This is a genomic window from Marinobacter sp. es.042 (genome assembly GCF_900188315.1).
Lineage (GTDB): Bacteria > Pseudomonadota > Gammaproteobacteria > Pseudomonadales > Oleiphilaceae > Marinobacter.
In genome coordinates this window covers 112,992-223,070 of sequence record NZ_LT897781.1, presented here as the reverse complement: position 1 = coordinate 223,070, position 110,079 = coordinate 112,992, and the positions used below count along the sequence as shown (strand labels likewise).

Here is a 110,079-nt window from a genome sequence, read left to right as displayed (position 1 = left end):
GATCCGTACCCGCCGCCGCAAATCGGTGACCATTGCTGGTGCCGCGATCGGGACCGTTCTGGCGGTACTGGGCATGTACGAATGGCTGATACCGTTCCTTGTTCTGCTTGGCACCTTTATCCCGCCGATCGGTGGCGTCATCATGTCAAGCTACTTTGTCGGCTATAAACGCCAGTATCCGGACCTGACTACGGTTACGCTGCCAGCCTTCAACTTCCCTGGGCTCGCGGCCTACGCCATCGGCTCCGCAGCCGCCTATACTTCTCCCTGGATTGCGCCCATTGTGGGTGTTCTCGTCGCGGCCCTGAGCTACAGCCTCATTCTGGTTGTCAGCGAAGCGGTCCGTGAGCGCAAAGCCCAGGTGATGGGAGCGATCTGAGTGACGCTGCGATGCCGGAACGTGCCACACCTCCCCGGCCTGGATGCCATTCGGCTCCGGGGCGGGGAGTCCGCCGGGGATAACCCGGTACGCTGGCCCTATGTAGCGGAAAACCGCTCGTTCAAAAGCTGGGTCAAAGGTGGCGAACTGGTATTTGTTACCGGCATCAGCCGACATCGCAGCCCCCAGAATCTGGCGGAATGCCTGTATGAGGGCAAGGAATGCAATGTCTCCGGACTCGTTGTCCTGACCGGAGATGCTTACATCGGTCAACTACCGAACACGTTATGCCGGCTGGCCGACGAACTTGCCATACCACTTTTTGAGCAGCCCTATTCTTTGCCCATGGTGGAGGTCACAGAGGCCATCGGCAGGGCCATTGTCTGGTCCGAACATACATCGGTCGAGCAGATGGACCATGACCTTCTGGCCGATTCTGCCGACTTGCTCGATGCCTGGATCGCCTGCCGGGGCAACCAGAGTGCCATGGCAGAAGCATTACGCTGCCACAGAAACACAATACGCAACCGAATGAACCAGCTCAGTGAATCAATGCCTGGCCAGGGCACCCCGACAGAACAATTCAGAACACTGTTACTGGCACACCTGCTACTGAAACCATAGATGCGGGTTAGCCACTGACCGGAGATAAAATGACTAAACCATTGAACGCAATAGCGAACGCACGTCTACAGGGCCGGGATGGGCTATTCCGGCTTGAGATCAGCAACGGACGCTTTTCAGGTATCACCGCCCAAGCCGAGAATACCACCGTCAATGAAGGCGAACTGGATGCCGGGGGCAATCTGGTCACAGCCCCTTTCGTGGAGCCACACATCCATCTCGACGCCGCGATGACCGCTGGGGAACCGCGATGGAACAAGAGCGGCACCCTGTTTGAAGGCATTGAGTGCTGGTCCGAGCGCAAGACAACCCTGAGCCACGACGATGTGATCAGTCGCGCCAGCCAGACGCTGAAGCTCTTTGCCGCCCATGGCATCCAGTACGTGCGTACTCACGTGGATGTGACTGATCCGAACCTGACTGCCCTCAAGGCCATGCTTGAGGTTCGCGAACAGACCGCAGCCTTCATTGACCTGCAGATCGTCGCGTTTCCCCAGGAGGGCATCTGGTCTTTCAAAAACGGGCGTGAACTCATGGAAGAAGCCGTGCGTCTCGGCGCTGATGTGGTTGGTGGCATTCCCCACTTCGAGTTTACCCGGGATTACGGTGCGGAGTCGGTTCGCTGGCTGATGGAGCTTGCCCATAAAAACGACCGACTGGTGGATGTTCACTGCGACGAAATTGATGATCCGGAATCCCGGTTCCTCGAAGTTCTGGCCGCCGAGGCCCTGAGACTCGACTACGGTTCCAGGGTATCCGCCAGCCATACCTGTGCCATGGGCTCCTATAACGATGCCTACTGCAGCCGCCTGTTTCGATTGCTGAAAAAGTCCGGCCTGCGCTTTCTTTCCATGCCCACTGAAAGCCTGCATTTGCAGGGCCGATTCGACAGCTATCCCAAACGCCGTGGCATCACCCGGGTCCCCGAGCTGCTTGATGCCGGACTGAAGGTGGCCTTTGGCCAGGACTCAATTCGCGACCCCTGGTATCCAATGGGCAACGGCAACATGCTCCGGACCCTTGATGTCGGCCTGCACGCCTGCCATATGCTGGGTATGAGCTGGATCGACCGTTCACTGGAGCTGATCACCGAGAATGGCGCGGCTGCGCTTGACCTTGATGAGTATGGCATTGACGAAGGGATGCCAGCACGATGCGTGGTTCTTCAGGGGGCCACGCCCTATGAAGTGCTGCTCGGGCAGCGACCGGTGCTGGCGTCTGTAAGGGACGGGAAGGTGTTGGTCCGGCGGGAGGCCTCCCATCCGGAAACCGGCCTGATGCTTTAAGAGCAGCATGCGGCTCAGAATAAAAGCGTGAGGCCGCCGGTCACCACAGCGAACAGCACGGATAAACCAATCACGGTCCGCCAGGGGAAAGGCGGAGGCGGAGGTTCAATCGCCAACTCCTTTTCCAGGTAGTTACGAAGCAGACGGGTGTTGCGGGTGTTGGCTTTGTAAACCGCGTCGAAGGCATCGCCTACCACTGGCAACAGACCGCCGAGAAAGTCGATGCCCATGTTCCGCAACATGCGCATCTTCACCGCCTTGGTGGCGCCTGCTCGCTGCGCTTCCACCAGTACGTATCCGGCCAGGACCAGGCCCACGGCGTCCCCGACCACGGGCAGCAGGCCAATCACGGCCTCCGCGCCAATCCGTACATTGGTGAACGGAATAGCGATGTTGCTATCGGTAAAACGGCTGAACTTATCCAGCCGTGCCAGAATGGCCCGTTGCCGGGCTTCGGATGGTTTCGGCATTCTCTCTCCAACGAAGGTGCTCACTCAGGCTTTGCGCTGATTTCTTCGAATGCCTGAACCAGGGTGTCGGGTTCCTGGGCGCCGGAGATCAGGTATTTGCCGTTCACGATGAAGGCCGGCACCGAAGAAACACCAGCCTGTTGATAAGTTGCTTCATCCTCGCGTACCACGTTGGCGAATTCATCGGAATCCAGAATCTGCTTTGCCCTCGCGCGGTCCAGCCCCAGGCTCTCGACACAGGCCAGCAACACGTCCTGGTCTGAAACGTCTTCCGCCTTTCCAAAGTAAGCCTCGAAGAGCGCCTGCTTCATTTCCGTCTGCTTGCCCTGCTCAGCCGCCCACTTCACCAGCCGATGGGCGTCGAAGGTATTGCAGGTGAAACGCTCCTGCATCTTTTCAAAATTAAGTCCGAGATCCCTAGCAATCGTCATCATCTGGTTCTGGGTGGCGCGCATTTCCTCCTCACTACGGCCGTACTTGCGTGCCAGAGCCGGGAGGATGGGCTCGCCCTCGCCAGTGTGATCCGGGTTGAGTTCAAAGGCATGCCACTGAAGGCCGAATTCGTAATCATCCGCCAACTGTTTCATGGCCTGTTCCAGACGGGCATAACCAATCGCGCACCAGGGGCAGGCGATGTCGGAAACAATGTCGATGTTGATCGTTTTCATGGGGTATCCCGTTCATTGCGTTTAGACACGATACTGCCAGCCTAACACGGAGACAGATCAGCCATCTCCCGCCAGATGTTCCCGGATCAGCTCTGCCATCTGCCGGGCCGGTTCAGTCGGACGGCCCGACGGCCGATGCAGGGCCATCTCAATGGATTGCAGGGCCGGCATACCGCTTCGTTCGTCCAGAACCCGCAGCTGGGGCGTGAGCATATCGCGGGTTACGGGCACCACCGCCAATCCGGCCACGACAACGGGCATCAATCCTGTCATCGACTGGCTTGAGTATGCCAGGCGCCATTGCCGACCCGCAGAAAACAGCGCCTGTTCTGCCACCTCTCTGAACACATCAGCGCCCGGCGAGTAAAGCGCGAGAGGAATGGGATCTGTCAGGGACGGCTGTTTCTCGGCGCCAACCGCCCACACCAGTGGCTCCCGGCGAATCACTTCGCCCCCGGGAGAGCGGGTCTGACGGGTCACAACCGCCAGGTCCAGCTCACCAGCCTGCACCTGCTCCAGCAGCCTGACGCTTGATCCGCAGATAACCTGCAGCTGAACCGCCGGGAACAGCTGGCTGAAATGGGAGAGAACGGAGGTCAGCAGAAACGCATAGTCTTCCGGGATACCCAGGCTCAGCTGCCCCGATACCTGCCGCTGCCTGAGCGAATCCAGTGCCTCGTTGTTAAGGGCCAGCATCTTCCGGGCGTAACCGATCAGTTGCTCGCCCTCCGCGGTAAACCGAATACTCCGGCCCTCTCGCTCGTGAAGGGACACCTCCAACAGGGCTTCCAGGCGATGCAACTGCATGCTGACGGTTGACTGGGTATAGGCAAGCCGGTCAGCCGCCGCGGTTACCGTTCCCGTGTCGGCAATGGCCACCAGTGTTTGCAGCACGTTCAGATCCAGAATACGGGGACGCAATTCATCAACTCCTGTGATGCTTTTAATCACTAAACGTTGTTTTTGTGATATCTCAAGCGAGTATATCCTCCCGCTGTCAGATCACAACACACCAGCTAAAGGAGGACTGCCCATGAGGATTGTCAACGCGCCCATACGTTTGCCCAACATCCTGAGCATCATCGCGGCTCTGGTTGCCGTCGTTCTTTGGGCTGTTGCCCCTTTGCTGGTCGATGCAGCGCGTTCCATCCCGCCCTTTCAGCTTACGACCATCGCCCTGATCAGTGGCGCACTGGCCGTGCTGCCCATGAGTTTCCGGGGCCGCGAAGCGCGTAAATCTGTGAAAGTGTCCTGGCAATGGAAACTGGTGATTTTCGGCCTTGTGCCTTTGCTGGTTCTGGGGGCGGTCGGCGCCTACCTGGCCGGGCTTGGCATGGCACCCACCGCAGAGGCGTCATTGATCACCTATACCTGGCCGGTCATGTTCATCCTGATCAGCCAGTGGGCCTTTCATCGGCGGATCGCCCTCCCGGTTATTGCGGGGGCACTGATTGCCTTTTCCGGCGCGGCTTTGCTGCTGGGCCCGGAGGCCCTGAATAATGGTTTCTCGGGCAATCTGACGGGTTACGGGCTAGCTCTTGTGGCCGGGGGATGCTGGGCGCTGTATTCATGGATCTGCCAGGCCACACCTGTTGCTGTAGCTCCTGTCATGCCCGGGCTGTTCCTTCTCGCCGGTGCCGGGGCAGCGGCCGCGGATACCGTTTCCGGCTCTGCCGCCGTGGTGCCGTCAGGAACGGCTCTCGCCGCAGGCGTCGCCCTCGGTCTGGGGCCATACGGGCTGGCCATGGTGGCCTGGGACCTGGCTCTCCGGAAGGGGCCCACAGCCCTGGTGGGCAGTCTCGCCTACGCGGTACCAGTGCTGGCGGCCCTTTTCCTGGTGCTCGCCGGAATTGCAGCGCCGGACTGGCGGCTGCCCCTGGCAGCAGTACTTGTGGTGCTGGGCTCACTGGTGGCATCAAGCCGCAGGAAAGCTTGAACAGGCCATACCGTAAGGCAAGCCCGCTTGGTCAGGGACAGCGGTCTTTACTGGAAGACTTGCGTATACTCCTCATGAGTCACTCAAACCGCATGAGGAGTATGCCAATGGTCGATGAAGATACACTCACCGCTCTGAAAACCGCCTTCACCTTCATGCCCCAGCCGGTCGAGATCAACCGGTTTGAATACGGGGATGACGCTGACAGAATTCTCTCTCAGGTGAACTTTGTGCGGGAAGTGCTGACCCGTCACGGCATTGACCCGGAAGAAGTCGCCGGCGAAATCAATCCGGACTCATCCCCCAATTCGTGCTACTGAACCAAGAGTGTTTTCGGGAGACTCCATGCCTTACCAGTTTGACGATCTGAAACGAAGCTGCCAGTCCGAGTGGCAGGCGTACATCCAGCACGACTTCGTGCAGCAATTGGGTGATGCGTCGCTGGAGCCCGAAGCGTTCCAGCATTACCTCAAGCAGGACTACCTGTTCCTGATCCAGTTCGCGCGTGCCTTTGCGCTGGCCGCCTATAAAAGCCCGACACTGTCGGACCTCCGCCAGGCCAAGGACGGTTTGCAGGCCATCCTGGATGTGGAACTGGATCTGCATGTCAGCTTCTGCAAGGAATGGGGTATTTCCGAACAAGAGCTGGCCGAACTGCCGGAAGCCCGGGCCACACTGGCCTACACACGTTACGTTCTGGATACCGGCAACCGCGGCGACCTTCTGGATCTGCACGTCGCCCTGTCACCATGCATGGTGGGATACGGTGAAATCGCCAACTGGCTTAACAGCCGAGCGGAGACTATCCGAGGCGACAGCAATCCCTATGACGCCTGGATAGCGATGTATGAAAGCGAGGAGTTCCAGGAAGCCATGCAGGCCGAGATTGAGTGGCTCAACGAGCGACTGGCCCATGTCTCCCCTGCCCGCTTCAAAGAGCTGAGCCGGATTTTTAGCGACGCCACCCGGCTTGAGATTGACTTCTGGGAAATGGGCCTGAATCTTAGCACCTAGCCCACTGCCGCCTTGCTACTCGGTCACACGGAGGCCCCGCAAGTTGATCTCTACGCGATCCCTGCCTTTTGCTTTTGCCCGGTAGAGAGCATCGTCGGCCTCCGACACCAGTTTATCAAAGGTGGCGTGGTGCCACTCGGCAACACCGATCGATACTGTAAAGCCTACTTTCTGATTATCGACGTCAACCACGATATCCCGCGTGCATTCGAGCACTTTTTCACTGAGGCTAAGAAGATCCACATGATCGGAATCCGGCACGACAATCATGAACTCTTCTCCACCCCAGCGCCCAAAGCGATCAATAGATCTCAGAGAAGGTGAAATGGCTCGGACAAAGGCTTTGAGGCATTCATCACCAACCGCGTGCCCGTGCTGGTCATTAACCTGCTTGAAGTGATCGATATCCATCAGCATCACGCTGAAAGGCCTGCCCGATCGTTCGCTGCGCCTTGCCTCTTCTTCCCCCAGCACTCGCATCCGTCGTCGGTTGGGGATGCCCGTCAGTTCGTCTGTAAGTGCAAGTGCCTGGAGTTGTTGATTAGCATCGGATAGCTCCTGAGTGCGCTGCTGGACTCTTTCTTCCAGTTCTTGGTTCAGGTGCTGGACTTTTACCAGAGCTTTTTTGAGCTCGCCAGATTTTCGACGGTTCTGGTCCACGAAGGCAGCGACGAAAAGCAATAGGACGGTAAAAATGATAATAAATTCCTGAGTCAATAAGGCGCTGTGGTCCTGTGGTTCACCAACAAAAGGGCCAACTCCCGAAGCAGAGGCAAAAGCAACGAACATTGCCACGGCTGTAGCCAGAGGGTAACCGGCGAACGGCCCAAAACGGACAGCAACCCATGCGGGCGCCACGACAACTGCCAGAGGGGACAGCGCCAGGTAATCCTCCGAAGCCAGGTCAAACATAAAAATCAGGTAACAGACTATGAGGCCGATTACCCACGCGGCAACAAGTTCCAGACGTACACGCCAGTTACTGTTGACCGCTTGTTTCAAAAGGCCCGAACTGAAAATCATGTGCAGAAAAGGCGTCAAGATGATTAAGCCGGTCGCGTCTCCGACCCACCAAAGCCGCCACAACGTCAGAAAGGGAGTATCTCTTTCCAGCAGGAAAAAGTAGATCGACGCCCCACCGAGTGCGGCGAGAGGCGACGCAATAAAAAAGACGGTAATCAGAAAGAGACTCAGGTCCTTGGGCTCACTCCAATCGAGATTTCGATCAAGAAACCACCGAATCAGGCTGGCGGCAAGCACGCACTCGGCGATGTTGATAGTGCCGAATAGCAGCGCGTGGAATAGAGAAAATACCGAGATATCGGCCGCAACCTCTGCAGCCATAACAACAAGGACAAATAGCCACCAGCGGCTCCTCGGCTGACTCAGCAGCGCTGCGAGCAGTACGGCGTTCGGCGGCCAAAGCACCACGATACCGCTCTCCAGAGCAGCATAATGAACACCAACCCAGGCACCCAGATAGTAGAGCAGGCCCACAACAAGCGGAAATAAGGCTGGTTGACGATAAACGTTCAAGACCAGAATCTCGGTTACCGTCCGTGCTTGATGGGTTGCAAAAGCCAAATCTTCCCTGCAAGGCTCTTTGTTGGGTTGGCTAGAAAGAACGACGTGCCCACACCTATACTTTATACGAACTGACCTTCTTCGCAAGAAAACACGTCCAAAATAGCTACATGCCTAACCGTAAAAAATAGCACCGATCTGCAGGGATCAGCTCGCGGATTCTTGCTCTTCCCGCAACTTCGCCCGCACATTCATCAACACTTTCCCGTACCGGTTTTCACCCCGCCGATCCCGGCCACAACCCCAGAAATAATCGAAATTACTGTTTTCAACAATTTTCGTATCGCCGGTATCCAGCAGAGCCTCCGCCAGCTCGGGGTGGGTTCGGCAACGCACGTAGATCCCCCGCGTCATAACGGTTTCGCGCACCTGTTTCCAATCCCGACGCAGGCTCTTGTGGCGCTTGCGCCCAAGCTTTCCTGCCTTACCGGGAGTATCGGCGTTGCGCACCTTTTCCTGGCGGTTGTCGTCGGTGAACTTCATTCCCTGGAAATAGTGTTCCACGGTTGGCCAGATCTTGCCTTCCAACTCGAAACTGTAGGGGGCATGGGTGCCCAGCGGGTTTTCCGGGTCGGTTCGTGACATGAACAGATCGTTCTCGCCGTTGTCGTCGGGGAAGAGAGACATTCGTGCAATCCTTTAAAAATAAGTGGTCCTGCAATACCCCTAGTATCAACGAGTCCGCGCTAGGGGTCACGCCAATAAATCTGCTCATCTGCAAGACTAGAGATCTCGCAGGTATCCAGCACCCAGCTGTGCAATCTGGCCCCGAATCCAGGCCACTCGCTCCATAACATACGACGATGGCGAATTGACCCGCAGGACTTTCGGATTCGGGAGTACGGCCGCGAGCAGCGCGGCCTGGTACTCGGTAAGGTGACGGGCAGGCTTGCCGAAGTAGGCCTGGCTGGCGGCTTCAACGCCATAAATTCCGGGGCCAAACTCGGCAATATTCAGATAAACTTCCAGTACCCGCTGTTTTGACCAGAGGCCGTCTATTACAAGCGCCAACCCCGCCTCGATGGCCTTGCGAATGAAACTGCGACCGTTCCAGAGAAAGAGGTTCTTGGCCGTTTGCTGGGTGATGGTACTGGCTCCTCGAAGCCCGTCGCCGGCGCGATACTCCGAGAGCGCCTGGCGAACCGCCTCAAAATCCACGCCGATATGGTGCGGGAATCGCTGGTCCTCGCTGGCAACCACCGCCAGCGGCATCCAGGGAGAGATCTCGCGCATGGGCACCCATTCGTGGGCGAGGGATTTGTTCGCGCCCTGAAGCTGATAACCCAGCATGAAGGCCGAGGTGGGTGGATTTACGAACCGGAACATCAGAACCACCAACAGCACCAGCACGATAGCGCCAGCGCATAGCAGCAAAAACCATCGCAAAAGCTTGCGACCACCTGATGCTCTGGCCATCAGTTCAAATCCTCATCTTTGTACGAGCGAGTTCCCGGCCATAATTGACCAACGGGCCGCACAGCGCGCAAACTGCTGATAGCGATTCTGTTAGAGCGTATGCCACTACCATGCCTGCAAAAGTAAAAACCCGGATTCTCTTTCATTCCAGACGCCTGAATATATACCTGGTCCGATATCCAGAAGGCCACAAGGTAGGGCCGCACGTGGACATGGTTTCCGAGGGCCGGCTCTACAAACTCAATTGGGTTCTGGCGAAACCCAAAGCCGGTGGCGAATTCATCTGCGACAAGAATATTTTCAACCTTTTTGGAAGATTGTATCTGTTTCGCCCGGATCTCTATGAGCATCGGGTATCAAAGATCGAGCGCGGAAATCGATGGCTGTTGAGTTTTGCGTTGACTTCCGGACTCCATAACTCAAGCAGGACAGTATCATGATGTATTTTGCCCATGAAATGAGCCGTGCCGCGCTGATGCCCTTGCGCATGATGACAGACGCACAGAGCAAATTGCTCAGGCATCCTCTCAGCCCTTTGTCCCGCTTACCTGGCGCTCGCAGTATTGCTTCCGCCTACGGCGTGTTCGGCGACCTGACCCGACGCTACCCGAAACCGGCCTTCAATCTGCACACAACGGTGTGCGATGGGGAGGAGGTCGACATCAGTGAAGTCATCGTCAAACGCAAACCCTTTGCCCAGCTCAAGCATTTCCAGCGCAGCGTATCTCGCCCCGATGACCCGAAACTCCTGATCGTTGCGCCCTTGTCCGGGCACTTTGCCTCACTGCTGCGCGGCACTGTGAAGGAAATGCTGCCAGACCACGACGTCTACATCACCGACTGGCGTGATGCCTGCAGGGTTCCTCTCTCCGCGGGCGACTTTGGGCTGGACGACTATATCGACTACGTGATCGATTTCATTGAAGAGCTTGGGCCGGACACTCATGTATTGGCGGTTTGCCAACCAGTCGTGCCAGTGCTCGCTGCTACCGCCATCATGGCCGAGGATAATAACCCCGCGACACCACGCTCACTCGCCCTGATGAGCGGCCCCATAGATGGACGCGTCGACCCCACCGCGCCATGCGAGTTGGCCACTAAACACAATCTGGCGTGGTTCCGGCGCAATCTGGTTCACCCTGTGCCCGCGCCTTATCCGGGAGCCATGCGGAAAGTCTATCCCGGCTTTCTGCAGCTGACCGGTTTCGTGAACATGAACTTCGACCGCCACGTTGACGCCTACCGGGGCCTGTTCAAGTCCATGCGGAATAAGGAAGTCGAGAAAATCAGGCGCCATCGTGAGTTCTACGACGAGTACCTCGCTGTCATGGATCTGCCGGCCACTTACTACCTCGACACTATCCAACGTGTCTTTCAGGAGTTCCACCTTGCCCGGGGTTGCTTCATGCACCGGGGCCGAAAAGTGAACCCGGCCGCCATTGAAAACACGGCATTGATGACAATCGAAGGCGAGAAAGATGACATTTCCAGTCCAGGACAGACCCGGGCCGCCCACGACCTGTGCGTGAACATCCCGGATGCCAGGCGTCTGCACCATCTGCAAAAGGGGGTTGGCCACTACGGCGTCTTCAACGGCAGCCAATGGCGCGAATCCATTGCGCCTCGGCTCAAGACGTTCATACGGGAAGCGTGACGGGAATCACATTTTCTTGTCGCGACTCAGGTGCTCTGCTAGCTTGAATGAGGTTATCGATAATAAAAATTAACACTCAAAGCGAGCTATCGCTCCAGGGAGGATGTCATGCAAGACCTCAAGGGCAAGGTCGCCCTCGTAACCGGTGCCTCACGCGGCATCGGTCGTCACATCGCACTGCAACTTGCCCAACGCGGTGCCGACGTCGCCATCAATTACCGTTCACGCCAGTCTGAAGGCGAAGAAGTCGCCAAAGAAATTGAGGCAACCGGCGTACGGGCACTCTCCTTCAAAGCAGACCTGTCAAAAATGCCGGAAGCGCGCAGCCTGGTTCGCCAGGTTCAGGAACAGTGGGGCCGCATCGATATCCTCGTGAACAACGCCGGCATCACCAAAGACAAGTCCATGAAGAAGCTTACCGACGATGATTGGAACGACGTTCTCGACACCAATCTGGGCAGCGTCTACGCCACATGCTCCGAAGTGTTGAAGATCATGATGGATCAGAAATACGGTCGCATCATCAACATCACGTCTTTCGTCGGGCAGGCGGGCAACTTCGGGCAAGCCAACTATGCGGCCAGCAAGGGGGGCATTATTGCGTTTACCAAGACCCTGGCACTGGAAATGGCAAAGTACAACATCACGGTCAATGCCATTGCCCCGGGCTTCACTGAAACCGAAATGCTGGCCCAGGTCCCGGAAAATATCCGTGAACAGATCATTGCCAGGGTTCCGATGGGTCGTTTTGGCAAGCCGGAGGAAATTGCCCGCGCCGTGGTCTTCCTGGCCGCAGAAGGCGATTACATCACCGGCCAGCAGATCAACGTTAACGGCGGCGTTTACATGTAACACCTGAAAGACAGAAGGCGAAAAAATGGCTGACAAACCAATAAAAAAGCAATCAACGCCTGACTTCGAACCCAATGTGGTAAGCCGCTCTCTGGCGCGAGTGGGTGTCCATGGTGGTCACCTGCTCAAGCGCTCCATAATGCGGCGTTTGCGCGGTGGCCCACCCAATCCGGCCAGCGTAGGCAGCATGACCAGGCCCTTCGTGACGCTGACCGGCAAGCTTGCTACCCAGCCAGACACGCTTCTGTTTGCACAGATGCGGCTGCTCAAAGACACCAGTCTGTTCTGGTCTGGCATTCTGGCCAGCGGTATTGGCAAGAAACCGTTGACCGTAGCCGAACCCGAGCCTGGCGACGGTCGCTTCCGTGACCAGGCCTGGAACGACGTCATCGCCTTCAACGCCCTCAAGCAGGCGTATTTACTGTCAAGTCGCTGGGTTATGGACACCATCGACGATGTCCGGGATCTGGATGATCACGATAGACGGAAAGTCCGTTTTTTCACCAGCCAGATGACCGACGCCCTCGCACCCAGCAACTTCATTCTGAGCAATCCGGAAGTGTTGCGCACAACCGTCAAGACACGAGGCAAGAACCTCCTGCGAGGCCTCGCCAACCTGCTGCGTGATCTGGACGAGGGCAAGGGCCCGATGCCTTTCCGCATGTCCGATCCGGATGCGTTTGAAGTGGGCGACAATCTGGCCAACACACCTGGCGACGTGGTGTTCCAGAACGACCTGATGCAACTCATCCAATACCGGCCGACCACCGAGACCGTCCATCGCCGGCCCTTACTGGTGATACCGCCCTGGATCAACAAGTATTACATCCTCGATCTTGGCGAGAAAAAATCCTTCATCCGTTATTGGGTGGAACAGGGCCACACCGTGTTTGTGGTTTCCTGGGTAAATCCCGGCCCGGAGTTGGCACACAAGACCTTTGAAGACTACATGCTCGAAGGTCCGGTCGCCGCGATGGATGCCATTGAACAGGCAACCGGTGAGCGAGAAATCAACACGGTGGGATACTGCATTGGTGGCACCCTGCTTGGTTGCACACTGGCCTGGCTGGCGGCTCGCGGGGATGATCGCGTAAAAAGCGCGACGTTTCTCAACAGCATGATGGATTTCTCGGAAGTCGGCGATCTCGAAGTCTTCATCGACGAGGACTCTATTGCCAAAATCGAGAAGGCCATGAACAAACAGGGCTATCTTGAAGGCGCTTCCATGGCAACGGCCTTCAACATGCTGCGGGCCAACAGTCTGATATGGTCTTTTTTCGTCAATAATTACCTTCTCGGCCGCGACACTGCGCCCTTTGACCTGTTGTACTGGAACTCGGACGCCACCCGCATGCCAGCGGCCATGCACAGCTTTTACCTCCGCAATATGTACCTGAACAACCGGCTGCGTGAGCCCGGGGGTATTACACTGGCGGGTACACCGATCGATTTGAGAAAGGTGAAGGCCCCCGCCTACTTTGCATCTGCGATTGAGGACCACATCGCACCCTGGATCTCCTGCTACAAAGGCGCACGTAACCTGGGCGGCCCGTTGCGTTTTGTCCTCGGCGGTTCAGGGCACATTGCCGGCATCATCAATCCGCCCGAGAAAAAGAAGTACGGTTATCGCCTCAACGAAGACAACCCGGCCAATCCAGAGGAATGGCTGAAAGGTGCCGAGCAGTTTGAAGGTTCCTGGTGGCCAGATTGGGTGGCTTGGGCCGAGCAGTTCGGTGGCGGTGAGGTTAAGGCTCGCATTCCGGGAGAGGGCAATCTGCCGGTGATTGAACCGGCGCCCGGGGCTTACTTGCGCAACGAGCCGGCACCGCCAGCCCCGGTAGCCAGGAAACCAAGGCAACCGTCAAAAAGGAAATCGGCTTCCGATAAGCCGAAAGCGAGATCTCCCGAAAAAGTTACCCACTAAAAAACCATTGCGACGGCTTTGAATCGCCAGGCTCATGTCTTCAGGAGCCTGTCCTTAACGCCCCAGGTATCTGAAGCGCAGTACATTCTGATACTTGTCGATGTATTTCTGATTGATGCGACCAATCACACCCGACTGGCGCACGTCGTCGAAGCATTGATCAAAAGCAGCCGCGAGTGCGGCGTCCCGAAAAACCATCTTGTGCGGCGCCGGGTTGAAGATTGGCGCGAAACGAAAAGCATCAGACTGCGAGGGCCAGCTTTCACCACGGCGCTTTTCGTTGAAGATTCTACGATTCACTTCCGCGACCACGAATCCGTCGGCCAGGATCGCATCGACACGGCCCATAAACAGTAGCCGGGAGTGAATGGTCTGATCGGCGATCTCGGTGAGGGAGGCGAACTCGGGCACGTTGTCGCTGATTCCCAGCACATCGACCCCTTCGCGGAAGGTCACCACGTCAAGACCGGCCAGGTCTGCGATCCTCTCGATCGGGCCGACACGAGAATGATTGTAGAAGGCACCGTTCTGGTACCAGATGTAGGCGGATGTGGAATAACCGGGAAGACGCCAGTGCAAAGGTACTGTGGCAACAGCATCGAAGTCCTGACGATCCCTGTAGGTCCGCGCATGGCGCTCAAAGGGCTGCATGATGAATTCAGCCTCAAACCCGCACTCAACGAAGGTCGCCAAAACCAATTCAATATCTCGCCCCTGGAGATTTGGTTCCGCTGCGCCCGGTATCTCAGCAGCAAGAACTGTCAGCCGCGGCAGTGGCTCCGAATTCGCAGCCAGCGGCAATCCTGACAGAAGAAATAAAAAACACTGGGCGAGCGTTGAAATCTTCAAACCGCTGTCTTCTCATCTCGGGCTAAAAGTTCAGTTTTTGAACAATATCCTCATCCCGGCGTGCAGGCAATCACTCTGAGCAAATGCCTGCAAACCAGGATGCACCTCAGCCCAGGAGACACTCCTTGGCCTCATTGATGCGCGCCGCCAGGTAATTGCTGCCACCATGGTCCGGGTGAAGTTTTTGCATCATCCTCCGGTGAGCTTTGATGATCTCTTCCCGACTGGCTCCGGGCTCAAGCCCCAGGATGTCCAGCGCTTCGCTCTCGGTAAGCGGGCCGCCCGTATTGCCACTGTCACCCGACGGATCGCTTTCAGAGGCCGCCTCATCGTCTGTTCTCCAGGAGTCTCCGAACCGGCGATCCAGGTAAGTTTCAAGGAGCCGGGCAGAATCCTCGTCCTGGCCGCGGCAATAGCGTAATAGCTCAAGGAACTCGCTTTCGCTTAACTCCGCCAGCTCTCTCCCTTCCATCGGGCCCTTGATGATCTTGCCGCTCATGATTCCCGAGTCGTGGTCCAGAGTCATTTCCAGAATATCGCTGGAAACATGGGACTGGTTGCCCGACTTGGCCCCGGCACCACCGGTCACGCCACCGAGCCCGCCACGCAATAAAGATGGCAGCAGGCGACGCAACAGAGGATAGAGAAAGGCCAAACCGGCGAAGACAAAATGCAGTCGCCCGGTTATGGCCAGCAGTACGACAATGCCGATACCGGCCAGCAGAGCCAGTTTGAGAATGGCGGCATTGCGCTGACTGGCAGGCTGATTGCGCAACCACACCCACGCCACAACCGCGACAACGATGGCAACAAGCGTTAACGGCACTCAAATACCCCGGGCACACCGGCCCATCAATGGATTCTCACAAGCACTATCGGATCTGTCTGGTCAGGCGCTTCACTTCCGGGGAACTGCGGCTGGAAAAATCCTGCAGCGCCTTGGCTCCCCCGGAAGCATAGACCGCAACTGCCGCCATAAGATCCTTGAGCACCTGAGGACTGTTACGGTCAAAGGGTGCGTATGCGCCCCCTGAAAGCTTGCTCACCTGCTGGAATACCGCCCTCGCATGGGCATCATTGCCCTCATGAAACATGAACACTGGTGTGCGCAGCATTCCCAGTTCCCCGGCGGTGTGACAGAGCTCATCCACCGGTTCTTCGCAACAGTCACCGATAAACACCACAGCTTTGACGGGCTTTGCACGGGTCTCTTTCACCGCGTGGGCCAATACCCGGCTGATCTGGGTGCGCCCACCGAGGCACGAAACGCCGTTCATCAGATTCAGCAACTGCCCGGTTTCGGTCACAAACCCCGTGGCCTTGAACTCACCGAAGCCACGGTAGTAGCAGAGCTGAATGGCCAGGCCACCCAGATCCCGGGTTGCTATAAACAGTTCGCTCTGCAGATGGCAGGCCTGGTCCCAGGTAGCTTCCCGGCTTGCAGTCGCGTCCAGCGCGAAAATCAGCCGCCCCTGCCCGCCACCCTGCTTGGGCAACGTGCGAACCTCATTGATAAACTGGTCGATCGCCTGTTTGTCGGATCGGGTGCGTAGCTCTTTATCGGACATAGGCTCCTGAAAATCACGGCGGCTGAAAAAACTGACGCTAAAATAGTAGGGCATAGATCGCGCAATTCACAGGTTTGGCGAGGGCAACGCATGGTGAAAACAGGGCGTTGGTACCGAATCAGGAGTGCCGCCAGATTCCGGCCTTTGCTCCTGGCTTCCCTTTTTTTGACCGCCATTGCGCTGCCAAGCGCGGTGCAGGCGTCAAACACGTATTACCTGCTCTATCGCCAATGGCAGCCTTACGATTGGCCCGAGAATGTGCCATCTGCCAACGAGGTCACCCGCTCGCAGCGAGGACTCGGCTGGCAAGCCCGGGGCTCTGCCAGCGTCTTCGGTATTGATTACGATTACCAGCCACTACGCATCCGTACAGGCGAGCCGGCCCACAACGGGCACCTGCATCGGTTAACCTTCGGTGGCGAATGGCGGCATCAGCTCTACCGCCTGGAAGCGCGGGCCGGCATCGCCGGCACCTCCAATATGTTCAAATATCAGGATTTTCACAGCGATGTCCTTAACGGCCGTGTTGCATTCTTCCGGGCCGTTAACAGCTCCAGCGCCCTGAGCCTGGGTATCGGAGGCGATCACAGGTTTGGCTCTTTCCGCTGGCTCCCCAGAGCACGCTGGGAACAAAGCAACGCACACGGCCATTGGCTGGTAGACCTGCCCGTTCTGATGCAGTGGCAGAGCCCGGGGCAGGTTTGGGCGTTCCGGGTGGAACGAAACGGGGACCGTTGGGCCACGCTGGACAAGGAGAGGGAAGTAGAAAGCGCGCTCTATTTACGCGAGTGGAGAACCCAACTGACTTATCGGGTGCACCAGGGGGGACAATCCTGGCCAACCATCGTTCTTGGTATAGGAGCCAGTCTGGCTACCCGTATCCAATACAAGGACCTGAACACGGGTACCGAGGATCTGAGGCTTGGGGATGCCCTGCTGGCAAGCCTCAGGCTCGGTTGGTAAAAAATCCATTCATATTCAAGAACAGACGCAAACGCTGAAGCTCAACCCGCCAGCGCGGCTCGCACTTTCTTGCTCAAATGCCCCATCTCAACGCGGCCAAGCACCTGGGGTTTCAATTCATTCATCACCTTACCCATGTCCTGCATGCCCTGGGCATCCGTTGAACTGATGGCCATCCGAATCAACCCGTCAAGATCATCCTCGTTGAGGGCCGCAGGCATGAACTCTTCAATGATCACCATTTCCGCTCGCTCTTTATCGCCCAGTTCCTCGCGGCCGGCTTCGTCGTACTGACTGGCAGCGTCGCGGCGCTGTTTGAGCATCTTGTCCAGCACCTTGAGAACATCCTCGTCATTGAGCTCGCGGCGTTCATCAATCTCAATCTGCTTCACGGCAGACTGGGCCATGCGCAAAGTAACCAGGCGGGTTTTATCCTTGTTCCGCATTGCTTCTTTTACTGCGCTGTTCAGTTGTTCCTTAAGGGTTGGTGCCGTCATATTGCTGATCTCCTGTTGTTTCGCTTTGTTCTGCTTTATGGGGACGAATCGGGAATAATGCAAAGGGTGGGAATTCCATGATTCATGCTGCACTGTAGAATGCAGACACCCGAGGAAAGAAAAAGGCGCCAGGAACAATGATTGATTTCCGCAGCGATACTGTGACCCGCCCTACCCCCGAGATGCGCGAAGCCATGGCCAGCGCCGAGGTGGGAGACGATGTCTATGGCGACGACCCTACGGTTAACAGCCTGCAGGCCTACGCCGCCCAGCGGCTTGGCTTCGAAGCGGCCCTTTTTACTGTCACAGGCACCCAGGCCAACCTGCTTGCCATCATGAGCCATTGTGGCCGTGGCGATGAGTATCTCTGTGGCCAGTCCGCTCACAATTACAAGTACGAGGGCGGAGGCGCCGCGGTGCTCGGCAGTGTCCAGCCCCAACCGATCGAGAACGAGCCGGACGGGAGCATTGATCTGGAAAAAGCCCGGGCCGCGATCAAGGCGGACGATTTTCATTTTGCCGTCACCCGTCTGCTCTCCCTTGAGAACACCATCGGAGGCAAAGTACTGCCCCTTGAGTGCCAAGCGCAGGCCCGTGCGTTCTGCGACGAACACGGGCTTCTTCTGCACCTGGACGGCGCCCGTATTTTCAATGCCGCCGTGAAATCAAACTGCGATGTCACCGAAATAACCCGGCACTACGATTCCGTCAGCGTGTGTCTGTCCAAAGGCCTGGGCGCACCGGTCGGATCGCTGTTGCTGGGGTCGGAATCATTCATCAAGCGGGCCACCCGGCTGCGCAAAATGGTGGGAGGCGGCATGCGCCAGGCCGGCATTCTGGCCGCCGCGGGACGTATCGCGCTCGAAAGGGGGCCTCTTCGACTGTTCGAGGACCATGAAAACGCCGAATACCTTAGCAACGGCCTGGCAAAGATTCCGGCACTTGAGGTCAACCCGGCCAGCACCCAGACCAACATCGTTTATGCAAGGTGCAAGGCGGGCCAGGCGTCACAGCTGAAAGACTACCTGGCCGAACAGGGCATCCTGATTACGGCCGGCGACCCCATCCGCTTTGTGACCCATCAGGATGTCAGCCGTGAGGATGTGGACACCCTGCTGACGGCCATCCGGAAATTCTACCCGTCCTGAACGGATACTCTCGCTCAAAAAAGGCCCCTCAATGAGGGGCCCTTCCAGCGTTACCTGATATCAGCCTGGGGTTACACCATCTTGCCTTCGGCAATCAGCAAGCGGCGTTCGTGATGAAGGCCTTTGAACAGGCTGTAGGTCATCACCAACAGCACCAGCGTAAACGGCAGCCCGACACTCAGGGCGCCAGCTTGCAGAGCGTTGAGGGCTTGTTCACCGCCAACGAACAGAAGCACCCCGGCAATGGTCCCTTCAGTGACCGCCCAGAAGATGCGCTGGGCTTTCGGGGCATCGGTCTTGCCGCCAGACGTGATGCTGTCAATCACCAGGGAACCTGAATCCGAGGATGTGACGAAGAAGGTCAACACCAGAGTGATCCCGATAAAAGAGGTGATTCCAGACAGTGAGATATTTTCCAGCATCTGGAACATGGCCAACGACACTTCGGTAAGACCATCGGAACCCAACACGCCAATATCGTTCTGAACCTGGTTAAGCGCCCCGCCTCCGAATGCGCTCATCCAGAACAGAGTAATGATGGTCGGGATGATCAGAACCGCCGTGACGAACTCACGCACCGTGCGGCCATGGGATACCCGCGCGATAAACATACCTACGAACGGTGACCAGGAAATCCACCAGGCCCAGTAGAAGACGGTCCAACCATGGAACCAGGTGGTGTCTTCCTCGCGGCCAAAGGGATTACTGAGCGAGAACATATTGGACGCGTAGGAGACCGACGTATCCCAAAGCCACTGGAACACGGCAAGTGTGGGGCCGGCAAATATTACAAACAGCAGCAGCAGCCCGGCCATGATCATGTTCGCGTTACTGAGAATCCGGACACCACCGTGGATCCCCCGAATCACGGAGAGGGTAGCGACCGCCGTAACGCCGGCGATCACGCCTACCTGAATATTCAGGCCTCCCTCAATATCAAACAGGTAGGAGATACCGGATGCCGCTTGCTGGGCGCCAAACCCCAGCGAGGTTGCAAGACCAAAGATGGTCGCCAGTACCGACACGGTGTCGATGACATTGCCGGGCCACCCCCAGACCTTGTCTCCCAGAATTGGGAAAAAAGCGGAACGAATGGTTAGCGGCAGGCCTTTATTAAAGGCAAAAAACGACAGCGAGAGCCCGACAATCGCGTAGATTGCCCAGGGATGCAGACCCCAGTGGTACATGGTTGCGCCCATCGCAAGGCGGGCACCCTCAGCAGTGTTTGGCTCAACACCCAGGGGTGTTCCATACCAGTCGGTGTAATAGGCCACCGGCTCGGCAACCGACCAGAACATAAGCCCTGTACCCATACCAGCTGCGAACAACATGGCAAACCAGGACAGCAGAGAGAATTCGGGCTTGGCATCAAGCCCGCCAATGCGAATCTTGCCCACCGGCATAAAAATAAGGGCCAGGCAGAAGATAACAAACAGGTTTGCGCTGAGAAGAAAGCCCCAGTCGAACACAGCGATCGCACCATTCTTGGCACTATCGAGCAACTCCTTTGCACCTGCAGGGAAAATAAGTGTTCCGACAACGAAGGCAACAATCAGGATTGCGGTTAACGGAAATACGATGTTGTGGATATCGAAGCCGAACTTCTCGATATTATCCTGACCGGCTACGTAGTCGGTCTGATAATCGTCTGAAATGACGTCACCCAATGTGAGGACTCCTATGACTGCATAACCCGGCAGTCGGTTGGAAAGTTTACCTCTCTAAGTGCCACCCCAATATTTTGAACTCTAAGAATTAAAATTTCCAACTCTGTTAGACTTGTGCGCTACGAATCCTCGCAACGCCTGAAGGTTCCCGCTGATGAAACTCAACCCCTTTAACACCCGCATCGGTCTGGCTCTGGGAGGCGGCGCTGCCAAAGGCATTGCGCACATTGGTGTGCTGAAAGCGTTTGAAGAAGAGCAAATCAAGATTCATTGCATTTCGGGCACGAGCGCCGGCGCGCTTATCGCGAGCTATTACGCTTTCGGCCGCCCGGCGGAATCCATCCTCAGCATTTGCTCAACGCTGAACCTCTCCAAAATCATCAACTTTACCTTTGAGCGCGGAGGGCTGTTCAGCACCAACGCCATTCGGGAGATGATTCACCGCGATCTGGGCGATGTCCGGATCGAGGACGCCGAGATTCCGCTGGCCATCTGTGCCACGGATATCGAAACCGGCGAACAGTTGATCTTCCGGGAAGGCAATCTGGCGGATGTCGTGTGCGCCTCAATGGCGGTTCCCGGCCTGTTTGTACCTGTTGAAATCGATGGGCGGATTCTGGTGGACGGGGGGCTGGTGGAAAACGTCCCCATTTCGCCATTGGCCAAAATGGGTGCTGGTATTACGGTGGCCGTTGATCTCAGCCATGTCAGCCGTTATCCGAAGCCGGACAACACCTTCGATGTCATTTCCAACGCCATCAACATTGGCATCGATTTCAACACCCGCAAGCAACTGAAGCATGCCGACATATCGGTACCTCTGGACCTGAGCGACTACAGCCTTACCAATAACGCCGACCGCGTTGACGAGCTTTATCGGGAAGGCTATCACCCGATGAAGAAGAAGATCCGCCAGGTACTCTGGTACAAACGGATGCATGTTGCCATCAGTCTTCTGAAAACAACCCGAACGTTGATGCCCTTCAAGGTGCCCGAGATTCTGAAGGAGCTCAGGCGCCACGGCTTTGCGGTGCGCAATCGTCATTAGCCACTTAATCACCGCCAGCGGTGAACCAAAACGCTCTTTGCAGACTACTCTTCACACCCGACCATTTTTCAATGCGAACGGAGCTTGCGCATGATTACAGTTCACCACCTCAACAATTCCCGCTCACAGCGCGTTCTCTGGATGCTGGAAGAACTGGGTGTTCCCTATGAGATCAAGCATTACCAGCGAGATCCCAAGACCATGCTGGCCCCCGAAAGCCTGAAAAAGGTGCACCCGCTCGGAAAATCCCCGGTGATCACAGACGGCGATCTGGTGGTGGCCGAATCCGGTGCCATCATTGAATACCTGGCACACACCTACGGCAAAGACACCATGCTCCCGGAGAGCGGGGGGCAAGCCTGGCTCGACTACACCTATTGGTTGCACTACGCCGAAGGCTCATTGATGCCGCCTCTGGTGTTGCGACTTGTCTTCGAAAAGGTAAAAACCAGCCCGATGCCGTTCTTTGTGAAACCTGTCGCCAAGGGCATTTCGGACAAAACCAACGAAATGTTTATCGGCCCTATGATCAAGACCCACCTGGATTTCGTGGAAAGCCATCTGGCGAAGAACACCTGGTTCCTGGGGGACAAACTGAGCGCGGCGGACATCCAGATGAGCTTCCCGCTTGAGGCTTCCGTAGCCAGGGGCATCGTCGGCAGGAACCAGCCTCACATCAGCGGATGGGTCAAACGCGTTCATGCCCGACCGGCTTATCAGAGGGCGCTCGAGAAAGGCGGTGATTACGACTTCGCCTGAAGGTCACGACAATCTGATTGCCGCCGTCCAGTGACGGCGGTTTGGAAACCTGAGAAGTGTAGGCCACCCGGTCTACTGGCTTCCGGGTAAAAGCCGTTGCAAAAAATTATCCAACGCCTGATTAACGGCGTCCGAATGCGACAGATTTGCGGCGTGCCCGGCACCGGGAATCACGACCAGTTCGGCATCCGGGATTTTGTCCGCCATCACCTGTGCCCGCTCCATCGGAATCGCAATGTCAGCATCGCCATGGATAATAAGCGTGGGCTGGGAAACCTCTGAAAGACGCTCCGTGACGTCATCGCGGCTTGCCAGCGTCTGGAAGTTGTTGCCGATGTTTGCCGCCGACATCGTTTTCCATTTTTCCTTCCAGTGTTCACTGTCAGGGTAATCACTCCCAAGAATGATGTTGGCAATGGTGGTACCCACTTCCGGGGTCAGCCCCTGCTCCATAAAAGAACTGATCAGTTGCTGGTAAAGGGGCAGCTTTTCTTCCTGCTCGGTACCTGCCTGGCTATCAAGCATCACCAGTCCGACCACCCGATCAGGATGAGTCAGAGCACACCGTAGTGACAGGAAGCCACCCTGAGACATCCCTACCAGAACGGCTTTTTCTACGCCCAGATGCGTGAGCAGTGCAGCCAGGTCATCTGCCGAGTCGTAGTAACTGAAGGGTTCGGGCTGGGCAACGGCGGTGAGCCCATGCCCACGCTCATCCCAGGTGATGCATCGGAAACGGTCGCGAAACGCCGACACCTGCGGAGCAAACATTTCGTGGTCCATCAGCAGACCGTGCGAGAACACCACAACCGGTCCAGTCCCGCCAGTGTCCTCGTAGTAAAGCCTTTGGCCATTTACCTCGGCGAAAGCCATCACACATCCTCTTTTGTTGTTTGTTGTCGGATCAGCATAGCATCCTATGCTCTTAGCAGTCTGTCCATCTGCCAAGAGGCGCTCGGCCAGCCGATGGTCTAACCTTGATCCTGCATCTCGTTAACTGCTCGCTTTTCTGGCTCGGGAAAGCTTACAGCCAAAACAAGAACAGGAACTGGGGACTGTATGATTTTTGATTACATCGTTGTAGGTGGCGGATCGGCTGGCGCTGTAATGGCGGCGCGATTGAGTGAGGACCCTGATGTCAGCGTCTGTCTTCTGGAGGCAGGCGGCAAGGGCGATCACTTGTTAACCCGCGCACCAGCTGGTGTGGTCGCGATCATGCCCGGCCATGGCAAGATCAATAACTGGGCGTTCAATACAGAGCAGCAGCCGGAGCTCGCTGGGCGTCGAGGATTTCAGCCCAGAGGCCGTGGGCTGGGAGGCTCCAGCCTGATCAACGCAATGCTTTATGTGCGTGGACACAGGGCGGATTATGATGGATGGGCCGAGCTGGGTTGCGACGGATGGGGATGGGATGATGTTTTGCCCTACTTCCGCAAAGCGGAATGCCATGAAGGTGGAGCCAGCGAATACCATGGGGCCGATGGCCCATTGCATGTTTGCAAACAGCGATCACCAAGGCCCATTTCCGAAGCCTTTATCGAGGCGGCTAAAGAGCGAGGCTATCCCGCAAGCGACGATTTCAATACCGGCGACAACGAGGGCGTTGGCCTGTATGAAGTTACCCAGTTTCATGACACCGAACGCAATGGTGAACGCTGTTCCACCGCTGCGGCATATTTGTATCCGATCATGAAACAGCGCAACAACCTCAAGGTTGTGACCGGTGCCCGTGCGACCCGAATTCTTTTTAACGGAAAACGTGCTTCAGGCGTTGAGTATCGGCTCAAGGGCCAATCGCTCACGGCCTCAGCAAACCGCGAAGTCATCCTATCCGCCGGTGCCTTCGGCTCCCCGCAATTACTACAGCTATCCGGAGTGGGAAATCCCGACGACATCCTCCCGCATGGAATTCCCATGGTTCACGAGCTGCCGGGCGTCGGCCGAAATCTGCAGGATCATCTGGATTTCATTCTGGCCTACAAGTCTGCAGATACCGATAACTTTGGCTTCAGTTTAACGGGCATGAAAAACATGCTTCGCCATTCCCTCCAATGGCGAACGGATGGGACGGGTATGATTGCCTCACCCTTTGCAGAGGGGGCGGCATTCCTAAAGTCTGACCCGGAGCACGACAAGCCGGACCTGCAGCTGCACTTCGTCGTCTCCATCGTGGAGGATCACGCCCGTAAACTGCATTGGGGACACGGCTTCAGTTGCCACGTCTGCAACCTGCGGCCGAAATCCCGAGGGCGTGTCTTCCTGTTAAGCTCCGACCCAATGGCCGATCCCGGCATCGACCCCAACTACTTGTCCGACCCGGACGACCTGAATCTGACTATCAAAGGCGCAAAAATCACCCGGGAAATTTTAGAAGGGCCTGCACTCTCGCCGTACCGACAATCCGAAATGTTCGGCGTTCACGACGACATGAGCGATGAGGAATGGGAACGCCACATTCGCGCCCGCGCGGATACGATCTATCACCCGGTAGGCACCTGCAAGATGGGCATAGATGATCTGGCCGTGGTTGACTCCAGCCTCAAGGTTCACGGACTTGAGGGTTTACGGGTGGTCGACGCTTCAGTCATGCCGACTTTGATTGGTGGTAACACCAACGCCCCGACGATCATGATTGCTGAAAAGATCGCCGATACGATTCGAACCGACGGATAAAGGCCTCACTACAGGTGCCAAAATGACAACAAAAGACAAACCAGTTGCTCTAATCATCGGGGCCGGCGACCACCTGGGTTCTGCCATCGCCCGGCGCTTTGCAAAGGAAGGCTTCCACCTTGTGGTCACCCGCCGGCGCGGGGATCTTGATCTTCTCAGCTCGGAAATTCAGGCTCTCGGCTCGAGCGCGACAGGCATCCACTCCGATGCAAGGGACGAAGACCAGGTCATTGAGCTGATTGAACGCGTTGAGTCAGAGCATGGCCCAATACGGGTAGCCGTCTTCAACGTGGGCGGAAACGTTCGATACGATATCTGCGAGACCAGCACCCGGGTCTACCGGAAAGTCTGGGAGATGTGCGCACTGGCCGGGTTTCTGGTCGGGCGCGAGGTCGCAAGGAAAATGCTGCAACGCAATGAAGGCACACTCCTCTTTACCGGCGCCTCCGCCAGCCTCCGCGGCGGACGCGGCTTTGCGGCCTTTGCCGGCGGCAAGCATGCGCTGCGCGCCCTGGCGCAAAGCATGGCAAGGGAACTGGGCCCTCAAGGGATACACGTCGCTCACGTGGTGGTGGATGGCCTCATCCGCAATGAAGCCACGGCAGAATTTTTGCCGGACCTCTATGCGAGCAAGGGCGAGGACGGCATTATCGAGCCCGACGACCTCGCGGAAATCTATTGGCAGCTACACAACCAGCCACGCTCAGCCTGGACTTTCGAGCTCGATGCGCGGCCTTTCTCAGAGAATTGGTAACGCCCCGGAAAAGCTGTGTCGGACTATCAGGAGCCGGGTATCAGCCGGCTCCTGTCGTTCCTAGACGTAGAAGTCCAGCTCCTCCTGGGATTTCAGAAGATCCCGCATATTGATCGGGTCGTCACCGAAGAAGAACACAAGCCCCCAGTGAGTACCGAAAGCGGATCGGTCCGGAACTGTTTCCTCGGCAGGGGCCACCAGCTCGTGAGACTCGAAGTAAGGATGCTCAATGCACTCTTTGGGCATTTCCAGCTTGCTCACCACGCGGCGTCTCGGATACACACCAAAGCAGCCGGCATAACCTTTGGCATCGACCACTTCGCGGGGGAAGAAGGCATCCACCTCTTCCTTGGTGCTCTTGGGATCAAACACCAGCATGGAAGCCTGGTAGGCATTGAATCCATACGCGCGTTCAATCAATTCGAAGGCCTTGAACCCTGGTGGACGATACGCAACTTCGCCAAAGTACATGGTGCCGTCGCTGGTCACGAAGTACTCCGGATGAATCAGGCCGAACTGGATATCAAATGTTTTGACCAGCAACTCGATCTGCTTGGTGATAGCTTCGCGCCAGCTTTCAAGTTCCTTCGTGGCAGGAACAAACACCGAGTAACCCAGGGTGACGTACTCTGAAATATTCAGAAACTTGATTTTGCCATCGTGGATCCAGGCCTCAACGGCGAATTCCCAGCCACTCAGGTGACTTTCCATGAGCAAGGGGTATTCCTCGTCCGGAATCGTATCGATTTCTTCCAGCGTGCGGATCATGCGGTGACCCAGGCAACCGGCTTTATCGAAGGCCTTTACGTGAATAGGATCGTCAGGATCACCATCCAGTTTGAGCAGCGTCTGGTTAACCCGCTTCATGAAGCGAATGATGTCATCCTTTTCGTGGGCTTCTTCGAAAATCCCGACGCGAATACCACCAAGCTGGGCCCGACGTTTCATCAGCGCCTTGTCCCGGAACAGAATGGATTGACCGTACATACGCGGATTATTCAGAAGAACAGAGTTGATCGCGCCTGACCATTCCACCGTTTCCTCGAACAATGGGATTGCGACGTCCACGCCTTCGGCTTTCAGCTTTTCAGCGATTTCCATGGACCGATCGTTCAGGCGAACAAAATCCCAGGGGATAAAGGGAATATTGTTGGCCGTGCAAAAATCGGCAGCCCAATCCGGGGCAACCACGATATAGCGACGATCGAACTTCTGAGCCGCCTTGATCGCATTAATACTCCAGCCCAGAAGGGCAATATAGCCCTTGTTTGGGTCCTTGGGTGTTTCCGTTCCGAGAACCGAGTCCATGGAGGGATCGCGCCAGGCCAGCACTTCCTGCGACATTTTGGATTTCGGTGTGATCGCCATAAGTTAACCCTTTATATTCGAAATAACGCAAAGGGCATTGGCAACAACCCGATGCGTCAGACCAGAGTGTCCCAGCCAGACGCGGAAATTAGTTTCCATACCCAACAATCTAGACCCTTACACGCCACGAAGCGAGCCTGTCCCTCCACTATCAAGACGATTACGAAAGGATCTGGAGTCACAAGATGCAAGCATCCAAAGGCCTGCCTGCAAAGATTTTCCGTTTTATCCCCGTAACCTGTAGAAGGGTTCGAGAACCGGCTTCAATCCTTTTGCATCGTCAATGAACAGCTGCAGATGCGGGAAGGGAATCTCTATACCGGCGGCATCCAGGGCTTCTTTCATCTGCTCGAGAATATCGGCCATGATTCTGGGTCGCACATCCAGGTTATCCGGCGTTATCCACACTTTGACTTCGAGGTTCACTGACGAATCACCGAGGCTTTTGAGCAAAACACGGGGCTCCATGCCAGCGCCCTGCAAAACTTCGGGATGCGCCAGCAAAACCGGCATCAACACTTCCCTCGCGGCCTTCGCAGATTCCTTGTAAGCAATTCCCACGGGAATATTCAGGCGTGTCACGCCCTCTCCGCTGTAATTGATGATATCCGTGGAGGCAACACTGTCGTTTGGAATCATCGTGAAGATATTATCCCGAGTTCGCAGCCAGGTGGTTCGCAAGGCAATCTTCACCACTTTGCCTTCCTGTCCGTTGATGGTGACCCAATCACCGATGCGAAAAGGCCTTTCAATGAGCAGGGTGATACCCGCAATGAAATTGGAGAGCGTGGATTGCGCGGCAAAACCGACGGCAATACCGACGATGCCCAGACCGGCGATAATCGACACCACATCGAAACCGAACTGGGCAAGCACCGATACCACCGCAAGGGTTGCGGCGATAACCGCAAACAGATTCTCGACCAGTTGCCGGATGGAAGGATCCATTCGATAGCGTGAAGTGCCTTCCTTGATCAGACGCCGGAAAACTACCCAGACCACGTAGAAACCGAGGACCATGAAACCCGCCCTCGCCATCGCCTTGAGAACCTCAGGAGAAACCCCGAATTGCGCAAGAATAACTACCAGCGCACCCAACCCGGCCAGATAGCGCAGGCCGCTGCGCATCTGGATGTAAAGAGCGGTTTTGGTTCGCCGCTCACCCAGGCCCAGCCTGATGGCAGCGATCAGAATCAGATAAACGCCCAGAAAGACGCCAAGGTAGATGACAGAGACCAGCAGCTGGCCAAGTACCTGTACCAGCAACGCACCCCAGTCGAGATTCTCGCCTGACACTGCCTGAAAGGCATCGCCAAGATTTCGACGGAGTTGCTCAATCAAATCTGAACCGAATGATTCCATCATGATCTGCACGACACCTTTGCTGTCCATACATCAAGTAAAGGCGCGAATGGCATTTTGCTCAAATGCCGATCCGAGCCTCTTTGAAGTGTCTGTGCAAGTTACATTGACGGATCACTCTGCAAGGTGCTCAATATAAGAACGACGACCTTGTGGAGGAGATAACAATGAAATGGATTGTGCTCGCAGTAATTGTCGCGATCATCGCCGTCTGGCTGTATCGGGGCAAACGCAAAAACTATATTGAAGATCCTGACGTGAAAACATTCGATGAGAAAGATTACTACCTCACATCGAATGACAACGCCTCAGATGACGAGTCCTCCCCCGATCAGAGTAATCCTCGTCACTGAGATGGGCGTTACTTTTTCAGGCTGATCTGCTTTGAGCCCGTGGGGGATACTTGTCCGCTTTTGCCCTTGCCGACGTATTCCACAGATCCGCCCGCTTTCAAAAAGGCGGCGGTCTGTTCTTCAATCGCAGCAGAGGTCAGGGTAACTTTCTCGGGTTTCTTGCTCATAGTGATATCCAGGTCGGGATGGCTTAATTAATATCGTAAGCTTTCCATTATACCTGAAGTGGCTAAAAATTGTTCGCTCCCTATAGACTGCGCGCTCCACGCGCCTCGGCCAGGCTCCCCCTGTTCTCAACATTGGTGTAACCGGCACGCTCCAGAGCCGATTTTGCGACACCAGCTCTATTGCCGCTGCGGCAATAAAGATTAATCTCGGTGTCTTTGTCCGGGAACCTCTCGGTAACCTCCGCAACGATCTGGTCATGAGGAATCAGCGGGTCTCCATCTATGTGGCTTTGCCGATGTTCCGCCTCTGTGCGGACATCGATCCACACGGGCTTCGCATGCGCTACTATCGGTGCCAGCGCAAGTGATAACAGGATTAGCACCGCTTTCACTGAAAAAGACACTTTCATAAGCAACTTGCTCCCTATTTTAAAACTCTACAATTAGTCTATACGGGTAAACTTACCGGAGGAGTTCACCGCATGGAAACCGCTGACATCTTCCTGTCGCTGCTGTTCGGCTGCATCGGTTTCGCCTATTTCATGTATGGCCGGCGCAGGAAAAACATCGTCACCCGATACTGCGGCATTGCCATGATCCTGTATCCCTACCTGGCCAGCAGCGCCTGGGAGATGCTGGCAGTGGGTGTTGGGCTCATGGTTGTGCCACGGTTTGTCGAACTCTGATGCCGGATTAATGCCCCGTTACTATCCCTTCACAAAGACGCCTGAAAGTTGCGCACTGCCCCTCCGCGTGCCACGGTTAGAACACAACCCTGAAAAGGAGGATGGCAAATGCTCTATTGGGCTATCGTCTGTCTGGTAATTGCGATCATTGCGGGCGTTCTTGGTTTTGGAGGTATTGCAGGAACGGCCGCCGGCTTTGCGAAGATATTGTTCTTCATTTTTCTGGTACTGCTGGTTGTATCTTTAATAGTGAACGTCTTCCGGGGCAAGGGCCCCAAAGTCTAGGGCATGTCCCGAACGCCAAAATACACTTAACCTTTCCGTTGGGGACCTCGCATGTTCGAGAGTGAAATCCCACCACTGGACATCATTGTCCGCCTGCTCATGGCCGCCGGTTTGGCGCTGGCACTCGGGCTTGAGCGGGAACTGCGAGGGAAACCCGCGGGGCTCCGCTCTCACATGCTGGTTTCCGTAGGAGCCTCGGCATTCATTCTGATTGGCCTGCATATCCTGATGACGACCGCAGAAGGCGACCCTTCGGCACGGATAGACCCGTCGCGGATCGTTGAAGGTGTGATCGGCGGTATCGGGTTTCTCGGCGCCGGCTGCATTATTCAAAGCCGCGGAAGCGTTCAGGGCATTACCACCGGCGCTTCCATCTGGATTTGCGGAGCAATCGGTGTCGCCTGCGGTCTGGGCACGCTGGTTCTTGCCAGCATGGTGACCGTGTTGGCACTCATTATCATGGTTGTGCTGGGCCGGTTTGAACGGGAAATGATCGAAGAGTGACTGACTGGCAGGCCAGCATGTCGTCCCGGCTGAGCTGAAATCCTAGAGCCGCTCAATAGACTTGAGCAGAGAATTGAAAGCCCTCGAAAAGCTGCGCTCAGCCAAACGGTCCATTACCCGGCCCAGCAGCGGCACTTGCACGTGCCCTTCAGAAACCCAGGTAACCCGGGTCTGTTCCCCTTCTGGCTTTAAAACAATTTCTCCCTTCGTGTGCTGAACGGTGAACGGGCTCGATTTTTCAATTTGATAGTGCATTCGGTTTGGCCTCTCGAACCGGGTAATACGCTCAGTGAGCTCAAGCCGGCCAGCTCCGATAATTCTCAGGGCGCCAGTGCCATTTTTCTCGCCTCTACCCTCTTCAATCAGTAACGACGTACTAACCCCTGGAAACCGAGAATAGCGAGCGTGGTCGGAGATGGCTTCGAAGACTGACTCGATATCCTTCTCGAGAACTCGTTCGACATGAATGCGAAACATGGCTACTCCTCAACTGCGGGATCACAAACAAGATACGGTCTCACGTTCACCTCAGGAAGCCCGATCATGCAAACGCCCAGACGGGTCTATCTCGCCGGAACTCTTCAAGGCGCTAAAACTGAACCAGGTCTGCAAAAGCTGCCATTGGAAATCAAAATACCCCTGGCTCGGGCTTGGTCAGGTCGTTTATCTGAACGATATGCTCGAACGTCATCTGGCCTCCTGTCGGGTGCTATACGCAACACTGTGCCAGCCCTTTGGCCTTTACGGAACCCGCGTATAAGCCTCCCTGACCTTGATCATGGCGATCCTGGAATCGTCTGGTTCCAAACCGTTCTTGTTCAGTTGCGCAATCACCATTCGCCCTACCCTGGGGCATTGAGAACGAGGAATATGATGTTTTACAAAAATATCGGCTATGGCCTGCGGCGCGGGATCCCGATTCGACTTGAACAGCGCGCCTATTTCAGAGGCACAGGCCTGATCGACAGGGTCGGTATTATTTTTACTCCGCCAGACCAAAAACGCGACGATAAGTACAAAAATTCCACCGATTACAAACTGCATTTCCACCTCCAGTCTGAACCTTGCATCTGGCTCACCAGCTTTTTGTTCTGAAACAGCGCCTCTACTCCCGGGCCATCGCAAGGCACAATTTCAATCGCTCGCTTTTGTGCGATTAATGCCGGGGTATTAAAGTTCGATTCAGGGTTCGGGTACGCGTTTAAAAGTAAACAGCCTACAATTCAAAAGGATGATCACTGGTATGGTTCCAGTGCAAACTGATAGTCAAGTAATTCATAAAAGGGGAAATTGAATCCCAGTGAACTATCGCCAACTCTTTCTTGCTCTTATACTCGGAATTCTCGCCCTTGCACTCTGGATGAGTCCCGAGTTCAAACAGATTGCCGCCGGGGTTGCCATTTTTCTGTTCGGCATGCTCTCGCTGGAGAACGGGTTTCGCCAGTTTACCGGTGGTTTTCTCGAGAGCGTGCTGCGTCGTACAACAGATACGATTCCGAAAAGCCTCGGTTTTGGCATCGTCAGTACCGCCATCATGCAGTCCAGTTCTCTGGTATCGGTGATCACGATCTCGTTTTTGAGCGCCGGCTTGCTTCCGCTGATCACGGGTATCGGCATTATCTTCGGCGCCAATCTCGGTACCACCACCGGCGCCTGGTTGTTCGCCACCATCGGTATGAAAATGAGCCTTTCGGCCTTTGCCTTGCCGATGCTTGTCTTTGGCGTGGTACTGAATTTCCAGCAACCACGAGCATGGAAAGCCTTAGGTGCAATTCTCGCAGGGCTCGGGTTTCTGTTTCTCGGTATCGATTTCATGAAGGCGGGCTTCGAAAGCTATCAGTCGGCTGTCGATCTGCGCGAGTACGCAATGGACGGTGTCGCTGGACTTCTTGTCTATACAGGCCTCGGAATTCTGGCGACCGTCGTGATGCAATCCAGCCATGCGACGCTGGCGCTCACTCTGGCCGGTCTGGCCACGGGCCAGATTACCTACGAAAACGCCCTGGCACTGGCCATTGGTGCGAATATCGGCACAACAGTCACCGCGCTGATCGGTGGTCTCGGTGCAAATATCACTGGCAAGCGTCTGGCAGGTGCCCATCTTCTATTTAACGCGGCAACGGCAGTGATCGCCCTGGCGCTGATCGAGCCTCTGCGTTGGTCCGTGGATGCCCTGTCAGCCCTCATGTCGATCGCCGACGATGACTATACGGTCAAGCTCGCGGTATTCCATACCCTGTTCAACTGCCTTGGTGTTGCCATCATGCTGCCACTGATCTCGAGAATGGCACGAGCACTCGAACGCTGGCTGCCTGAGCGAGAGGAAGAGCTCGCCGCACAGCCAAGGTACCTGAATCAGGCTGCGATGGACTCACCCGATAGTGCAAACGCGGCAGTACGCAGGGAGGTCTGGCACCTGTTCGATCAAGCCTTCGTTATCCTTGCACATGGTCTCCACCTGCACCGTGAAAGTATTCGCCTGAGCGATGATCTTGAAGCGACGATTAACAATTCCCGGGAACGCATCGATATCGACATCGACCTGATCTACCGACAGCGGGTAAAGCAGCTATACAACGCCATTCTCGACTTTATTTCCGGGCGAATGACCCGGGAATCGCCGGCAAACTCCACCGAATCGCTTTATCGTCTTCAGCATGCGGCCGCGGAAATGGTTGAAGCCATCAAACATGTCAAACACCTGCGCAAGAATCTCACAATCTATATGGCGTCGGATAACGCCACGATTCGTAAAGAATACAACGAGCTTCGGCTGCGAGTCGCGATGGTACTGCGTGAGACCCATCGTTGTTACGAAGGTCGGTTTGAGGATGCCAGCACAGCCATACTGGAGCTCGACGAGATCGCTGTGCGTGCACGAGTAGACCGCGAATCGATGGTCGGTCGTGTCACAAAACTCCTGGGTGCAAAACGGATTGATGCCGCCATGGCTACTTCCCTGCTAAACGATTCTGCCTACGCCAGTGAAACCGTCGATGCTATTCTGACAGGAACCCGCGAGCTTCTGACTGCCATGGATGTTCAAGCCGCTCGAACCACGGAGGAGCTGTCGGTGAGCGACGCAGGTGGGGCAGAGGTCATGCCATGACGAATTCCGATTAAGCTTTAAACAGAGGGGACGGAACAGTGGGTTTCAAGGATCTTGTGGCGAAGCTTGACGATATTCTGGGCGACCATGACAAGGGTAAATCCCTGGAGCTTGAAGAACTGAAGCGGCTTGAAGAGCGGCTGGTGGAGAAGCAGGAGAAATACCGCGACCGACTGGCTTCCGGCGCCCCGGGGGAAACACCCGCTCAAACAGAAGTTCGCCTGCGAGTCGTTGAGGCGCAACTTGCCAAATTGAGGGAACTTATGGAAGAAGCATCCCTCTGATCGTGAAGAAAAGCATAGCCGCTAACAGTCCCGATAATGGAACGGTGACAATCCAGGCAGCCACAATCCTGAAAACCGCTGATCGCTTTACCAGCTCCTGGCGATAAACCTTTTTCAGACCCTTGCGATCGCTTTTCGAGATCGGTGCCGTGCCACCATTATTCCTCTTGAGGTTCTGTAGAATTTGTCCCTTCTCCTCAAAGGAAGCTTCCTGGAACTCTTCCAGCACCCGCTCTACTTTCTCCCGGTCCTCTCCGGCATAGTGCGCCTCGATCTCATCGATCTTCTGGCGGTAGGTCGTTTTGAGATGTTCGCGCAAAAAGCCAACGCCAAACACACCCCCTATCGCAATATGCGTTGAGCTCACCGGAAGGCCTAACTGACTGGCAACGATAACCGTAACCGCCGCAGCCATCGCCACGCAGAAAGCCCGCATCCGGTCGAGCTCCGTTATTTCCGAACCAACCGTGCGTATGAGCTTGGGGCCAAACAGTGCCAGGCCAAGCGCAATGCCGAGTGCACCCACCAACAACACCCAGCTGGGAATCGTGGCCTTGGACGCTATTCCGCCCTGAAGCACGGCTTCATTGATCGCGGCCAGCGGGCCGACTGCGTTGGCAACGTCATTCGCGCCGTGGGCAAAGCTCAGGAGCGCGGCCGCAAAAATCAGCGGGATAGTAAAAAGGCCATCAACGCCCGCCTTGCTGTTTGCTACCTCGGCCGAGTGGCGGTGAATCAACCACTTTGTAAGCCACCATACGATTACTCCGACGATTGCCCCCAATCCAACGGCGGGAAGCAACCCGATCTCCACAATCTTGCTTAATCCCTTTAACACCAGATAGGTCGAAAAGACCCAGGCCATAATTGCAACAAACAGGGGAACATTGTGTTTCGCAGCCTGCGCAATATCCCGCTTGTAGGTAATCCGGCGCTTGATTAGGTACAGAGACAAGGCTGCGATGGCACCGCCAAGCACCGGGGAAATAACCCAACTGGCAGCGATCTGGCCGAACTGTCCCCAATCAACAATGCCCGAGCCACCGGCAGCGATGCCCGCTCCCATAACACCACCAACAATTGAGTGTGTCGTGGAGACTGGCGCGCCCACGTACGTTGCGACATTCAACCACAGCGCGGCAGCAAGCAAGGCGGCTATCATGAGCCAGATGAAGGTGTCGGCATCGCCAATCAGGGCAGGATCAATAATCCCCTTTTTTATCGTGCTGACCACATCGCCACCGGCGATAAGCGCGCCACTGGCCTCAAAGATCGCGGCAATGGCGATTGCACCGGCGAGCGTAAGAGCCTTGGAGCCGACGGCAGGGCCTACGTTATTGGCGACATCGTTTGCGCCAATATTCATCGCCATGTAGCCGCCGATCATGGCCGCTGCCACCAGCATGACCATGTTTGGCGCATCTGCCCCTATTGAGCGGACATACAACATGATGCCGACAATGAAGATCACGGCCACGCCGATGCGAAGCACCTCGGCGCGCCCATAACGGGTTGCCCGCTCTATGGCATTGATCTGCTCCAGCTCCATCAATCCACCGCCAACGTGTCAATGATTGGTGCGATAACCGGTGGGTTACCACTCGCTTCAATACAATGTAGACCAAAGCCAGAAAATTTTGAGCGGTTCTGCGCACGGCGAAGGAACCGACAATGGCCAGCGAGCCGTCAGATTGAAGTTTTGAATATTGGGATTGCGTCTTGCCTGTGCAGGATGTGTTTAACTATAACCAACCATTACCAGAGGATAGGCTTTCGTGACCTCGAAATCCTGGCTAAGCCATTTGCGCCCCCACAAGATACCGTTTCGGCGCCGATTTGCCCGAGCGTCCGTCGCCCTTATCTTTCGAAGCACGGAAAACGGCGTCAAGGAGTTGCTCTTTATCCAGCGGGCCCGTCGGGAGGGTGACCCCTGGTCTGGCGACATGGCTTTCCCGGGCGGCCGCCTGCAACCTGAAGATGCATCTGCACGGGCCGCTGCCGAGCGGGAAACACTGGAAGAAACCGGCATGGATCTGAGGCGCCACGGCCGCTTTCTCACCCGGCTTTCCGACCTGGTCACCCGCCATCACAACCGCTGGCGCCCGATGGTGGTCACCCCCTATGTATTCGAGTGGCGGGGACCGAAGTCGGTCTCAACGAATCACGAAGTCGAGCGAGCGGTCTGGGTGCCGATGGGCTACCTCCGCGCAGACGCGAACCAGGGCCGACTTTCCTGGCGCACTCCCCTAGGGACACTCAACATGCCCTGTTGCCGTTACCAGGATGCCTGCATCTGGGGATTAAGCTACAGCATGTTGCAGGAGCTACTGGCATTGGCCCCTGACAAGAATGAGAGTTCGATCCATGACCGTTGATCGTGACCGCCTTGCCGCTCTCGCTGCAGAACCGCATTTCTATCGGGGCAGGTACCGCAACCTGGAGCCAGTCCCCCGACATGGCATTGGCGATTTTATGCGCTGGCAACTGGCCCCGGGCCGCAATTTCCCGAAGGGAAAACGCTTCACGCTGCTGCGGCCAGATACGCATTCCCTGATGAGTCCGCCCGAAGAACCACAACTGGTCTGGCTGGGTCACGCCTCGTTCCTGTTCCAGTATCGTGGTCTGAACGTGCTCACCGACCCGGTACTGTCGGAACGCGCCAGCCCCTTTCAACTGGTCGGGCCGAAGCGTTACACACCGCCGGCCCTGACGGTAGCAGACATGCCGCCGATTCAGCTGGTGCTGATTTCCCACAACCACTACGACCACCTTGATGAGAACACCGTGCGCCAGTTACACCGGCGCTTCGGAGATAACCTGCGCTTCTGCATTCCCCGAGGGCTTAAGCAATGGTTCGAGAAACGGGGCATCCATAACCTGATGGAACTGGACTGGTGGCAATCCGAGTCCCTGTCTGGCAACCGAGAAGTGTTCTGCCTCCCGGCCCAGCACTTCAGCGGCCGGACCCCCACGGATACCAACACCTCACTCTGGTGCAGCTGGCTGCTGGAGATCGACGGTTTCCGGCTCTATTTCGCCGGCGATACGGGCTACGGGAGAATCTTCAGGAAAATCGGCGAGCTGTTCTCGCCCATTGATCTGGCGCTGCTCCCCATTGGAGCCTACGACCCGCGCTGGTTCATGGCGCCGGTGCACGTAGCCCCGGAAGAGGCGGTGAGCATTCATCAGGATATCGGTTCCCGACAGTCAGTGGCGATGCACTGGGGGACGTTCGTGCTCACCGACGAGCCCATGGACGAGCCGCCCCGACGGCTAAGGGCCGCCCTGGAGCGACAAGTGCTGAACGAAACGGACTTTCGAGTGATGCAGCACGGGGAAGTCTGGTCGCCGGCTTCGAACTTATAACCTGACGACGCCCTCTCCCTGATCGTGCAACCAGCGCCGCCAGTCGAGGGCCAGCATGCTTACACCACCAATGTAATTGTCGTTGACCAGATAATAGGAGATGGTGCGATCACCCCGATTAAAGTTGTGCATCAGTCGCACCAAAAAGTTTCGTCGGGTCGGTTTGGACATCAGGAAATACACGAACTGGCCAGACTGAGCCCGCAGGCTTCCGCGCCCCGACAGATCCGAATGTCGCCACTTGTTGCTTGGCAGCTTCAATAGCTGATCGATGCCCGCCAGACGGCCCTGTTCGAGTGCCTGATCAACCATCCACTGATTTTCACGGTGGCGCTCAAAATACAAGCCGGATTCATCGCGCTCGATGGTCTCCATCTGCTCTGCCAACCCTTCGTTCAGCCAGGCTGGCGCATAGGGAACGATGGTATCGACAACCGCATGACTCACTTCGTGCTTGATGGTTTTAAAGGTGAGGTTTCTGTTTTTACGAACATAGACGACGATCTGGTGTTCGGAAGGTATGTAAAGCCCGTATGAGGCAACAGCCATCCCCCTGTTCCGACGGACGAGGTAGTCCCGGTACGCCCCGCTGTCTTTGAGAATCAGGATATTGACCGGCACCGTCTTGTGCATATCAAAAGACATCACCCGGTCGAAGAACTCATAGACGTTGTTAACGCCTTCAACGATCTGCCGGTGCTCCTCTTCGCTCAGCTCAACATCAACAGCTTTGATATCGATCTCAAACCGCGACCATTCCGAGGCACCTGGCTTAACGTTGACCACTTCCTGCGCGACCGAGTGATCCTGCCGATCGCCAAAATGCACCTGGCCGTTTTCATCCACCCATTTGTAGATCTTTGCAGAAACCGGGCCCGCGGCGATCATAAACAGCGTTAAAACCACCACTGGATATACGGCTTTCCTTAACCTCTTAAACACTGCGCCTTACCCGATCAAAATTGAAAATTGGTCTCGAAACCCAACACGGTTCGGCGAAAGAAAGGTGCCGCCAACACCGCTAGATGAAGTGTAGCGCCATTTTCGATCATGAACGCAGTTCAATAATCTCACCAGTCACGCCGTTTTCATTCACTACAAGCCGCCCCACCGTAATCGGCAAAGTAAAGCGCCTGGGGCCTGCGCCACCAGGATTGAAGTACAACACATCGCCAATCCACTCGTTACGGGGTTTGTGGGAGTGGCCAGCAATCACCACGCGGTAGCGGCCTTGCGGATCGAAGTCGAGGGTTTTGACATCGTGGAGCATGTAAAGGGCCTGGCCGAGAAACTCCAGATCTCGAGTATCGGGAAGCTCGGCTGCACGGCCGGATTTATCGATATTACCGCGGATGGCAATGACCGGCGCGATCGCCTCGAGCGCGTCCAGAACGTCGTCCCGCCCGACATCGCCGGCATGAAGGATGAGCTCCGAGCCCTTCAAGGCTTCCAGGGCTTCTGGACGCATTTTGCTATGGGTATCTGCAATCACGCCGATCTGCATGCCTGCCCCCAGATGCTTAGTGGTGGTGCCCGCCCGGGCCATGCGCGTGGCCGTGGGCTATTTCTTCCGAGGTCGCGGCGCGCACGTCAATCACCTCAATATCAAAGGTCAGGGTTCTGCCCGCCATCGGATGGTTGGTGTCGACATCGGCAAATTTGTGGCCCACCTTGGCAACAACCACGTGGCGAGGCCCCTGCTCGGTCTGTACCTGAGCAACCATGCCCGCCTTCCAGCGTTTGGCCCCCATCAGATGCTTGATCGGCACTCGCTGGATGGCATCGGGCTTGCGGGGCCCATAGGCTTTATCGGGAGTGACAGTCACACTGAAGGTATCGCCGGCATCACGACCTTCCAGGGCTTCTTCCAGGCCCTTGATGATGCCGCCATGGCCATGCAGGTAGGCGTTCGGCTCACCGCCGTGGGAGTCTTCAACAACGTTGTCTTGCTCATCACGCACGCTGTAGTGGAACAAAACCACCTGATTCTTTTCGATTGGCATAGGGTTCTCTTTGATGATTTGAGGTACGCCATTATAACGAGCAGTGGAGCTGACTGCAGGCAAGTAAAAGCAGGACAGGAAAACCGGGCTCACACCTCATTCGCCTTCCGAAACTGCCCCTGATAATCAAAAACCCGTTCCTGCACCTGCCAATAGTGCTTCTGCTTACGCGCAATCACGAAATCGGGTGCCGGCAATAAGGCCTCCCGCTCAAGCACCTCATCCGCTGAGCTGAACGCTTTCGGGGCCCGGCTATTGGCAAAACGACGCCCGAACAGTCTGTTAAAAACGGTACGCTGGCCCGGCTTGCTAAAATCAAACGACTCGCCGAGTTCTTCCCCATCTTCCCCGTGATAGGTGATCTTCAACTTGCTGCCATCAGCAACCAGCGATATCCCGGCGCAGCGGATGACCATGGCATCCTTGAGTTTCAAGGCATCCCGGAGCTGGTCATCCGGGTCGATGATGGCTTTCTGGCACTGGTGGCAGTTGCGGGCTGCAATATCATTCTCGGCGCCGCAATGCGGGCACTCCTTGAAGCGGAATCGGTAATCGCACTGTTGCGGGCGTTCATCCTCAACCCCGTCAACAGGCTTGAGCAGTCCCTGACAACGACGCCCGTAATGCTCAATCACCAGGCCTTCACCGTCAGTCTTGCCCCAGAAAATGTTGGCAAACCCACAGCCGGGGCAAAACACCTGCACCGGCTCGCTGTCCGGGTTCGGTTTCGGCTCCCCCACTTCCGGGTGATGGAGATTCACATGGTTGCCCGCGTAATCAATCACCAGACAATCCTGTTTGCCCTCATCCAGACGCAGGCCACGGCCCACAATCTGCTGGTACAGGCTCACCGACTGCGTGGGGCGAAGAATGGCAATGAAGTCCACATGAGGCGCATCGAAGCCCGTGGTGAGCACAGACACGTTCACCAGATATTTCAACTGCCGCTGCTTGAAGCGCTGAATCAGCAAGTCCCGATCCTTCAGATCGGTGGCGCCCGTTATCAGGGCAGTTTCGTGTTCTGGCAGGTACCCGGCGACCTCCCGCGCATGCTCCACGGTGGCCGCAAAGATCATCACGCCCTGACGCTCGGCAGCCACCTCCACAACCTGCTCAATGATCGCCCGGGTCACGCGCTTGTGTTTGCTCAGCAGCTGGTTAACGTCCCTCTCGGCGTATTCGCCAAAGCGGTCCTGGGGCAGCGCAGAGAAATCGTATTGCGCCACTGCCGCGTTCACCAGCTCCGGCCGGGTGAGATACCCCCGGTTGATCATGTAACTCAGGGGCAGCTCGTAAATGCAGTGCTGAAAGGGCTTGTCATCCTCGCCCCGAACAAAGCCCCGATAGTGATAGCGATAGATCCAGCCCATGGCCATACGGTATGGCGTAGCAGTCAGCCCGAGGACTTTCAGAGAATCGTTCTGTTGCCGCAAGAGCTCTATGATGCGCTGATACTGACTGGTTTCTTCCCCGCTGACCCGATGGCATTCATCGATAATAACCAGCGAGTATTCGTCCCGAAACTGATCCAGGTTCGCCGATACCGACTGCACACTGGCAAAGGTCACCTGGTGGTGACTTTCCTTCCGCTTCAGCCCGGCGGAGAAAATTCCGCCGGTTAACCCGTAGCTCTGGTACTTGGCGTGGTTCTGCTCCACCAGCTCCTTTACGTGGGTTACCACCAGGATCTTTCGCTTCGCGAGACGCGCCAACTCGGCAATAACCAGGCTTTTCCCCGCACCGGTTGGCAGCACGATAACGGCGGACTCATCGGTTTTCCGAAAATGAGCCAGCGTGGCGTCAACCGCTTCCTGCTGGTAAGGCCGAAGTTTGAAAGGAGCGTTCATTTAGGAGGGCTTAATCGTTCTCATCGTGACCGGGCCACCATACTAGCAAATAACGAAGCCGTTACCGTTCAACGAGGCAGTGTGTTTCCACTCTTAAACTACATTGATAAACGCTCATGTGCACACCTCCTCAGGCTGCTATCTTTGAATTGAGGAAGTAGAGGCATTTGAGCTGACAGATACCCAGAGTTCTCCTCCAGGTCCATTACCACAGATCAGCAACCTGACTGGATAAAAGGAATCAGTCAGGCCTCCGTTTTCCAGTATAAGGAGATATTGCATGAGCAATTATATGTCGATATTGGGCGCCGTCGGGATTGCCGGCATAGCCGTCGCCATCACCGGTTGCGCAGGCTCCGTCGAGCCCCCCACCTCTCAAATGCGAGCCGCCGAATCTTCCGTTCAACAAGCGGTGTCATCCGACGCAAGAAACTTTGAGCCTGTGCTCCTGAACCAGGCCCAGAACAAGCTTGCCGATGCCGAAGAGCTGATAGACGATGAAATGAGCGAGGAGAATTATCAGAAAGCACTGCACCTTTTGGAACAAGCATCCGTTGATGCTCAGCTAGCCGGCGCGCGTGCCGATACTGCGAAAGCCAAACAGGCCGTGGAGGAGATCAACAGGAACATCGAGTCTCTTCGCCAACGCATGAACGGAAGCCAGTAAGGGCGCCAGCTCAAACAGGAGATTGATATGAACAAGCGATACATGACTCTGAGCATGCTCGTCGGCTTTTCCATCTTCTTAGCGGGATGTGCCAGTACGCCTAAGGACAATCAAATGGTCGACGAAGCAAGGGCGGCCTATGAGGACATTCGAACCGATCCAGACGTTGCCCGGAGTGGCGACCGCCAGCTGAGAAGCGCCAGGGATCAACTGGCCCGCGCTGAGCAGTTAATGGCAGAAGGCGCCAGCACCGCGGAAATCGAGCATGCGGCCTACCTGGCTAATCGCCATGCCGAGATTGCCCGGGAGCAGGCCGAACGAGCCAAGCTACAGCAACAGATAAACTCCGCCGAAGAAAGACGTAAGGAACTGGAGTTGCAGGCTCGTTCTGCAGAGGCTCAGGCTGCCCAGCAGGAAGCCGCTGAATTGCGCCGTCAAATGGAAGCCATGCAGGCCGAACAGACAGACCGTGGCATGGTACTTACCCTGGGTGACGTTCTGTTCGACCTGAATCGTGCTGAACTGAAGCCGGCCGGGGAAACGACAGTAGGCCGCCTGGCCGACTTCTTGGCTGAATATGAAAACCGTCGCGTGCGCGTGGAAGGATATACGGACAGCACCGGAGCAGAATCTTACAACCAACAACTGTCAGAGCGTCGGGCTGAGGCGGTAAGAGAGGCCCTGATGGATAGAGGTATTAATCGCGCCCGGATCGAAGTGCAGGGATTCGGGGAACAATACCCGGTTGCGACGAACGAAACATCCGCAGGGCGCCAACAGAACAGGCGGGTCGAGATAGTGATTTCCGATGCGGACGGCAATATAAAAGGACGTTAGGAAGCGAATACGCCCCGGGACAGATTTTTGCCCAGCAAACAAATCTGTCCCGATTTTTTCGCAACAGTTGAAAACTTTGCTATGCAAGGCCTCCTAATTAGCGTACTGTCTTCGTCGTTGGAAAGATTTAGCAAAGCATTTCACGAATAAGACCTCTTGTGTTGCCACACCTTTTGTCCTGTTTTTGATCCTGCACGTTTTTTTATTTCCCGCATATCGCTGATCAATGATCACAACGATCCTTTGACGGCACCTTATTGATTAATTTCAGGATAACTATTTATGTCTACAATTACCGGCAACGTTAAGTTCTTCAACGAAGCAAAAGGTTTTGGTTTTATTACTCGTGAAGGCGGCGCAGACGTCTTTGTTCATTACAGCAACATTCAGGGTGGCGGTTTCAAAACTCTGGCCGAAGGCCAGGAAGTTGAGTTTACCGTGACTCAGGGCCAGAAAGGCCCGCAGGCAGAGAACGTTATTGGTCTGTAAATAGCAGCCAATACGTGATCAAAAAAGGCAGCCCCAGGGCTGCCTTTTTTATTGAACACATTTAGCGATTTACCGATCCGTTTTTCATCGGTTAGTAGCGCTGCAACAAATCCCGATAAAGCCGGTTATTCCAGTCCTGGACAATAATCTGAGACCTGAAAAGTTGCCACAACTCCCAGGAATAAACGATCGCAAGCAGGATAACTCCGGGCAAAACCAAACCAGCCACGAAAAACCCGATAGCAACAAGCAAGGCGCCAATATCCATCAGCCCCCATTGCCAGCGCCCCAGGTAAAAATGGTGCAACCCGGTGACAAAAAACCAGTTAAGTGCCGCGTAGGTGTCCGGGTCCTTCACCGCCTTCCCGGCTTGCCGGTAGAATTCCGCCCGCTGTTCTTCTGAAAGCTCTCGAATCGCCTTTCTGAGGGCTTCTTCCTCGGCATCAACCTCTTCTTGTGTCAGCATGCCCGATATCCCCCGTGACCGGCTCAATGCATTTACAGATCGCGTCCGGCCTGTTGCACCTGCGAAGGCGGTGAAACGTTAATCTCACTCCTTTAGAGAGACCGAACCGGCGGATAGCTTCCTCAGAGTAAGCCGAGCAACTCGGCTCAAAGTTGCAGTCGATGCCAAACCATCGGGTACCACCGCCTGTCCGACGATAAAACCCGATGGCCTTCAGTGCTAACGCCTGCAGCACCGGTTAGCGCCCCAGGGTCACAATGACGGATTCACGCTGCCAGAACAGCCAGAAACGCTTCATCTCCAGAACCTGGAATACCACCTGCCAACCCTCGGCGGCATACCGATTCAATTCTGCTTCGATTTTTTTCAAAGGCAGGCCAGAGGAGCCGAGCAGGAGCGTGCCACAGCCACCTTCCGAAATATGGACCATCTTGTATTCGGTGAAACGTTGAGCCGTCATTCCATTTCCTTATGTTTGAAAATTTGTCCCTGATTTGAGGGACTTGAAAGCCTATCCCAAATTTGAGGCCCGATAAACCTCGCAGTTCACATCGCACTATCAGGCAACCCCAAGGCCGTATTGATCAAACGGATTTTCAATTTCAGCACCGGAAACACAAATAAGTGACCACCGGTCATTTACAGACAGAAAACGCCGCAGTATATTAAGTGACCATCGTTCATTTAAATGGAGAGAATCATGTCGTACGTGGTTATTACTGGCGCCAGCGCCGGCATTGGCGAGTGCTTCGCCCGGGCACTCGCCGCGGAAAAACAGAATCTGATTCTGGTGGCTCGCCGGGAAGAGCGCCTGAATGCTCTGGCCGCAGAATTAAAGAAACAGCATGGAATTGAGGCCATCGTCCTGAAAGCCGACCTGGCGGACCAGACCGGCGCCGACGTACTGGCCCGGCGGATCAACGAGGGCGGCTGGCCGCTTGCCGGCTTGATCAACAACGCCGGGTTTGGCGACCGCGGCGCCTTTGCCGATCTGGCCCTGGAACGACAGCTGGCAATGATCCAGGTGAACATCACCTCGCTGGTCTCCCTCACCTGGCAGCTGCTGCCAGCCCTGCGCAAACAGAGCAGCAGTTTTGTGATCAACGTGGCTTCCACCGCGGCGTTCCAGGCCGGGCCGAACATGGCCATTTACTACGCCACCAAAGCGTTTGTGTTGTCGTTCTCCGAAGCGCTTCATGAGGAACTCAAAGGAGCAGGTGTTGCGGTGAGTGCCTTGTGCCCAGGTGCCACTGATTCAGAGTTTGCCCAGGAAGCACACATGACTGACACCAAACTCTTCAAAGCCGGTACCATGACAGCCGAGGATGTAGTCAAGAAATCCCTGGCCCAGCGCAGAAACGCCATTGTGATTCCGGGGCTGCGCAACCTGCTGATGATCTGGTCTGGTAAACTCTCGCCCCGGGCCGTAACACGACGGCTGGCCGGGTGGCTGCAAGCCTGATGTGGGCCAACAAACGAGCATTTTGAGGTGGTTTTGAAGCACAGACTATGCGGTGGTAAACAACGCGCCCGGACCGAGTCAGACAAGGCGCTACGGGAACAGCAGATACTCGATGCGGCGGAAAGGCTGTTTCTGGAGCACCGGTTCCACGGCCTGACCCTGGCGGATGTGGCCCGCGAAACCGGGCTCACCAAAGCGGCACTGTATCGCTACTTCCGCAGCAAGGAACTGCTGTTCATTGCCGTTTATCGCCGCGCAATGTCAGGCTGGGTTTCAGACGTTGAAGCCGTTGGCCCGGACAGTTTCCCCAACCAGTTTGTAGACCGCATCCTGGCCCACCCAGTGTTCTGCGGTCTCACCGCCATCCTGCACATTGCTCTTGAAACCGGCCTGAGCGAAGAGGAGGCCCGGGAGTTCAAACTGTTCCTGCTGTCACAGTCCCGGCGTCTGACGGCCGTCTTCGCTGCAGCGACAGGCCAGGAGGAAGCGGCCTGTTTTCGGTATCTGATGCAGTGCCAGCAGGCGTTGATTGGCTGTTGGCATATGTCCCACCCGCCGGAGCCGGCCCGCAAAGCCATGCAGGTGGAACCGTTGACAGTGTTTCAGGTGGAATTCTCCGACACACTGGGAAACCACCTGAGTGTTCTGACCGAAGCGTTTATTCGACAGTAGAGTCAGTGTCTTGCCCTACTCACCGCCTCCGATTTTGTGGCTACGGAAAGTGGCAAAGCAGCTTCTGCACATCTTTTTATGACCCGCAGGTTTCAGGGCGCGAAACAAAACCACCTCGTTTGTGTCCATAGAGTGGGAGAAAACATCAACGATTCAGCATGCGCCAATATCGCCAGCGCAGCATGGCTGTGTTTTGTGGCAAAAGGCTGCACAGGCTTCTCGGTTGAAGAACCAAATCCCTCGGGGGACACCGACATGAACAGACGACTGGCATTCATCACCTTCGCACTCTTCTTTACCGCTGCTGCATGGGGTTCTCAACCTGCCGTCTACACCGGCCTGCTGAGCAACACAGGAGCAGGCGGCTACGACACAGTCAGCTACTTCGAAACGGGAAAACCAGCCAAAGGCTCGCGCGACTACACCACAGAGCACCTGGGCGTAACCTGGCGATTCGCGAGTGCAGAGAACCTGACGCGCTTCGAAGCCAATCCTGAACGCTACTTGCCTGCCTACGGCGGCTACTGCGCCTGGGCGGTTGCCCAGGGCTACCTCGCCAAAGGCGACCCTCAACACTGGGCCATCCGCGATGGCCGGCTGTATCTCAACTATAATGAGTCAGTTCAGGATCGATGGCTGAAGGACACAGAGGGCTTCATTCGACAGGCAGACGCCAACTGGCCAAAGGTTCTGGAATAACGAATAGAATGGGTCTCGGTTTAATCTCAAACACGCCGGTGGTAGCAGCCCGCCAGCGGTCTGCCCCGCTGCAAATACCGTACTACTCACGATGCATTTTAAATCAGGACCGGGGTGTCTTATGGAATACGAACACGCTATTGTGAAATTTGAAGGCGACGTTGCCGTTCTGCTCTGCAACGGCTGTGGCATCAAGATCACAGAGGGCACCAAGCACGAGGACCGTGAGCATTACTGCACCATGTGCATGAGCGGGAATTGCAAAGCGAAATTCAAGAAAGGGAACTGAAATCACCCCTGGAGTTGATTATCCGCTAGAGTGCCCGGCAACTGAATGCTCTGCGCAAGGTCGGCGATATCTCGATTCAGAGGGCGGTCGTTGGTCAGCCGGGGCACCCTCAAGCGAACCCAGGCCAGCAATTCGGCAACTGCATTGCCGGGAGCGTAATCCGGGGCTTGCTCCAATCTCAGGTCCACAGCCTGGGCCACCATTAACGCATCAATGGCCAGCAGGTTCTTCAACAACGCCAAAAGCTCTGCGGTGCGGCGGGCGCCAATCGTTCCCATGGTGACTACGTCCTGATTATCGCCGTTGGTCGGTATCGACTGGATAGACGCCGGAATCGCTTTGGTGCGCATCTCCGCGAGCAGGGCACTGGCCGTCACCTGGGCACCCATAAAGCCACTCTGAAGCCCCGTGTTGCCGGGCTGCAGAAACGCCGGCAGGCCTTTGTTCAGCCGTGGGTTGCACAGACGGGCAATCCGCCGCTCCGCGTGCACGGCCATCGTGATAACAGCGTTGGCCAGGGCGTCTGAGGCAAACGCCACGTGCTGGCCGTAAAAATTGCCGCCATGGAGCACGCCGTCCAGGTCGTCCGGAAGAATCGGGTTATCGGTCACGCTGTTCAGTTCGATATGAACGGTCTGGTTGTGCCAGTCGATCTGATCGCTGACGGCGCCTAAAAGCTGGGGTGCACAGCGCAGGCTGTAGGGGTCTTGGATGGCGCTGTCCAGGCGGGTCACTTCGCCGGGACTGACCGTGTGTGAATCTTCTGACCTTCGATCTGTTGGCTTGACCAGAAGGTTCAACCATCGGTGCAGGCGCTGCTGGCCCGGATGAGGCCGAACCTCACCGAAGGCCGGATGCCAGGCTTCCAACCGGCCATCAAGCACTTCAGCATGGCCTGCGCAGAGCAGCGTGCTCCAGCGCAGCGCCCGATCAGCGCCTGTACCATTCAGACCCGCAATGCCGGTCATTGCAGACGTGCCGTTCACCAGCGCCAGGGCATCTTTCCCGCCAGGCTCAAACGGCTTGATGCCAATACTCCGCAACACCTCGTCGGCCCGCCTGGGCTCACCGCCCGCCAGACACATCTCGCCCTGCCCCATTAGGGCGCCGGCAATGTGAGCAAGCGGGGTAAGGTCGCCGCTGGCACCAACGGTGCCCATGGAGGGCACCACCGGAACGGCGTCGCGGTTCAGGCACTGCAGGAGCGTATTGAGAGCCGCGATAGAAATGCCCGAATGGCCTTGCGCCAGGGCACTGATGCGCGCCGCCATCGTAGCGCGGGTTTGCAGGCGGCTCAGGGGTGCGCCAACGCCGGCGCTCAAGTGGGCAATGAGGTTTCTCTGCAACGCTCCGGAATAATCACTGCCCACCAGGGTATCGGCCAGCGGCCCGTAACCGGTGGTCACACCGTAGATGCGGCGGTTTTCCTGCAGGTAACGAGAGAGGCGATCGTGGCTGGACTCAATATTCCGTTCCACCGCCTCGGTCAGAAGTAACGGCAATCCGTGGGCAACGGCTTCAAGCTGGTTCAGCGACAAACCCGCGGAGGTGAGTTCCACACACTTACCAATCACAGAGTTTTCCCATGGCGTTCCTGGGCAGCGCATCGCCCAGCGTCAGGTTGATGGGGCGTTCGGCGGCAGAAAGACTCGCCTTCAGCCAGTCACGCAGTTCGGCTTTCAACCCATCATTTGCGTGATGTTCGGCAACAATGAAAGCTTTCAGGCGCTTGCCATGGTCGGTCGCCATCGGACGCACAGAACAGCTCTCGACCTCGGGGTGACTTTCAATAAAGGCCCTGACCCGGTCTGGCCAGACATTAACGCCGCCTACCTGAATGGCCTCATCTCGCCGCCGCAGGGGAATCAGGGTACGCTCTGATTGCCATTCAACGTGATCGGGGAGCAGGCCGACAGTGCCCGCATCAGACACCAAATGGTCGCCATCCTGCCTCTTCCAATGTTGGAATAGCTGAAAGCCACGCCCGGTCTCCGTGCGCCATGCAATGCCGCCGGTATCGCTGGCGCCATACACCTCAATCATCGTCGCCAGGCCCTTCGCCAGAGCCGCCCGAACAACCTCCGGTGGGCAAGGCGCTGTCGACGTCACGCCGATCACTCCCGGCGACAGCGCATGGCGGGCACTGCCCAGATACTGCCACCACTCCGGAACGGCCAGCAGCAGGTCGCCATGCTGGAGGTTGTGATGGGCTTCTTCAACAGCCTCTCCACCGTGGATAAGCGTCAGGTTCAGTTCCTCACTAAGCAGCGGCCCCCAGATGAATCCATAGATATGATGCAGGGGCACCAGGGCAATGATGCGCCGGGCATTACCAACAATCTCTCTGATTTCCCGGACTTCCGAAAGAAGGTGAGCAAGCCTCTGGGCCACCAACTTTGGTTCGCCCGTGGTCCCGCCAGAACGGAACCAGATCTGATCGAGCGTGCCATCGTTGAGGTTGTTACAAATCAGTTCACTCCATTCGCTCAATCGATGGCGCCGCAACAGCCATTCCTCAGCGCTGGTTTTCTCAAGCTCAAAGAACTCCGTCACACGACGGGCAACCGCCAACTCATCCAGAGAATCCAGAGCGGCTGGGCCATCTCGCAAATGGTCGCTGGCCTGTAAATCAAGCAGCAATTCGTTTACGGCTACCCCACGGTCGGCAGCCAGCGTCGCAGCCACCAAGTGCTGCAGGGTTGCGATGCAATTAGAACGGGAAAGCGGCATGGTCAGTACTCAACGGCGTTTAATACAGGTCTGGCGCTAAGAATGCTTATGAACCTAATTACTAACGGTTACGCTGATTTGTTAAAAAACGACGTTCGCCTGGCTGCGGCTTATGTAAAAAATTGTCAGCAGCCGCTTATCCATGCACCGATTTCCCGCCTTGTACGTAAGGTTTGACAACCTATCTATTGCTGTAAGGGGTGCACCGAATGAAAGTGAAACGCGTGAAGTTTGAAGTGGAAGACCTCGAAAACGCGATGTCCAGCCTGAGCGACTCCGAAATCGATAACCTCATGTTCGGCGCCATTGAGCTGGACGCAGAGGGCACCATCCTGCGTTACAACATTGCGGAATCCGAACTGACCGGCCGAAAGCCCGACGAGGTGATTGGCCGGAATTTCTTCAACGACGTTGCTCCGTGCACCAACAGCGACGAGTTTTCCGGGCGCTTCTTCAAAGGGGTCGAAACAGGCGAATTCAACGCCGTGTTTGAGTATGTGTTCGATTACCAGATGGAGCCGACCAAAGTGCGGATCATCATGATCAAGTCTGTCAGCCAGGACAGCTATTGGCTGTTGATCAAGCGGAAGCTCCTGAATGAGACCCGTGAGCAGAGTCAGTAGACGAGTTCGGGGGCAATTCCTCGATGTAAAGGAGCCCGAAGAATAGGTCTGGCCTGGTCTTCGAGGGTTTTCTGCGCTTGGGATAATCTTTCCACTCCGTATACACTGCCCTTCGACAAGCTACGGAGCCAAACCTATGCAAACCATCCTCGGCGCCAGCGGCCAGATTGGGCGGGAACTCGCGCTCAGCCTGAAACGCGACTTCACCAGTGACATACGGATGGTCAGTCGAAAGCCTCAGAAGGTGAACGATACCGACCAGCTGGTCAGCGCGGACTTGCTGAATGCCGATGACGCCTTGCAAGCGGTTGAGGGCTCAAGCATCGTTTACGTAACCGTGGGTTTGCCAATGGACACCCAGCGCTGGGTGGAGCAATGGCCCGTCCTGATGCGCAACATCCTTCAGGCCTGTGAGCGACACAACGCCAAGCTCGTGTTTTTCGATAACACCTACATGTATCCGCAAACGGCAACACCCCAAACCGAAGAGACGCCGTTTCAGCCCAATGGCGCGAAAGGGGAAGTTCGAGCCGCCATCGCCAGAGAACTGATGCAAGCGATGGACGAAGGGCGAGTGAATGCCATGACCTGCCGCGCCCCGGAGTTCTACGGCCCCGGAAAAACTCAAAGCATCACCAATGCGACGATCCTCGACAAGCTGAAAGCCGGCAAGAAGCCAACCGTCTTTCTTCGCGACGATACGCTACGAAGCCTGATCTACACGCCGGACGCCAGCCGTGCCATGGCCCTGCTGGGCAATACGCCCGGCGCCTATGGACAAACCTGGCACCTGCCCTGCGATGACCAGCGCCTGACCTACCGACAGTTCATTCAGCTGGCGAGTGAGATCTTCCATACCGACAGCCAATACAAGATACTCAAACGCTGGCAACTGAAGTTGGCTGGGTTTCTTAACCAGCAAGTCCGGGATGCAGCGGAGCTGTTGCCGCGCTACGAGGTGGACAACATTTTCGTGTCTGACAAGTTCAAGAAACGGTTTCCGGAGTTTCGCGTAACAACATTCCGGGAGGGTTTGACGGCGGTGGCAGAAAAGCCGAAGGCTGCACGGAACTAACGGAACGAATTCAAATGGAAATCAGGTGGCATTGGCAATGAATGAAACAACCGACGATAAACCAACATCCGCGCGACCACCCGCAAAGAAGGGCTTCAGTGGCCTGCATGTCTTTGGCATTGTCCTGCTTACCATCGTTGTCACTGTCGGCATTGGTTACTGGTGGTTAAGCCACTATGTGTTCCCAGACAACTTCGAACCCGTAACCCTGAATGCCAGTGAACAGGATTCACTCAACAGCAAATTGAACACCCTGGGGATTGACACCCAAGGTGGTGGATCTGCCGGCCCGTTAAAGCCAGAGCCCTACAGTGAGGAAGGTGCCAGCCGGGAGGTACGCTTCAGCGAGCGGGAACTCAATGGCATGCTCGCCAACAACACGGATCTGGCTCAACGACTTTCCGTCGATCTCTCGGACGATCTTCTGAGCGCGGTGCTTCTCGTACCTTTTGAAGAAGGTTTCCCTGTACTCGGCGGCAGAACGGTGCGGGTAAATGCAGGAGTTGAACTCTCCTTTGCCAACGGTCGCCCGCTGGTTAAGTTAAAGGGAGTGAGCCTGATGGGCGTTCCCATCCCGAATGCCTGGCTAGGCAACCTCAAGAACGTGGATCTGGTCAACGAGTTCGGTGCCAACCCGGGGTTCTGGCAATCCTTTGCAGCCGGCGTGGACTATATCCAGGTCCAGGATGGGCGGTTGCTCGTTCGGCTCAAGGAATAGCCTTTGACGTGTTGCGTGACCAACTCAGAAGCAGATCGTATGCCCGATTCAGTTCTGCGCCATAAGCTCATAGGGCCGCTCCAGCGCAGAACGTACATCGCCAATAGAAAACACCCTGGCGAATTCCGCGAATCGCTGCCCGTCAAACCAAAGCTGGACAACAGGCAGAGAAAAAATACCCTGCGCCGCACATAATGGACCGGCGGCCTCCTGACAATCGATGTAAGCGATGGCCAGCTTGGGGAATTCCTCGTTGGCCAGCGCCTCCAACCGAGGCTTGATGGCCTGACAGACGCCACAGGTTGCTCCCCCATATAGAAGCAGCACCGCAGGGCTGGACTTCAACAAGTCCGCCAAAGCCTCTTCTGAACAGACCTTCTGCATAACTACATCCTGATGAGCATGACCGGTTTAATCTCCAGCGCCTGCCGCGCAAACTCGGCATCCGGCCAGAACAACAGCCAGCCGAGCACCGCAAGATTGAGGATCACATAAACCCAGAAGACCACCTGAAACGAGGTTTTGCGGGTTTTATGACGAAAGAATTGCTGGCCCACCAGCGCACCCGGCCAGCCACATAGAAGCTCAAAAAGGTGTAGCCGTCCCTCCGGCACGCGCCGGTTGCCACTCTCGGCGGCTCCTTTGTCGATCGCGTACATCAAAAAGGTAACCAGGCTCATCACCCCATAAGCCACCGGCAAAAGAACCGGCACATAGCCCAAAAGATACAACGTCGACACCGCCCCACCGACTGCTGCAGCAATCAACAGCGCAAACCAAACTCCGGGCGCGACCGCTGCGCGTTGACGTGCGACGCCGGCGTACTGGAAACTGGCCGCTCTTAACCGCCCTTTCTCGTCTTTGGTCTGCGAGTAAACGACCTTACGGCTGGCCAAGGGCCTGCCCCGCCCCTTATAGGCGCTGATGTGAGCAAACAGTCGCTCACCCCCGTTTTCCGGTGTGATAAAACCGAAGCCCTTGGCATCGTTCCATGAGGTGAGAGAGCCTTTTTGATTCACTTATTTCTTCCCTGAATAGTAAGTTTTGTGCCTGACACAAAAAGCCCGCAGCACTGGAACAGACTCCAGAGCGGACTTTCCGTGACATTTCACGAGATTTTACTCCGGTTAGCCCCTCAGTTCATAGCAAGCTCACCAAGGCTCAGCTACCATGGCGCGCCGCCATAAGCTCCGGCGTGTCGGCAGGGAATAACTCAAAATAATCAATTAAGTAAGAAGGAATCTACTGTGCGAAACGCAAGGATCCTGGCAGTGCTGGCTGCTCTGCTGTACCTCACCGGCTGCGCCTCCGGCGCCAAAATGGGCAACATGGTGTATGAGGGGCCAGTGAAGGCCTACGACACAGCCCTGGAAGACAATGTGGATGTCACCAACGTATCTGGCGGTGAAAAAACAAACCCCGCCTGGACTTCTGAAATCGACAACGACGCGTTCGCTGGTGCCCTGAAGCAAACCCTGCAAAAACAGGGACTGCTCGCAGGCTCCGGCCGCTACCAGCTCGAAGCGCTCCTGCTGGAAGTTGACCAACCCATGTTCGGTCTGGACTTCGAGGTAACCACCCACGTGAGATACATCCTCACTGACCGCGATAACAACGGTGCCGTGGTTCTGAATGAAACGGTTGTCGCCCCCTACACCGCCACCATTGCCGATGCATTCGCCGCTATCAAGCGCCTGAGACTGGCCAACGAAGGCTCCGGCAAAGCCAACATTCAGGGTCTGCTCGACAAACTCGCCGAACTGCAAATCCAGCCCGGTGACGTCTCCCTCACGCAATAACGTTTCTGGAACCACGTTCTACAACAAGGAAGAATCATGAAGTACTCCCTACTCCTCACACTCGCTGCAATCGCGTTTCTGTCGACCGGTTGCGCGTCGGTCGTCTCAGGAACCGACCAGAAGCTCACCTTCAACAGCGAGCCCGAAGAAGCCACCGTTACGGTTTCCGGCCGAGTGCTCGGTAAAACGCCACTGACAGTGCCAGTGGACCGGGGCTCCAACCAGTCCATTACCTTTGAGAAGGAAGGCTACGAGACCTACACCGCTCAGCTCTCTACCACAACCAACCCCTGGTTCTTCGGGAACATCGTGATCGGCGGGCTTCTGGGTTCCACTACCGATGGTGTTTCAGGGGCCATTCACGAGTTCTCACCGGACCAGTACTTCGTCACCCTAAAGCCTGACACCCCGACCGGGATCTCCACCTCCAAGCCGCGACAGATCAAGGAGATCATCATCGCGTTCAGCGGAGAGTTTCGCCACCAGCTGGCAAGCGGTGGCGGTGAAAAGGTGGACACCATCGTGCAACTGCTGGGTGTCGATGCCTCCCAGAAAGACACCACCATCCGGGCACTGAACCAGCTCGCGCTGGCGAACCAGAACGACCTGGAGCTGGCCAAAACGATTATTGAGGTTTACGGCGTTCAATAGAGCGCCACTCTGGAAAATTTCCGGCCATTACATGGATGTTTTATCCTCTTCGGACATTCCATCCTTTTTCATGGCGCCTTTTTCCATTCCCTCTTTCTTCATGTCCTCCTCCATCATGCTTTCGGTCTTCATCCCGTCATGCATGGTGTCCATGGTGTCGGACTTCATGGAGTCTTTGGTCATACCGTCATCTTTCATGTCGTCCTGCATCATGGTGTCGTCCATTCCCTTGTTGCCCTTGACCATGTCGTCTGCATGGGCCGGGGCCATCAGGGCCAGGGTGGTACCGAGTGCCAGAAGCGTCGCTGTCAGGCTTTTCATTGTGCATTCTCCTTATTGGAAATAGTGTCTATTGGACACTGCCGACCCCATACCTGAAGACCAGCAGCATCAGAATGCAGACTAAGCAGGAACGCTTACGCGGCCGTCACGGCTGGGTAAAAAGTCGATCAAGGAAAGGTCACAAATCCGTCACAGGGGAGCGGGCGGATTTCGTATCTCCCTATATCCCCGCCTCCGAAAGCATGCTAAAAGACTGCTCCCGGCAGCAGCCCGGGCATTCTCCCCATCAGGATCTCAGCATGTCAGACAAATTTTTCTTCAAAGGCCGGCAGGACGCACGCCAGCACCACACCGCTTACGGCGGCTTTCAGACCAACGCCAGCCAGAAGAGTGGCAGCAAGAAATACCCGCTTACGCTGGTGGTGACCAGTGACGCGCGCAAGCAGGAAGTCGAAGCGCAAGTGGCCAGGGCAAAGCTGTACGCGAACATCTCGGTGGATACCCGCGAGGGCGCCGTTGAGTCCATTACCGAGCTCACTGCTATCCTGACCAAAGGCGGCACAGTTACCACGGTAAAATCGCCTTCACGTAACGATATCTGCAACTGCGGTAGCGGGCTCAAATTCAAGAAGTGCTGCGGCTGATAACAGGCGGGCACGGGGGAAATGGCTATGATTGTGTGCGGCGTTGAGCTTACCGGCAGTGATGCAGTGGTGTGTTTGCTGAATATGGACCGGGGGCAGTTCAACCTGCCGGAATGCAAGGTGCGCAAACTGTCACTGCCAAAAAACCATAGCCGTGAAGACCTGAAGCAATTCCAGGCGGCCTTTGCCGCCTTAATGGCCGAGTACGGCGTGACTCACGTCGCAATCAAAGAGCGGATGCCCAAAGGCAAATTTGCCGGTGGTGCTGTCAGCTTTAAAATGGAAGCGGCCATTCAACTGATCGCCGACATCGAATTGACGGTGACCCTGCTGCCCTCCGCTCTCATCAAGTCCACCCTGGCAGCCAACCCGCTGCCCATTGCGTTTGCAGAGACGGGTTTGAAGGCCTTCCAGGAAGCGGTCTTCGTTTCCGCCTATGTAGGGCAGCTACAGAGCCAATGACTTCCCGGCTATCGGAAGCTCGAACGCGGGTCACTCAGCGTCCTTGGAGCGGTGAGCCGGTGCGATAACTGTCTACCGCTCAATCATTTCAACAATCTCATGGGACGATTGCGCCATCGGCTCAAAATGCGCCTGCTCGCCCGCGGTGAGCACGGAGACATGGCGTACCTGATAGATCGCATAGGTGGCGAGCAAGCCCAGAACAACCGCCATGTAAACAGGCATGCCATGAGGGCCCACAAGATTCATAATCAAACCCACGAGCAGAGGCGCCAGGGCAGCGCCCGCTCCGTGCAGTACCAGCATGTCCGTAGAACCGGAAACCACCTCGTCGGGGTGTAGCTGATCGAGTAGCTGCGCCACACCCAGCGGGTACAGCGAAAACGACAGACTACCCCAAACAAAGAATACGGCCATCAGTGACGTGTTGCTCCAGGCCAACGGCATCATCAGGCACATTCCGGCCGCCAGCGCCGCCACAACAACCAGCACCTTCCGACGGTCCTGAGTATCGGAAAACCGGCCGATCGGGATCTGCAGCAGCGCGCCACCCACAATGGTCAAGCTCATCAGCAGGCCAACCTCAGACAGGCTGAAGCCGAGTTTGCTGGCGTACAGCGGTGCCATCCCCCAGAAAGCGCCCATGGCAAGGCCGGAGAGCGCCGAGGTAGCAACGGCCAGCGGCGCAAAGCCGATGATTTTCTTCAGACTGCTCTTGGCCCGCTCGGGAATGTGAGGTTGGCTGCGACTGCTGATGGTGATGGGCAGCAGCGCCCAGCAACTGAGGATGGCCGACACCGAAAACAGCACCAACAGCTCGCCCGGGCTCAGCCTGAGCAGTTGCTGAGCCAGGGCAATTCCCCCAAGGTTGACCACCATATACATGGCGAAGACCCGCCCGTGCTCGTGCTTCTCAGCGCGGGCGTTTAGCCAGCTCTCCGTCACCGTCATCAGGGTGACCAGGGACAATCCGTAAAGGAAGCGAAGCGCCATCCATGCCCAGGGATCAACCCATAGGGAGTGCAGCAGCGCGATGGACGCGCACACCGCCGCGCAAAACGCAAAGGTACGGATATGGCCCATGCGGCGGATCAAACGGCCACTGATAAAGATGCCGCAGGCGAACCCCACGAAAAAGCCGGACATGATGACGCCGATCCGCGCCGTGGAAAAACCCTGTTCATTGGCCGTGACCGCCAGCAGCGTATTCAACAAGCCACTGCCGAGCTGTAATAGCGCGACACTCGCGAGAATTGCACCAATAGGGCGCATTAAAGTCCAGATACACACCTCCCTGCCCTGAAATGAAAGGGCTTGTTTGCCTCAGACAGCAAGCACTTGGGGAGTGTTGTTCAGTTTTTGTATCGCCCTGATCGCCGTGCCACTGCTTACTGGCCTGCAATCGCTGCGCCATAGGTGACGCTGTTAAATCCGATTCCGGTATGAAAGCTGCAACGCATTCCTTATCTGAGCAAAAGTTTCGATAGGAGCAGACTATGTTACTGGCCACCGATCTCGATGGTACTTTTCTCGCAGGCGACCCCGACAACCGGCTTAAACTCTACCGACTGATCGCTGGCCATCCCGAAATCGACCTGGTGTTCGTGACCGGTCGAGGACTGGAATCCGTGCTGCCCCTGTTATCGGACCCCACCATTCCACAGCCGAACTACATCATCTGCGACGTTGGCTGCACGGTGGTGCACGGCGAGTCGCAGCAGGCCATCCAACCGCTGCAAGGCGAGATCGACGAACTCTGGCCGGGTGAACAGATCATTGAGGACGCTCTGTTGCCCTTTGAAGGCCTGCAACGCCAGGAAGTGCCACAGGAACGCCGGGTGTCCTACTTCTGCGACGGCGACGTGGTCACCGATGAGCTGGTCGCCCGCATCGAGACCCTGTACTGCACTGCGCTGTTCTCCAATCACAAATACCTCGACATTCTCCCCCAGGGCGTGAACAAGGGGCGCACCCTGTCACGGCTGGTTAAGCACCTGAACGTGGACCCCGAATCCGTTCTGGTCGCGGGCGACACCCTGAACGACTTGTCGATGTACGAACACGGCTTCAAAGGCGTGTGTGTGGGCGAGTCGGAACCCGGCCTGATTGAGGCCACAGAGCACAAAGCCCGGGTCTTCCACGCCGAGGCAGCGGGCTGCGGCGGCATTCTGGAAGCGTTTGAGCACTTCGGCTACCTCGGCCATCTGGGCATCGAAGCCGAAGCGCCGGAATTCATGAATCGCGGCAAGTCCGACCTGGTGATCGTGTACCACCGCCTGCCCTACGAAGAAGTGGTGGAAAACGGCGAACTGATCCGCCGTCGCCCCAAATCCCCCAATGGCATCATCCCCACGCTGCTGAGCTTCTTTGCCGACGGCAAAGCCGGCTCCTGGGTGGCCTGGTCCATTGACGACCCGGACCTGGGCCCGTTCCAGACCCACACCGAAGTAGATACCGATCGCTACGAAAAACTGGTGGCCGCGCGGGTGCCCCTAAGCAAAGACGACGTCGAGATTTTCTACAAGCGGTTCTCCAAGGAAGCCTTCTGGCCAACCCTGCACACCTTCTGGGAACGGGCCACCTTCCACGATGATCACTGGCAGGTGTTCCTCAAGGTCAACAAGCAGTTTGCCGAGCGCGCGGCCGAGGAAGCCGCCGAGAACGCGGTGGTGTGGATTCACGATTACAATCTATGGATGGTGCCGGCCTATCTGCGCGAGATTCGCCCGGACCTTACCATTGCCTTTTTCCATCACACCTATTTCCCCTCAGCAGACGTGTTCAACGTGCTGCCCTGGCGCCGTGAAATCGTTGGCAGCCTGTTGCAGTGCGATCACATCGGCTTCCATATTCCCAGGCAGGCGGAAAACTTTGTCGATGTGGCGCGCGGTGTCACGCCCCTGGAAGTCACCCAGAAAGCCGGCTGTGCGCCCCGGTTCCTGACCTACGGCTGTGCCGTGGGCCTTGATGAGATGAGCACCGAAATCAAGGTGAATGATCGCAAGATCGGCCTGGGCGCCCACCCGGTGGGGCTGGACCTGAACCGGGTGCGACATGCCCTGGCAGACCAGAGCGTGATTGACCGCATGGAAACCCTGCGTAACGAACTGATGGACGTTCGGCTGATTCTGTCGGTCGAGCGCCTGGACTTCACCAAAGGCATCATCGAAAAGCTGGATGCCTACGAACGCATGCTCAACGAGCACCCGGAGCTGAAAACCAAAGTTACCCTGATGATGGTCTGCGTGCCGGCGGCCGCCGGGATGACCATCTACGAGGAACTGCTTTCCCAGATCGAGCAGACGGTCGGTCGCATCAACGGCCAGTTCGCACAGGTGGGCTGGACGCCCGTGCAATTCTTCTTCCGCGCCCTGCCGTTCGAGGAACTGGTGTCTTACTACACCATGGCGGACGTGATGTGGATTACACCGCTGCGGGACGGCCTGAACCTGGTGGCCAAGGAATACATCGCCACCCAGGGCCTGACCCAGGGCAGTGGCAGGCTGGTGCTCTCGGAATTCGCCGGCGCCGCCGCCGAACTGCGCGGTGCCATCCTGGCCAATCCTCATCACCCCCAGGACCTTGCCGACACCTGCTACTACGCCCTGGCCATGAGCCGCAGCGAAGCACAGAATCGGCTCAGCGAGGCCTTTGAAGTGGTCAGCCGTTACGACATCGATTACTGGGGGCGGGAATTCATCGACACCGCCGAGCAGCGCCGCGCGACCAAACTGAAGAAAATTCTGCCCATTGGTCACTGCGCCGCCTGAACGGAGGAAACCACACCATGTTGCTCAAAAATGCAGTGCAGTTGATCTGTTACCCGGACCGGATCGGCAACGATCTGAAAGACCTTTACACCGTGGTGGACACGCATCTGTCCGAAGCCATCGGCGGGCTGCACATCCTGCCGTTTTTTCCCTCCAACGCCGATGGCGGCTTCTCGCCGCTGACCCACAAGGAAGTGGACCCGAAGGTGGGCACCTGGGACGACATCGAAGCCTTTACGGCAAAGTACGATCTGTGCGTGGATCTGACGGTTAATCATATCTCGGACGAATCGCCGGAGTTCACCAACTTCATTGCCAACGGCTTCGACTCGGAATACGCCGATCTGTTTGTGCACGTGGACAAATTCGGCGATATCTCACCGGACGACATGGCGAAGATTCACATCCGCAAGGAGAAAGAACCCTTTCGGGAAGTGACCCTGTCCGACGGCACCAAAACCCGAGTGTGGTGTACCTTCACCGAGCAGCAGATCGACCTGAATTACGAATCCGACCTGGCCTATCAGCTGATGGAAAGCTACATCGGATTTCTGACTTCAAAAGGCGTTAATCTGCTGCGGCTGGACGCCTTCGGATACACCACCAAACGGATCGGCACAAGCTGCTTTCTGGTGGAACCGGAGGTGTATCAGATCCTCGACTGGGTCAACCAGGTTGCCTTGAAACACGGGGCGGAATGCCTGCCGGAAGTACACGACAACACCAGCTACCAGTACGCCATCGGCCGCCGCAACATGCACCCCTACGGCTTTGCCCTGCCGCCGCTGCTGCTCTATTCACTGCTGGACGCTAACAGTGTGTATCTGAAGAACTGGCTGCGCATGTGCCCGCGCAACATGGTCACCGTGCTGGATACCCATGACGGCATCTGCATTCCCGATGTGGAAGGCGTTTTGCCGGATGAGAAAATCAAAGTACTGATCGACAACATCGACGCCCGCAGCGCGGACCCCATCATGAGGCGCTCGGCGGCCAACATTCACAGCGTGGGTGCCATCTATCAGCTCACCTGCACCTTTTATGACGCGCTGATGCAAAACGACGACGCCTACATCGCCGCCCGGGCCATCCAGTTTTTCACCCCGGGCATCCCACAGGTTTACTACGTGGGGCTGCTGGCCGGCTGTAACGATCACGAACTGATGGAACAAAGTGGCGAGTTGCGGGACATCAATCGGCATTACTACAGCCTGGAAGAGGTGGAGCAGGACATCCAGAAACCGGTGGTGCAACGCCTGCTAAGCCTGATGAAGTTCCGCAGCAACTACCCGGCCTTTGATGGGCACTTCGAACTGAACTATTCCAACAACTCAAGCGTGGCCATGGCCTGGCGTCATGGCGACTATTACTGCCACCTGTTTGTAGACCTGAACTTCAAAACCGTGAAGGTCACTTACACCGATGTGGAAACGGGGGAAACCAGACACCTGGAGTGCTGACCGAGGGGCTGGATGCGCTGTGTGAGGTTATTGATCGGGTCTAATGCTTCAATCAGCGCGCATCTCCCGAATGCGCATCGGCATGCCGTCGATACGGCGGAAAATAGCGTCGAGGTCGAGACTGGATTCGCGGCTTTTGATGCCGCCGTCTTTGCCGATCAACAGGACCCGGCCATACGAACGGGACTCATCAAGAACAGCCTTGATGTCGCTTTCGAGGCTGCTCGAAACCGCTTTCTGATTTGAAACCACATCCGACCCGGTGTTCACAAACCAGACAATATCCCGGTCATCGATCTCGGCCCGGGCACTCCTGAGCGTTTCGATCTCACTGCTATTTTCACTGGTGGCGTGAACCAGGATAAGCCGGTTTTTCCACTGGTAGTCGTCCAGCCTGTTCATGTCGGCCCCTTGAGTAGTCAGTGTGATGATTAAAAGCATCAACGTCAGAACGGTGCGCTTTTTGGTGACGGCTAAGTTGAAGCTCATTTTCTTGCTCCCGTTATCGTTCTCCCTGTAGAGCTACGAGAGTTTGTGCTCAGTTGATCAGGCGAACTGCCTGAGTGGATCGTGAAACCAGTGGCGATTACCAGATAAGCGGCTGCAAAGACTTCGACAAATCAAAGCCCAACTGCTGGGTGAGCAGCCCTGGATTCGATGCAAGAGTTTGACGATACGTTCTTCAATCGCCCGTTAGCCTGAGAACGGCCTCCTCGATCTCTTCTGCAATTTTGAGAACACTCTGAACCAAGGCAGGGCTCAGGTCGATCTCCCCTTCATATTCCGCCAGATTTCTCTTTTTATGGGCTTGATCAAGCACCCGCCATTTCGCCGCCGACAACCCCAGGGTGTGTTGTAAACATTGAAAGACGAGATAGCGATTGTCCGACCGATAACCGCAATGCCGTAAAGCGGCGAGTGACAGCGCATGTGCAGCGTTATACGAGAGATCAAAACGGCTTTCGATGCTAAGCGATTCAAAACGTGCATCGTTCAAACGAACGGTCCCAGAGCGTATCAATCCTTGGATTTCTTCTGCATCGGGAGGCTCCCGATGGAGCTTATTAATCTTGACCAGATTGTCGAGAGATTCCGAATTCATCCAAATTCCCTTTAAGTAGGATGTAAGGCCCATCCAGGACCCTGGTAAGGAAAGATTGCTGTTTCACAATACGGCTTCTGAAGTCGCTTCGAGTATACACCGTAGGATTAATGGTCCGAGCGAGCGAACGTTCTGCCGGATCAAGGGTCTCGAAAATATCTTCCAGACTCACAGTGTCGGATACTAGCAAGAGATCAACATCGCTTCCCGCGTGATCAACACCCTTCGCCACCGAGCCGTAAAGCAACGCGATATCAATCTCAGGGTACAGAGGTTGCAACGCAGCATCGATCTGAGATTCTGGGCCGAGCAATTTCGTCACCAGAGAGGCGAGCTCAAAGTAAATCGGGGATTCCCGATTTACTCTGTAGCGCTTTTGCCGGCCTCGATGATCTTGAAAAACGAGTCCGCAATCGACCAGCCGCGCTACCTCTCGTTGCACTGCACCAGACCCTGCGCCAACCGCATCAATTACCTCACGTAGAGCAAATTCGGCATCGGGCCTCAAGAAAAAAAGCTTTAAAACCTTTTGCCGGGTCGCGGGGAAAAGCGCTTCCGCCATTCCCATTTGCTTCGAAAGCTGTTGATTTCCCATACAAACCCCGAAATACCCAATTAAGGTACAATTATACCCAAAATGGGTCGAAAAGCACCTCTCTTAAACTGTCGCTGAAGAAACCACAGAAAACCTCTGCGACATTGGCGCCGAGGACTGCATCGTTGGCATCTCCGGATTCATCTTCGGCTCGAAAGAGCCCGAAAGGAAAAGCCGATTCCATGGCCTTAAAAACCGTATCAATATCCTTTTCAAGCACCCGCTCGACGTGAATGTGGAACATGCCTACTCCTCAAAAACGCCCTGTCTTGAACGCTACGCTTACGCCTTATCAAAAGAATGGGGGATGTTTTTCAGAAGCTCGGCGTTTGTGGGGTACTTCTCAAGCAGCTCCACCAACTTTTTTGTGCCCTCTAGCGGTTTGAGACCGCCAAGCGCCCGTCGCAATGCTCTTATTTTGTCTAAATCTTTTGGATCCAACAGCAGCTCTTCACGGCGTGTACTGCTTTTAGAAATGTCCAGCGCGGGAAAAATTCGCTGATTCGCAACGTCTCTCGATAACACCAGCTCCATGTTCCCCGTGCCCTTGAATTCCTCAAAGATAACCTGGTCCATGCGGCTGCCCGTATCCACCAGAACGGTTGCCAGAATGGTCAGCGAGCCGCCATTCTCAAGGTTTCGTGCAGCGCCAAACAACCTCCGCGGGATCTCCATCGCTCGAGCATCCACCCCGCCAGACATAGTACGACCGCTGCTCTTTCGCTCCGCATTATGCACACGCGAAAGCCTCGTGAGAGAATCAATCACAATCATAACGTTGTGACCCTCGCCCGCTTGTTGGCGAGCGATATCAAGAAGTTCATCGGCAACGCGAACGTGATGAGCATAGCTTTCATCCGAAGAAGAAGCGTGTACCTCAGCCGGGACGCTACGCCTGAAATCAGTGACCTCCTCGGGTCGCTCATCTATCAATAACGCGTAGAGTTTAATCTCGGGATACGCCTTTCCCACCGCCTGGCAAATATGTTTTAAAACCGTCGATTTTCCAGACCCCGGCGGCGCAACGATTAAACCTCGCTGCCCCATGCCAATCGGCGTGATCAAATCCATCGCGCGCACCGTGAGCTGTTCGGAACCCAACTCCAGGCGAATCCCCGGCGCGGGATTGATAGCCACAGCATTTAAAAAACGTTTTTGTGGATCAGCCTCACTTTCAACCTCAACCTTAGCTTCGGTTTCCGTGGCCACTGGTTTAGGATCTTTTTTTCGTGTTCCGGTTAAACCTAATGTCTTTCTCGTCATGATTGTTTGATAGCTCTTGTTTGATAGATATTTTTCGACAAACACCGCCCAAGGCAAAACACCAGTGTGCACAAAATACGTCTGTCCCGATTTTCACTCATGCGAACGGTCGCAAAGGAACGTGAAAACAGGCTGGCGAGTATGACCACGCTGCACCATTTCTGCTACCTCCAAAATACTGGATGCTATCCTGCAGTCTCATCAGCTCTATGAGGCACCCATGACGAAGCCAAAACGAATCTACCTCGCCGGCCCGGAAGTTTTCTTCCCCGCAGCTGAACATCGGGCCATCGTGGCCGAGAAAAAACGCCTGCTTCAGGAAAACGGACTGGAGGGCGTAGACCCGCTGGATACTGAACTGGCGCTGTCCGCCAACGAGGCGAAATTCAGGCGCGGGCATCGGATCTACCGGGCCAACCGGGAACTGATGGACAGCTGCCAGGCCATCATCGCCAACCTGACCCCCTTCCGCGGCATCAGCGCGGACCCGGGCACCGTCTTTGAGGTGGGGTATATGATCGGACAGGGTAAACCCGCCTTCGGGTTTACCCTCGAAAGCCGATATTACCGGGAACGAGCAGGCGCCACCGACCTGGACGAACTGGGCCATACCATTGAAGACTTTGAAATGAGCGACAACCTGATGATCGAGGGCGGAATCTACAGTTCAGGTGGCCAGCTCTTCGTGGCAGAGCAGCCCGGCGAACACCGGTACTTTGCGGCCGAGCTGTTCCGCCGTTGCGTGAGGGCGATAAAAAAATAAATCGGTCCCGGTTTCCCCCAAGCTAGCTCATGGTGACGAAGTGCAGGCGTTGCTACAGTGAAACAAGACCACCGGTTTCCCGTATCCATTACCTAGCAGCAAAAGTCAGCAGCACAGGAAGGGAAGAACCCATGAGCAAAAAGATCGATCTCTACAGTAGCTCGTACAGCAATTACTCGCTGGAAACCTACAGCCAGGTCCGGCTGGAGACCTATGGCGAGGACTATGGGCAAACCAGCTGGGTTTCGACTGAAGAATCCCACGAGATACCCGAGTTGCTTCAGCTGACATCAGATTCATCGGTCCTGGACATAGGGTGTGGATCTGGCGGCTACGCTGTCGGCCTGGCAAAGCGTATAGGCTGTCGGGTTTTAGGGTTCGAGCTAAATGCGTCAGGCGTGAAAACGGCGAATGCGTTGGCCGAAGATGAGAAGGTCAGCGACCTCGTGAAATTCGAACAACACGATGCGTCTGAAGAATTGCCCTATGAAGATAATTCGTTCGACGCCATCTATTCCACGGATGTCCTGTGTCATGTCCCTCGTCGGCGAGAAGTTCTCTCCAACACACAACGGTTGCTCAAACCTGATGGGAAATTCGTCTTTAGCGACGCTTTGGTGATTGGGGGACTGCTTTCCTATGAAGAGCTTGAGAATCGATGCCCAGACGGTCTGTATTTTTTCAGCCCTCCCGGCGTCAACGAGCAATTAATACAAGAATCCGGCCTCAAGCTGCTTGAAGCTCGCGATACCACCGCGAACTGTGCTCTGTTGTCCAAACGTTGGCACGATGCGCGCGAAAAACGAAAAGAGGCACTTATCGCCTGTGAGGGTGAAGAGAACTTTCTGGGCGTGCAGCGATTTTTGGCCGGCGTTCACAGGTTAACGAGCGAGAGGCGTTTGTTGCGCTTTTTGTACACTTGTTCGAAATAGAGAGCGGCAACTGGGTACGAGCAGCATTGCCAGCACGTCGGCATTGAGCAAGTCAGAGCCTCCGCAACGCATCATCAAGATCGGATGACGACGCAGTACCGGACTCCGAGTAGGCAAAGCACTGCTGAACATTGCGCCTGGAGCTTTCCCGCTCAACCGGTGAGATCGCCACCTCCCGCGCAGCGTTGTCGGGAATCCGTAAAACGTTCACGACCGGCCCGTCAAAAGCCATAACAACAAGCCAGCGCCCCCGAGAAGAAGCACTGCAAAATGGACCGCCAGGTTCTTGCGGACAGTTGGGGCGGGCTTGGCGTTGAAACTGAAATAATCCTCACCAAACAGCCCAACACCGCACCGCTCACAGTAGTTTTTCGAGTAAGAGACCCGGAGCTCAGACGGCTCAAACCTTTTCCGACAGCTGTAACAACTGGGTTTTATCACTTCGAGCTCCGACTCGTCTGGGAAACCGGGCACAATCACCCTGGCCTGTCTTGGCATCAGCTTTCACGGACAGGGGAAATACCGTCGATCTCAGTAACCGTTTTTGCATCCGCCCGTTCAATGATTTTGAGGTGCATTAATAGTTCTGTCCCGGTTTTCACGGTTTTCAAAGCTCCCAGCCTCGGTCAAGCCGCGCGACCAGATCCATTATCCTCACCTGCCTGCAAGGTCCAGGTCATGCCTAAAGCGCGTCCCGCTTTTACAAGCGTTGTGATGGTGACACCGGTATCCTTCTCATCAAGAAGGCGGTTAACCACTGTGCGGCTGGTGTGCATTTTCTGGGCAAGTTGAGACTTGTTCACACCGGTCTGCCCCATTGCCTGCTGAATCTGCCAGACGATTACCCGCTTCAGCGCCTCAGCTTCTAGTTGCTCAAGGGTGCCGTCAGCTTCAAGCAGATCATCGAGAGAGCTGCCAACGTGTTTATGCTGTGTCATCTTTTTGCTGCCATAAATACGACGTTAACCGTTTTCATTGTCATACAACCCCTTTCCTTGGAGCAAACCAATTGTACCTATTTAGGTACACTCATGCCAGCCTTCTACTCATGCATTACCCATCCTCAGAAAACCGGTTTCCCGAGCTTCAGCTTTCACGAACAGTGGAAATACCGTCGATCTCAGTAACCGTTTTTGCATCCGCCCGTTCAATGATTTTGAGGAGTGTGGACTGAATGGTTTCGTCTTCCCTGGCATCACCGCCACTTGCGAACGTCTGCTTCTGGGGCTCCGCGCCCTCTTCCTCGGTATAAGAAATCACAACCTCGCTGGCTGAACCGGGCGTTTTGCCAGAGTTCGCTTTACCAAAGTACTCCAGCGAAACCAACGGATAGCCGTGAAAGCCCTTCTTAACCTGCTTCGCAATACGCTTTTTCGCTTTATCCACATTCATAGTGAGGGCCTGTCGCTGCGGTTGTTATCTGAGTGCGCATCCGCACCCAGTCGATACCATTCGCCAATTCTATGCCCTTAACCCCATCCAAAATAGCTCTGCCCCGGTTTTCGCTGTCACCGTAAAAACCGGGCCAGGAAATCCAGCTGATCTTCGATGGACCGATCCAGAGCTTCGCCCCGATAGACATCAAAATGGCCGACCGGATAGTGCTTCACTTCCGCGTTCGGCATTCTCTCGGCCGCTTTGACCGCAGCACTAGCCGGGGCGACCGTATCGTGGTCGCAAATCAACACCAGTGCCGGGCAGGCGACTTTGCTGGCCAACCGGATGGGCCGGAAAAGAGGAATGGCATAACTCACACCCGCTGCGACGTAATTCGACGCGTTATCGGCCAGCAAGGGAACATACCCCTCGTGGCAGTCCTCAGCGGTCATCATGCCCAACTCGCCGGGACGGCCGGCAGATGCAATATACCGGGGAGACATCCCCAGCCCACGACGAAGCCAGTCGACCGTTCCGTGCCAGGTCAGGCGCATTGCCTGCATTAGACCGGCGTAGCCGACAACCCCCAGCAAAGACGCCAGACCATCCATCATCGGGCATTGGGAGATGGTGCATTTTACGTTCCCATCCTTTGCCGCAGCCGCAATCACCAGCCCGCCAGAGAACGACGTTCCCCACAGGCAAATACGGCTGCCATCGACACGGTCCAGCTGCCGCACAAAAGTCAGTGCCGCCAACCAATCTGCCACTTCCTTCCAAGGGCTCAGCGTCTGCCGTGGCTGGCCATCACTGTCACCGAAATGGCGGTAGTCAAAGGCAAAGACCGCATAACCCGCATTGCAGAAGGCTTCTTTAAAAGGTGCCAGACCACTGGCATGAGTCAGTCCAAAACCATGAGCCATGACGACACACGGTAAACCTTTACTGTCGGCATCCGGCGTATAGAGAACACCGCGGCAGGTTGTACCATCGCTCTGAAATTCCAGGGGCGTTTCGATCATTGTTTGGCTCGCATGCTTGAAGGTCGAGAGTCTCAGGATAGCCCATTGCTTCACGATCTAACCGGCAGTTCAATAATCTCACAAACCACACCGTCTTCACTCACCTGCAACCGCCCCACCGTGATCGGCAGCATAAATCGCCGGGGCCCGGCAGATAAGCGTTGCTATAGTGAAACAAGCCCGTCTCACTCCAATAGTGGCGAGATCCAGTGCAAACGCACAACCTATGACAGGAGTTTCCCATGCCCACTTACACCGTCACGGTCGCGAATCTGTCTCTGTCGCCGCAGCAGAAATCACAGATCGCCGAGGCCATCACAGCTTCCCACAGCGCCCAAACCGGCGCTCCCCGGTTCTTTGCCCAGGTTCTGTTTTCTGCGGCCAATGAGGGCGACCACTTTGTGGGTGGCAGAATGAGCACAGCGCCTCAGGTGTATGTTCACGGCCTGGTGCGGGATGGCAGAAGCATTGAGATCAAACAGGCCCTGATGAGCCAGATGCTTGAACAAATCGCCCAAATCGCGGACATCAAAAATGAAGATGTCTGGATCTATCTGCAGGACATTCCGGCCACCCAGATGATCGAGTTTGGGCGGTTTTTGCCGGCGCCGGGCGATGAGGCTGAGTGGGAAAAGGGAATGTCTCCGGAAAAGCGCGCCAGCTTACCCAAATAACCGCAATAATAGATCTGTCCCGGTTTTCCGCGGTTCTGGCTTTGCTGCTAGTATTCAGAATCACCATCGGAGACAAGGACAGCTCAAGCACGATGAACAGCAACTACAAAATCGCTCTACTCATCGACTGTGACAACGTCAGTCACCAATCCATCGAAGGGGTACTTCAGGAACTCGCCAAATACGGGGCTGTGAACGTGCGCCACGCCCACGGAAACTGGAACGGTCCCCAGCTGGGTGGCTGGATCGAAAAGCTGCACGCTAACGCCATCCGACCGGTTCAGCAGTTTGCCTATACAACCGGCAAGAACGCTACCGATGCCTCAATGATCATTGACGCCATGGACCTGCTCTACAGCGGAAACGTCGATGCGTTCGCCCTCATGACCAGCGATTCCGACTTTACGCCCCTGGTCATGCGAATCCTTGAGGCCGGCCTACCAGTCTTTGGCTTCGGCGAGCGCAAAACCCCAATGCCCTTCGTGAACGCCTGCTCGCAATTCATCTACACAGAGAACCTTCGCGAGGATACTGAGGAACCCGATAACGTCAGCAACGGCGGCACGCCAAAACCAACCGCCGAAACCAAGTGGGGACGGAACAAACTGAGGGGCGACACCTTGCTGGTGCGGACCCTACGAACTGCGGTGGAACAGACGGCTGATGATGATGGTTGGGCCCATCTGGGCAAGGTTGGCCAGTACATTTCCAATAACAGCTCTTTCTCCCCCGTGAACTACGGGTACAAGAAGCTGAGCGATCTTATCCGGGCCAGTGAGCTCTTCGAGATGACAATACGAGATAAGAACGTTCTCTATATCAAAAGTCCGGAAAAATAGATCTGTCCCGGTTTCTCGCTGGACTCTGGTGATGGCCCCCTACAGTGCCCGAAACACCAACATCGTTTCGTAGCTTTCAGTGAAATCACCGGCGACCATCTTAATCTTATTACCTCTCGTGGCTGTCTCCTTGTGCTTGTTTTGGAGCGCTTGGCAACAGTAGCATTGGCGGTGATTAAACGGCCATCAACGGGCTAAAACTGCTTTCTAGGCAAAAGTGTCTCGGAAAATATATCTGCCTAGGTTTTCAAAAGGACGGTTCGTCAAAAAGGTATATCAATTATCAGGATGACACGGCGGTCATACTTACTAATGCCATTGATTGTAAGCCAAACAGTCAAACCCAGCCTAAAGTATAACGCCGGTGGTGACCCAACCTGGCTTTGAGTCACCAAAGACGCCAGAAAGAAACCTGCCTAGATATCGGAAATAATTACATTCCTACGCGTACCCAAACCTGTCCGCGGCATTGCGAAGAAAATCTACAAGACACACGGGGGTGTCAGCATACTGAGAAAGATCTGATAGGACATTACTCTTACTAAGATTCACCCTTACTTTCTTTTTATAGGACACTATCTGACTATCACCCTGAATCTCATTGCAGATCAAACCTAGATACTCTCTGAAGAATTCCAAATAATATTTTCCTCGTACATATTCTTGCCCCCCACGAGCTTCGATTTCCACCTTTGCAGACTCGACCGAATCAACTTTTACTTCTGCCGAATCGGGAAACAGCTCTACCAACTTATCCATGTTGTAATTACTAACAACTGAATCCAGAGAGATATTAACGAACTTTTTTATGTCGTAATTATTAAGATTAAGCTTTACCGAATCATCAATGTAAGACTCTCTAACTTGGCAAAGAATCCAAGCATTAAGCTCCTTTGTTTTATTTAAAAATTGCGACTTCAAAAATAAAAATTTATCAACAATGAAGTCGACATCCTCAGAATTATCGATTTCACACATACCAATCTCATCGACCAAGAACTTCCGCAAAGATTCGACAGACACATATAAATTTTCTATTGAGTAGCACGGGGTAACGTACGTAAACTCATCACCAACATCATCAAAATCAAAATCTCTATCGATAAAATATAATACTTTCGCCGAGGATAAATTTGGATTTGAGCTAACCTTTTCTCTAAGTTTTAGCAAGTTTTCCTTGCCTTTACAGGAAATATTGGTCCGATATTCAGGACTAACTATGCTATCAACCCTAATGCCGTAATATTTCGCATCTTCCCCTTCAAAAACGCATATTAAAACATCCTCTGCCTTTGAGTGTGCTTTAATCAGCCTAGCAAGTCCAACAGCAGTAGCTGAGCGTTTTTCTCTCATATTTTCAGCCCTGCTACTCATCACTCACCTTCCTTGTATTCGATCTTCAAGCTGCCGGTCAAATCATCTAACTCATTATCGAAAACAAATGGAGAGTGAGTGGCTGCCAATAAAAATGAACACTTATTGGATTTCAGAATATCGGTAAGAAGTGTTTCCTGCCACTCGATAGAAAGTGACAACTCTGGCTCATCAAATATGACCGCATATTTTTCAGATTGCTCCAAATACAATTTGGAGAAAATAGAGACCAATTGCTTCTCACCAGACGATAACTTTTCAAGCCCCACAGAGCTATCGTTTCGTTTATTTATTATTTTGATTTCTACCTTATTCTCGTCATATAAAAACTTTTTGTCAACAAGATAACTGTTAGCTACCTTTACAAACTCTTTTATAGAGTCATCCATCTCTTTTTGCTCGTCGTACACATCAATCAAATTACTCAAAACAAAAACAAGCGGATGATAACGCTCTTGCTTTATAGCTTTATTTTCAATAAGAAGTAGAATTCGATCCTTCACTTCCGAAGATATGCTATCGCCTACTCGCGCCAATACGATCCTAAGCGCTTCAGTATTAAATATCTTAGAAAACTGCTCCTCTGTAGCTTGAAAGTCTGTAGTTAACTGAGTAAGCATTTTTCCGTTTAGATTCGTGTAAAGACTAACAGCGGACTCCCTCAGTTCATTTCTTATCCTGTCAAATCGATGTTTTACATCACTCATACCGAATTGAATCAACTGCTCTTTACTCTCAAAATCCTCATCAAAATATCCAAGATTTTTAAGATCTTCTTCGACACGACGATAAGTTGGCAGATAATATACAGGAAAAGGAAAGTTTTTCTTAATTAACTCTTTTTTTTCGTCCAGCTTATCCAAACCGGCATTTAGTGACGGACGACTACGACGGACAACATGACGGAGCCGGTGATAAATATCTCTAGAACTATGATGTGATTTTCGAGTTAGACGTAAAAATGCGGGATGCCTACTTACTCTAATATAAGACTCAGTATCCGACAGCTTCAACAAACTAACTAGATCGTCGGGACTGATAACACTTGTAAAATCGTCAATCGCGGGGTGATCGACCACTTCCAAATATGATCCAGAGGAGACTTCTTCACTATCAATTGTTAAAGAATCACCAGAGGAAAACCTAAGCTCAATGGAATCGAATTCGATTTTAGAAAGCTTGTGGAAATTCATTGACAATAGTGAATAAAGACAGTGAAGAACTGTCGTCTTACCAGACCCATTATCACCAACTAATATTTTTACACCCTCAGTCATTGTAAGGGTAATATCTCTCTCCCCATGAAGATTGAATATCTTTAAAGACTCTATACTAGGTAAAACACCATGAAGTTCCATTTAAAAAAACCCTATAGTTTAATTTTTAATCGAAGTTTCCTATAAAACTATAATCACCCAAAAGGCAGGCAAACGAGGGCAAACTCCCGTCTTCAAAAATACAAGGCGCTCGAGGAGCCTGAGTCTGAAAGAACCTAGACCTTTTTTGGCGTCGATTAGTAGTGCTTTCTGATAGTAAATGCGTCCCTCGCCGACTGAAATACAACTTACCCTAGCCTACCTCAGCTCTCCATGTCTTCTCCACATAGAAAAGTAAATCAAACACGATGCAAAAAAAGCTGCGAGGCAACGCCTCGCAGCTTTTTGTTTTATTGTTACTTTTTGTTCGGCCGACCCAATACTGAGTTGCTTGGGCGCCGCCAATGTGAGCGTTAGTCTTGCCGGTCCCGCTTGTGCCGCATCAGCGCATAGATGCCAATAGCCACAGCCGCACCGGCCGCCAGGAAGTATTCAAAATGCACACCATCGCCAAGGGCTTCGTGGCCGGAATGGCCAAAGGCAACGCCAGAGATCAGAAGCAGGCAGGCAGTCAGAGTCATTCGGTTAGTCAGTTTCATGGTTGTCTCTCCGTCGTTCGTTTAAATCTCAAAATCCGGTGTCTTTAAGCGGTCTCAGCAAGCTTTTCAGGCCGGCGCTCCGGCAACATGCCGCGCTCCAGAATGAAGCTGATAATCGTCTCCAGCCCTACCCCGTCGTACAGGTTGGTGAACACGAAGGGGCGTTCGCCGCGCATTTTCTTGCTGTCCCGCTCCATCACATCCAGGGAGGCGTGCACCTGTTCGGCGATGTCGATCTTGTTGATGATCAGCAGGTCGGATTTGGTGATGCCGGGGCCGCCTTTGCGGGGGATCTTGTCGCCGGCGGAGACGTCGATCACGTACAGGGTGAGGTCGCTCAGTTCCGGGCTGAAGGTGGCGGATAGGTTGTCACCGCCGGATTCCACCAGTACCAGTTCCAGGTTCGGGTGGCGGTTTTGCAGGTCGTCGATGGCCGCCAGGTTCATGGAGGCGTCCTCACGAATGGCGGTGTGCGGGCAGCCGCCGGTTTCCACGCCGAGGATGCGGTCTGCGGCCAGGGCTTCGTGGCGCAGGAGGAAGTCGGCGTCTTCCCGCGTGTAGATGTCGTTGGTCACCACGGCGATGTCGTAGTGGTCCCGCAGGGCTTTGCACAACTGGCGCAACAGGGCGGTTTTGCCGGAACCAACCGGGCCACCCACTCCAACTCTCAGACAATGTGTCATGGCAGATCTCCTCAATTGTTATTCAGCTTCTGAAAAGCCGTGAATACTGTGTTTCGTGCAGGGCACTTCCGAGCGCCAGTCCCGGCAGGATGGGCCCGAGTTCGTGATCGTTTCGTTCCAGGGCCGTGTCCACCGCCACAGCGAGTTGCGGCCGCAGACGTTCGATAATGCGCTGTGCGGCGGTATGGCCGAGGGGCAAAGCCTTGCAGGCCACCGCAAGCTGGTTTTCCAGCCAGGCCCAAGCAAAGCCGAGCAGCGTCTGGCGCACGGGCACAAAGCGTTTGTGGGCGGCCCAGGCGAACATGGTGATGTAGCCGGGCTCTTCCGGAATCAGGTGTGGCTCGGGCAGCAGCTCCAGGTTGCGCAATAGCGTGACGAGGGCGCCGCCAAGGCGGGTGTCTTCGTCGCTCAGTTCGGCGGTTTCCCGGGTGGCGTGCAGCCAGTCGTTCCACTTTGCCAGCGTAATGGCATCGCCTTCGGCCCAGGCGGTCTGCAAGCGCACCAGCAGGGGCAGTTCGCAGCGGCTGAGGCCGTCTTCCAACACGCCTTCAATCCACTGGGCCAGTTCGGCTTCGTTATTCACCCAGCCCAGTTCAAAGGCGCTTTCCAGGCCCTGGGACCAGGCGAAGGCGCCGATGGGCAGTGCGGGGCTGACCAGTTGCATCAGGCCCAGCAATGCCAGGTCGTCCACCTGCGGGGTGGCGGCCTCAGTGGGTGTGTTTATGACTGTGGCCATGGCTGTGCCCGTGGTCGTGATCGTGTGAATGGCCGTGGCCGTGCCCATGAGAATGGCCAGCCTGGGAGTAGGCGCCGGGCTCGGGATCAAACGGGGCGGTGTGGTGTACCACGGTGGCGCCCAGGCGTTCAGCCAGCTCTTCCAGCACGTGATCCGGCGGGAAGCGCACGAAGCTGCCCTGCTCGTCTTCACCAATGGCCAGCGTTACGTGGCGGTTGCCCAGGTGATAGCACAGGCGGGCCAGCGGCTGGCCGGACTTGATGCGCGCCGTCACTACCTGCTCTTCGGCGGCGCGAATGCGTACGATCTCGCCGGTTCTGGCCTGCAGCAGATCGCCGTCCCTCAGAACCGGGCCGCGATCCAGGAACAGGCCTACGTCCACGTTGGTTTCGGTGGTGGCGCGCAGCCGGCCACGGATACGCAGCTCGTAAGGCAGGATCAGGTTGTCCAGAATCTCGCTGGTATCGATGCCGGTGGATTTCACGTCACCGATGCGTTCAATCAGTTCCAACATAACAATGTCCTCTTATCCCCGGCTCAGAACAGCCTTGAGCTGTATTGACTAAAAGAGATGATAGCGCTGAGCCAGCGGCAGCTCGGTGGCGGGCTCACAGGTGAGCAGTTCGCCATCGGCATGCACTTCGTAGGTTTGCGGGTCCACAGTGATGTGCGGGCACGCGTCGTTCAGTTTCATGTCGCCCTTGCGCACGTCACGCACGCCCTTACAGGCGGATAACGGGCTGTCCAGGCCAAGCTCTTTGCCAACACCGGCATCAATCGCCGCCTGGCTCACAAAGCTCAGGCGGGTGGCACTGGCGGCCTTGCCGAAGGCGCCGAACATCGGCCGGTAATGCACTGGCTGGGGCGTGGGAATCGAGGCGTTCGGGTCGCCCATGGGCGCGGCGGCAATCATGCCGCCCTTGAGAATGGTGGCCGGCTTCACGCCGAAAAACGCCGGGCTCCAGAGCACCAGGTCCGCCAGCTTGCCCACTTCCACGGAACCCACTTCATGGGCGATGCCATGGGTGATGGCCGGGTTGATGGTGTACTTGGCGATGTAGCGTTTGGCGCGCAGGTTGTCGGCGCCCAGGTCTTCGTCCTCCGGCAACAGGCCGCGCTGCTGTTTCATCTTGTGGGCGGTCTGCCAGGTGCGGCACACCACTTCGCCCACGCGGCCCATGGCCTGGGAGTCGGAAGCGATCATGGAGATCACGCCCATGTCCTGCAGGATATCCTCGGCGGCGATGGTCTCGCGGCGGATGCGGGAGTCGGCGAAGGCGACGTCTTCCGGGATGTTCGGGTCCAGGTGGTGGCACACCATCAGCATGTCCAGGTGTTCGTCGATGGTGTTCACGGTGTAGGGCCGGGTCGGGTTGGTGGACGACGGCAGCACGTAATCCTTAGAGCAGGCGGTGATGATGTCCGGTGCGTGGCCGCCGCCGGCGCCTTCGGTGTGGTAGGTATGGATGCAGCGCCCCTTGAACGCGGCCAAGGTGTCTTCCACAAATCCGGATTCGTTCAGGGTGTCGGTGTGGATCGCCACCTGCACGTCGTATTTGTCCGCCACCGTGAGGCAGTTGTCGATGCTGGCCGGGGTGGTGCCCCAGTCTTCATGCAGTTTCAGACCGATGGCGCCGGCCTGGATTTGCAGTTCCAGGGATTCCGGCAGGGAGGCGTTGCCCTTGCCCAGGAAGCCGATGTTCATGGGCAGGGAATCCACCGCCTGGAGCATCTTGCCAATGTGCCAGGGGCCCGGCGTGCAGGTGGTGGCGTTGGTGCCCGTGGCCGGGCCGGTGCCGCCACCGAGCATGGTGGTAATCCCACTCATCAGCGCTTCTTCCACCTGCTGGGGGCAGATGAAGTGGATGTGGGCGTCAATGCCGCCGGCGGTGAGGATTTTGCCCTCTCCGGCGATGATTTCAGTGCCGGGGCCGATCACGATGGTCACGTCCGGCTGGGTGTCCGGGTTGCCGGCTTTGCCAATGGCGGCGATGCGGCCTTTCTGGATGCCCACGTCGGCTTTGACGATGCCCCACCAGTCGAGAATCAGGGCGTTGGTGATCACGGTGTCCATCACTGCCGAATCGGCGCGCTGGCTCTGGCCCATGCCGTCGCGGATAACCTTGCCGCCGCCGAATTTTACTTCGTCGCCGTAGTGGGCGGCGTCGCTTTCCACTTCAATCCACAGGTCGGTGTCGCCGAGCCGTACCCTGTCGCCGGTGGTTGGGCCGTACATGTCGGCGTAGGCTTGTCGGGTAATTTTCATTTCTGGCCCTCCAGTTTGCCCATGACTTCCTGCCGGAAACCGTAGATTTCACGGCCGCCCGCGAACGGGATCAGCGTTACTTCGCGGCTCTGCCCGGGTTCGAAGCGGATGGCTGTGCCGGCCGCCACATCCAGGCGGTAGCCACGGGCCTTGGCGCGGTCGAAATCTAGCGCCGGGTTGGCTTCGGCAAAGTGGTAGTGAGAGCCGATCTGGATCGGGCGGTCGCCGGTATTGGCCACCTCTATCTGGATGCGCTCACGGCCTTCACAGAGTTCGATGTCGCCGTCTTTGAGCTGGTATTCACCTGGAATCATGGCGTCTGCTCCTTAGACAATCGGGTTGTGGACAGTGACGAGCTTGGTGCCATCGGGGAAGGTGGCTTCCACCTGCACTTCGTCGACCATTTCGGCGATGCCGTCCATCACGTCATCACGGGTGAGGACTTCGGTGCCGGCGGTCATCAGCTCCGCCACGGTACGGCCCTCGCGAGCGCCTTCCATGATTTCGGCGCTGATCAGGGCCACGGCTTCCGGGTAGTTGAGCTTCAGGCCTTTGGCTTTGCGGCGCTCGGCCAGCAGGGCTGCGGTGAACAGCAGCAGTTTGTCTTTGTCTCTTGGCGTTAATTCCATCGTTGTTTGCTCCGTTGATCGCGTCGCATTCTGCTTGTTATTCAGGTCAGCCAGATTCGGGGAACGCTGGCAGGCTGGCCGGTGAGTCTTGGTCTGATCAGTTCCCAGGCTTGCTGGCACAGCGCCCAGGCTTCGTTTCGTTCCTGCCCCAGGTAGCGCAGCAGCACCACACCCCTTCGGCGGGTCACCGCCCAGCGGTGGCTTTCCGGCAAGGTTTCCCTGAGTTGCTCAATGGCGGCGGCTTCGTCGTCCAGGCCAACCACCCAGAGGGTTGCCTGTACGGTGGCGCCGCCCTGGCCCCAGTGGCCTTTGAACCTGGCGTGGTCCGGTTCCATAAGCTGGCGTTCCAGCCACAGGGGGCGGCCGTCCATCAGCAGGCGGAATTTCTGCTCCAGGTGGCCCGAGACAAACGGCAGATTGCTGGCCGGGCGGCCGAGGGCGAGGATTTCCCAGCCGATGCATCGGGCGCCGGCTTCCAGTTCGATGGTGGTGCTCTGTTCGCCCCGGGAGCCATCAAACGCCAGGGTTTCCTGGGGCAGGTATTCGAGAATGCCGCCCTGCTCCACCTTCAGCCGGGTGTGCTGGGCCCAGGCCACGCCGTGGCTGTCGGCCTTGTAGAGCTTGGCCGCCGCTGGCGTGGTCAGCAGGGTGTGTGAGTCTTTACCTACCCGAGCCTCGATACTGAGAGCATCGCCACTCACCAATCCGCCCGGCGGATGCAGCAGGTACACGTGGCAGCAGCCATGGCGGCCTTCCGGATAGAAGGGACGTTGCACCCGCAACGGGCCTTTATGGCGCACGTGGGTCATCCGGGTGGCGGTGTTGCTGCCATCCGGCCGGGCGTCGAAGCCCAGGGCAATGGACGCGGCCCAGTGCCGACCAGCGTCGAAACGGTGGCCGGAGTCGTGGGCGGGTTCGATGCGTTCAAAAACCGTCATACCGTCAGGTGCTTCTTGATGAGTTCATCGGTCAGGCCGGCAATCTCGTCTTCCGCCACCCGGCGACCCCGGTCGAGGATGGCAAACCGGTCGGCATACTTGCGGGCGAACGGAAGCTTCTGTTCCACCAGCAACACGGTCAGGCCGTCTTCCTCGATGAGCTTGCGGATTACCTCGCCAATCTGGGCCACGATGTTGGGCTGGATGCCCTCACCCGGTTCGTCGAGGATAAGCAGGCGCGGCTCGATCACCAGGGCGCGGCCGATGGCCAGTTGCTGCTGCTGGCCGCCGGAGAGGTCACCGCCGCGGCGGTGGCGCATTTCCTTCAGCACCGGGAACAGTTCGTACACCCGCTCGGGGATTTTCTTGCTGCCGTCCTTGCGCACGGCCAGGCCGGTGCGCAGGTTTTCTTCCACGGTCAGCAGCGGAAAGATCTGCCGGCCCTGGGGCACGTAGCCAATGCCGAGGCGGGAGCGGTCTTCCACTTTCTTTTTGGTGAGTTCCACGTCGCCGGCGAATTCGATGCTGCCGCTTTTGGTGGTTTCCTCACCCATGATGCATTTCATCAGGGTGGTCTTGCCCACGCCGTTGCGGCCCATCACGCAGGTGCACTGGCCCTGGGGCACATCCAGGTCCAGATCCCAGAGGGTGTGGCTTTCGCCATAGAACTGGTTGAGCTTTTCAATCTTCAGCATCACGCCTCCTCCCCGAGATACACCTTGATCACTTCCGGATCGTTGGAGACCTGGTCCATGGAGCCTTCGGCCAGCACGCTGCCCTGGTGCAGAACGGTCACCTTGCGGGCGATGGAGCGCACGAAGCCCATATCGTGCTCCACCACCACCACCGACTGTTTGCCGGCGAGGCTGGTGAGCAGTTCGGCGGTGCGTTCCATTTCCTGCTCGGTCATGCCCGCCACCGGTTCGTCCACCAGCAACAGCCGGGGTTTCTGCATCAGCAACATGCCGATTTCCAGCCACTGTTTCTGGCCGTGGGAGAGGATGCCGGCAAGGCGGTCGCGCAGGGATTCCAGGCCGATCATCTCCAATACTTCGTCGATGCGGTCGCGGTATTCGGCTTTCATGATGGCGGTGAGCGTGGGGAACACCCGCTTGTCCGTCGCCATGGCCAGCTCCAGGTTTTCGAACACGGTGAGCGCTTCAAACACCGTGGGTTTCTGGAACTTGCGGCCGATGCCCAGGCTGGCGATGTCCGGCTCGTTCATGGTGAGCAGGTTGTGGCGGCTGCCAAACCACACCGAGCCGGTGTCGGGCCGGGTTTTACCGGTGATGATGTCCATCATGGTGGTTTTACCCGCGCCGTTAGGGCCGATGATGCAGCGCAGCTCGCCATCGTCGATGGTGAGGTTGAGGTTGTTGATGGCCTTGAAGCCGTCAAAGCTCACGTTCACGTCTTCCAGGTACAGGATCGGCCCGTGGCGCACGTCCACCGGGGACTGCACCTGGGTCAGAAACTCGAACACATGCTCGCGGTCAGTCAGCTCCTGAAAAAAGCTCATACAGTCGCCTCCTGCGCGGTGGGGGTATCGTCATCTTCCCTGGCTTTCCGGCGCTTCTGCAGCAGCCCGGCAATGCCCTTGGGCAGGAACACGGTTACCAGCACGAACAGGCCGCCAAGGGCGAACAGCCAGGCGTCCGGCATGATGCCGGTAAACACGGTTTTGGCGTAGTTCACCAGAATGGCCCCGATCACCGCGCCGTAGAGGGTTGCCCGGCCACCCAGGGCCACCCACACCACGATCTCGATGGAGAACAGCGGCGAGAATTCGCTGGGGTTGATGATGCCTACTTGAGGCACATACAGAGCGCCGGCCACACCCGCCAGCATGGCGGAGACCACGAACACGAACAGCTGCACCCGCTCCACCCGGTAACCCAGGAAGCGGGTTCGGGCTTCGGCATCCCGGCAGGCCACACTCACCCGGCCCAGCTTGCTGGTCACAATGCCCCGGCAAATCACGTAGCCAATGGCCAGGGCGATACCGGTGGCAATGAACAGCCCGAGGCGAGTGGCGTCGGTACGCAGGTTAAAGCCGAGAATGTCTTTGAAGTCAGTGAGGCCGTTGTTGCCGCCAAAGCCCATCTCGTTTCGGAAGAAGGCCAGCATCAGCGCGAAGGTAAGCGCCTGGGTGATGATGGAGAGGTATACCCCGGTTACTCGTGAGCGGAACGCCAGGAAGCCGAACACCAGCGCCAGCAGGCCCGGGGCCAGCAGCACCATGATGAAGGCAAACCAGGCCATGTCGAACCCGTGCCAGAACCAGGGCAGCTCCTGCCAGTTCAGGAACACCATGAAGTCCGGCAGGATCGGGTCGCCATACACGCCGCGATCACCAATCTGGCGCATCAGATACATGCCCATGGCATAGCCGCCGAGGGCAAAGAAGGCGCCATGGCCCAGGCTGAGGATACCGAGGTAACCCCATACCAGGTCCACCGCCACCGCCAGCAGGGCGTAGCAGAGGTATTTGCCAAGCAGCGTGACGGTAAAGGCGCTCACGTGCAGGGCGCTGTCCTGGGGCATGAACAGGTGAAGGAAGGTCACCAGCACCACGGCCGAGAACAGCACGCCGAGAAAGATTTGGGTTGAACGTTCCTGTAAGGGTCTTGTTAACCACATAACTTAACCCTCCGCTGCCCGGCCTTTCTGGGGGAAGAGCCCCTTCGGCCGTTTCTGGATGAACAGGATGATGAACACCAACACGATGATCTTGGCGAGTACGGCACCGGCCCAGGGTTCGAGCAGCTGGTTGATGGTGCCCAGGGAGAGCCCGGCAATGAGCGTGCCCCAGAGGTTACCAACGCCGCCGAACACCACCACCATGAAGGAATCGATGATGTAGTTCTGGCCCAGGTTCGGGCCCACGTTGGTGAGCTGGGACAGCGCAACCCCGGCCAGACCGGCCACGCCGGAGCCGAGGGCAAAGGTCATGATGTCTACCCGGGTGGCGCGGATGCCCATGGATCGGGCCATGGCCCGGTTCTGGGTAACGGCGCGCACTTCCAGGCCCAGGCGGGTCTTGCGCATGATCAGCATCAGCCCGGCGAAGACAATCAATGCAAAGGCCAATACGTAGAGGCGGTTCAGGGTCAGCGAAAGCGCGTCGTTGATCACCAGGGAGCCGCTCATCCAGTCCGGCGTTACCACGGTACGGTTCTGAGGAGAGATCACGGTGCGCACCAGCTGCTGCAGGATCAGGCTGATGCCGAAGGTGGCCAACAGGGTTTCCAGCGGCCGGCCTTTGAGGTACTGGATGACGCTTCGCTCAATAATGATGCCGGCGGTGGCGGCAACCATGAACCCGGCGGGAATCGACAGGATCAGCGCCAGCCCGGGTTGGCCGGGAAAGAGTTGCTGCATGCCCCAGGTGGTGTAGGCACCCAGCATGATCAGTTCGCCGTGGGCCATGTTGATCACGCCCATAACGCCAAAGGTGATGGCCAGGCCGATGGCGGCGAGTACCAGAACCGAACCAAGGGAGAGGCCGAAATACAGGGTCTCGGCGGCGCGGTTCAGTTGGAGTTTCTGTTCTATGCTTTCGAGGGCCTTGGCGGCACGGTCGGCCAGCGCCTCGTTGTCACCTCGAACGGCTTCGTTCAGGGCTGCGCGGGCGCGGGGGTGCAGGCTGCCGGCGAGCACATCCACGGCCTCCAGGTTGCCCTCACCTACCCGGTAAATGGCAATGGCTTCTTCAATGCGGTTGCGTACGCCGGCGTCTTCTTCCTTCGCCAGCTGAGCTTCCAGCGGCTCCACCAGCGAGGCATCCACTTTACCCATCATGTCCTGTGCGGAGGCTTCACGCACATCCGGGTCTTTGGCATTCAGGTCCAGCATGGCGAGTATGCCTTCAAGCTGGCCCCGTATACGGTTATTGATGGCGACTCTGTCCAGCTCACGGCGGGACATTTCACCCATGTTCTCTCCGGTCAGCGGATCTGCGATTTCCCAGTCCCTGCCCCGGTTGTTCAGTACCAATACCACCTGCCCGGTGTCTTTTATCCGGCTCAGGCGGTTGCTTCCGTAGGCTTCGAGCCAGCCCCTGGCTCTTTCATCACCACTGCTGACAATGGCGTTAATCGCCTCTTCCACTTTGCTGGCCGGCGCCTCTGCCAGGTTGATCAGCAGAGCCTTGCCAGGGTCGTCTTCCTGCGCCGTTGCAGGTAGCGATAACAGGGAAAACAGGGCGATAAGCAGCAATGTGAGCGATCGGCAGATGCTCATGAGAGTGTCCTGTCTGTTGAAAACGTGTTGCGGGGCAACAGCCGGGGGCAACGTCAGCCACCCCCGGTTGTCCATGGTGCTATGCCACTATCGCCTTACTCGGCTTCAGCGGCCATTTCGCCCGCAGACGCGCCACAGGTGCCGGTTGCGGTGTTGAACGTTCCGCAGAACAACGGCTTGCGCCAATCTGCAATCATGTCCCGCGAACCAGGCAGGTAGTCAGACCAGGCATCGCCCGCGACCAGACCAGAGGTTTCCCAAACCACAGAGAACTGGCCGTTGTCCTGGATCTCGCCGATCAGCACCGGCTTGGTGATGTGGTGGTTGGGCATCATGGCGGCGTAGCCACCGGTGAGGTTGGGTACAGTCACACCGATGATGGCGTCTTTTACCGCGTCAACATCTGTGGTGCCGGCCTTCTTGACCGCTTCCACGTACATGTTGAAGCCGATGTAGTGCGCTTCCATCGGGTCGTTGGTAACCGCTTCATCATTGCCGGTGTGCTCGATCCACTGGTCGATGAAGTCGTAGTTGGCGTCGTTGTCCACGCTCATGAAGTAGTTCCAGGCTGCCAGGTGGCCAACCAGCGGGCCGGTGTCGATGCCGGAGAGTTCCTGCTCGCCCACGGAGAAAGCAACGACCGGGATGTCGGATGCAGCGATGCCCTGGTTACCCAGTTCACGGTAGAAGGGCACGTTGGCGTCACCGTTGATGGTGGAAACGACCGCGGTCTTCTTGCCGGCAGAGCCGAAGCGCTTGATGTCAGAAACAATGTTCTGCCAGTCGGAGTGACCAAACGGCGTGTAGTTGATCATGATGTCTTCCTTGGCCACACCCATGTCCATCAGGTAAGTCTCAAGGATCTTGTTGGTAGTGCGCGGGTACACGTAGTCGGTACCTGCTAGTACCCAGCGCTCGACACCGATTTCGTTCATCAGGTAGTTAACCGCAGGAATCGCCTGCTGGTTGGGCGCAGCGCCGGTGTAGAAAACGTTTTCGGAGGATTCTTCACCCTCGTACTGAACCGGGTAGAACAGAAGGCCGTTCAGCTCTTCCACTACCGGCAGTACGGACTTACGGGAAACCGAGGTCCAGTTACCGAAGATTACGTCAACTTTTTCCTGGGCCAGAAGCTCGCGGGCTTTCTCGGCGAACAGCGGCCAGTTGGAGGCGGGGTCTACAACAACCGCTTCCATCTGACGACCGAGCACACCGCCTTTGGCGTTTTGCTGTTCGATCAGCATTTCAACGGTGTCTTTCAGAACGGTTTCACTGATTGCCATGGTGCCGGACAAAGAGTGCAGAATGCCCACTTTGATCGGATCTTCCGCCGCCACGGAGTTAAAAGAGATGGAGAGAGCGAGTGCAGAAAGGCCAAGTTTCACGTGTTTTTTGAAGCTCATTATCGTCATCCTTTTCGTTTTTAGTCAGGTTGTGCCATTCGTCTTAAAACGCTTCCCTCCTCTGCATTAGCTGTTCCAGAAACCTCACATCTCACGTAAAAACAATGCTTTATCTAGTATACAAGGGCCATCTTCAGCCCCGAGAGTGCCCGGCGACCCTGAAACGGACACCTTCACGGCCCCCAATTGGTGCGGGCGCACCCTGCCCGGGCACTCCAGACCCCGGATGTGCTTCAAAGCAGCTCATAAATATCTGTTTTCAAGGCACTATCAAGAAAATCCCGCGAATGGCACAAGCATTGCGAAAGCACATGTATACAAGTTCATAATGCACATGAGGATATGCAATGCCTTCAACGCTTGGATGGACCATCAAGGACTGGCAGAACGCCTACAAAGAGGGCGCTACGCCCGAGTCATTGCTGGGTGAGCTGCTGACCGGCCTGGACGCAACAGACGTCGCCTGGATCTCGCTTCTGGATCAAAAGGGTTTGGATAAGGCGCTTGCCGAGCTGGAACTGCATCTCCAGAGCGCCGGTGGCGAGATCGACAACCTGCCCCTCTACGGCATTCCGTTTGCCGCGAAGGACAATATTGATGCGGCAGGATTCGAGACAACCGCGGCCTGCCCGGCCTTTGCCTACACCCCGAAAGAAGACGCCACCACCGTAGCCAGACTCAAGGCCGCCGGCGCAATCGTCATTGGCAAAACCAACTTGGACCAGTTCGCGACCGGGTTGGTGGGCACTCGCTCTCCCTACGGTGCCGTGCCCAACAGCTTCAAACCGGACGTCGTGAGCGGCGGGTCCAGCTCCGGTTCGGCTTCCGTGGTGGCAAGAGGCCTGGTGCCTTTTGCCCTGGGTACCGACACCGCCGGCTCCGGCCGTGTGCCTGCCGGGCTGAACAATCTGGTGGGGCTGAAACCAACCAAGGGCCTGTTCAGCATTCGCGGCGTGGTGCCGGCTTGTCGTTCACTGGATTGCGTGTCCATTTTTGCGCTCACCGTGAATGACGCCGGGCTGGTCTCGGATACCATGGCGGGTTTCGACGCCGACGATGCGTTTTCTCGCAAGCCCCCCTACGCGCTGCCTCTGGATGGCGCCGCCCTGCGCCGGCCCGGCCCCATCAAGCGGCTGGCGATTCCTGAACACCCGCAATGGTACGGCGATCAGCAGGCGGAAGCGGCCTGGAACACCGCCATCAGCCAATGGCGTCAGCAGGATGTGGAACTGGTCCCGCTTGATTTCAGCCCTATGCTGGAACTGGCCGCGCTGCTTTACGAAGGCCCCTGGGTGGCTGAACGTCATGCGGCGGTGGAATCGTTCATGGCCACCCACGGCGATGATATGAATCCGGTGGTTAAAGGCATCATCAGCAAAGCCGGAAACTTCAGTGCTACCGATACCTTCAAGGCCCAGTATCGCAAGGAAGAGCTGCAGCGCCAGATCGACCAGCTGCTGGCTGAGGTGGATGCCCTTTTAGTGCCCACCGCACCCACGGCGCCCACGATCGAGGCGGTAAACGCCGATCCGGTCGTCCTCAACAGCCAACTTGGCACCTACACCAATTTCGTGAATCTGGCCGAAATGAGCGCGCTGGCTATTCCTGCCGGCTTCCGGGACGACGGCCTTCCTTTCGGCGTTACCCTGATCAGTGGCGCCTGGAAAGACGCTGAGCTGCAACGCCTGGCCTGCCAGTGGCTGAATTCCCACCCGACACCCCTGGGCGCTACCGGCAAAGACCGCCCCGAGGAGACACCCGGGGCCGCCATTTCCACGCCCACCATCAAGGTGGCTGTTGTCGGCGCCCATCTCAGTGGCATGCCATTGAACACGCAGCTCAGCGAGCGCTATTCGGTACTGCTTGAGCAAACCACAACGTCTGCCAACTACCGGCTGTTCGCCCTGCCAAACACCACACCGCCGAAGCCCGGGCTGAAACGGGCGGCCCCTGGCGAAGGCAGGGAAATCATTGTGGAAGTCTGGGAAATGCCCGCCTCGGCTTTTGGCTCCTTTATAGACCTGATACCCGCTCCGCTGGGCATTGGTAACGTAGAACTGGCCGATGGCCGATGGGTAAACGGTTTTATCTGCGAGGGCTACGGTTTCGAAGGCGCAGAGGACGTGACTGAGTTCGGTGGCTGGCGCGCCTATATCGCCTCAAGAGCCAAAAAATAACGGGGCAATCTGGCGCCCTAAGAGGGAAAACGGAGCCAATGGCAAACCCTAGACGAAAAGAGTCCGTGGCAGACAGGGTGTATGAGGCCCTGAAAGCGGACATCTTCGAGTTCCGTCTGATCCCCGGTGACAGATTCAGCGAGGGGGATGTAGGAAGCCGTCTGAACGCCAGCCGGACCCCGGTTCGGGAGGCGCTCTACCGTTTGCAGCGGGAGGGCCATGTGGAGGTGCTGTTCCGCAGTGGCTGGCAGGTAAAGCCATTCGATTTCCAGCAGGTGGAGGAACTCTATGACCTGCGCATCACCCTCGAACGGGCGGCAGTGCACAAGATCTGCAACCTGCCTGAAGAGCCTGAAGCACTGCGAACCCTGGTAGCCCTCTGGAACCCGGACCATCCATCCGAGCGCGCGGTGGGCAGCACCGTCAGGATGTTGGACGAGAGCTTTCACTGCGATCTGGTGGCCGCTGCCGGAAACCGGGAGATGACACGAATTCATCGTGAGATCACCGACAGGCTGAGAATTGTGCGGCGCCTGGACTTCAGCCGGGACGAGCGTATTGATGCCACTTACGTGGAGCATGCCGCAATTCTGGAGGCACTGCGCAACGGGCAGGCAAGCGAGGCGGCGGAACGTCTCACCCGTCATATCCGTGCCAGTCAGAAGGCCGTGCGGGAAATCACCATGGAGCGAATCCGTGAGGCGGCTGCTGCACACCGCAATGAGCAATAAATTGCCTCTCAGGCCCAGTGAAAGCGGGGTCAGATGAAAATTTCATCTGACCCCATGTTACCCGCATGCTTACATACCTGTAAGACATATCGTACAAACCATGGAGCGATTCTCCGATAGGTAGGAATTCGAACCACAGTAGAATGGTCAGTGTCAGGGATGACAAGCCAGCAAGGAACGTTGGCTCAAGGATGAGAACTCCAGGGAAGAGCCCTCCGCGGCTCGGGAGTTGCCCGAAGGATCAGGGCTTACAGGGATGATCACAGGGAAGACGCGCTCAGGATGAGTCGCACGCCTGAGGGAACAGGCAGGGGTCAGCCACGGAATCGGGGATCACAAGGAATGTGGTCCCGTCCGTGCACTCCCCATCCCCAAGACATTTCTGCTCTCTTCTTACATTTCGCTTCAGCTGCTTTGCGCCCCTGGCACAACACCAATAACGCAAATTTGTCTCAGGAGCTCAATTACATGAAGCGCACACCGCTTTTCGCCACACTTGTTCTGCTGTTCAGCCTGGTTACCGGTTTTGCCTACGCCCAGGACGCCGCTATCAACATCAACACCGCCGATGTGGCTACCCTCGCCAGCCTGAACGGCATTGGCCAGAGCAAGGCCGAAGCCATCGTTGCCTATCGCGAAGCGAATGGTCCTTTTGCGGTTACCGCAGACCTGACGAATGTGAAGGGCATTGGCGAACGTACCATCGAGAAAAATGCCTCGCGCCTCACCGTGAAGTAATACCCCGGGCAGTGGCGCGCTGCCGCTGCCCCTCTTCTTTCTGAATCCCCCTCCTTCCTCTTTCCGGCTGCCCATAAAGTCGTCTGGCAACACCGCGCTCGCCACCCTATTATTGCTGGATAACAATTCAAAAACCGTTGAGCACCCGCACATGGTTGATCCGATCAAGGTTTATCCTGCAAAACCCGCGAAAGTCTATTTCTACGGCACCTGTCTGGTGGACATTTTCTACCCCGATGCGGGCATTGCCGGCGTGGAACTCCTGGAACGTGAAGGCATTGAGGTGCTGTTTCCCCAGAACCAGACCTGCTGTGGCCAGCCAGCCTACACCTCCGGTTACCACGACCAGGCCCGATCAGTAGCCAGGGCCCAGCTCGACCTGTTCCCCGGCGACTGGCCCATTGTGGTGCCATCCGGCTCCTGTGGCGGGATGATGCGCAAGCACTACCCCGACCTGTTCAAGGACACCACGGATGAGGTGAAAGCCGCTGAGGTTGCGGGCCGGGTCTGGGAGCTGACGGATTTTCTGCTCAATGTGTGCCACATCAAACTTGAAGACCTGGGTGAGCCTACCACCGTGGCCATGCACACCTCCTGCTCCGCCCGCCGGGAAATGGGCGTGGCCGAAGTTGGACCAAAACTGCTGGGACAACTCAAAAACGTGAACCTGGTAGAGCAGATCCGGCCGGAGGAATGCTGCGGTTTCGGCGGCACCTTTGCGGTTCGCCACCCGGAGATTTCCAGCGCCATGGTAAGCGAGAAGGTGGACGCACTGGTGGATACCGGCACCCGGCAGTTTGTCACTACCGATTGCGGCTGCCTGATGAACATCGCCGGCTACGCCGAGAAGAACCAGAAGCCTGTTGAAGGCCAGCACATTCTCAGTTTCCTGTGGTCGCGCACCCAGGGCAAAGGGGGGCAGCAGTCATGAGTGAGACAGCCGAGCACACTGGCCATCACATCGACGTAAAACAATTCCACCCGCGGGCTCAGGCGGCCATTCACGACCCCAAGATCCGCAAGAATTTCCGCAGCGCCATGGACGGGCTGATGTCCAAGCGCAAGACGGCGTTCGAGGGCTGGGATCTGGAAACCCTCCGTGATCTCGGTGCCAACGTCCGCCTCCGCGCCCTGGCCAATCTGCCAGATTTGCTGGAGCAGCTAGAAAAAAAGCTGATCGAAAACGGCATCAAGGTGCACTGGGCGGTGGATGGTGATGAGGCCTGCCGGATTGTGCGGGATATCTGCAAGGCCCGGGATGCCAAGACGGTGATCAAGGGGAAATCCATGGTCTCCGAGGAAATGGAACTGAACCATTACCTTGAGGAACAGGGGATCGAAGCCCTGGAATCAGACCTGGGCGAGTACATCGTGCAGTTGGCGGATGAAACGCCATCGCACATCATCATGCCGGCGATTCATAAGAACACCTGTGAGATCTCCCAGTTGTTGCACGACAAAACCGGCACGGATCTCTCCAACGATGTGGAATACCTCACCGCCAGCGCCCGCCAGCAGCTGCGGGAAAAGTTTATGAATGCTGATGTGGGCGTTTCCGGGGTTAACTTTGCGGTGGCCGAAACCGGCACACTTTGCCTGGTGGAGAACGAAGGCAACGGCCGGATGACCACCACGGTGCCCAAGTGCCATATTGCCGTTACCGGTATCGAGAAAGTGGTGCCGAGCATGGAGGACGTCTCTGCCCTGCTCGCCCTGCTGACCCGGTCTGCCACCGGCCAGCACATCACCACCTACTTCAACATGATTTCCGGCCCCCGCAAGGCCGAGGAGCTGGACGGGCCAGAAAAAGTGCATCTGGTGCTGGTGGATAACGGCCGTTCGTCGATCTACCAGGACGACGAGCTGCTGGACACCCTGCGCTGCATCCGTTGTGGCGCCTGCATGAACCACTGCCCGGTGTACACACGGGTAGGCGGCCATGCCTATGGCACCACCTATCCGGGGCCCATCGGCAAGATCCTGATGCCGCACCTGATTGGCCTGGACGAAGGCCGGCATCTGCCCAGCGCCTCCAGCCTGTGTGGCGCCTGCGGTGAGGTCTGCCCGGTGAAGATTCCCATACCCGATCTGTTGGTGCGGCTGCGCCAGGAATCGGTGGATGGTGACAAACTTCATCCGGCCAAGGTACGCGGCCACGGGGCCAAGCGCAGCTCCATGGAAGCGATGATCTGGAAAGGCTGGGCCTGGATGCATGCCAGCCCCGGCATTTACCGATTTGGCACCGGTACCGCCAGCAAATTCAGGGCGTTGCAGCCCTCGAAAGCCGGCGCCTGGACCGATTACCGCACGGCGCCCAAACTGGCGGCCAAAACCCTGCACCAGCGGATGAAGGAGCGTGGCCAATGAGTTCCCGGGAAACGATTCTTCAGCGTCTTCGCAATCGCACCGGCGGCGAACTGACGGTGCCGGAATGCGACTTTTCTGTTCTGGTACGGGATGACTGGTCGACAAAGGAGCGGATCGAGCGGTTTGAAAAGATGATCGAATCGGTTCACGGCGAGGTGCACCACTGCACCGAAGACATGTGGATGGATCGCCTGGCCGAGCTGCTGAACACTCGCGGTGCCAGGAATCTGCTGATTCCGAAGCAGCACGAAATCGGCCAGGCCCTTCGCGATGCCGGCCGTGACGATCTGCCGGAACTGTTAATCTACGACGAACCGATCGAAAGCTGGCAGGCGCACCTGTTCAACGAGGTGGACGCCAGCATTACGTCCACCCGCGGCGGTATTGCCGAGACCGGCTCGCTGATCCTGTGGCCGAACGAGGATGAACCCAGGTTGATGAGCCTGGTACCCCCGGTGCACATTGCCGTGCTCAAGGCCTCGGAGCTCTATACCACCTTCCATGAAGCCATGAAGGCCCAGAACTGGGCCGCTGGCATGCCGACCAATGCCCTGCTAATCTCAGGCCCTTCCAAAACCGCCGACATCGAGCAAACCCTCGCTTACGGTGTTCACGGTCCCAAAGAGCTGATTGTGTTGATTATTGAATGATCCAAGGCGCCCTGTTGATCGCCCTGGCTGCCCTGCTATGGGCGACCACGGGCATTGTTGCGAAATTTCTGTTTACCGGTACCGAACTGCAGGCCATTACGTTGGGCTTCCTGCGACTGGCCGTGGCCTTGCCGTTTTTCTGGCTGCTGATGCGACGGGAGCAGGCGCGCCTTGAGCGGGCCAATCCGGGGGCTAAAGTGCCCGGCAGTTCCTTACGAAGCCTGACCCGCCAGAGCCTGATTCCGCTGGCCGCCCTTGGCCTGTTCCAGGCGTTCTATCAGGGCAGCTACCTTCTGGCCGTGGACCTCACCGGTGCCGGCATCGCCACCCTGATCACGCTCTGCCTTCCGCCAGTGCTGGTGGCAATTCTTGCTGCGCCTCTTCTGGGAGAGAAGCCCAGCCTTTTGACGGTTCTGTCGCTGTTTGCCGCCATCGCGGGAACAGGCATGCTGGTTCTCAGCGATATGGACACCACCGGTACACTTCGACTCGCGGGCATTCTGGTGGCGTTACTGGCCGCCTGTGTGTACACCGGTTTCACGCTCACCAGCCGTTACAGCTCTGCCGGCACTCCGGTGTTCACCACGGCGTTTATCTGTTTCTTCACGGCGGCGCTGATTCTGTTGCCGGTGGTCGCCCTGTCTGGCGGATTCGAGGGGCTGGAAACCCTTGGTATCGGGCACTGGCTGATGGTGGTTTATGTGGGGGTGGTGCCAACCTGTATCGGGTATGTGTGCTTCTTCACTGGCATGAAGACGACACCGGCTACGCTTTCGAGCATCATCGTGACTCTGGAACCGCTGTTTGTGGCACTGCTGGCGTGGGTGTTTCTGGAGGAGATTCTGGGGCCGATTGGTATTGCGGGGGCACTGATACTGACCGCAGCGGTGGTGGTGGCCTCCCGCTACGGCCGTAAACCCGCAGCCGGCCAGGAGGCCGGTGCGGAGTAAGGAAGATCAGTCATCCTTGCGCTGCTTCTCAAGCATGTCCGGCTGCAGGATTTCAATCCAGTAGCCGTCCGGGTCTTTTATAAAGGCCAGGCCTTTCATCTTGCCGTCGTCCGGCTTTTTCACAAACTCCACACCGAGCTTTTCAAAGCGGTCGCAGGCGGCGTAAACGTCTGGCACCGCTACGCCAATGTGGCCAAAGCCCTGGGGCTCGTCGTTTCCGTTGTGGTAGGCGAAGTCGTTGTCGTCTTCGGTGCCCCAGTTGTGGGTCAGCTCAAGCATGGCTTCGCGGCCGAAGGTGTAGGTGGTGCGGTGGGCATCGTCCTGCGGCACCAGGCCGGCCTGACGATCATCAAGGTAGCCAAGGAAATACAGGGTGAACTTCATTTCGGGGAAGTCCAGTTTGCGAACCAGGCGCATGCCCATCACTCGGGTGTAGAAGTCCATGGAGCGCTCGGGTTCCTTGATGCGCATCATGGTCTGGTTGAAGACGTAACCTTCGGTTTCGGGAACGGGTTCTTCGTGTAGGCCAGGGGCCTGTTCGAAATGCTTGGGCATGTTGGTTTTCCCTTTTTTTTCGCAGGATTCAGAGGTTATACCTGTGTGCGTTTGAGGGGGATTTCAAGGGCGTGAAAAAAGACCCCGGGGCCAGAGACGAACCGCCGGGGTCTTGAGGGCCGGTTTTTTAGGCCGGCGTTTCTTCAGAGACGCTCTGAAGCTTTTGTGGCCTATCGGTTCAGGCCGATCTGGGTTTGGGGGCTGGCCGAGGCATGAGGGGTAATTTCTTTCGGGAAGCCGAACTCGCTTTGCTCAGACATTCGTTTCCCTGCAGAAATTACCCCTCATACCCCGGCCGGCTCACTTTGTTGCCGGCATCTCGTTTGGGCCGCTTGGGGGGTTTGCCCGCAGACATTATGCCAACTGGTGTTCTTCTCCTTCGTAATAAGCCTCTACCCTTGGGTTCATTACCCGCCGCCAGAGTGGGGGGAACATTGCCAGGACGATCATTGCGGAGTAGCCGGCCGGGAGCTGGGGGGCTACGTCGTGGTGACGGAGGATCTGGTAGCGGCGTTTGGCCCAGGCGTGGTGGTCGCTGTGGCGCTGCAGGTGGAACAGGAAGACGTTGGTGAGGAAGTAGTTGCTGTTCCAGCTGTGTTCGGGGCCGGTGCGTTCGTAGCGGCCGTTTTCGAGTTTTCTCCGGTGCAGGCCGTAGTGTTCGAGGTAGTTGACGATTTCCAGGAGGGTGAAGGCGATGAAGCTTTGGCCCAGGAAGAAGACGGCGCCGAGCCAGCCGAAGGCGATGGTGAAACCAGTCAGTGCCAGGGCGCTGATGCTGTACCACCAGATCAGTTCGTTGCGCCAGCTGAGGGCTTTGTGGCCTTTGCGTTGCAGGCGTTCGGCTTCCAGTTTCCAGGCATTGAGGAAGTTGCGCATGTAGGCCTGGGGCAGGAAGTTGTAGAGGGACTGGTTATAGCGTGACGAGGAGGCGTCTTCCGGGGTGGATACGTGTACGTGGTGGCCGCGCAGGTGTTCGACCTTGAAGCCGGCGTAGCAGACCAGTGACAGCAGGAAGCCGCCAGCCCGGGTTTCGAGTTTTTCGTCTTTGTGGATGAGTTCGTGGGCGACGTTGATGCCGAGGCCTCCGACGATGCCGATGGAGACGATCCAGCCAATACTGCCCACCAGGCTGAAGGTGCCGGAAGCCAGTTCCAGCATGCTCCAGACCAGTAAGGCTGCAAAGCCTGCCACCCAGCCCAGGGTAATCGCTTTATAGAACCGTTCGCCGACCATCCGCGGCACGTCGGTCTCTTCATCCGGGTTCAGGGAATCCTTGCCGAGCAGCATGTCCAAGACAGGGATGATCCCGAAGACGACCACGGGGACGCCCCAGGAGAAAAGGTTTACCAGATCAGTGGCCTGGCCGGCGGCCAGCAGCAGAGGCGGCAGCAACAGGGGCACCATGGCGATCAGGTAGCTGTACTTCTTGAGGGTCAGCAATATTCGCCGACGGGTGGCCTCGCGATTTACCGATAACTGCGTTGTGCTCATTGGGTTCTCTCCATCAAATGCTTGTTGGTGAAACTCTGATCACCTGTTTTTTTTGCATTATTGTCCTACAATACATCAGTCGTCAACCGTTCGGGATGAGTTTTTTTGGCAATTGTCAGGAAGTCCCCGTGGATCAAGGCGTTGTGACTGTCAGACTCGGAGGCTGTGATAAACTCATGCGCACACATTCCCACTCCGGCCGGATATCCGCAGCAGCCGACCGGTTTTTAAGACCTGTTCAGAGAGCCTTTATGGATTTTCAGGTGCCGAACACTCTGGCCGAGCAGATTGCCAATTACCTGGCAGAACGGATCATGACCGGGCAGATTCGGCCCGGTGAGCGGATTCAGGAAGCCACGCTGGCGGGTGAGCTGAAGGTCAGCCGGGCGTCAGTCAAGGAGGCTCTTTACACCCTGGAGCGGTGGCACCTGGTGGAGATCACGCCCCGTAAGGGTGCTTCGGCAACCCGTTTGGACGCGGCCCACGCGTCGGAGCTCTACGACGTTTATATGCACTTGCTGATGATGATGGCGGTGCGTTTGTGCGAGCGCTGGCAGGAACGCGACAAGCCTCTGGTGCTTGGGGCGGTGAGCAAGGTTGTTGAAAAGATAAACGATGGCTCTGCCGACATCTCCGGGGTGGTTGAGGCGAGTTTTGGTGTGATGGATGCCTGTTGTGAGGTGGTGGGGAACCCTTATCTCACGGAGGCGCTGTCGAATTTCAAGCCGGCGGTCAGTCGGGCCTATTATCTGAGTGCCGATCGCTATCGTCGGGGTTTGACGCAGACCAGTGAGTTTTTTGCCAATCTGCCACAGGCTGTTCTGGCGCGGGATTCTGATAAGGCGCAGGCGTTGATTCGGGAGTTTGCGGAGCACCAGAAGTTGCTCATTCAGCAGGCTCTGGCTTCTTAGGCACAATCTGACCAGCCCTGGATCTCGTGCACTGAGACACTGGACACCGACCACACCCTACCCTGTAAACTGCCCGTCTCACTCTGACGGGCAGCCCATGACTGACTCCACTGAAACCAGCTATTCAAAGCGCGCTTCAGGAAAAAGACTGGCGATGTTCAGTCTGTTGTTTCTGGCGCTCACCGCTGCCGGGCTGTATACCGTTTACCATCTGTTCGCCGAGCGCACCCTTACTTTCGATACCAGGCTGATCGCTCCGGGAACCCTGTTATCGGTAGCTGGCCTTTTGCTGGTTTATTTCATCTCGGATGGCCTTCGGCTCTATTTTACCCTGAGGGCCCTGGGGCACCGGCTTCCCCTGCCGGCCATGGTGCGGCTGGTGTTTATCAATCTGTTCTTTTCCAACATCACGCCGATGGCAACCGGGGGCGGTTTCGCCCAGATCTGGTTTCTGAGCCACCATGGCGTTCCGATTGGGCGTGCCACGGCTGCGACCACGATCCGGACGATCCTGGCGGTGCTGTTCATATTCTCGCTGACACCGGTATTCCTGCTCACACTCAAACCCCTGGACGGCAATTCCATTACTGGCGATATCGGCACCGCTCTGGCAGTTCTGATCGTGTTGTACCTCGGCTTTTTCCTGGTTCTCCTGTTCCGGACCTGCTGGCTGATCGCCCCCCTGACCCGGCTGCTGAGCACCGCGCGTCGGCTCCGTCTGATCAGTGAACCCCGCCATCGGCGCTGGCAGTTCAAGGCGCGCCGGGAGATGCTGCGGCTGTCACGGAGCTTTGGTGATTACCTGCGTGGTGCTCCGGTTTTCGTCTGGCTGTCTATCCTGTTCACCGCCCTGTTTCTGCTCAGCCTGTTCAGCTTCCCGGCGCTGCTGATGCACAGTCTGGACTACAGTGTTGACTATGTGATGTCCGTGGGCCTGCTGGTTGTGACCACCTTCGTGATGTACTTCTCGCCCACGCCCGGCGCCTCAGGCATCTCGGAGGGTGTTTTCGGGAGCTTCTTCCGGGATATCCTCTCGGGAAACCACCTGATACTGGTCATTGTCTGTTGGCGCCTGTTAACCATTTACCTCGGCATGATCATCGGGTTGGTAGTGCTACAGAAGGAACTCGTTGCCAATCGCAGGAGAGCCGGATGATTTTCCGCAACCCACGCAAGCTGCTGTTTTACCTCTGTCTTCTGGTGGTGTTTTTGCTGGTTGGCTACAAAACCTACCTGAATCTGTTCACGGAAGATTTCGAGGCGGTTCATACCGAGCAGGTCGAGCGAATTTATCGTGAACTTGAACCCGGTGGGCCGTTCAGCTTTGCGGTGGTGGGCAACATCAACAACTCGGTGGGAATCTTCGAAGACCGCATCATTCCGGAGCTGAATCGATCCGGGCTCGATTTTCTGGTTTCGGCGGGGAATGCGGTCAGTGGTGGCGGCGAAGACAAGTACCGGGCGCTTTACGGCACCCTGAGCCACCTGGAGATCCCCTACCTGCTCACCTTCGGTGCCCACGAGTACGAGGATTTTGGCAGTTTCCGATTCTACGATCACTTCGGCCCGCACTTCTTCAGTATCGAGGCCGGCAACAGCCGGCTGATTTTCCTGGACAGCACCGGCAAAACACCCTGGCGCTGGCAGATCCGCTGGCTGAAAGACCTGTTGGCCCAGGACACCTCCCGGGCACGGATACTGTTTATTGGCCACCCTCCCCTTCATCCGGACGAGAATGCCCCGTTCGATCAGAAGGACGATTACCTTGCGCCCCCCGAGTTCCGGGATGCCCTGCTGGCGGCAATCAGGGACCATGGCGTTGACCGGGTATTTTCTGCCAATCTTTCGCTCTATGCCGAGGAGCAGATAGGTGACACCACGTTTGTGACGACCGGCGGTGCCGGTGGCCTGGTGATGAACAATGACACCAGCTTCTATCACTACGTGCGGGTGAACGTGGACGCCGACGGCGAGGTAAGCCACAGCCTCCAGCGCCTGAAGGTGGGCCAGCACCCGATCCTGAAGCGCCTGGAAAGCCTGTGGTTCTTTATCTACTCGCTGTTTTATACCGGGTATCTGAACTTTATTCTGATCGTCGCCGTGTTTGCGGCCATTGCGATCAAGCTGTACGGCGCCATTTTCATCGGCAAGGATTATTACCCGGACTACGACCTGGACCCCTCGCCCTGGCTGGACAAACCGATGCGGGTGGCCATGTTTACCAACAACTACCTGCCCTTCATCGGCGGGGTACCCATTTCCATTGAACGCCTGCGCCGGGGCCTGGAAGCGCTTGGCGATAAACTGCTGGTCGTGGCGCCCCGCTACAAGGGGCAGCCGGAAACCGAATCCCACGTTTTGCGAGTGCCCTCGCTACTGGCAATGGGCGAGAAGCGGGAATTCCGGCTGGCCAATATTTTCCTCGGGCGGATTCGCAAACGGGTACGGGCGTTCAAGCCGGATATCATCCATCTGCACCATCCATTCTGGCTGGGGTCGCTGGGCCTGTTTGTGGCTCGCACCATGAATATCCCGGCCATATACACCTACCATACCCGCCTGGAGCATTACGCCCACTTCGTGCCGCTGCCGGGCATGCTGTTCCGGAACCTGATTTCCCACGCGCTGATCAAACGCTTTGCCAACAAGTGCGACGGTGTGATCGTGCCTACGTACTCCACGGAGGAATACCTGCGGATGATCGGGGTTAAAACACCGACCTTCGTGCAGCCTACCGGCATTGAATATCACAAGTTCCAGGAGGTTCAGGAGAAGGACGTCGAACAACTCCGGGAGAAGCTGAAGCTCAGGAATGAGAAAGTGTTTGTCAGTGTTTCCCGGCTCTCGAACGAGAAAAACATCGACTTCATGATTGAGGCCATTGATGCCCTGCGGCGGGAAACCGATGTGCCCTTCCGGTTCCTGATGATCGGCGATGGCCACCAGAAGGATCGCTTGCAGAAGAAGATCGAAGACCTGGGACTTCAACAACACTTCACCCTTGTTGGTGCCGTGCCGCCGGACGAAATGGCCATCTGGTACCGACTGGGGGATGCCTTCCTGTTCGCCTCCATCTCCGAAACCCAGGGCATGGTGATTCTGGAGGCGATGGCTGCCGGTTTGCCGGTCGTAGCGGTTCGCTCCAGTGGCATTGAAGACGTGGTCCGACACGGATTCAACGGCTTCAAGACGCCGGAAAAACAGGACCAGTGGCGGGCGCAGGTCAAAAAACTGTTGGAAGACGACGAGCTGCGCGAAAAACTCTCCGAACAGGCTCTGGAATTTGCCAGTGACTACTCCGTAGAGCAGTTCGCCCATGACGTTCGCACCATTTACGCCACCACACTCGCCATGGCCGCGAAGAAACGAAAAGGCTCGATAATCCATCCTGAATAGGTGGGGTTACAGTTTTCCGCAGCGGCCTGATCGGGCTAGACTGAATTCACGTATTACAAAGACAGTTTTAGCTATAAGACCTGGTTAATTATCGGAGACTAACGTGAGCGGCATCCCCGTCGGAATCAGCACCTGCCTGCTGGGCAAGGAAGTTCGCCATGATGGCGGCCATAAACATTCCCGTTACTGCACCCAGGTGCTCTCAAAACACTTTGATTTCCGCTCCATCTGTCCGGAGCTGGAAGCGGGCCTGGGCGTTCCACGCCCGGCGATCCACCTGCGCGAATACAGTGATGGCCTGCGCCTGATCGAGACCAAGGGCGCTGCGGACCACACCGACGCCATGCAGGGCTTTATCGAACAGGTGATGCCGACCCTGGCAGACCTTCGTGGTTACATCCTGATGGCCAAGTCCCCCAGCTGTGGCATGGAGCGGATCAAGGTACACAACGAGGATGGCAATGTAACCCGCCGGGATGGCCGGGGCATGTTTGCCGAGGCGCTGCTGAAGGCCTATCCGCTGATGCCGGTGGAGGAGGAAGGCCGACTGAATGACAACATGATCCGGGAGAATTTCGTTGAGAGGGTTTTCGCCTACGACGACTGGATGCAGAACGTGGCCGGAGACAAGCTCTCGGCCAGGGCGCTGATTGAATTCCATACCCGCCACAAGTTCCAGCTTCTGGCGCACTCCGAAAAGATCTACCGCCAGCTTGGTCCGATGCTTGGAGACCTGAAGTCCGAGCCGTTGGAAGACATTGCTGAACGCTATATCCACCAGTTCATGGAGGCCATGAGCAAGAAGGTGAGACGGGGTTCACACATGAACGCCATGCAGCATCTGATGGGCTATCTCAGGAATTCCATGGGCGATGAAGACCGCAAGGTGTTGATGGAGCAGATGGAAGCCTACCATCGTGGCGAGGTACCGCTGGTGGTTCCCATGACGCTGCTGCGTATGGCCCAGAGAAGGGAGCCGGTGGATTACCTGCATGCGCAGCAGTATTTGACGCCCTACCCAGATGAGCTGGGGCTGCGGAACAACGTCTGAAGATAAAGTTGGGGTCAGATGAAATTTTCATCTGACCCCGAATTCACGCAGTTAGAAACCGTACAAAAGCGAGAGTGACGTTTCGGTGTCGGTGTCTTCAGATCCTGCGGGCGGATCCGACAGATGCTTGACCCGGAAAGCCGCCTTCATGGAGAGGTTCCCCACCACGTTCGCCTGCAGCGACGTTTCCGATTCGGTCACCGTGTTGTTCTCATCCAGGCCGATTTCCGTGCTCAACTTCTGGCGGAACAGGGAATTTTCCGAAAGGGCGTAATCAAACTGGCCAGCAAGGCGGGCGATGGCCTCTTCCTCGGTGTCCTCGCCTTCGGCATTCACCATATCCAGCTTGTTATACCGATAACCGACACCGGCTGACAGGTCGAGGAAGGACCGCTCACCAGAGTTCCAGACCCGGTTGCCGTAACCCGTGGTTACGGTTGATTCGAAGTCGTAGCCGGAGAAGCGATCGTCTTCATAGGAGCCACGGAGAAACCAGTACTGGTTCTCGGCGAACTTGTAGTCGGTCTCCAGGGCGGCCTGATATTTCTCGGCAGTGGTTTCGTCTTCGGTCTCGGAATAGTTGGTGCGGAATTCGCCGGTGTTGCGCCAGGTTTCGACTTCATGGACCAACCCCAGGCGACCCTTGATGTTAGTCTCTTCGGTATTGCCCGAGGTGATCAACACACCCAGTTCGGTTTCGCCCTTCCAGTTATCGGCGTCCTGCGCGCTGGCAAAGGGCGCGATAACAACTGCGGTAATGGCTACAGCCTGTCGTAAATCCATGAAGTCTCCTTTCTGGGTTGGTCAGGCCCCGTCGGTGCTTCTCGCCCTCTCGCCATCCAGGCTTTTCCGGGCCTGACGTTCTCTTTCAGCCTTTTTCCGCGCCTTGCGCTCGGCAATGATGCGCGCGGCTTCCCCGCCCACGTGGGCTTCGCCCCGCTCCTCCGCCAGGCGCATCTGGCGTTCACGCTCGGCAAACCGGGCTTTCTGCTCTTCGGTCAGCGAATCGATGCACTGATGGCAGCTCACACCCTGTTCATACTCGGGGCGCTGCTTGTCTTCTTCCGTAATCGGCCTGCGGCAGGCATGGCACTGGTCGTAATCGCCACGCTCCAGCCGGTGGTTAACCGTTACCCGGTCATCAAAAACAAAGCACTCTCCGTGCCACAGGCTCTGCTCTTCCGGTACCTCTTCCAGGTATTTCAGGATGCCGCCCTTGAGGTGATAAACCTCTTCGAAACCCTGCTCCTTGAGATAGGCGGTGGATTTCTCGCAACGGATACCGCCTGTGCAGAACATAGCCACCTTCTTGTGCTTCGAAGGATCCAGGTTCTGCTTCACGTATTCCGGGAACTCCCGGAAGGTATCCGTGGCCGGATTGACGGCATTCCTGAAGGTGCCGATTTCCACTTCGTACTGGTTGCGGGTATCCACCAGCACCACGTCCGGATCGGAAATCAGATCGTTCCACTCTTTTGGATCCACATACGTGCCAACAATCCGCTTCGGATCGATACCGTCCACACCCATGGTGACGATCTCTTTCTTGAGCTTCACTTTGGTGCGTTTGAACGGCTGGATGTCCACAAAGGACTCTTTGTAATCAATGCCGTCGAACCGCTCGTCGCTGGCGATCCAGGCTTTCACGGCATCAATGCCTTCGCGGCTGCCGGCAATCGTGCCGTTGATGCCTTCGCGCGCCAGCAGCAAAGTGCCATGCACGTCTTTATCAAGCATCAGATCCAGCAGCGGCTGGCGGAGGGATTTGTAATCACTCAGGACTGCAAACTTGTACAGTGCGCAGACAACAACGTTGTTGCTCATCATGTTCTCCTGCGGGCCGGACCGTAAATCCGGAGCATGGTTTCGGGGTTCATCTGAGGCGGGAGCCTGAGAGGGCGCAAATTTTAACCAACTCAGGCTCACGATCAAGTGCGGGGTTACCCGGGGCTCAACAGGTCACTCCGCCCCATTGGCCAGTTCACGTTCAACTACAGCAGAGAGTTGCCCCCAGCCGGGACGTGTCAGGCGGATGTTATCCACCAGAACCGTCGGTGTACTGGTGACTCTCAGTTGCATGGCCACCTGGCGGCTCTGTTCGACTGCTTCACGGTGCAATTCCGTGGTCATACAACGGCGAAAGCGACGCTCCTCCAGGCCCAGATCACCGGCGTAGCGGGTAAAGGTGGCAACCGGATCGTTTGAACCACTCCACTCGGTCTGGGAATCGTAAAGGCGTTCGTGCATGGCCCAGTAGGCGTCCTGGTCTCCGGCACAGCGTGCTGCCTGGGCGGCTGGCATGGCGTTCTGATGCTGCTGCAACGGCAAATCAAAGTAGACAAAGCGAACCTTGCCCGCAGCCACATACTCTTCCTTCAACTGCTTGCTGGCAGAGGCAAAGTTGCCGCAGGCGGGGCACTGGTAGTCAGCAAATTCACGCACCACGACCGGTGCATCCTCGGGACCCACGGAGACACCGAACTGGTCCAACTGGGCGGGGAAGTCCTCGGCATTCGGAGCGGCCACAGGCAGCCCGTCAGACGTGGGTTTTGGTGGAGCGGTCAGGAAAAATACGCCAAGAAGCACTGCCGCAAGCGCAAGCAGTCCGATACCCGCATACAAAAGCTTATTTGATTTTCCTTTTTGGGGCGGCGGCGCACCGGTTTCCTTGCGACGTTTTGCTTCACCCATGGAGGGACTCCTTATTGTGTTTCTGGTTTCCGGAATTAATTAGCTCGCGACCGTTTTCAGATCGGGCGCGGCACGCTAAGATCCTTTATATCCTACAAAAGTTCCAACAAAAATTAAGGAATCCTCATGCCATTGCCCGCTTCCCTGACAGACTCTCTCTCACTGCCCCTGGTGGCCGCACCCATGTTTCTGATCTCCGGGCCCGAACTGGCGCTCGCCTGCTGCAAGCAGGGCATCGTTGGCAGTTTCCCGGCTTTGAACCAACGCACCAGCGAGGGCTTTGAGGAATGGCTGATCCAGATGAACGAAGAGCTGGCCGCTTACCGAAGCGCCAATCCGGAAGCAAAAACGGCGCCCTACGCCGTGAACCTGATCGTGCACCGGACCAATCCGCGCTGGCAGGCAGACCTGGAACTGTGTGTTAAACACAAGGTGCCCATTATCATTACCTCTCTGGGTGCCGCCAGCCAGGTGGTGGAGGCGGTGCACAGCTACGGCGGGGTGGTGTTCCATGACGTGACCAACCAGAAGCATGCCCGCAAGGCGGCCGAAGCCGGTGTGGACGGCATTATTGCCGTGGCAGCGGGTGCCGGTGGCCATGCGGGCACGATCAACCCGTTCGTTCTGGTGCATGAAATCCGGGAAGTCTTTGACGGCACGATTTTGCTGGCCGGGGGGCTGTCCCATGGTGAGGATCTGCTGGCGGCCCAGGCCCTCGGTGCGGACCTGGCCTACCTGGGCACCCGCTTTATCAACACCTTCGAGTCCGAGGCCGATGAGGCCTACCGGAACATGATCATTGAAGCGGTGTCAGGCGACATAATTCATACCCCGGCGGTATCCGGTGTGCCCGCCAGCTTTATGCGCCAAAGCCTGGAAGCGGCCGGCTTCCCCATGGACAAACTTAACCAGGCCGGCGAGATCAACTACGGCGAAAAACTGAAGCCCATTGATGATGAAGCCAAGGCCTGGAAAACCGTGTGGTCGGCCGGCCAGGGCGTCAGCCAGATCCACGACGTGCTCACCGCCCCGGAACTGGTGAGCCGTCTGACCGAGGAGTACAGAAACGCCCGGGAGCGCCTGTTATCGACAGGTTCCTAAACCTGGAACTGTGAGGCTTTATCCTTCAACGAGGTCAGTGTCCGGGCAATCTGGCCGCTGGCCTCGTCGGAGCGCTCAATGGCTTCCACCGTCTCGCGGGAGGAGCCTGCAATATCGCTCACGCTCACACTGACTTCACTGGCATGCCGGCCCTGCTCTTCCGCCACGGATGAAATAGCCATAGCCCGATCCTGAAGGCTGCTGAGCAACTGGTTGATACGGTCGAAATGCTCGTCAGCCCGACGGAACTCCGACGACGACTCCGCAACCTGCCCTGACACCTTGCCAATGGCGCTGACAGCCTGCCGGCTGCCCTGCTGCAGACGTTCAATGATGGACTGGATTTCGGTGGTGGATTCCTGGGTCCGGCTCGCCAGAGTGCGGACCTCATCGGCCACCACGGCAAAGCCCCGGCCGGATTCTCCGGCGCGAGCGGCCTCGATGGCGGCGTTGAGAGCCAGCAGGTTGGTCTGCTCTGCGATGGCGCCGATCACTGACAGCACCGATCCGATTTCCTTGCTCTGGTGATCCAGCTGATTGACCGCTTCCACCGCCTGTTCAACATTACGGACTACCTGATCCAACCGGTTCCGCACTTCCCGGGAAATCCCCGCGGTGGCCTCACTCTCGGAACTGACGTTGCTGACCGAGCCTGCGATGTCCTGAATGTTTTCAGCCACCTCGGAAATACTCCGGGACATGGCGTCCATGGTGCCGGACACCTCTGCCACCTCCTGCTCCTGACGATTCACCGCCGCTACCGCACTGCGACTGATATCCCCCTGAGCCTGGGCCTGGCCAGCGGCCGATTCGGCCGACTCCTTGACGTCGGAAACCAGCTCCTGGATACGGGCAATGAACCGGTTCACGCCCTGGGCCATTTCGGTGAGCTCATCCTTGCCTTTCATGGATACCCGGCGGGTAAGATCTGCCTCACCATCGGCAATTCCCCATATCGCGGAGCTCAAACGGAAAACTCTGGGCAGCAAGCCTCCGCCGAGCACCAGGGCGACCAGCAGGATCAGAACCACCACGGAACCGATTGCCAACATGCTCAAATTGGCGGAGAGGCTCGAGGCTTCGGTATTCAACGCCTCCACAGTGTTCTGGATTCTGGAGCGAGTGTCAGCGTCCATACTCGCCAACTGCTGCTGAAGGCGCTGGTTAACCTGCTCGGTTTCTGATTCGAGGGTGTCATGCAGCGCGTCGATGCTGCCGGTGATGGTAGCGCTGAATTCCTGCTCCAGAGCCGCCAGGTCCTGATTGATGCCTTCGAGCGACAGTCCCAGCTTCAGCTGACCAATGGCGGAACCCTGGGGAGCGATATCGGCAGTAATGATGACCACGTTGGGGTCGCGACTTGCCGCATCCAGGACCCGATTTGCCGCACCACGACCTTCCCCCTGCTCCATTAAGGTGCGCACCCGGTCATCGGTGCGGTCCACATAACGGGTCAGGCGTTCACCGTACTGGTCGTAATACACGGCAAACAGAACCGATTCACGGGCGTCGGCCAGTTCGACAAGATCGGTGAGGCGCGGGACATCCCGATCCCAGATCAGCGGGGCCGCAACAGCGGCGAGGACATCAGCCAGACCCTGGGCTTCCGCCATGACAGCGGTGCGAACGTTGCCGGCAACGCGTTCCTGCTGCGCCGTCTGCTGGCGGGTGAGTTCGGCGGAGAGTTCCTCGGTGGTCTTCTGCCGCATGGTCTCCAGGCGGGATCGGACATCCTCACGGGTATCACCGAAGGAGGCACTGACCTGCTGGCTGCTGGCCTCAAGGGCGGACCCTGCGGTGTCTACCAGGCGCTCTACCTGGCTGGAAATCAGCCACTGGCTGACCAGGACCTGAACCAGACCGGCAACGACCAGAACAACAAAAACCGGTCGGAGAAGGCGGCTAGAAATCAGCCGCCGGATAAAACTGAGTGACATACGGACTCCGCTAGCATGTGTGCTTCATGCATCCTGCACAGTCGGCAACAGCGTCCCTGCTTGGCGTGTCCGTATGTATAGCAAAACCCGGGCCTGAATAGCGCGCTTTTATGTACGGGTTTTGTAGTCAGTCGTTATCGTTTTCTTCGAGTTCGATTTCATCGATCACATAGCGAGTTCCTATAAATTCGTACTCAACCTCTACTTGTGGCCTTTCGCTAGCATCAACAAGGCCTTGGAGCGCACTTTGCGAAATGCCATCGAAGTCAGTGTCCTGAACGATGTATATATCTACTCCCAACACCCGAATTCGATCGTTAACCATTTCCGAGATTCGACCAACCAGCTCGAACTGCCCCGCTGGAGAATCATCATTCCGCTCGATCTTCAGAGCCTCCAGGTAAACCCTGCCGTCGCCTTCTGATCTCTCTATTCCCTCGACCTCCAGCTGCCGCGGCAACTCAAGATCGCTGAGCGAAAGCCGGACATCATCGTCATCACCGGCAATGATGGTCAGCGGTGTCACCTTCACCAGAACGCCGCCAACTCTGAACTGACCCAGAGTGAGATCAATCTCCTGCGCTGGCCCCCCCTCAAGTTCAGAATCTGCTTCACGCAACTCAATTTCATCAGCGGTTACGGAACCATCGGCCTCGAAGTCACCTTCAACCTGCACGAGAGCTCGCTCAACCAAACCATCAGGACCGGAAAGGCCATCGAACTCGGTTGCACTGGTCACGCGAACAGTAATGCCATTGACCGTGAAGGTGCCGGTTGCCTGGTTGTACGCAGCCGAGACGGGCCCTACGAACTCAATGTCCTCATCGGTGCCGGGAAGGTACCGGCGGAAATCGTCTGGCCTGATTTCCTCTGCCATCAGCGTGCTACCAGAAATATAGCCTTCTACTTCCACGGCAACGCCATTTCCAAGGTCAGAGAGAGCCAGTCCATCAGGTATCGCGCCAGAGTAATTCACTAGCTGCGATCCAATCCGGAAATCCGTCCCGGAGAATTGAGAGATAACACCCTCGAGCTCTACCTCGTTCAGATCACCGAAATCGTCGCTGTTATTCTGTGTCCGAAGACCCAGATAGCTGGCACGGAACTCACCATTCGGCAGACGCCACCCGGACATTCGCACAAATTCGCCACCCGAATTGCTGAGAGTCTCAACGGTCGTTCCCTTGACCACAGTCTGGGCGTCAATTCTCACGGTCTGCCCGAGAATCTGAACCGTCGCGGTTTTGCTGATGGGATCCCAGGGGGTTGTGACTTGCATGATTCCACGAAGGGTATCGTCGTACTCAACGCTTTCCGCATCACCGAGGCCAGTGGTTGCCCACTCGCCATCAACCCGCAGGATCATACCGACAACAAGCCGATCTTCCCGAGCGATACCGTCATCACCAACGACATTGCGATCGGTACTGAACTCCACACCATTAACAAACACACTCCCAAACCCCGAAACGGGTCCAACGCTTGAGCCCGTGCCCCGAATACCTCCATCGGCCACATCCAGTCCGCCGCCCCCGGCACCGCCACAGGCGGAAATCACACCGAAGGCCACCGTACCGGCAGCCAGCCCGAAAACACGATTGCGAAGTTGCCGTTTCATGCCTTTTTTCTCCCTTACCGACGTTCCTGACCGGTATCTCTTATATAGCATCATCAAAGCGCCTGCGAGGAATCTCAAACTCGGTTTCAAACTCCTGGTCGAGTCGGGGCTTGTGGGCAAGCCGGGGCTGCGACGGCGCGTAGACACTTCGTCTTAACATCAGATATCCGCTATCCAGGGTCTCACCACCCCCTTACGAAGCAGCTCATTGAGAACAACCGCTGGTGCCAAATCGGGGTTAGTTGTTAGCACCAGATTGCGGAAAGAATTCGTGGCGTGATTGTTCATCATCAGCATGACAGGGTCGTGATGCTCATCGAGGAATTCGTTGGAGCTGATCCATGAGTGGATTACCTGCCTGGAAGGCCAAGAGAGTATCGTGCTCGCAAGCTCCGTTGGCTCCCAGCGACAAATGTTTGGCTGCCTCGTGAGACTCATAGCGGTTATTCTCCTTTCGGATCTTTACCGGCCGGCTCTTCAAAAAAGAAGATGCTCACACCCGTGCGGATAGACTCTCCGGATTCACTGTTGGACGTTTGCCCGGATATATCGCGGTCATGGGGCCCAAGCCATTGGTCCAGCTGTTCCAGAAGCGCCTGGGACTGGGCGGCTGCGTGCCTGCGCCAGCGCTCCATCACTTCCGGCGGGATGTTGTTATAGGTCAGGGTTCGCTGGAACAGCGGTGGCTGCCCGGATTCGTCGCTGACCAGATTGTGATCAATGGTCGCGATGAGATCCGACACATCCTCGCCGAAGATCTGGAGCATTTCCTCGCTGTCTCCAGCAGGAACATAGGCCCTTTGCTGCAGTACCAGCCCGCCGGACTCCCCGTCTACAGAAACCACGCCCACCCGAAGCAGCTCATCCAGCACGGCACGGGGCGGCATATCACCGCTGTAGCGTTTGACCAGCTCGCTGAAGCTTGCAGGCCCGTCGAAAGCCAGCATTGCAGGCTCTCCGTCCTCGGCCTGAAACACCGCATCGTGGACCCAGCCCGATACCACACGGGACGCCCGGTTGGTATGAAGCACGTCGCGGCTCCCAGCATCCTCCCCTGCCAGGATCTCCCGCTGGCGTTTGACTTCCTTGCGGGTCAGCCCGGTCATGACTGCAGCCCGTGAGTCCGTGGGCTTTCTCCGGTCGTCGGTGAAGTCCTCCAGGGCGGCTTCCACATAGGCACGTTTAACCAGCTCGGAGAACTCACCGAAAGGAATACCATTGCGCAACAGCAACCTCGCCAGAGGGCGCAGAATGCGAAACAGCGCTTGATGCAGGGGGTTGGGCTTTTTCATGTTTGGGATTGTATTCCCATAGCGACTTCGAAAGCCAGAATGCGGGCCGACAACACCCCGGCCCGCTCCGGTGGGTCACTGATCAATCATCGCTGTCACTGTCGTCATTGCTGTCGTCGACCTCGACGTTCTCGGTCAGCTCATACAGGCCACCGCTGGTCTGGCGGTACCCGATTTCCACTTCATCACCAACCTGGGCGCCGGAGAGGCTGTAGCCATTGCGAAGCACCTCAAGATTCATGATGGTGATGGAATCGGCTCCGATGGCACTCACCCGTGCCTCGAGCTCAAAATCGTCATCATCGTCGTCATCCTCGCGTTCAATGCTGATGGCCTCGAGGAATCCGCCTTCACTACTCTGCTGGCGACCTTCAATTTCGAGATAGTCTCCCACCTGCAGGCTCTGGATATCCTGGACACGACTGCGAAGGTCATCTTCGTCATCGTCGTCGTCATCAATCAGGGTATTGCCGGTCAGCTGGACCCGGACGCCACTGACGACCATGGTTTCATTGGTCAGATCAAGAGACTCGATGCGACCATCCAGCTCGGCATCGGAATCCCGGCCTTCGATCTCTTCAGCCACCAGGACGCCATTGCGGAAATCCCCTTCCACTTTCACAAACAGGCCATCGGCAAGGCTGCTTTCGCGGAGATCGTCGAACTCGGTGCCACCATCAATCTGGACGCGCACTCCATTTACCGAGAACTGACCACTGGCGGCGTCATAGTCATAAATGCTTCCGGAGATTTCGACATCGTCATCATCGTCGAAGAGGTCGTCCTCATCATCGATCTCCTCGGCCATGATGGTGTTGCCGTCCAGGTAGCCTTCCACTTCCACCCCGATTCCGTTTGCCAGATCGCCCAGTGAGAAGCCGTCATCGCCGACAGCGCTGGTGTAATCAACCAGGAAACCGTTGATGGTGAAGGTCTGGGCGCTTGTGTCCAGATCGGCAACAACGCCTTCAATTTCTACTTCGTTGTTGTCATCGAATTCCAGACCAATGGCCCGGGCACCAACAAAGCTTGCCCGGAAGCTGCCATCCTCAAGGCGCCATGCGCTGACTCTTACACGGTAGCCCTGGGGATTGTCGGCAAGAGCCGTTGGTGTTGCGCCGCGGAAAACGGTTTTGCCATCCAGGGCAATGCTCTGGCCAAGCATGGTGAGAGTTCCGGTGCGGGTAACCTCATCCCAACTCATGCCGGAAATTGGCCCGCGCAGGGTATCGTCATAACTGACCTTGTCCGCCCGCCCCTGACCACTGTCATCCCAATCGCCCTCAACTTTGAGGATCATGCCCTTTTCGAGCTGATCCTCGCGTTCCAGGCCATCGTCGCTGCTAACGCTGCCGTTGGTCTCAAATCGGGTACCGTTCACGTAAACACTGCCGAAACCGGATACCGCCCCGACACTGGTCCCCGATGAAGCATCACTTGTTGAGGCGTCTCCAGAGCCACCGCCTCCGCAAGCGGCGAGCGCGCCAGCAAGAGCGCCGGTCATGGCCAGTTTCACTGCTATTGCTAAAGGTTTGCGATTCATCGTTCTTCTCCAGGCTTGTTGTTGCGTCCCCGGGCGACCACGTTTTAGCACCCGACAATAAATTGGGAATTTTTTCCCATATCTGTAATTGGGAATTTAATCCCATTATTTTTGGCTGTCCAGTTTTCGATCATGAAAATTTTGTGAACTTTATGGAGCAAAAAACGTAAATCTTTGAACGTTAAACCAAAACAGGTTCATTAAGATGTTGGGATTTTTGAAAGGCGATCCGAAGAAAAAACTGCAGAAACAATACGAGGCGAAACTTGCCAAAGCACTGGACGCACAGCGCAATGGCGACCTGCGGACCCATGGAACCCTCATGGAGGAGGCCGAGAAAATCTATGCCGAGATACAACAGCTTTCTTCACAGGAAAAATAACAGCGGCATAGAAGTCCACCAGGTTCTACAATTTGTCATCAAAAGCGCAACTGGCAAATTGGCATAACCATGAAAGTTCTCCCGGGTGTCTTTACAGGGTTCCTGTTAACGTTTTCAGCCCTGATGTTTTTCGCCCAGTCCGCTTCGGCGGAGCGGCGCGCGCAGCTCAGGTTCTGCGAAGATCCCTGGGCCCCCTACACACTGGGAGAGATTGACTCTGTGCCCGAAGGCGGTATTGCCGTCGAGTTATTCAAGGAACTCGGAGAAAGGCTGGAGGTCGACTTCCAGCTGAGGCTGTTACCGTGGAAACGCTGTCTGTTGTGGGCAGAAACCGGCGACTACGACGGCGTCATGCTGCTGACCCGGAACGATGAACGGGCAGCCTACCTGACATTTACCGACTCCGTTCATGAAGACCAAAACCTGGTCTGGCATCAGGCAGACAGGCGTTTCGGTCACAGCTTTGAAAGCTTTGCCGACTTCAAGGGTGTTCGTATCGGTGTAACAGCTGGGTTCAACTACGGTGAAAGGTTCAACCAAGCCGTTGATGAATTCGATCTAGTGGTTGAAGAGGCGCCGAACATATTGAGCAACCTCCGGCGCCTCGACCTGGGACGTATAGACGTATTCCTGGTTAACAAACCTGCAGCCGAATTTTCGATGGTTGAATTCCCCGATTTGCGACAGCGGCTTACTTACGCAGATGGCCCTTTCGAAGCCCTGCCGTTTTATATAGGGCTGTCAAAGGCATCACCCGTGATCTTCGAGCTGGAACGTTTTAACCAGGCCATCGCCCACATGCGCGATGAAGGCACCCTCGAAAGGATTTTCAGCGCTCAGCCAGTGCCCTGATCCGGAGACAGCTGGGCCAGCCGCTGTTCCA

124 protein-coding genes (2 of these 124 running past the window's edge) are annotated in these 110,079 nt (G+C 56.6%); 58 read left to right on the top strand and 66 right to left on the bottom strand.

The window, feature by feature from the left end; all coding sequences use genetic code 11:
* The 3 genes in view from codB to codA are tightly spaced (at most 29 nt apart) and all read left to right on the top strand, a layout consistent with a single transcriptional unit that may run on beyond the window.
* Nucleotides 1–379, top strand: the end of a protein-coding gene (gene codB / locus CFB02_RS01190; protein ID WP_088556535.1) for a cytosine permease. Its footprint begins 905 nt before the window's first position; only the last 379 of its 1,284 coding nucleotides appear in the window; the start codon falls outside the window, past its left edge; it ends in the stop codon at nt 377–379.
* Entirely contained in the window at nt 380–1,003 is a 624-nt protein-coding gene (locus CFB02_RS01185; protein ID WP_088556534.1) for a PucR family transcriptional regulator, read from the top strand.
* Nucleotides 1,004–1,032: 29 nt separating this feature from the next.
* On the top strand, nt 1,033–2,289 hold the full coding sequence (gene codA, locus CFB02_RS01180) for a cytosine deaminase (RefSeq protein ID WP_088556533.1): 1,257 nt from the start codon (nt 1,033–1,035) through the stop codon (nt 2,287–2,289).
* 14 nt (nt 2,290–2,303) lie between these two features.
* Here the strand turns inward: codA and CFB02_RS01175 are convergent, their stop codons facing one another.
* The 3 genes from CFB02_RS01175 to CFB02_RS01165 are packed head-to-tail and all read right to left on the bottom strand — an operon-like array spanning nt 2,304 to nt 4,348.
* Complete coding sequence (locus CFB02_RS01175) at nt 2,304–2,759, bottom strand: DUF4112 domain-containing protein (protein WP_088556532.1); 456 nt, start codon at nt 2,757–2,759, stop codon at nt 2,304–2,306.
* Nucleotides 2,760–2,779: 20 nt separating this feature from the next.
* Nucleotides 2,780–3,427, bottom strand: a complete 648-nt coding sequence (locus tag CFB02_RS01170) for a DsbA family oxidoreductase (protein WP_088556531.1) — start codon at nt 3,425–3,427, stop codon at nt 2,780–2,782.
* Nucleotides 3,428–3,484: 57 nt separating this feature from the next.
* A complete protein-coding gene (locus CFB02_RS01165) occupies nt 3,485–4,348 on the bottom strand; it encodes a LysR substrate-binding domain-containing protein (RefSeq protein WP_088556530.1) in 864 nt (287 codons plus the stop codon).
* Nucleotides 4,349–4,460: 112 nt separating this feature from the next.
* Between CFB02_RS01165 and CFB02_RS01160 the strand changes: the two genes are divergently transcribed.
* From CFB02_RS01160 to tenA, 3 genes are all read left to right on the top strand, one after another.
* A complete protein-coding gene (locus CFB02_RS01160) occupies nt 4,461–5,363 on the top strand; it encodes a DMT family transporter (protein WP_088556529.1) in 903 nt (300 codons plus the stop codon).
* A 107-nt stretch (nt 5,364–5,470) separates the two neighbouring features.
* Nucleotides 5,471–5,683, top strand: coding sequence for a penicillin-binding protein (locus CFB02_RS01155; protein ID WP_088556528.1), 213 nt, complete (start codon nt 5,471–5,473; stop codon nt 5,681–5,683).
* 25 nt (nt 5,684–5,708) lie between these two features.
* Entirely contained in the window at nt 5,709–6,377 is a 669-nt protein-coding gene (gene tenA / locus CFB02_RS01150; protein ID WP_088556527.1) for a thiaminase II, read from the top strand.
* Between the two features lie 15 nt (nt 6,378–6,392).
* On the opposite strand, the gene CFB02_RS01145 is transcribed toward tenA, so the two are convergent.
* The 3 genes from CFB02_RS01145 to mtgA form a co-directional block, all read right to left on the bottom strand.
* Nucleotides 6,393–7,961 (bottom strand): diguanylate cyclase, encoded by a 1,569-nt coding sequence (locus tag CFB02_RS01145; RefSeq protein WP_172835788.1) that lies wholly within the window; start codon nt 7,959–7,961, stop codon nt 6,393–6,395.
* 147 nt (nt 7,962–8,108) lie between these two features.
* Nucleotides 8,109–8,588 (bottom strand): NADAR family protein, encoded by a 480-nt coding sequence (locus CFB02_RS01140; RefSeq protein ID WP_088556525.1) that lies wholly within the window; start codon nt 8,586–8,588, stop codon nt 8,109–8,111.
* 96 nt (nt 8,589–8,684) lie between these two features.
* Nucleotides 8,685–9,377 (bottom strand): monofunctional biosynthetic peptidoglycan transglycosylase, encoded by a 693-nt coding sequence (gene mtgA, locus CFB02_RS01135; protein WP_088556524.1) that lies wholly within the window; start codon nt 9,375–9,377, stop codon nt 8,685–8,687.
* Between the two features lie 110 nt (nt 9,378–9,487).
* Between mtgA and CFB02_RS01130 the strand changes: the two genes are divergently transcribed.
* From CFB02_RS01130 to CFB02_RS01115, 4 genes are all read left to right on the top strand, one after another.
* Nucleotides 9,488–9,817, top strand: a complete 330-nt coding sequence (locus CFB02_RS01130) for a 2OG-Fe(II) oxygenase (protein ID WP_082813960.1) — start codon at nt 9,488–9,490, stop codon at nt 9,815–9,817.
* Nucleotides 9,814–11,031: a polyhydroxyalkanoate depolymerase gene (locus CFB02_RS01125; protein WP_014578045.1), complete on the top strand. Its 1,218-nt coding sequence runs from the start codon at nt 9,814–9,816 to the stop codon at nt 11,029–11,031. Before CFB02_RS01130 ends, CFB02_RS01125 begins: the two co-directional genes overlap by 4 nt.
* A gap of 108 nt (nt 11,032–11,139) precedes the next feature.
* Nucleotides 11,140–11,883 (top strand): 3-oxoacyl-[acyl-carrier-protein] reductase, encoded by a 744-nt coding sequence (fabG, locus tag CFB02_RS01120; RefSeq protein ID WP_014578046.1) that lies wholly within the window; start codon nt 11,140–11,142, stop codon nt 11,881–11,883.
* A gap of 25 nt (nt 11,884–11,908) precedes the next feature.
* Nucleotides 11,909–13,807, top strand: a complete 1,899-nt coding sequence (locus CFB02_RS01115; protein WP_088556523.1) for a PHA/PHB synthase family protein — start codon at nt 11,909–11,911, stop codon at nt 13,805–13,807.
* Between the two features lie 54 nt (nt 13,808–13,861).
* Here CFB02_RS01115 and CFB02_RS01110 read toward each other — a convergent pair whose 3' ends face one another.
* From CFB02_RS01110 to CFB02_RS01100, 3 genes are all read right to left on the bottom strand, one after another.
* A complete protein-coding gene (locus CFB02_RS01110) occupies nt 13,862–14,656 on the bottom strand; it encodes a transporter substrate-binding domain-containing protein (RefSeq protein WP_227519285.1) in 795 nt (264 codons plus the stop codon).
* A 106-nt stretch (nt 14,657–14,762) separates the two neighbouring features.
* Nucleotides 14,763–15,482, bottom strand: a complete 720-nt coding sequence (locus CFB02_RS01105) for a DnaJ domain-containing protein (RefSeq protein ID WP_088556522.1) — start codon at nt 15,480–15,482, stop codon at nt 14,763–14,765.
* 46 nt (nt 15,483–15,528) lie between these two features.
* Nucleotides 15,529–16,224, bottom strand: a complete 696-nt coding sequence (locus tag CFB02_RS01100) for a hypothetical protein (RefSeq protein ID WP_062782169.1) — start codon at nt 16,222–16,224, stop codon at nt 15,529–15,531.
* 165 nt (nt 16,225–16,389) lie between these two features.
* Here CFB02_RS01100 and CFB02_RS01095 point away from each other — a divergent pair, with 165 nt between their 5' ends.
* Nucleotides 16,390–17,187 carry a hypothetical protein gene (locus CFB02_RS01095; protein ID WP_157677779.1) on the top strand — a complete coding sequence of 266 codons (798 nt, stop codon included), beginning with the start codon at nt 16,390–16,392 and terminating at the stop codon, nt 17,185–17,187.
* 41 nt (nt 17,188–17,228) lie between these two features.
* Here CFB02_RS01095 and CFB02_RS01090 read toward each other — a convergent pair whose 3' ends face one another.
* The gene (locus CFB02_RS01090; protein WP_088556520.1) at nt 17,229–17,684 is read right to left on the bottom strand and encodes a GatB/YqeY domain-containing protein; all 456 of its coding nucleotides are present in this window, start codon (nt 17,682–17,684) and stop codon (nt 17,229–17,231) included.
* 137 nt (nt 17,685–17,821) lie between these two features.
* On the opposite strand from CFB02_RS01090, the gene ltaE reads away from it, so the two are divergent.
* The gene (ltaE, locus tag CFB02_RS01085) at nt 17,822–18,832 is read left to right on the top strand and encodes a low-specificity L-threonine aldolase (RefSeq protein ID WP_088556519.1); all 1,011 of its coding nucleotides are present in this window, start codon (nt 17,822–17,824) and stop codon (nt 18,830–18,832) included.
* Nucleotides 18,833–18,903: 71 nt separating this feature from the next.
* Here ltaE and CFB02_RS01080 read toward each other — a convergent pair whose 3' ends face one another.
* Nucleotides 18,904–20,499 carry a BCCT family transporter gene (locus tag CFB02_RS01080; protein WP_088556518.1) on the bottom strand — a complete coding sequence of 532 codons (1,596 nt, stop codon included), beginning with the start codon at nt 20,497–20,499 and terminating at the stop codon, nt 18,904–18,906.
* Between the two features lie 154 nt (nt 20,500–20,653).
* On the opposite strand from CFB02_RS01080, the gene CFB02_RS01075 reads away from it, so the two are divergent.
* The gene (locus tag CFB02_RS01075; RefSeq protein WP_088556517.1) at nt 20,654–21,547 is read left to right on the top strand and encodes a patatin-like phospholipase family protein; all 894 of its coding nucleotides are present in this window, start codon (nt 20,654–20,656) and stop codon (nt 21,545–21,547) included.
* 90 nt (nt 21,548–21,637) lie between these two features.
* Nucleotides 21,638–22,306 carry a glutathione S-transferase family protein gene (locus CFB02_RS01070; RefSeq protein ID WP_088556516.1) on the top strand — a complete coding sequence of 223 codons (669 nt, stop codon included), beginning with the start codon at nt 21,638–21,640 and terminating at the stop codon, nt 22,304–22,306.
* 72 nt (nt 22,307–22,378) lie between these two features.
* On the opposite strand, the gene CFB02_RS01065 is transcribed toward CFB02_RS01070, so the two are convergent.
* Nucleotides 22,379–23,179, bottom strand: a complete 801-nt coding sequence (locus tag CFB02_RS01065; protein ID WP_088556515.1) for an alpha/beta fold hydrolase — start codon at nt 23,177–23,179, stop codon at nt 22,379–22,381.
* 186 nt (nt 23,180–23,365) lie between these two features.
* Between CFB02_RS01065 and CFB02_RS01060 the strand changes: the two genes are divergently transcribed.
* Together CFB02_RS01060 and CFB02_RS01055 are read left to right on the top strand one after the other, a co-directional pair.
* Nucleotides 23,366–24,979, top strand: coding sequence for a GMC family oxidoreductase (locus CFB02_RS01060; protein WP_088556514.1), 1,614 nt, complete (start codon nt 23,366–23,368; stop codon nt 24,977–24,979).
* A 22-nt stretch (nt 24,980–25,001) separates the two neighbouring features.
* On the top strand, nt 25,002–25,733 hold the full coding sequence (locus tag CFB02_RS01055; RefSeq protein WP_088556513.1) for an SDR family oxidoreductase: 732 nt from the start codon (nt 25,002–25,004) through the stop codon (nt 25,731–25,733).
* Between the two features lie 60 nt (nt 25,734–25,793).
* Here CFB02_RS01055 and CFB02_RS01050 read toward each other — a convergent pair whose 3' ends face one another.
* Both CFB02_RS01050 and CFB02_RS01045 read right to left on the bottom strand, forming a co-directional pair.
* On the bottom strand, nt 25,794–27,041 hold the full coding sequence (locus CFB02_RS01050; RefSeq protein WP_413772100.1) for a carboxylate--amine ligase: 1,248 nt from the start codon (nt 27,039–27,041) through the stop codon (nt 25,794–25,796).
* Between the two features lie 285 nt (nt 27,042–27,326).
* Nucleotides 27,327–28,466, bottom strand: a complete 1,140-nt coding sequence (locus tag CFB02_RS01045) for a mechanosensitive ion channel family protein (protein WP_088559123.1) — start codon at nt 28,464–28,466, stop codon at nt 27,327–27,329.
* A gap of 164 nt (nt 28,467–28,630) precedes the next feature.
* On the opposite strand from CFB02_RS01045, the gene CFB02_RS01040 reads away from it, so the two are divergent.
* A complete protein-coding gene (locus tag CFB02_RS01040) occupies nt 28,631–28,816 on the top strand; it encodes a hypothetical protein (protein ID WP_014578070.1) in 186 nt (61 codons plus the stop codon).
* An 8-nt stretch (nt 28,817–28,824) separates the two neighbouring features.
* On the opposite strand, the gene CFB02_RS18140 is transcribed toward CFB02_RS01040, so the two are convergent.
* Nucleotides 28,825–28,983 (bottom strand): hypothetical protein, encoded by a 159-nt coding sequence (locus tag CFB02_RS18140; RefSeq protein ID WP_008172456.1) that lies wholly within the window; start codon nt 28,981–28,983, stop codon nt 28,825–28,827.
* 80 nt (nt 28,984–29,063) lie between these two features.
* Nucleotides 29,064–29,393 carry a rhodanese-like domain-containing protein gene (locus CFB02_RS01035; RefSeq protein WP_088556511.1) on the bottom strand — a complete coding sequence of 110 codons (330 nt, stop codon included), beginning with the start codon at nt 29,391–29,393 and terminating at the stop codon, nt 29,064–29,066.
* A gap of 72 nt (nt 29,394–29,465) precedes the next feature.
* Here CFB02_RS01035 and CFB02_RS01030 point away from each other — a divergent pair, with 72 nt between their 5' ends.
* The 3 genes from CFB02_RS01030 (at nt 29,466) to CFB02_RS01020 (ending at nt 30,458) form a co-directional block, all read left to right on the top strand.
* Nucleotides 29,466–29,669 (top strand): hypothetical protein, encoded by a 204-nt coding sequence (locus tag CFB02_RS01030; protein ID WP_008172460.1) that lies wholly within the window; start codon nt 29,466–29,468, stop codon nt 29,667–29,669.
* A gap of 108 nt (nt 29,670–29,777) precedes the next feature.
* Nucleotides 29,778–29,954 carry a DUF1328 domain-containing protein gene (locus CFB02_RS01025; RefSeq protein ID WP_014578073.1) on the top strand — a complete coding sequence of 59 codons (177 nt, stop codon included), beginning with the start codon at nt 29,778–29,780 and terminating at the stop codon, nt 29,952–29,954.
* Nucleotides 29,955–30,005: 51 nt separating this feature from the next.
* Nucleotides 30,006–30,458: an MgtC/SapB family protein gene (locus tag CFB02_RS01020; protein ID WP_088556510.1), complete on the top strand. Its 453-nt coding sequence runs from the start codon at nt 30,006–30,008 to the stop codon at nt 30,456–30,458.
* Nucleotides 30,459–30,500: 42 nt separating this feature from the next.
* Here the strand turns inward: CFB02_RS01020 and CFB02_RS01015 are convergent, their stop codons facing one another.
* Both CFB02_RS01015 and CFB02_RS01010 read right to left on the bottom strand, forming a co-directional pair.
* Nucleotides 30,501–30,935: an SRPBCC family protein gene (locus CFB02_RS01015; protein WP_088556509.1), complete on the bottom strand. Its 435-nt coding sequence runs from the start codon at nt 30,933–30,935 to the stop codon at nt 30,501–30,503.
* 264 nt (nt 30,936–31,199) lie between these two features.
* Nucleotides 31,200–31,502, bottom strand: a complete 303-nt coding sequence (locus tag CFB02_RS01010; RefSeq protein WP_088556508.1) for a hypothetical protein — start codon at nt 31,500–31,502, stop codon at nt 31,200–31,202.
* A gap of 256 nt (nt 31,503–31,758) precedes the next feature.
* Between CFB02_RS01010 and CFB02_RS01005 the strand changes: the two genes are divergently transcribed.
* Nucleotides 31,759–33,567 (top strand): Na/Pi cotransporter family protein, encoded by a 1,809-nt coding sequence (locus CFB02_RS01005; RefSeq protein WP_088556507.1) that lies wholly within the window; start codon nt 31,759–31,761, stop codon nt 33,565–33,567.
* 38 nt (nt 33,568–33,605) lie between these two features.
* Nucleotides 33,606–33,851, top strand: coding sequence for a hypothetical protein (locus tag CFB02_RS01000; protein WP_088556506.1), 246 nt, complete (start codon nt 33,606–33,608; stop codon nt 33,849–33,851).
* Here the strand turns inward: CFB02_RS01000 and CFB02_RS00995 are convergent.
* Nucleotides 33,829–35,400, bottom strand: a complete 1,572-nt coding sequence (locus tag CFB02_RS00995; RefSeq protein WP_088556505.1) for an inorganic phosphate transporter — start codon at nt 35,398–35,400, stop codon at nt 33,829–33,831. The genes CFB02_RS01000 and CFB02_RS00995 overlap by 23 nt on opposite strands.
* A 226-nt stretch (nt 35,401–35,626) precedes the next feature.
* Here CFB02_RS00995 and CFB02_RS00990 point away from each other — a divergent pair, with 226 nt between their 5' ends.
* Nucleotides 35,627–36,226 (top strand): NUDIX hydrolase, encoded by a 600-nt coding sequence (locus tag CFB02_RS00990; RefSeq protein ID WP_088556504.1) that lies wholly within the window; start codon nt 35,627–35,629, stop codon nt 36,224–36,226.
* A complete protein-coding gene (locus CFB02_RS00985) occupies nt 36,216–37,217 on the top strand; it encodes an MBL fold metallo-hydrolase (protein WP_088556503.1) in 1,002 nt (333 codons plus the stop codon). The genes CFB02_RS00990 and CFB02_RS00985 overlap by 11 nt, the downstream gene beginning before the upstream one ends.
* Here the strand turns inward: CFB02_RS00985 and CFB02_RS00980 are convergent.
* From CFB02_RS00980 to CFB02_RS00965, 4 genes are all read right to left on the bottom strand, one after another.
* Nucleotides 37,212–38,126 carry a DUF4124 domain-containing protein gene (locus CFB02_RS00980; RefSeq protein ID WP_088556502.1) on the bottom strand — a complete coding sequence of 305 codons (915 nt, stop codon included), beginning with the start codon at nt 38,124–38,126 and terminating at the stop codon, nt 37,212–37,214. The two genes, CFB02_RS00985 and CFB02_RS00980, sit on opposite strands and share 6 nt — an antisense overlap.
* Nucleotides 38,127–38,265: 139 nt before the next feature.
* Nucleotides 38,266–38,721 (bottom strand): metallophosphoesterase family protein, encoded by a 456-nt coding sequence (locus CFB02_RS00975; protein WP_088559122.1) that lies wholly within the window; start codon nt 38,719–38,721, stop codon nt 38,266–38,268.
* A 16-nt stretch (nt 38,722–38,737) separates the two neighbouring features.
* A complete protein-coding gene (locus CFB02_RS00970; RefSeq protein ID WP_041645505.1) occupies nt 38,738–39,220 on the bottom strand; it encodes an FKBP-type peptidyl-prolyl cis-trans isomerase in 483 nt (160 codons plus the stop codon).
* A gap of 89 nt (nt 39,221–39,309) precedes the next feature.
* The gene (locus CFB02_RS00965) at nt 39,310–41,067 is read right to left on the bottom strand and encodes a DEAD/DEAH box helicase (RefSeq protein ID WP_088556501.1); all 1,758 of its coding nucleotides are present in this window, start codon (nt 41,065–41,067) and stop codon (nt 39,310–39,312) included.
* 280 nt (nt 41,068–41,347) lie between these two features.
* Between CFB02_RS00965 and CFB02_RS00960 the strand changes: the two genes are divergently transcribed.
* From CFB02_RS00960 to CFB02_RS00950, 3 genes are all read left to right on the top strand, one after another.
* Nucleotides 41,348–41,734: a DUF4398 domain-containing protein gene (locus CFB02_RS00960; RefSeq protein ID WP_088556500.1), complete on the top strand. Its 387-nt coding sequence runs from the start codon at nt 41,348–41,350 to the stop codon at nt 41,732–41,734.
* 27 nt (nt 41,735–41,761) lie between these two features.
* Nucleotides 41,762–42,571, top strand: coding sequence for an OmpA family protein (locus CFB02_RS00955; RefSeq protein WP_088556499.1), 810 nt, complete (start codon nt 41,762–41,764; stop codon nt 42,569–42,571).
* Nucleotides 42,572–42,853: 282 nt separating this feature from the next.
* Nucleotides 42,854–43,060 (top strand): cold-shock protein, encoded by a 207-nt coding sequence (locus CFB02_RS00950; RefSeq protein WP_008172483.1) that lies wholly within the window; start codon nt 42,854–42,856, stop codon nt 43,058–43,060.
* A gap of 91 nt (nt 43,061–43,151) precedes the next feature.
* Here the strand turns inward: CFB02_RS00950 and CFB02_RS00945 are convergent, their stop codons facing one another.
* Genes CFB02_RS00945 through CFB02_RS00935 form a run of 3 tightly spaced genes read right to left on the bottom strand, consistent with a single transcriptional unit; the run spans nt 43,152 to nt 43,986 of the window.
* Entirely contained in the window at nt 43,152–43,526 is a 375-nt protein-coding gene (locus tag CFB02_RS00945) for a hypothetical protein (RefSeq protein WP_088556498.1), read from the bottom strand.
* Nucleotides 43,504–43,761, bottom strand: a complete 258-nt coding sequence (yidD, locus tag CFB02_RS18520; RefSeq protein ID WP_088556497.1) for a membrane protein insertion efficiency factor YidD — start codon at nt 43,759–43,761, stop codon at nt 43,504–43,506. Before yidD ends, CFB02_RS00945 begins: the two co-directional genes overlap by 23 nt.
* Before the next feature lie 3 nt (nt 43,762–43,764).
* On the bottom strand, nt 43,765–43,986 hold the full coding sequence (locus CFB02_RS00935) for a DUF4177 domain-containing protein (protein ID WP_014578093.1): 222 nt from the start codon (nt 43,984–43,986) through the stop codon (nt 43,765–43,767).
* 240 nt (nt 43,987–44,226) lie between these two features.
* Here CFB02_RS00935 and CFB02_RS00930 point away from each other — a divergent pair, with 240 nt between their 5' ends.
* The 4 genes from CFB02_RS00930 (at nt 44,227) to CFB02_RS18135 (ending at nt 46,648) form a co-directional block, all read left to right on the top strand.
* A complete protein-coding gene (locus tag CFB02_RS00930; RefSeq protein WP_088556496.1) occupies nt 44,227–44,988 on the top strand; it encodes an SDR family NAD(P)-dependent oxidoreductase in 762 nt (253 codons plus the stop codon).
* Nucleotides 44,989–45,015: 27 nt separating this feature from the next.
* Entirely contained in the window at nt 45,016–45,660 is a 645-nt protein-coding gene (locus CFB02_RS00925) for a TetR family transcriptional regulator (protein ID WP_088556495.1), read from the top strand.
* 255 nt (nt 45,661–45,915) lie between these two features.
* The gene (locus CFB02_RS00920; protein WP_088559121.1) at nt 45,916–46,359 is read left to right on the top strand and encodes a YHS domain-containing (seleno)protein; all 444 of its coding nucleotides are present in this window, start codon (nt 45,916–45,918) and stop codon (nt 46,357–46,359) included.
* A 121-nt stretch (nt 46,360–46,480) separates the two neighbouring features.
* Nucleotides 46,481–46,648, top strand: a complete 168-nt coding sequence (locus tag CFB02_RS18135) for a hypothetical protein (RefSeq protein ID WP_008172490.1) — start codon at nt 46,481–46,483, stop codon at nt 46,646–46,648.
* A gap of 2 nt (nt 46,649–46,650) precedes the next feature.
* Here the strand turns inward: CFB02_RS18135 and CFB02_RS00915 are convergent, their stop codons facing one another.
* Nucleotides 46,651–48,207, bottom strand: coding sequence for an HAL/PAL/TAL family ammonia-lyase (locus CFB02_RS00915; RefSeq protein WP_197694030.1), 1,557 nt, complete (start codon nt 48,205–48,207; stop codon nt 46,651–46,653).
* A 4-nt stretch (nt 48,208–48,211) separates the two neighbouring features.
* Entirely contained in the window at nt 48,212–49,378 is a 1,167-nt protein-coding gene (locus CFB02_RS00910) for an AMP-binding protein (RefSeq protein ID WP_088556493.1), read from the bottom strand.
* 209 nt (nt 49,379–49,587) lie between these two features.
* Here CFB02_RS00910 and pyp point away from each other — a divergent pair, with 209 nt between their 5' ends.
* From pyp to CFB02_RS00895, 3 genes are all read left to right on the top strand, one after another.
* Nucleotides 49,588–50,001 (top strand): photoactive yellow protein, encoded by a 414-nt coding sequence (gene pyp, locus CFB02_RS00905; protein ID WP_088556492.1) that lies wholly within the window; start codon nt 49,588–49,590, stop codon nt 49,999–50,001.
* Between the two features lie 136 nt (nt 50,002–50,137).
* On the top strand, nt 50,138–51,076 hold the full coding sequence (locus CFB02_RS00900) for an NAD-dependent epimerase/dehydratase family protein (RefSeq protein ID WP_088556491.1): 939 nt from the start codon (nt 50,138–50,140) through the stop codon (nt 51,074–51,076).
* A gap of 37 nt (nt 51,077–51,113) precedes the next feature.
* Complete coding sequence (locus tag CFB02_RS00895) at nt 51,114–51,794, top strand: arginine N-succinyltransferase (RefSeq protein ID WP_088556490.1); 681 nt, start codon at nt 51,114–51,116, stop codon at nt 51,792–51,794.
* Between the two features lie 48 nt (nt 51,795–51,842).
* Here the strand turns inward: CFB02_RS00895 and CFB02_RS00890 are convergent, their stop codons facing one another.
* Together CFB02_RS00890 and CFB02_RS00885 are read right to left on the bottom strand one after the other, a co-directional pair.
* On the bottom strand, nt 51,843–52,178 hold the full coding sequence (locus CFB02_RS00890; protein WP_088556489.1) for a thioredoxin family protein: 336 nt from the start codon (nt 52,176–52,178) through the stop codon (nt 51,843–51,845).
* 2 nt (nt 52,179–52,180) lie between these two features.
* Nucleotides 52,181–52,813: a DUF1294 domain-containing protein gene (locus CFB02_RS00885; protein WP_088556488.1), complete on the bottom strand. Its 633-nt coding sequence runs from the start codon at nt 52,811–52,813 to the stop codon at nt 52,181–52,183.
* Between the two features lie 228 nt (nt 52,814–53,041).
* On the opposite strand from CFB02_RS00885, the gene CFB02_RS00880 reads away from it, so the two are divergent.
* Entirely contained in the window at nt 53,042–53,593 is a 552-nt protein-coding gene (locus CFB02_RS00880; protein ID WP_227519283.1) for a hypothetical protein, read from the top strand.
* 36 nt (nt 53,594–53,629) lie between these two features.
* Nucleotides 53,630–54,244: a PEGA domain-containing protein gene (locus tag CFB02_RS00875; protein WP_088556487.1), complete on the top strand. Its 615-nt coding sequence runs from the start codon at nt 53,630–53,632 to the stop codon at nt 54,242–54,244.
* A 27-nt stretch (nt 54,245–54,271) separates the two neighbouring features.
* On the opposite strand, the gene CFB02_RS00870 is transcribed toward CFB02_RS00875, so the two are convergent.
* Complete coding sequence (locus CFB02_RS00870; protein ID WP_088556486.1) at nt 54,272–54,565, bottom strand: hypothetical protein; 294 nt, start codon at nt 54,563–54,565, stop codon at nt 54,272–54,274.
* A gap of 260 nt (nt 54,566–54,825) precedes the next feature.
* Between CFB02_RS00870 and CFB02_RS00865 the strand changes: the two genes are divergently transcribed.
* Both CFB02_RS00865 and CFB02_RS00860 read left to right on the top strand, forming a co-directional pair.
* Nucleotides 54,826–55,170 carry a PBPRA1643 family SWIM/SEC-C metal-binding motif protein gene (locus CFB02_RS00865; RefSeq protein ID WP_008172500.1) on the top strand — a complete coding sequence of 115 codons (345 nt, stop codon included), beginning with the start codon at nt 54,826–54,828 and terminating at the stop codon, nt 55,168–55,170.
* 27 nt (nt 55,171–55,197) lie between these two features.
* Nucleotides 55,198–55,632: a DUF3010 family protein gene (locus CFB02_RS00860; RefSeq protein ID WP_088556485.1), complete on the top strand. Its 435-nt coding sequence runs from the start codon at nt 55,198–55,200 to the stop codon at nt 55,630–55,632.
* Nucleotides 55,633–55,704: 72 nt separating this feature from the next.
* Here the strand turns inward: CFB02_RS00860 and CFB02_RS00855 are convergent, their stop codons facing one another.
* Nucleotides 55,705–56,904 carry an MFS transporter gene (locus tag CFB02_RS00855; protein WP_088556484.1) on the bottom strand — a complete coding sequence of 400 codons (1,200 nt, stop codon included), beginning with the start codon at nt 56,902–56,904 and terminating at the stop codon, nt 55,705–55,707.
* Between the two features lie 224 nt (nt 56,905–57,128).
* On the opposite strand from CFB02_RS00855, the gene ggpS reads away from it, so the two are divergent.
* The gene (gene ggpS / locus CFB02_RS00850) at nt 57,129–59,402 is read left to right on the top strand and encodes a glucosylglycerol-phosphate synthase (RefSeq protein ID WP_088556483.1); all 2,274 of its coding nucleotides are present in this window, start codon (nt 57,129–57,131) and stop codon (nt 59,400–59,402) included.
* A gap of 17 nt (nt 59,403–59,419) precedes the next feature.
* Nucleotides 59,420–60,862, top strand: coding sequence for a sucrose phosphorylase (gene gtfA / locus CFB02_RS00845; protein WP_088556482.1), 1,443 nt, complete (start codon nt 59,420–59,422; stop codon nt 60,860–60,862).
* Between the two features lie 48 nt (nt 60,863–60,910).
* Here gtfA and CFB02_RS00840 read toward each other — a convergent pair whose 3' ends face one another.
* The 5 genes from CFB02_RS00840 to rho all read right to left on the bottom strand — a co-directional run bounded on the left by CFB02_RS00840 (nt 60,911) and on the right by rho (nt 63,894).
* Entirely contained in the window at nt 60,911–61,351 is a 441-nt protein-coding gene (locus CFB02_RS00840; RefSeq protein ID WP_088556481.1) for a DUF4174 domain-containing protein, read from the bottom strand.
* Between the two features lie 193 nt (nt 61,352–61,544).
* Nucleotides 61,545–61,964 carry a hypothetical protein gene (locus CFB02_RS00835; protein ID WP_088556480.1) on the bottom strand — a complete coding sequence of 140 codons (420 nt, stop codon included), beginning with the start codon at nt 61,962–61,964 and terminating at the stop codon, nt 61,545–61,547.
* On the bottom strand, nt 61,927–62,559 hold the full coding sequence (locus tag CFB02_RS00830; RefSeq protein WP_039881949.1) for a nucleotidyltransferase domain-containing protein: 633 nt from the start codon (nt 62,557–62,559) through the stop codon (nt 61,927–61,929). The genes CFB02_RS00835 and CFB02_RS00830 overlap by 38 nt, the downstream gene beginning before the upstream one ends.
* Nucleotides 62,560–62,590: 31 nt before the next feature.
* Entirely contained in the window at nt 62,591–62,803 is a 213-nt protein-coding gene (locus CFB02_RS00825; protein ID WP_088556479.1) for a hypothetical protein, read from the bottom strand.
* A 38-nt stretch (nt 62,804–62,841) separates the two neighbouring features.
* Nucleotides 62,842–63,894, bottom strand: coding sequence for a transcription termination factor Rho (gene rho / locus CFB02_RS00820; RefSeq protein ID WP_227519281.1), 1,053 nt, complete (start codon nt 63,892–63,894; stop codon nt 62,842–62,844).
* 148 nt (nt 63,895–64,042) lie between these two features.
* Between rho and CFB02_RS00815 the strand changes: the two genes are divergently transcribed.
* On the top strand, nt 64,043–64,585 hold the full coding sequence (locus CFB02_RS00815; protein ID WP_088556477.1) for a nucleoside 2-deoxyribosyltransferase: 543 nt from the start codon (nt 64,043–64,045) through the stop codon (nt 64,583–64,585).
* Nucleotides 64,586–64,716: 131 nt separating this feature from the next.
* Complete coding sequence (locus CFB02_RS00810) at nt 64,717–65,517, top strand: class I SAM-dependent methyltransferase (protein WP_088556476.1); 801 nt, start codon at nt 64,717–64,719, stop codon at nt 65,515–65,517.
* A gap of 52 nt (nt 65,518–65,569) precedes the next feature.
* Here the strand turns inward: CFB02_RS00810 and CFB02_RS18065 are convergent, their stop codons facing one another.
* From CFB02_RS18065 to CFB02_RS00790, 4 genes are all read right to left on the bottom strand, one after another.
* Nucleotides 65,570–65,749 carry a hypothetical protein gene (locus CFB02_RS18065; protein WP_157677778.1) on the bottom strand — a complete coding sequence of 60 codons (180 nt, stop codon included), beginning with the start codon at nt 65,747–65,749 and terminating at the stop codon, nt 65,570–65,572.
* A 394-nt stretch (nt 65,750–66,143) separates the two neighbouring features.
* Nucleotides 66,144–66,455, bottom strand: coding sequence for a helix-turn-helix domain-containing protein (locus CFB02_RS00800; RefSeq protein ID WP_088556475.1), 312 nt, complete (start codon nt 66,453–66,455; stop codon nt 66,144–66,146).
* A gap of 148 nt (nt 66,456–66,603) precedes the next feature.
* Nucleotides 66,604–66,909 (bottom strand): hypothetical protein, encoded by a 306-nt coding sequence (locus CFB02_RS00795; protein WP_088556474.1) that lies wholly within the window; start codon nt 66,907–66,909, stop codon nt 66,604–66,606.
* A 116-nt stretch (nt 66,910–67,025) separates the two neighbouring features.
* Nucleotides 67,026–67,916: an alpha/beta fold hydrolase gene (locus CFB02_RS00790; protein ID WP_088556473.1), complete on the bottom strand. Its 891-nt coding sequence runs from the start codon at nt 67,914–67,916 to the stop codon at nt 67,026–67,028.
* Nucleotides 67,917–68,158: 242 nt separating this feature from the next.
* On the opposite strand from CFB02_RS00790, the gene CFB02_RS00785 reads away from it, so the two are divergent.
* Nucleotides 68,159–68,590, top strand: coding sequence for a tautomerase family protein (locus CFB02_RS00785; RefSeq protein ID WP_088556472.1), 432 nt, complete (start codon nt 68,159–68,161; stop codon nt 68,588–68,590).
* 92 nt (nt 68,591–68,682) lie between these two features.
* A complete protein-coding gene (locus tag CFB02_RS00780) occupies nt 68,683–69,429 on the top strand; it encodes an NYN domain-containing protein (RefSeq protein ID WP_088556471.1) in 747 nt (248 codons plus the stop codon).
* Between the two features lie 441 nt (nt 69,430–69,870).
* Here CFB02_RS00780 and CFB02_RS00775 read toward each other — a convergent pair whose 3' ends face one another.
* The 15 genes from CFB02_RS00775 to urtA form a co-directional block, all read right to left on the bottom strand.
* Nucleotides 69,871–70,803 (bottom strand): DUF4435 domain-containing protein, encoded by a 933-nt coding sequence (locus CFB02_RS00775; RefSeq protein WP_088556470.1) that lies wholly within the window; start codon nt 70,801–70,803, stop codon nt 69,871–69,873.
* Entirely contained in the window at nt 70,803–72,161 is a 1,359-nt protein-coding gene (locus CFB02_RS00770; RefSeq protein ID WP_088556469.1) for an AAA family ATPase, read from the bottom strand. The genes CFB02_RS00775 and CFB02_RS00770 overlap by 1 nt, the downstream gene beginning before the upstream one ends.
* Before the next feature lie 371 nt (nt 72,162–72,532).
* A complete protein-coding gene (locus CFB02_RS00765) occupies nt 72,533–72,718 on the bottom strand; it encodes a hypothetical protein (RefSeq protein WP_088556468.1) in 186 nt (61 codons plus the stop codon).
* 44 nt (nt 72,719–72,762) lie between these two features.
* Nucleotides 72,763–73,401: an urease accessory protein UreG gene (gene ureG, locus CFB02_RS00760; protein ID WP_041645525.1), complete on the bottom strand. Its 639-nt coding sequence runs from the start codon at nt 73,399–73,401 to the stop codon at nt 72,763–72,765.
* A gap of 22 nt (nt 73,402–73,423) precedes the next feature.
* Nucleotides 73,424–74,137 (bottom strand): urease accessory protein UreF, encoded by a 714-nt coding sequence (locus CFB02_RS00755; RefSeq protein WP_088556467.1) that lies wholly within the window; start codon nt 74,135–74,137, stop codon nt 73,424–73,426.
* A complete protein-coding gene (gene ureE, locus CFB02_RS00750; RefSeq protein ID WP_088556465.1) occupies nt 74,109–74,651 on the bottom strand; it encodes an urease accessory protein UreE in 543 nt (180 codons plus the stop codon). The genes CFB02_RS00755 and ureE overlap by 29 nt, the downstream gene beginning before the upstream one ends.
* A 48-nt stretch (nt 74,652–74,699) precedes the next feature.
* Complete coding sequence (gene ureC, locus CFB02_RS00745) at nt 74,700–76,403, bottom strand: urease subunit alpha (protein ID WP_088556463.1); 1,704 nt, start codon at nt 76,401–76,403, stop codon at nt 74,700–74,702.
* The gene (locus CFB02_RS00740; RefSeq protein WP_053112902.1) at nt 76,400–76,717 is read right to left on the bottom strand and encodes an urease subunit beta; all 318 of its coding nucleotides are present in this window, start codon (nt 76,715–76,717) and stop codon (nt 76,400–76,402) included. Before CFB02_RS00740 ends, ureC begins: the two co-directional genes overlap by 4 nt.
* A gap of 12 nt (nt 76,718–76,729) precedes the next feature.
* Nucleotides 76,730–77,032, bottom strand: a complete 303-nt coding sequence (ureA, locus tag CFB02_RS00735; protein ID WP_008175208.1) for an urease subunit gamma — start codon at nt 77,030–77,032, stop codon at nt 76,730–76,732.
* Between the two features lie 41 nt (nt 77,033–77,073).
* A complete protein-coding gene (locus tag CFB02_RS00730; RefSeq protein ID WP_088556461.1) occupies nt 77,074–77,970 on the bottom strand; it encodes an urease accessory protein UreD in 897 nt (298 codons plus the stop codon).
* Nucleotides 77,967–78,665 carry an urea ABC transporter ATP-binding subunit UrtE gene (urtE, locus tag CFB02_RS00725; protein WP_008175218.1) on the bottom strand — a complete coding sequence of 233 codons (699 nt, stop codon included), beginning with the start codon at nt 78,663–78,665 and terminating at the stop codon, nt 77,967–77,969. Before urtE ends, CFB02_RS00730 begins: the two co-directional genes overlap by 4 nt.
* The gene (gene urtD / locus CFB02_RS00720; RefSeq protein WP_062781285.1) at nt 78,665–79,489 is read right to left on the bottom strand and encodes an urea ABC transporter ATP-binding protein UrtD; all 825 of its coding nucleotides are present in this window, start codon (nt 79,487–79,489) and stop codon (nt 78,665–78,667) included. The genes urtE and urtD overlap by 1 nt, the downstream gene beginning before the upstream one ends.
* Entirely contained in the window at nt 79,486–80,610 is a 1,125-nt protein-coding gene (urtC, locus tag CFB02_RS00715; RefSeq protein ID WP_062781283.1) for an urea ABC transporter permease subunit UrtC, read from the bottom strand. The genes urtD and urtC overlap by 4 nt, the downstream gene beginning before the upstream one ends.
* A 3-nt stretch (nt 80,611–80,613) precedes the next feature.
* Complete coding sequence (gene urtB / locus CFB02_RS00710) at nt 80,614–82,212, bottom strand: urea ABC transporter permease subunit UrtB (RefSeq protein ID WP_088556460.1); 1,599 nt, start codon at nt 82,210–82,212, stop codon at nt 80,614–80,616.
* A 95-nt stretch (nt 82,213–82,307) separates the two neighbouring features.
* Entirely contained in the window at nt 82,308–83,615 is a 1,308-nt protein-coding gene (gene urtA, locus CFB02_RS00705) for an urea ABC transporter substrate-binding protein (RefSeq protein WP_088556458.1), read from the bottom strand.
* A 347-nt stretch (nt 83,616–83,962) separates the two neighbouring features.
* Here urtA and atzF point away from each other — a divergent pair, with 347 nt between their 5' ends.
* The 7 genes from atzF (at nt 83,963) to CFB02_RS00670 (ending at nt 91,228) form a co-directional block, all read left to right on the top strand.
* Nucleotides 83,963–85,792 carry an allophanate hydrolase gene (atzF, locus tag CFB02_RS00700; protein WP_088556457.1) on the top strand — a complete coding sequence of 610 codons (1,830 nt, stop codon included), beginning with the start codon at nt 83,963–83,965 and terminating at the stop codon, nt 85,790–85,792.
* A gap of 38 nt (nt 85,793–85,830) precedes the next feature.
* Entirely contained in the window at nt 85,831–86,523 is a 693-nt protein-coding gene (locus tag CFB02_RS00695; RefSeq protein WP_088556456.1) for a GntR family transcriptional regulator, read from the top strand.
* Nucleotides 86,524–86,991: 468 nt separating this feature from the next.
* Nucleotides 86,992–87,261, top strand: a complete 270-nt coding sequence (locus CFB02_RS00690; RefSeq protein WP_088556454.1) for a ComEA family DNA-binding protein — start codon at nt 86,992–86,994, stop codon at nt 87,259–87,261.
* A 151-nt stretch (nt 87,262–87,412) separates the two neighbouring features.
* The gene (locus tag CFB02_RS00685) at nt 87,413–88,192 is read left to right on the top strand and encodes a (Fe-S)-binding protein (protein WP_088556453.1); all 780 of its coding nucleotides are present in this window, start codon (nt 87,413–87,415) and stop codon (nt 88,190–88,192) included.
* Nucleotides 88,189–89,628: a LutB/LldF family L-lactate oxidation iron-sulfur protein gene (locus CFB02_RS00680; protein ID WP_088556451.1), complete on the top strand. Its 1,440-nt coding sequence runs from the start codon at nt 88,189–88,191 to the stop codon at nt 89,626–89,628. The genes CFB02_RS00685 and CFB02_RS00680 overlap by 4 nt, the downstream gene beginning before the upstream one ends.
* Nucleotides 89,625–90,278 carry a LutC/YkgG family protein gene (locus tag CFB02_RS00675; protein WP_088556450.1) on the top strand — a complete coding sequence of 218 codons (654 nt, stop codon included), beginning with the start codon at nt 89,625–89,627 and terminating at the stop codon, nt 90,276–90,278. The genes CFB02_RS00680 and CFB02_RS00675 overlap by 4 nt, the downstream gene beginning before the upstream one ends.
* Entirely contained in the window at nt 90,275–91,228 is a 954-nt protein-coding gene (locus CFB02_RS00670; RefSeq protein WP_088556448.1) for a DMT family transporter, read from the top strand. The genes CFB02_RS00675 and CFB02_RS00670 overlap by 4 nt, the downstream gene beginning before the upstream one ends.
* Before the next feature lie 6 nt (nt 91,229–91,234).
* On the opposite strand, the gene gloA is transcribed toward CFB02_RS00670, so the two are convergent.
* A complete protein-coding gene (gloA, locus tag CFB02_RS00665) occupies nt 91,235–91,783 on the bottom strand; it encodes a lactoylglutathione lyase (RefSeq protein ID WP_088556446.1) in 549 nt (182 codons plus the stop codon).
* A 354-nt stretch (nt 91,784–92,137) separates the two neighbouring features.
* Nucleotides 92,138–93,274: an alkane 1-monooxygenase gene (locus CFB02_RS00660; RefSeq protein WP_088556445.1), complete on the bottom strand. Its 1,137-nt coding sequence runs from the start codon at nt 93,272–93,274 to the stop codon at nt 92,138–92,140.
* A 251-nt stretch (nt 93,275–93,525) separates the two neighbouring features.
* On the opposite strand from CFB02_RS00660, the gene CFB02_RS00655 reads away from it, so the two are divergent.
* The 4 genes from CFB02_RS00655 to CFB02_RS00640 all read left to right on the top strand — a co-directional run bounded on the left by CFB02_RS00655 (nt 93,526) and on the right by CFB02_RS00640 (nt 98,632).
* Nucleotides 93,526–94,185: a GntR family transcriptional regulator gene (locus tag CFB02_RS00655; protein ID WP_088556444.1), complete on the top strand. Its 660-nt coding sequence runs from the start codon at nt 93,526–93,528 to the stop codon at nt 94,183–94,185.
* A 97-nt stretch (nt 94,186–94,282) separates the two neighbouring features.
* Nucleotides 94,283–95,341 (top strand): lysylphosphatidylglycerol synthase transmembrane domain-containing protein, encoded by a 1,059-nt coding sequence (locus tag CFB02_RS00650; protein WP_088556442.1) that lies wholly within the window; start codon nt 94,283–94,285, stop codon nt 95,339–95,341.
* Entirely contained in the window at nt 95,338–97,581 is a 2,244-nt protein-coding gene (locus CFB02_RS00645) for a glycosyltransferase (protein ID WP_088556440.1), read from the top strand. Before CFB02_RS00650 ends, CFB02_RS00645 begins: the two co-directional genes overlap by 4 nt.
* A gap of 103 nt (nt 97,582–97,684) precedes the next feature.
* The gene (locus tag CFB02_RS00640) at nt 97,685–98,632 is read left to right on the top strand and encodes a YbgA family protein (RefSeq protein WP_088556439.1); all 948 of its coding nucleotides are present in this window, start codon (nt 97,685–97,687) and stop codon (nt 98,630–98,632) included.
* Between the two features lie 51 nt (nt 98,633–98,683).
* Here CFB02_RS00640 and CFB02_RS00635 read toward each other — a convergent pair whose 3' ends face one another.
* From CFB02_RS00635 to CFB02_RS00625, 3 genes are all read right to left on the bottom strand, one after another.
* Nucleotides 98,684–99,415, bottom strand: coding sequence for a YdiY family protein (locus CFB02_RS00635; RefSeq protein ID WP_088556437.1), 732 nt, complete (start codon nt 99,413–99,415; stop codon nt 98,684–98,686).
* Nucleotides 99,416–99,436: 21 nt separating this feature from the next.
* Nucleotides 99,437–100,456 (bottom strand): rhodanese-related sulfurtransferase, encoded by a 1,020-nt coding sequence (locus CFB02_RS00630; RefSeq protein ID WP_088556435.1) that lies wholly within the window; start codon nt 100,454–100,456, stop codon nt 99,437–99,439.
* A gap of 135 nt (nt 100,457–100,591) precedes the next feature.
* On the bottom strand, nt 100,592–101,323 hold the full coding sequence (locus CFB02_RS00625; RefSeq protein ID WP_088556433.1) for a DsbA family protein: 732 nt from the start codon (nt 101,321–101,323) through the stop codon (nt 100,592–100,594).
* Nucleotides 101,324–101,449: 126 nt separating this feature from the next.
* Between CFB02_RS00625 and CFB02_RS00620 the strand changes: the two genes are divergently transcribed.
* The gene (locus tag CFB02_RS00620) at nt 101,450–102,424 is read left to right on the top strand and encodes an NAD(P)H-dependent flavin oxidoreductase (RefSeq protein WP_088556431.1); all 975 of its coding nucleotides are present in this window, start codon (nt 101,450–101,452) and stop codon (nt 102,422–102,424) included.
* Here CFB02_RS00620 and CFB02_RS00615 read toward each other — a convergent pair.
* The 4 genes from CFB02_RS00615 to CFB02_RS00595 form a co-directional block, all read right to left on the bottom strand.
* Entirely contained in the window at nt 102,421–104,361 is a 1,941-nt protein-coding gene (locus CFB02_RS00615; protein WP_088556429.1) for a methyl-accepting chemotaxis protein, read from the bottom strand. The genes CFB02_RS00620 and CFB02_RS00615 overlap by 4 nt on opposite strands.
* 127 nt (nt 104,362–104,488) lie before the next feature.
* Nucleotides 104,489–105,979: a DUF5666 domain-containing protein gene (locus CFB02_RS00610; RefSeq protein WP_088556427.1), complete on the bottom strand. Its 1,491-nt coding sequence runs from the start codon at nt 105,977–105,979 to the stop codon at nt 104,489–104,491.
* 443 nt (nt 105,980–106,422) lie between these two features.
* Entirely contained in the window at nt 106,423–107,271 is an 849-nt protein-coding gene (locus CFB02_RS00600; RefSeq protein ID WP_088556423.1) for a DUF6502 family protein, read from the bottom strand.
* Nucleotides 107,272–107,353: 82 nt separating this feature from the next.
* On the bottom strand, nt 107,354–108,814 hold the full coding sequence (locus tag CFB02_RS00595) for a DUF5666 domain-containing protein (protein WP_088556421.1): 1,461 nt from the start codon (nt 108,812–108,814) through the stop codon (nt 107,354–107,356).
* Between the two features lie 205 nt (nt 108,815–109,019).
* Here CFB02_RS00595 and CFB02_RS18060 point away from each other — a divergent pair, with 205 nt between their 5' ends.
* Nucleotides 109,020–109,196 (top strand): DUF6435 family protein, encoded by a 177-nt coding sequence (locus CFB02_RS18060; RefSeq protein ID WP_108017796.1) that lies wholly within the window; start codon nt 109,020–109,022, stop codon nt 109,194–109,196.
* A 69-nt stretch (nt 109,197–109,265) separates the two neighbouring features.
* A complete protein-coding gene (locus CFB02_RS00590) occupies nt 109,266–110,048 on the top strand; it encodes a substrate-binding periplasmic protein (RefSeq protein WP_088556419.1) in 783 nt (260 codons plus the stop codon).
* On the opposite strand, the gene CFB02_RS00585 is transcribed toward CFB02_RS00590, so the two are convergent.
* Nucleotides 110,033–110,079, bottom strand: partial view of a chaperone modulator CbpM gene (locus tag CFB02_RS00585; protein ID WP_088556417.1) — the final stretch only. It continues 310 nt past the right edge of the window; 47 of the gene's 357 nt are visible here — the last part of the coding sequence; the start codon falls outside the window, past its right edge; it ends in the stop codon at nt 110,033–110,035. The genes CFB02_RS00590 and CFB02_RS00585 overlap by 16 nt on opposite strands.

What these genes read in the sequence shown, in the direction of transcription:
- codA (WP_088556533.1), top strand. Translation starts at nt 1,033, where the DNA reads ATGACTAAACCATTGAACGCAATAGCGAACGCACGTCTACAGGGCCGG.
- CFB02_RS01175 (WP_088556532.1), bottom strand. Translation starts at nt 2,759, where the DNA reads ATGCCGAAACCATCCGAAGCCCGGCAACGGGCCATTCTGGCACGGCTG.
- CFB02_RS01170 (WP_088556531.1), bottom strand. Translation starts at nt 3,427, where the DNA reads ATGAAAACGATCAACATCGACATTGTTTCCGACATCGCCTGCCCCTGG.
- CFB02_RS01160 (WP_088556529.1), top strand. Translation starts at nt 4,461, where the DNA reads ATGAGGATTGTCAACGCGCCCATACGTTTGCCCAACATCCTGAGCATC.
- CFB02_RS01155 (WP_088556528.1), top strand. Translation starts at nt 5,471, where the DNA reads ATGGTCGATGAAGATACACTCACCGCTCTGAAAACCGCCTTCACCTTC.
- tenA (WP_088556527.1), top strand. Translation starts at nt 5,709, where the DNA reads ATGCCTTACCAGTTTGACGATCTGAAACGAAGCTGCCAGTCCGAGTGG.
- CFB02_RS01140 (WP_088556525.1), bottom strand. Translation starts at nt 8,588, where the DNA reads ATGTCTCTCTTCCCCGACGACAACGGCGAGAACGATCTGTTCATGTCA.
- mtgA (WP_088556524.1), bottom strand. Translation starts at nt 9,377, where the DNA reads ATGGCCAGAGCATCAGGTGGTCGCAAGCTTTTGCGATGGTTTTTGCTG.
- CFB02_RS01130 (WP_082813960.1), top strand. Translation starts at nt 9,488, where the DNA reads ATGCCTGCAAAAGTAAAAACCCGGATTCTCTTTCATTCCAGACGCCTG.
- CFB02_RS01125 (WP_014578045.1), top strand. Translation starts at nt 9,814, where the DNA reads ATGATGTATTTTGCCCATGAAATGAGCCGTGCCGCGCTGATGCCCTTG.
- fabG (WP_014578046.1), top strand. Translation starts at nt 11,140, where the DNA reads ATGCAAGACCTCAAGGGCAAGGTCGCCCTCGTAACCGGTGCCTCACGC.
- CFB02_RS01115 (WP_088556523.1), top strand. Translation starts at nt 11,909, where the DNA reads ATGGCTGACAAACCAATAAAAAAGCAATCAACGCCTGACTTCGAACCC.
- CFB02_RS01100 (WP_062782169.1), bottom strand. Translation starts at nt 16,224, where the DNA reads ATGTCCGATAAAGAGCTACGCACCCGATCCGACAAACAGGCGATCGAC.
- CFB02_RS01090 (WP_088556520.1), bottom strand. Translation starts at nt 17,684, where the DNA reads ATGACGGCACCAACCCTTAAGGAACAACTGAACAGCGCAGTAAAAGAA.
- ltaE (WP_088556519.1), top strand. Translation starts at nt 17,822, where the DNA reads ATGATTGATTTCCGCAGCGATACTGTGACCCGCCCTACCCCCGAGATG.
- CFB02_RS01075 (WP_088556517.1), top strand. Translation starts at nt 20,654, where the DNA reads ATGAAACTCAACCCCTTTAACACCCGCATCGGTCTGGCTCTGGGAGGC.
- CFB02_RS01070 (WP_088556516.1), top strand. Translation starts at nt 21,638, where the DNA reads ATGATTACAGTTCACCACCTCAACAATTCCCGCTCACAGCGCGTTCTC.
- CFB02_RS01065 (WP_088556515.1), bottom strand. Translation starts at nt 23,179, where the DNA reads ATGGCTTTCGCCGAGGTAAATGGCCAAAGGCTTTACTACGAGGACACT.
- CFB02_RS01060 (WP_088556514.1), top strand. Translation starts at nt 23,366, where the DNA reads ATGATTTTTGATTACATCGTTGTAGGTGGCGGATCGGCTGGCGCTGTA.
- CFB02_RS01055 (WP_088556513.1), top strand. Translation starts at nt 25,002, where the DNA reads ATGACAACAAAAGACAAACCAGTTGCTCTAATCATCGGGGCCGGCGAC.
- CFB02_RS01050 (WP_413772100.1), bottom strand. Translation starts at nt 27,041, where the DNA reads ATGGACTCGGTTCTCGGAACGGAAACACCCAAGGACCCAAACAAGGGC.
- CFB02_RS01045 (WP_088559123.1), bottom strand. Translation starts at nt 28,466, where the DNA reads ATGATGGAATCATTCGGTTCAGATTTGATTGAGCAACTCCGTCGAAAT.
- CFB02_RS01040 (WP_014578070.1), top strand. Translation starts at nt 28,631, where the DNA reads ATGAAATGGATTGTGCTCGCAGTAATTGTCGCGATCATCGCCGTCTGG.
- CFB02_RS18140 (WP_008172456.1), bottom strand. Translation starts at nt 28,983, where the DNA reads ATGAGCAAGAAACCCGAGAAAGTTACCCTGACCTCTGCTGCGATTGAA.
- CFB02_RS01035 (WP_088556511.1), bottom strand. Translation starts at nt 29,393, where the DNA reads ATGAAAGTGTCTTTTTCAGTGAAAGCGGTGCTAATCCTGTTATCACTT.
- CFB02_RS01030 (WP_008172460.1), top strand. Translation starts at nt 29,466, where the DNA reads ATGGAAACCGCTGACATCTTCCTGTCGCTGCTGTTCGGCTGCATCGGT.
- CFB02_RS01025 (WP_014578073.1), top strand. Translation starts at nt 29,778, where the DNA reads ATGCTCTATTGGGCTATCGTCTGTCTGGTAATTGCGATCATTGCGGGC.
- CFB02_RS01020 (WP_088556510.1), top strand. Translation starts at nt 30,006, where the DNA reads ATGTTCGAGAGTGAAATCCCACCACTGGACATCATTGTCCGCCTGCTC.
- CFB02_RS01015 (WP_088556509.1), bottom strand. Translation starts at nt 30,935, where the DNA reads ATGTTTCGCATTCATGTCGAACGAGTTCTCGAGAAGGATATCGAGTCA.
- CFB02_RS01010 (WP_088556508.1), bottom strand. Translation starts at nt 31,502, where the DNA reads ATGCAGTTTGTAATCGGTGGAATTTTTGTACTTATCGTCGCGTTTTTG.
- CFB02_RS00995 (WP_088556505.1), bottom strand. Translation starts at nt 35,400, where the DNA reads ATGGAGCTGGAGCAGATCAATGCCATAGAGCGGGCAACCCGTTATGGG.
- CFB02_RS00985 (WP_088556503.1), top strand. Translation starts at nt 36,216, where the DNA reads ATGACCGTTGATCGTGACCGCCTTGCCGCTCTCGCTGCAGAACCGCAT.
- CFB02_RS00975 (WP_088559122.1), bottom strand. Translation starts at nt 38,721, where the DNA reads ATGCAGATCGGCGTGATTGCAGATACCCATAGCAAAATGCGTCCAGAA.
- CFB02_RS00970 (WP_041645505.1), bottom strand. Translation starts at nt 39,220, where the DNA reads ATGCCAATCGAAAAGAATCAGGTGGTTTTGTTCCACTACAGCGTGCGT.
- CFB02_RS00965 (WP_088556501.1), bottom strand. Translation starts at nt 41,067, where the DNA reads ATGAACGCTCCTTTCAAACTTCGGCCTTACCAGCAGGAAGCGGTTGAC.
- CFB02_RS00960 (WP_088556500.1), top strand. Translation starts at nt 41,348, where the DNA reads ATGAGCAATTATATGTCGATATTGGGCGCCGTCGGGATTGCCGGCATA.
- CFB02_RS00955 (WP_088556499.1), top strand. Translation starts at nt 41,762, where the DNA reads ATGAACAAGCGATACATGACTCTGAGCATGCTCGTCGGCTTTTCCATC.
- CFB02_RS00950 (WP_008172483.1), top strand. Translation starts at nt 42,854, where the DNA reads ATGTCTACAATTACCGGCAACGTTAAGTTCTTCAACGAAGCAAAAGGT.
- CFB02_RS00945 (WP_088556498.1), bottom strand. Translation starts at nt 43,526, where the DNA reads ATGCTGACACAAGAAGAGGTTGATGCCGAGGAAGAAGCCCTCAGAAAG.
- CFB02_RS00935 (WP_014578093.1), bottom strand. Translation starts at nt 43,986, where the DNA reads ATGACGGCTCAACGTTTCACCGAATACAAGATGGTCCATATTTCGGAA.
- CFB02_RS00930 (WP_088556496.1), top strand. Translation starts at nt 44,227, where the DNA reads ATGTCGTACGTGGTTATTACTGGCGCCAGCGCCGGCATTGGCGAGTGC.
- CFB02_RS00920 (WP_088559121.1), top strand. Translation starts at nt 45,916, where the DNA reads ATGAACAGACGACTGGCATTCATCACCTTCGCACTCTTCTTTACCGCT.
- CFB02_RS18135 (WP_008172490.1), top strand. Translation starts at nt 46,481, where the DNA reads ATGGAATACGAACACGCTATTGTGAAATTTGAAGGCGACGTTGCCGTT.
- CFB02_RS00910 (WP_088556493.1), bottom strand. Translation starts at nt 49,378, where the DNA reads ATGCCGCTTTCCCGTTCTAATTGCATCGCAACCCTGCAGCACTTGGTG.
- pyp (WP_088556492.1), top strand. Translation starts at nt 49,588, where the DNA reads ATGAAAGTGAAACGCGTGAAGTTTGAAGTGGAAGACCTCGAAAACGCG.
- CFB02_RS00900 (WP_088556491.1), top strand. Translation starts at nt 50,138, where the DNA reads ATGCAAACCATCCTCGGCGCCAGCGGCCAGATTGGGCGGGAACTCGCG.
- CFB02_RS00895 (WP_088556490.1), top strand. Translation starts at nt 51,114, where the DNA reads ATGAATGAAACAACCGACGATAAACCAACATCCGCGCGACCACCCGCA.
- CFB02_RS00890 (WP_088556489.1), bottom strand. Translation starts at nt 52,178, where the DNA reads ATGCAGAAGGTCTGTTCAGAAGAGGCTTTGGCGGACTTGTTGAAGTCC.
- CFB02_RS00875 (WP_088556487.1), top strand. Translation starts at nt 53,630, where the DNA reads ATGAAGTACTCCCTACTCCTCACACTCGCTGCAATCGCGTTTCTGTCG.
- CFB02_RS00870 (WP_088556486.1), bottom strand. Translation starts at nt 54,565, where the DNA reads ATGAAAAGCCTGACAGCGACGCTTCTGGCACTCGGTACCACCCTGGCC.
- CFB02_RS00865 (WP_008172500.1), top strand. Translation starts at nt 54,826, where the DNA reads ATGTCAGACAAATTTTTCTTCAAAGGCCGGCAGGACGCACGCCAGCAC.
- CFB02_RS00860 (WP_088556485.1), top strand. Translation starts at nt 55,198, where the DNA reads ATGATTGTGTGCGGCGTTGAGCTTACCGGCAGTGATGCAGTGGTGTGT.
- CFB02_RS00855 (WP_088556484.1), bottom strand. Translation starts at nt 56,904, where the DNA reads ATGCGCCCTATTGGTGCAATTCTCGCGAGTGTCGCGCTATTACAGCTC.
- ggpS (WP_088556483.1), top strand. Translation starts at nt 57,129, where the DNA reads ATGTTACTGGCCACCGATCTCGATGGTACTTTTCTCGCAGGCGACCCC.
- gtfA (WP_088556482.1), top strand. Translation starts at nt 59,420, where the DNA reads ATGTTGCTCAAAAATGCAGTGCAGTTGATCTGTTACCCGGACCGGATC.
- CFB02_RS00840 (WP_088556481.1), bottom strand. Translation starts at nt 61,351, where the DNA reads ATGAGCTTCAACTTAGCCGTCACCAAAAAGCGCACCGTTCTGACGTTG.
- CFB02_RS00835 (WP_088556480.1), bottom strand. Translation starts at nt 61,964, where the DNA reads ATGAATTCGGAATCTCTCGACAATCTGGTCAAGATTAATAAGCTCCAT.
- CFB02_RS00830 (WP_039881949.1), bottom strand. Translation starts at nt 62,559, where the DNA reads ATGGGAAATCAACAGCTTTCGAAGCAAATGGGAATGGCGGAAGCGCTT.
- CFB02_RS00825 (WP_088556479.1), bottom strand. Translation starts at nt 62,803, where the DNA reads ATGTTCCACATTCACGTCGAGCGGGTGCTTGAAAAGGATATTGATACG.
- CFB02_RS00815 (WP_088556477.1), top strand. Translation starts at nt 64,043, where the DNA reads ATGACGAAGCCAAAACGAATCTACCTCGCCGGCCCGGAAGTTTTCTTC.
- CFB02_RS00810 (WP_088556476.1), top strand. Translation starts at nt 64,717, where the DNA reads ATGAGCAAAAAGATCGATCTCTACAGTAGCTCGTACAGCAATTACTCG.
- CFB02_RS18065 (WP_157677778.1), bottom strand. Translation starts at nt 65,749, where the DNA reads ATGGCTTTTGACGGGCCGGTCGTGAACGTTTTACGGATTCCCGACAAC.
- CFB02_RS00800 (WP_088556475.1), bottom strand. Translation starts at nt 66,455, where the DNA reads ATGACACAGCATAAACACGTTGGCAGCTCTCTCGATGATCTGCTTGAA.
- CFB02_RS00795 (WP_088556474.1), bottom strand. Translation starts at nt 66,909, where the DNA reads ATGAATGTGGATAAAGCGAAAAAGCGTATTGCGAAGCAGGTTAAGAAG.
- CFB02_RS00790 (WP_088556473.1), bottom strand. Translation starts at nt 67,916, where the DNA reads ATGATCGAAACGCCCCTGGAATTTCAGAGCGATGGTACAACCTGCCGC.
- CFB02_RS00785 (WP_088556472.1), top strand. Translation starts at nt 68,159, where the DNA reads ATGCCCACTTACACCGTCACGGTCGCGAATCTGTCTCTGTCGCCGCAG.
- CFB02_RS00780 (WP_088556471.1), top strand. Translation starts at nt 68,683, where the DNA reads ATGAACAGCAACTACAAAATCGCTCTACTCATCGACTGTGACAACGTC.
- CFB02_RS00775 (WP_088556470.1), bottom strand. Translation starts at nt 70,803, where the DNA reads ATGAGTAGCAGGGCTGAAAATATGAGAGAAAAACGCTCAGCTACTGCT.
- CFB02_RS00770 (WP_088556469.1), bottom strand. Translation starts at nt 72,161, where the DNA reads ATGGAACTTCATGGTGTTTTACCTAGTATAGAGTCTTTAAAGATATTC.
- CFB02_RS00765 (WP_088556468.1), bottom strand. Translation starts at nt 72,718, where the DNA reads ATGAAACTGACTAACCGAATGACTCTGACTGCCTGCCTGCTTCTGATC.
- ureG (WP_041645525.1), bottom strand. Translation starts at nt 73,401, where the DNA reads ATGACACATTGTCTGAGAGTTGGAGTGGGTGGCCCGGTTGGTTCCGGC.
- CFB02_RS00755 (WP_088556467.1), bottom strand. Translation starts at nt 74,137, where the DNA reads ATGGCCACAGTCATAAACACACCCACTGAGGCCGCCACCCCGCAGGTG.
- ureE (WP_088556465.1), bottom strand. Translation starts at nt 74,651, where the DNA reads ATGTTGGAACTGATTGAACGCATCGGTGACGTGAAATCCACCGGCATC.
- ureC (WP_088556463.1), bottom strand. Translation starts at nt 76,403, where the DNA reads ATGAAAATTACCCGACAAGCCTACGCCGACATGTACGGCCCAACCACC.
- CFB02_RS00740 (WP_053112902.1), bottom strand. Translation starts at nt 76,717, where the DNA reads ATGATTCCAGGTGAATACCAGCTCAAAGACGGCGACATCGAACTCTGT.
- ureA (WP_008175208.1), bottom strand. Translation starts at nt 77,032, where the DNA reads ATGGAATTAACGCCAAGAGACAAAGACAAACTGCTGCTGTTCACCGCA.
- CFB02_RS00730 (WP_088556461.1), bottom strand. Translation starts at nt 77,970, where the DNA reads ATGACGGTTTTTGAACGCATCGAACCCGCCCACGACTCCGGCCACCGT.
- urtE (WP_008175218.1), bottom strand. Translation starts at nt 78,665, where the DNA reads ATGCTGAAGATTGAAAAGCTCAACCAGTTCTATGGCGAAAGCCACACC.
- urtD (WP_062781285.1), bottom strand. Translation starts at nt 79,489, where the DNA reads ATGAGCTTTTTTCAGGAGCTGACTGACCGCGAGCATGTGTTCGAGTTT.
- urtC (WP_062781283.1), bottom strand. Translation starts at nt 80,610, where the DNA reads ATGTGGTTAACAAGACCCTTACAGGAACGTTCAACCCAAATCTTTCTC.
- urtB (WP_088556460.1), bottom strand. Translation starts at nt 82,212, where the DNA reads ATGAGCATCTGCCGATCGCTCACATTGCTGCTTATCGCCCTGTTTTCC.
- urtA (WP_088556458.1), bottom strand. Translation starts at nt 83,615, where the DNA reads ATGAGCTTCAAAAAACACGTGAAACTTGGCCTTTCTGCACTCGCTCTC.
- atzF (WP_088556457.1), top strand. Translation starts at nt 83,963, where the DNA reads ATGCCTTCAACGCTTGGATGGACCATCAAGGACTGGCAGAACGCCTAC.
- CFB02_RS00695 (WP_088556456.1), top strand. Translation starts at nt 85,831, where the DNA reads ATGGCAAACCCTAGACGAAAAGAGTCCGTGGCAGACAGGGTGTATGAG.
- CFB02_RS00690 (WP_088556454.1), top strand. Translation starts at nt 86,992, where the DNA reads ATGAAGCGCACACCGCTTTTCGCCACACTTGTTCTGCTGTTCAGCCTG.
- CFB02_RS00685 (WP_088556453.1), top strand. Translation starts at nt 87,413, where the DNA reads ATGGTTGATCCGATCAAGGTTTATCCTGCAAAACCCGCGAAAGTCTAT.
- CFB02_RS00680 (WP_088556451.1), top strand. Translation starts at nt 88,189, where the DNA reads ATGAGTGAGACAGCCGAGCACACTGGCCATCACATCGACGTAAAACAA.
- CFB02_RS00675 (WP_088556450.1), top strand. Translation starts at nt 89,625, where the DNA reads ATGAGTTCCCGGGAAACGATTCTTCAGCGTCTTCGCAATCGCACCGGC.
- CFB02_RS00670 (WP_088556448.1), top strand. Translation starts at nt 90,275, where the DNA reads ATGATCCAAGGCGCCCTGTTGATCGCCCTGGCTGCCCTGCTATGGGCG.
- gloA (WP_088556446.1), bottom strand. Translation starts at nt 91,783, where the DNA reads ATGCCCAAGCATTTCGAACAGGCCCCTGGCCTACACGAAGAACCCGTT.
- CFB02_RS00660 (WP_088556445.1), bottom strand. Translation starts at nt 93,274, where the DNA reads ATGAGCACAACGCAGTTATCGGTAAATCGCGAGGCCACCCGTCGGCGA.
- CFB02_RS00655 (WP_088556444.1), top strand. Translation starts at nt 93,526, where the DNA reads ATGGATTTTCAGGTGCCGAACACTCTGGCCGAGCAGATTGCCAATTAC.
- CFB02_RS00650 (WP_088556442.1), top strand. Translation starts at nt 94,283, where the DNA reads ATGACTGACTCCACTGAAACCAGCTATTCAAAGCGCGCTTCAGGAAAA.
- CFB02_RS00645 (WP_088556440.1), top strand. Translation starts at nt 95,338, where the DNA reads ATGATTTTCCGCAACCCACGCAAGCTGCTGTTTTACCTCTGTCTTCTG.
- CFB02_RS00635 (WP_088556437.1), bottom strand. Translation starts at nt 99,415, where the DNA reads ATGGATTTACGACAGGCTGTAGCCATTACCGCAGTTGTTATCGCGCCC.
- CFB02_RS00630 (WP_088556435.1), bottom strand. Translation starts at nt 100,456, where the DNA reads ATGAGCAACAACGTTGTTGTCTGCGCACTGTACAAGTTTGCAGTCCTG.
- CFB02_RS00625 (WP_088556433.1), bottom strand. Translation starts at nt 101,323, where the DNA reads ATGGGTGAAGCAAAACGTCGCAAGGAAACCGGTGCGCCGCCGCCCCAA.
- CFB02_RS00620 (WP_088556431.1), top strand. Translation starts at nt 101,450, where the DNA reads ATGCCATTGCCCGCTTCCCTGACAGACTCTCTCTCACTGCCCCTGGTG.
- CFB02_RS00615 (WP_088556429.1), bottom strand. Translation starts at nt 104,361, where the DNA reads ATGTCACTCAGTTTTATCCGGCGGCTGATTTCTAGCCGCCTTCTCCGA.
- CFB02_RS00610 (WP_088556427.1), bottom strand. Translation starts at nt 105,979, where the DNA reads ATGAAACGGCAACTTCGCAATCGTGTTTTCGGGCTGGCTGCCGGTACG.
- CFB02_RS00600 (WP_088556423.1), bottom strand. Translation starts at nt 107,271, where the DNA reads ATGAAAAAGCCCAACCCCCTGCATCAAGCGCTGTTTCGCATTCTGCGC.
- CFB02_RS00595 (WP_088556421.1), bottom strand. Translation starts at nt 108,814, where the DNA reads ATGAATCGCAAACCTTTAGCAATAGCAGTGAAACTGGCCATGACCGGC.
- CFB02_RS18060 (WP_108017796.1), top strand. Translation starts at nt 109,020, where the DNA reads ATGTTGGGATTTTTGAAAGGCGATCCGAAGAAAAAACTGCAGAAACAA.
- CFB02_RS00590 (WP_088556419.1), top strand. Translation starts at nt 109,266, where the DNA reads ATGAAAGTTCTCCCGGGTGTCTTTACAGGGTTCCTGTTAACGTTTTCA.